104 protein-coding genes, 1 pseudogene and 2 riboswitches (1 of these 107 cut by a window edge) are annotated in these 109818 nt (G+C 72.4%); of the genes and pseudogenes, 56 read left to right on the forward strand and 49 right to left on the reverse strand.

What is annotated here, in order from left to right; all coding sequences use genetic code 11:
• The first annotated feature begins 320 nt into the window (after positions 1-320).
• Positions 321-893, forward strand: a complete 573-nt coding sequence (locus ACFYP4_RS15790; RefSeq protein WP_358852049.1) for a VanZ family protein — start codon at positions 321-323, stop codon at positions 891-893.
• Between the two features lie 153 nt (positions 894-1046).
• A complete protein-coding gene (locus ACFYP4_RS15795; protein ID WP_358852050.1) occupies positions 1047-2285 on the forward strand; it encodes a ricin-type beta-trefoil lectin domain protein in 1239 nt (412 codons plus the stop codon).
• 165 nt (positions 2286-2450) lie between these two features.
• Here ACFYP4_RS15795 and ACFYP4_RS15800 read toward each other — a convergent pair whose 3' ends face one another.
• The gene (locus tag ACFYP4_RS15800) at positions 2451-2687 is read right to left on the reverse strand and encodes a hypothetical protein (RefSeq protein WP_358852051.1); all 237 of its coding nucleotides are present in this window, start codon (positions 2685-2687) and stop codon (positions 2451-2453) included.
• 267 nt (positions 2688-2954) lie between these two features.
• On the opposite strand from ACFYP4_RS15800, the gene ACFYP4_RS15805 reads away from it, so the two are divergent.
• Together ACFYP4_RS15805 and ACFYP4_RS15810 are read left to right on the forward strand one after the other, a co-directional pair.
• Positions 2955-3992, forward strand: coding sequence for a PHP domain-containing protein (locus ACFYP4_RS15805; RefSeq protein ID WP_388785791.1), 1038 nt, complete (start codon positions 2955-2957; stop codon positions 3990-3992).
• A 37-nt stretch (positions 3993-4029) separates the two neighbouring features.
• A complete protein-coding gene (locus tag ACFYP4_RS15810; protein WP_388785793.1) occupies positions 4030-4695 on the forward strand; it encodes an HAD family hydrolase in 666 nt (221 codons plus the stop codon).
• 143 nt (positions 4696-4838) lie between these two features.
• Here the strand turns inward: ACFYP4_RS15810 and ACFYP4_RS15815 are convergent, their stop codons facing one another.
• Complete coding sequence (locus ACFYP4_RS15815) at positions 4839-5858, reverse strand: hypothetical protein (protein ID WP_388786234.1); 1020 nt, start codon at positions 5856-5858, stop codon at positions 4839-4841.
• A 387-nt stretch (positions 5859-6245) separates the two neighbouring features.
• Between ACFYP4_RS15815 and ACFYP4_RS15820 the strand changes: the two genes are divergently transcribed.
• On the forward strand, positions 6246-7205 hold the full coding sequence (locus ACFYP4_RS15820; protein ID WP_358852055.1) for an SDR family NAD(P)-dependent oxidoreductase: 960 nt from the start codon (positions 6246-6248) through the stop codon (positions 7203-7205).
• A gap of 150 nt (positions 7206-7355) precedes the next feature.
• Here the strand turns inward: ACFYP4_RS15820 and nrfD are convergent, their stop codons facing one another.
• The 5 genes from nrfD to ACFYP4_RS15845 form a co-directional block, all read right to left on the reverse strand.
• Positions 7356-8327 carry an NrfD/PsrC family molybdoenzyme membrane anchor subunit gene (gene nrfD, locus ACFYP4_RS15825; RefSeq protein WP_388785795.1) on the reverse strand — a complete coding sequence of 324 codons (972 nt, stop codon included), beginning with the start codon at positions 8325-8327 and terminating at the stop codon, positions 7356-7358.
• A complete protein-coding gene (locus tag ACFYP4_RS15830) occupies positions 8324-9181 on the reverse strand; it encodes a 4Fe-4S dicluster domain-containing protein (protein WP_388785797.1) in 858 nt (285 codons plus the stop codon). The genes nrfD and ACFYP4_RS15830 overlap by 4 nt, the downstream gene beginning before the upstream one ends.
• Entirely contained in the window at positions 9178-12423 is a 3246-nt protein-coding gene (gene fdh / locus ACFYP4_RS15835) for a formate dehydrogenase (RefSeq protein ID WP_388785799.1), read from the reverse strand. Before fdh ends, ACFYP4_RS15830 begins: the two co-directional genes overlap by 4 nt.
• An 18-nt stretch (positions 12424-12441) precedes the next feature.
• On the reverse strand, positions 12442-12693 hold the full coding sequence (locus ACFYP4_RS15840; RefSeq protein ID WP_358852059.1) for a hypothetical protein: 252 nt from the start codon (positions 12691-12693) through the stop codon (positions 12442-12444).
• 221 nt (positions 12694-12914) lie between these two features.
• Complete coding sequence (locus ACFYP4_RS15845) at positions 12915-14204, reverse strand: ROK family protein (protein ID WP_388785801.1); 1290 nt, start codon at positions 14202-14204, stop codon at positions 12915-12917.
• Positions 14205-14376: 172 nt separating this feature from the next.
• Between ACFYP4_RS15845 and ACFYP4_RS15850 the strand changes: the two genes are divergently transcribed.
• From ACFYP4_RS15850 to ACFYP4_RS15865, 4 genes are all read left to right on the forward strand, one after another.
• Entirely contained in the window at positions 14377-15696 is a 1320-nt protein-coding gene (locus ACFYP4_RS15850) for an ABC transporter substrate-binding protein (protein ID WP_388785803.1), read from the forward strand.
• Positions 15697-15768: 72 nt separating this feature from the next.
• Positions 15769-16764, forward strand: a complete 996-nt coding sequence (locus ACFYP4_RS15855) for a carbohydrate ABC transporter permease (protein ID WP_388785805.1) — start codon at positions 15769-15771, stop codon at positions 16762-16764.
• Positions 16757-17629, forward strand: coding sequence for a carbohydrate ABC transporter permease (locus tag ACFYP4_RS15860; RefSeq protein WP_388785807.1), 873 nt, complete (start codon positions 16757-16759; stop codon positions 17627-17629). The genes ACFYP4_RS15855 and ACFYP4_RS15860 overlap by 8 nt, the downstream gene beginning before the upstream one ends.
• 29 nt (positions 17630-17658) lie before the next feature.
• Positions 17659-19017 (forward strand): GH1 family beta-glucosidase, encoded by a 1359-nt coding sequence (locus ACFYP4_RS15865; protein ID WP_388785809.1) that lies wholly within the window; start codon positions 17659-17661, stop codon positions 19015-19017.
• 120 nt (positions 19018-19137) lie between these two features.
• On the opposite strand, the gene ACFYP4_RS15870 is transcribed toward ACFYP4_RS15865, so the two are convergent.
• On the reverse strand, positions 19138-19992 hold the full coding sequence (locus ACFYP4_RS15870; protein WP_358852065.1) for a glycoside hydrolase family 16 protein: 855 nt from the start codon (positions 19990-19992) through the stop codon (positions 19138-19140).
• Positions 19993-20280: 288 nt separating this feature from the next.
• On the opposite strand from ACFYP4_RS15870, the gene ACFYP4_RS15875 reads away from it, so the two are divergent.
• The 3 genes from ACFYP4_RS15875 to ACFYP4_RS15885 all read left to right on the forward strand — a co-directional run bounded on the left by ACFYP4_RS15875 (position 20281) and on the right by ACFYP4_RS15885 (position 22937).
• Positions 20281-21006 carry a class I SAM-dependent methyltransferase gene (locus ACFYP4_RS15875; RefSeq protein ID WP_358852066.1) on the forward strand — a complete coding sequence of 242 codons (726 nt, stop codon included), beginning with the start codon at positions 20281-20283 and terminating at the stop codon, positions 21004-21006.
• Positions 21007-21112: 106 nt separating this feature from the next.
• On the forward strand, positions 21113-21655 hold the full coding sequence (locus ACFYP4_RS15880; RefSeq protein WP_388785812.1) for a GNAT family N-acetyltransferase: 543 nt from the start codon (positions 21113-21115) through the stop codon (positions 21653-21655).
• Between the two features lie 172 nt (positions 21656-21827).
• The gene (locus ACFYP4_RS15885) at positions 21828-22937 is read left to right on the forward strand and encodes an ABC transporter substrate-binding protein (RefSeq protein WP_388785814.1); all 1110 of its coding nucleotides are present in this window, start codon (positions 21828-21830) and stop codon (positions 22935-22937) included.
• 410 nt (positions 22938-23347) lie between these two features.
• Here ACFYP4_RS15885 and ACFYP4_RS15890 read toward each other — a convergent pair whose 3' ends face one another.
• Positions 23348-23596: a hypothetical protein gene (locus ACFYP4_RS15890; RefSeq protein ID WP_388785816.1), complete on the reverse strand. Its 249-nt coding sequence runs from the start codon at positions 23594-23596 to the stop codon at positions 23348-23350.
• A 253-nt stretch (positions 23597-23849) separates the two neighbouring features.
• On the opposite strand from ACFYP4_RS15890, the gene ACFYP4_RS15895 reads away from it, so the two are divergent.
• The gene (locus ACFYP4_RS15895; RefSeq protein ID WP_388785818.1) at positions 23850-24488 is read left to right on the forward strand and encodes a DUF305 domain-containing protein; all 639 of its coding nucleotides are present in this window, start codon (positions 23850-23852) and stop codon (positions 24486-24488) included.
• A 320-nt stretch (positions 24489-24808) separates the two neighbouring features.
• A complete protein-coding gene (locus ACFYP4_RS15900; RefSeq protein WP_358855100.1) occupies positions 24809-26296 on the forward strand; it encodes an FG-GAP-like repeat-containing protein in 1488 nt (495 codons plus the stop codon).
• Positions 26297-26764: 468 nt separating this feature from the next.
• Here ACFYP4_RS15900 and ACFYP4_RS15905 read toward each other — a convergent pair whose 3' ends face one another.
• Entirely contained in the window at positions 26765-27787 is a 1023-nt protein-coding gene (locus ACFYP4_RS15905) for a helix-turn-helix transcriptional regulator (RefSeq protein WP_388785819.1), read from the reverse strand.
• Between the two features lie 158 nt (positions 27788-27945).
• Here ACFYP4_RS15905 and ACFYP4_RS15910 point away from each other — a divergent pair, with 158 nt between their 5' ends.
• Positions 27946-28368: a VOC family protein gene (locus ACFYP4_RS15910; protein WP_388785820.1), complete on the forward strand. Its 423-nt coding sequence runs from the start codon at positions 27946-27948 to the stop codon at positions 28366-28368.
• A gap of 215 nt (positions 28369-28583) precedes the next feature.
• Here ACFYP4_RS15910 and ACFYP4_RS15915 read toward each other — a convergent pair whose 3' ends face one another.
• Positions 28584-29774, reverse strand: coding sequence for an acyl-CoA dehydrogenase family protein (locus tag ACFYP4_RS15915; RefSeq protein WP_358855103.1), 1191 nt, complete (start codon positions 29772-29774; stop codon positions 28584-28586).
• Positions 29775-30073: 299 nt separating this feature from the next.
• On the opposite strand from ACFYP4_RS15915, the gene ACFYP4_RS15920 reads away from it, so the two are divergent.
• Positions 30074-30724 carry a TetR/AcrR family transcriptional regulator gene (locus ACFYP4_RS15920; protein ID WP_388785821.1) on the forward strand — a complete coding sequence of 217 codons (651 nt, stop codon included), beginning with the start codon at positions 30074-30076 and terminating at the stop codon, positions 30722-30724.
• A gap of 58 nt (positions 30725-30782) precedes the next feature.
• On the opposite strand, the gene ACFYP4_RS15925 is transcribed toward ACFYP4_RS15920, so the two are convergent.
• A complete protein-coding gene (locus ACFYP4_RS15925; protein WP_358855657.1) occupies positions 30783-31556 on the reverse strand; it encodes a CbtA family protein in 774 nt (257 codons plus the stop codon).
• Positions 31557-31581: 25 nt separating this feature from the next.
• Positions 31582-31803, reverse strand: a complete 222-nt coding sequence (locus ACFYP4_RS15930) for a CbtB-domain containing protein (RefSeq protein WP_358855656.1) — start codon at positions 31801-31803, stop codon at positions 31582-31584.
• Between the two features lie 36 nt (positions 31804-31839).
• Positions 31840-32004, reverse strand: a riboswitch (cobalamin riboswitch).
• A gap of 114 nt (positions 32005-32118) precedes the next feature.
• On the opposite strand from ACFYP4_RS15930, the gene ACFYP4_RS15935 reads away from it, so the two are divergent.
• Positions 32119-32742: a histidine phosphatase family protein gene (locus tag ACFYP4_RS15935; protein WP_388785824.1), complete on the forward strand. Its 624-nt coding sequence runs from the start codon at positions 32119-32121 to the stop codon at positions 32740-32742.
• Between the two features lie 238 nt (positions 32743-32980).
• On the opposite strand, the gene ACFYP4_RS15940 is transcribed toward ACFYP4_RS15935, so the two are convergent.
• Positions 32981-33346, reverse strand: coding sequence for a four-helix bundle copper-binding protein (locus ACFYP4_RS15940; protein ID WP_388785826.1), 366 nt, complete (start codon positions 33344-33346; stop codon positions 32981-32983).
• 140 nt (positions 33347-33486) lie between these two features.
• Between ACFYP4_RS15940 and ACFYP4_RS15945 the strand changes: the two genes are divergently transcribed.
• From ACFYP4_RS15945 to ACFYP4_RS15965, 5 genes are all read left to right on the forward strand, one after another.
• On the forward strand, positions 33487-33861 hold the full coding sequence (locus tag ACFYP4_RS15945) for a DUF6479 family protein (protein ID WP_358855653.1): 375 nt from the start codon (positions 33487-33489) through the stop codon (positions 33859-33861).
• A 220-nt stretch (positions 33862-34081) separates the two neighbouring features.
• A complete protein-coding gene (locus ACFYP4_RS15950; protein WP_388785828.1) occupies positions 34082-34588 on the forward strand; it encodes a GNAT family N-acetyltransferase in 507 nt (168 codons plus the stop codon).
• Between the two features lie 303 nt (positions 34589-34891).
• Positions 34892-36253 carry a bifunctional o-acetylhomoserine/o-acetylserine sulfhydrylase gene (locus ACFYP4_RS15955; RefSeq protein ID WP_388785830.1) on the forward strand — a complete coding sequence of 454 codons (1362 nt, stop codon included), beginning with the start codon at positions 34892-34894 and terminating at the stop codon, positions 36251-36253.
• Positions 36250-37458 (forward strand): homoserine O-acetyltransferase, encoded by a 1209-nt coding sequence (locus ACFYP4_RS15960; RefSeq protein WP_358855658.1) that lies wholly within the window; start codon positions 36250-36252, stop codon positions 37456-37458. The genes ACFYP4_RS15955 and ACFYP4_RS15960 overlap by 4 nt, the downstream gene beginning before the upstream one ends.
• 56 nt (positions 37459-37514) lie before the next feature.
• Positions 37515-37658: riboswitch (SAM riboswitch) on the forward strand.
• Positions 37659-37848: 190 nt separating this feature from the next.
• Positions 37849-38673, forward strand: coding sequence for a glutathione S-transferase family protein (locus ACFYP4_RS15965; protein WP_358855650.1), 825 nt, complete (start codon positions 37849-37851; stop codon positions 38671-38673).
• 69 nt (positions 38674-38742) lie between these two features.
• Here ACFYP4_RS15965 and ACFYP4_RS15970 read toward each other — a convergent pair whose 3' ends face one another.
• Positions 38743-39144 (reverse strand): nuclear transport factor 2 family protein, encoded by a 402-nt coding sequence (locus ACFYP4_RS15970; protein WP_358855649.1) that lies wholly within the window; start codon positions 39142-39144, stop codon positions 38743-38745.
• An 83-nt stretch (positions 39145-39227) separates the two neighbouring features.
• Between ACFYP4_RS15970 and ACFYP4_RS15975 the strand changes: the two genes are divergently transcribed.
• The 5 genes from ACFYP4_RS15975 to ACFYP4_RS15995 all read left to right on the forward strand — a co-directional run bounded on the left by ACFYP4_RS15975 (position 39228) and on the right by ACFYP4_RS15995 (position 42902).
• Positions 39228-39791: a PadR family transcriptional regulator gene (locus ACFYP4_RS15975; RefSeq protein WP_358855648.1), complete on the forward strand. Its 564-nt coding sequence runs from the start codon at positions 39228-39230 to the stop codon at positions 39789-39791.
• Between the two features lie 136 nt (positions 39792-39927).
• Positions 39928-40623 (forward strand): type 1 glutamine amidotransferase domain-containing protein, encoded by a 696-nt coding sequence (locus ACFYP4_RS15980; RefSeq protein ID WP_358855647.1) that lies wholly within the window; start codon positions 39928-39930, stop codon positions 40621-40623.
• A gap of 211 nt (positions 40624-40834) precedes the next feature.
• Positions 40835-41827, forward strand: coding sequence for a dihydroxyacetone kinase subunit DhaK (gene dhaK, locus ACFYP4_RS15985; RefSeq protein ID WP_358855646.1), 993 nt, complete (start codon positions 40835-40837; stop codon positions 41825-41827).
• A gap of 72 nt (positions 41828-41899) precedes the next feature.
• Complete coding sequence (gene dhaL / locus ACFYP4_RS15990) at positions 41900-42499, forward strand: dihydroxyacetone kinase subunit DhaL (RefSeq protein ID WP_388785834.1); 600 nt, start codon at positions 41900-41902, stop codon at positions 42497-42499.
• Positions 42492-42902 carry a PTS fructose transporter subunit IIA gene (locus ACFYP4_RS15995; RefSeq protein WP_358855644.1) on the forward strand — a complete coding sequence of 137 codons (411 nt, stop codon included), beginning with the start codon at positions 42492-42494 and terminating at the stop codon, positions 42900-42902. The genes dhaL and ACFYP4_RS15995 overlap by 8 nt, the downstream gene beginning before the upstream one ends.
• A gap of 115 nt (positions 42903-43017) precedes the next feature.
• Here the strand turns inward: ACFYP4_RS15995 and ACFYP4_RS16000 are convergent, their stop codons facing one another.
• Entirely contained in the window at positions 43018-43755 is a 738-nt protein-coding gene (locus ACFYP4_RS16000) for a glycoside hydrolase family 75 protein (protein WP_358855643.1), read from the reverse strand.
• Positions 43756-44161: 406 nt separating this feature from the next.
• Between ACFYP4_RS16000 and ACFYP4_RS16005 the strand changes: the two genes are divergently transcribed.
• The 3 genes from ACFYP4_RS16005 (at position 44162) to ACFYP4_RS16015 (ending at position 46799) form a co-directional block, all read left to right on the forward strand.
• Positions 44162-45151 carry a fibronectin type III domain-containing protein gene (locus ACFYP4_RS16005; protein WP_388785836.1) on the forward strand — a complete coding sequence of 330 codons (990 nt, stop codon included), beginning with the start codon at positions 44162-44164 and terminating at the stop codon, positions 45149-45151.
• A gap of 10 nt (positions 45152-45161) precedes the next feature.
• Positions 45162-46088 carry a LysR family transcriptional regulator gene (locus tag ACFYP4_RS16010; protein ID WP_388785838.1) on the forward strand — a complete coding sequence of 309 codons (927 nt, stop codon included), beginning with the start codon at positions 45162-45164 and terminating at the stop codon, positions 46086-46088.
• Positions 46089-46271: 183 nt separating this feature from the next.
• On the forward strand, positions 46272-46799 hold the full coding sequence (locus tag ACFYP4_RS16015) for a hypothetical protein (protein WP_358855640.1): 528 nt from the start codon (positions 46272-46274) through the stop codon (positions 46797-46799).
• Positions 46800-46817: 18 nt separating this feature from the next.
• On the opposite strand, the gene ACFYP4_RS16020 is transcribed toward ACFYP4_RS16015, so the two are convergent.
• A complete protein-coding gene (locus ACFYP4_RS16020; RefSeq protein WP_388785841.1) occupies positions 46818-47438 on the reverse strand; it encodes a PadR family transcriptional regulator in 621 nt (206 codons plus the stop codon).
• A 128-nt stretch (positions 47439-47566) separates the two neighbouring features.
• On the reverse strand, positions 47567-49582 hold the full coding sequence (locus ACFYP4_RS16025; protein WP_388785843.1) for an FAD-dependent oxidoreductase: 2016 nt from the start codon (positions 49580-49582) through the stop codon (positions 47567-47569).
• Positions 49583-49838: 256 nt separating this feature from the next.
• On the opposite strand from ACFYP4_RS16025, the gene ACFYP4_RS16030 reads away from it, so the two are divergent.
• Positions 49839-50258, forward strand: a complete 420-nt coding sequence (locus ACFYP4_RS16030) for an FKBP-type peptidyl-prolyl cis-trans isomerase (protein WP_358852118.1) — start codon at positions 49839-49841, stop codon at positions 50256-50258.
• A gap of 204 nt (positions 50259-50462) precedes the next feature.
• Entirely contained in the window at positions 50463-52010 is a 1548-nt protein-coding gene (locus ACFYP4_RS16035) for a M1 family metallopeptidase (RefSeq protein ID WP_358852119.1), read from the forward strand.
• A 59-nt stretch (positions 52011-52069) separates the two neighbouring features.
• Here ACFYP4_RS16035 and ACFYP4_RS16040 read toward each other — a convergent pair whose 3' ends face one another.
• Together ACFYP4_RS16040 and ACFYP4_RS16045 are read right to left on the reverse strand one after the other, a co-directional pair.
• Positions 52070-52849 carry a putative protein N(5)-glutamine methyltransferase gene (locus ACFYP4_RS16040; protein WP_358852120.1) on the reverse strand — a complete coding sequence of 260 codons (780 nt, stop codon included), beginning with the start codon at positions 52847-52849 and terminating at the stop codon, positions 52070-52072.
• A 172-nt stretch (positions 52850-53021) separates the two neighbouring features.
• Positions 53022-54104 carry a hypothetical protein gene (locus ACFYP4_RS16045; RefSeq protein ID WP_388786236.1) on the reverse strand — a complete coding sequence of 361 codons (1083 nt, stop codon included), beginning with the start codon at positions 54102-54104 and terminating at the stop codon, positions 53022-53024.
• A 182-nt stretch (positions 54105-54286) separates the two neighbouring features.
• On the opposite strand from ACFYP4_RS16045, the gene ACFYP4_RS16050 reads away from it, so the two are divergent.
• Positions 54287-54700 carry a MarR family winged helix-turn-helix transcriptional regulator gene (locus tag ACFYP4_RS16050; protein WP_358852190.1) on the forward strand — a complete coding sequence of 138 codons (414 nt, stop codon included), beginning with the start codon at positions 54287-54289 and terminating at the stop codon, positions 54698-54700.
• A 113-nt stretch (positions 54701-54813) separates the two neighbouring features.
• On the opposite strand, the gene ACFYP4_RS16055 is transcribed toward ACFYP4_RS16050, so the two are convergent.
• Both ACFYP4_RS16055 and ACFYP4_RS16060 read right to left on the reverse strand, forming a co-directional pair.
• Positions 54814-55587, reverse strand: coding sequence for a GNAT family N-acetyltransferase (locus ACFYP4_RS16055; protein ID WP_358852121.1), 774 nt, complete (start codon positions 55585-55587; stop codon positions 54814-54816).
• Complete coding sequence (locus ACFYP4_RS16060; RefSeq protein ID WP_358852193.1) at positions 55584-55715, reverse strand: hypothetical protein; 132 nt, start codon at positions 55713-55715, stop codon at positions 55584-55586. The genes ACFYP4_RS16055 and ACFYP4_RS16060 overlap by 4 nt, the downstream gene beginning before the upstream one ends.
• Before the next feature lie 289 nt (positions 55716-56004).
• On the opposite strand from ACFYP4_RS16060, the gene ACFYP4_RS16065 reads away from it, so the two are divergent.
• Positions 56005-56610, forward strand: a complete 606-nt coding sequence (locus ACFYP4_RS16065) for a sulfite oxidase-like oxidoreductase (protein ID WP_358852122.1) — start codon at positions 56005-56007, stop codon at positions 56608-56610.
• On the forward strand, positions 56603-57358 hold the full coding sequence (locus ACFYP4_RS16070) for a ferredoxin reductase (protein ID WP_358852123.1): 756 nt from the start codon (positions 56603-56605) through the stop codon (positions 57356-57358). The genes ACFYP4_RS16065 and ACFYP4_RS16070 overlap by 8 nt, the downstream gene beginning before the upstream one ends.
• 106 nt (positions 57359-57464) lie before the next feature.
• On the opposite strand, the gene ACFYP4_RS16075 is transcribed toward ACFYP4_RS16070, so the two are convergent.
• Positions 57465-58160, reverse strand: coding sequence for an alpha/beta fold hydrolase (locus ACFYP4_RS16075; protein ID WP_388785846.1), 696 nt, complete (start codon positions 58158-58160; stop codon positions 57465-57467).
• Between the two features lie 268 nt (positions 58161-58428).
• Here ACFYP4_RS16075 and ACFYP4_RS16080 point away from each other — a divergent pair, with 268 nt between their 5' ends.
• On the forward strand, positions 58429-59394 hold the full coding sequence (locus ACFYP4_RS16080) for an acetylxylan esterase (protein WP_358852125.1): 966 nt from the start codon (positions 58429-58431) through the stop codon (positions 59392-59394).
• Between the two features lie 55 nt (positions 59395-59449).
• Here ACFYP4_RS16080 and ACFYP4_RS16085 read toward each other — a convergent pair whose 3' ends face one another.
• Entirely contained in the window at positions 59450-60499 is a 1050-nt protein-coding gene (locus ACFYP4_RS16085; RefSeq protein WP_358852126.1) for a phosphatidylinositol-specific phospholipase C domain-containing protein, read from the reverse strand.
• A 196-nt stretch (positions 60500-60695) separates the two neighbouring features.
• Between ACFYP4_RS16085 and ACFYP4_RS16090 the strand changes: the two genes are divergently transcribed.
• The 3 genes from ACFYP4_RS16090 to ACFYP4_RS16100 all read left to right on the forward strand — a co-directional run bounded on the left by ACFYP4_RS16090 (position 60696) and on the right by ACFYP4_RS16100 (position 63955).
• Positions 60696-61862: a serine hydrolase domain-containing protein gene (locus tag ACFYP4_RS16090; RefSeq protein WP_358852127.1), complete on the forward strand. Its 1167-nt coding sequence runs from the start codon at positions 60696-60698 to the stop codon at positions 61860-61862.
• Between the two features lie 143 nt (positions 61863-62005).
• Positions 62006-62731 carry a GntR family transcriptional regulator gene (locus ACFYP4_RS16095; RefSeq protein ID WP_358852128.1) on the forward strand — a complete coding sequence of 242 codons (726 nt, stop codon included), beginning with the start codon at positions 62006-62008 and terminating at the stop codon, positions 62729-62731.
• A gap of 402 nt (positions 62732-63133) precedes the next feature.
• On the forward strand, positions 63134-63955 hold the full coding sequence (locus ACFYP4_RS16100; protein ID WP_358852129.1) for an alpha/beta hydrolase: 822 nt from the start codon (positions 63134-63136) through the stop codon (positions 63953-63955).
• A gap of 170 nt (positions 63956-64125) precedes the next feature.
• On the opposite strand, the gene ACFYP4_RS16105 is transcribed toward ACFYP4_RS16100, so the two are convergent.
• Together ACFYP4_RS16105 and ACFYP4_RS16110 are read right to left on the reverse strand one after the other, a co-directional pair.
• Positions 64126-64878, reverse strand: coding sequence for a class I SAM-dependent methyltransferase (locus ACFYP4_RS16105; protein ID WP_388785850.1), 753 nt, complete (start codon positions 64876-64878; stop codon positions 64126-64128).
• A gap of 53 nt (positions 64879-64931) precedes the next feature.
• Positions 64932-66140: a cytochrome P450 gene (locus ACFYP4_RS16110; RefSeq protein ID WP_388786238.1), complete on the reverse strand. Its 1209-nt coding sequence runs from the start codon at positions 66138-66140 to the stop codon at positions 64932-64934.
• A gap of 531 nt (positions 66141-66671) precedes the next feature.
• Between ACFYP4_RS16110 and rho the strand changes: the two genes are divergently transcribed.
• Both rho and ACFYP4_RS16120 read left to right on the forward strand, forming a co-directional pair.
• Positions 66672-67811 carry a transcription termination factor Rho gene (gene rho, locus ACFYP4_RS16115; protein WP_358852131.1) on the forward strand — a complete coding sequence of 380 codons (1140 nt, stop codon included), beginning with the start codon at positions 66672-66674 and terminating at the stop codon, positions 67809-67811.
• 91 nt (positions 67812-67902) lie between these two features.
• Positions 67903-69090, forward strand: coding sequence for a D-alanyl-D-alanine carboxypeptidase family protein (locus tag ACFYP4_RS16120; RefSeq protein ID WP_388785852.1), 1188 nt, complete (start codon positions 67903-67905; stop codon positions 69088-69090).
• Positions 69091-69110: 20 nt separating this feature from the next.
• Here ACFYP4_RS16120 and ACFYP4_RS16125 read toward each other — a convergent pair whose 3' ends face one another.
• The 7 genes from ACFYP4_RS16125 to ACFYP4_RS16155 all read right to left on the reverse strand — a co-directional run bounded on the left by ACFYP4_RS16125 (position 69111) and on the right by ACFYP4_RS16155 (position 76529).
• The gene (locus ACFYP4_RS16125; protein WP_358852133.1) at positions 69111-70052 is read right to left on the reverse strand and encodes a glutaminase; all 942 of its coding nucleotides are present in this window, start codon (positions 70050-70052) and stop codon (positions 69111-69113) included.
• Positions 70053-70114: 62 nt separating this feature from the next.
• On the reverse strand, positions 70115-70492 hold the full coding sequence (crcB, locus tag ACFYP4_RS16130; RefSeq protein ID WP_358852134.1) for a fluoride efflux transporter CrcB: 378 nt from the start codon (positions 70490-70492) through the stop codon (positions 70115-70117).
• Positions 70493-70565: 73 nt separating this feature from the next.
• Positions 70566-71069 (reverse strand): fluoride efflux transporter CrcB, encoded by a 504-nt coding sequence (gene crcB, locus ACFYP4_RS16135; RefSeq protein ID WP_388785855.1) that lies wholly within the window; start codon positions 71067-71069, stop codon positions 70566-70568.
• 177 nt (positions 71070-71246) lie between these two features.
• Entirely contained in the window at positions 71247-72227 is a 981-nt protein-coding gene (locus ACFYP4_RS16140) for an SMP-30/gluconolactonase/LRE family protein (protein WP_388785857.1), read from the reverse strand.
• 47 nt (positions 72228-72274) lie between these two features.
• A complete protein-coding gene (locus ACFYP4_RS16145; protein ID WP_388785859.1) occupies positions 72275-72553 on the reverse strand; it encodes an ArsR family transcriptional regulator in 279 nt (92 codons plus the stop codon).
• Positions 72554-72728: 175 nt separating this feature from the next.
• A complete protein-coding gene (locus tag ACFYP4_RS16150; RefSeq protein ID WP_358852137.1) occupies positions 72729-74297 on the reverse strand; it encodes an arabinogalactan endo-1,4-beta-galactosidase in 1569 nt (522 codons plus the stop codon).
• A gap of 210 nt (positions 74298-74507) precedes the next feature.
• Positions 74508-76529, reverse strand: a complete 2022-nt coding sequence (locus ACFYP4_RS16155; protein WP_358852138.1) for a beta-galactosidase — start codon at positions 76527-76529, stop codon at positions 74508-74510.
• Between the two features lie 185 nt (positions 76530-76714).
• Here ACFYP4_RS16155 and ACFYP4_RS16160 point away from each other — a divergent pair, with 185 nt between their 5' ends.
• The 6 genes from ACFYP4_RS16160 to ACFYP4_RS16185 all read left to right on the forward strand — a co-directional run bounded on the left by ACFYP4_RS16160 (position 76715) and on the right by ACFYP4_RS16185 (position 81861).
• Positions 76715-78031, forward strand: a complete 1317-nt coding sequence (locus tag ACFYP4_RS16160) for an ABC transporter substrate-binding protein (RefSeq protein ID WP_388785861.1) — start codon at positions 76715-76717, stop codon at positions 78029-78031.
• Positions 78028-78987: a sugar ABC transporter permease gene (locus ACFYP4_RS16165; protein WP_358852140.1), complete on the forward strand. Its 960-nt coding sequence runs from the start codon at positions 78028-78030 to the stop codon at positions 78985-78987. The genes ACFYP4_RS16160 and ACFYP4_RS16165 overlap by 4 nt, the downstream gene beginning before the upstream one ends.
• Positions 78984-79889, forward strand: coding sequence for a carbohydrate ABC transporter permease (locus ACFYP4_RS16170; RefSeq protein ID WP_358852141.1), 906 nt, complete (start codon positions 78984-78986; stop codon positions 79887-79889). The genes ACFYP4_RS16165 and ACFYP4_RS16170 overlap by 4 nt, the downstream gene beginning before the upstream one ends.
• Positions 79886-80917 (forward strand): LacI family DNA-binding transcriptional regulator, encoded by a 1032-nt coding sequence (locus ACFYP4_RS16175; RefSeq protein WP_358852142.1) that lies wholly within the window; start codon positions 79886-79888, stop codon positions 80915-80917. The genes ACFYP4_RS16170 and ACFYP4_RS16175 overlap by 4 nt, the downstream gene beginning before the upstream one ends.
• Before the next feature lie 113 nt (positions 80918-81030).
• Positions 81031-81384 (forward strand): VOC family protein, encoded by a 354-nt coding sequence (locus ACFYP4_RS16180; protein WP_358852143.1) that lies wholly within the window; start codon positions 81031-81033, stop codon positions 81382-81384.
• Positions 81385-81468: 84 nt separating this feature from the next.
• Complete coding sequence (locus ACFYP4_RS16185; RefSeq protein WP_358852144.1) at positions 81469-81861, forward strand: MarR family transcriptional regulator; 393 nt, start codon at positions 81469-81471, stop codon at positions 81859-81861.
• A gap of 105 nt (positions 81862-81966) precedes the next feature.
• Here the strand turns inward: ACFYP4_RS16185 and ACFYP4_RS16190 are convergent, their stop codons facing one another.
• From ACFYP4_RS16190 to ACFYP4_RS16200, 3 genes are all read right to left on the reverse strand, one after another.
• The gene (locus tag ACFYP4_RS16190; RefSeq protein WP_358852145.1) at positions 81967-82404 is read right to left on the reverse strand and encodes an SseB family protein; all 438 of its coding nucleotides are present in this window, start codon (positions 82402-82404) and stop codon (positions 81967-81969) included.
• Between the two features lie 175 nt (positions 82405-82579).
• Positions 82580-83191, reverse strand: a complete 612-nt coding sequence (locus ACFYP4_RS16195) for a hypothetical protein (RefSeq protein ID WP_358852146.1) — start codon at positions 83189-83191, stop codon at positions 82580-82582.
• Positions 83192-83402: 211 nt separating this feature from the next.
• On the reverse strand, positions 83403-84359 hold the full coding sequence (locus tag ACFYP4_RS16200; protein WP_388785865.1) for a MerR family transcriptional regulator: 957 nt from the start codon (positions 84357-84359) through the stop codon (positions 83403-83405).
• 92 nt (positions 84360-84451) lie between these two features.
• On the opposite strand from ACFYP4_RS16200, the gene ACFYP4_RS16205 reads away from it, so the two are divergent.
• A complete protein-coding gene (locus tag ACFYP4_RS16205) occupies positions 84452-86065 on the forward strand; it encodes an alpha/beta fold hydrolase (protein WP_388785867.1) in 1614 nt (537 codons plus the stop codon).
• 126 nt (positions 86066-86191) lie between these two features.
• Here the strand turns inward: ACFYP4_RS16205 and ACFYP4_RS16210 are convergent, their stop codons facing one another.
• The 6 genes from ACFYP4_RS16210 to ACFYP4_RS16235 form a co-directional block, all read right to left on the reverse strand.
• Positions 86192-86563: a DUF6479 family protein gene (locus ACFYP4_RS16210; RefSeq protein WP_358852149.1), complete on the reverse strand. Its 372-nt coding sequence runs from the start codon at positions 86561-86563 to the stop codon at positions 86192-86194.
• Positions 86564-86660: 97 nt separating this feature from the next.
• A complete protein-coding gene (locus tag ACFYP4_RS16215) occupies positions 86661-88187 on the reverse strand; it encodes an FAD-dependent oxidoreductase (protein WP_358852150.1) in 1527 nt (508 codons plus the stop codon).
• A gap of 53 nt (positions 88188-88240) precedes the next feature.
• Positions 88241-89482, reverse strand: a complete 1242-nt coding sequence (locus tag ACFYP4_RS16220) for an aromatic acid exporter family protein (protein WP_388785869.1) — start codon at positions 89480-89482, stop codon at positions 88241-88243.
• Positions 89483-89526: 44 nt separating this feature from the next.
• The gene (locus ACFYP4_RS16225; protein WP_358852152.1) at positions 89527-90411 is read right to left on the reverse strand and encodes an SDR family oxidoreductase; all 885 of its coding nucleotides are present in this window, start codon (positions 90409-90411) and stop codon (positions 89527-89529) included.
• A gap of 106 nt (positions 90412-90517) precedes the next feature.
• Positions 90518-91543 carry an SDR family oxidoreductase gene (locus tag ACFYP4_RS16230; RefSeq protein ID WP_388785871.1) on the reverse strand — a complete coding sequence of 342 codons (1026 nt, stop codon included), beginning with the start codon at positions 91541-91543 and terminating at the stop codon, positions 90518-90520.
• A 252-nt stretch (positions 91544-91795) separates the two neighbouring features.
• Positions 91796-91969, reverse strand: a complete 174-nt coding sequence (locus ACFYP4_RS16235) for a hypothetical protein (RefSeq protein WP_388785873.1) — start codon at positions 91967-91969, stop codon at positions 91796-91798.
• A gap of 414 nt (positions 91970-92383) precedes the next feature.
• Between ACFYP4_RS16235 and ACFYP4_RS16240 the strand changes: the two genes are divergently transcribed.
• Both ACFYP4_RS16240 and ACFYP4_RS16245 read left to right on the forward strand, forming a co-directional pair.
• Positions 92384-94654 (forward strand): catalase, encoded by a 2271-nt coding sequence (locus ACFYP4_RS16240; protein ID WP_388785875.1) that lies wholly within the window; start codon positions 92384-92386, stop codon positions 94652-94654.
• 43 nt (positions 94655-94697) lie between these two features.
• Positions 94698-95492, forward strand: coding sequence for a VOC family protein (locus ACFYP4_RS16245; protein WP_388785877.1), 795 nt, complete (start codon positions 94698-94700; stop codon positions 95490-95492).
• A gap of 49 nt (positions 95493-95541) precedes the next feature.
• On the opposite strand, the gene ACFYP4_RS16250 is transcribed toward ACFYP4_RS16245, so the two are convergent.
• Positions 95542-96735, reverse strand: coding sequence for an acyl-CoA dehydrogenase family protein (locus ACFYP4_RS16250; protein ID WP_388785879.1), 1194 nt, complete (start codon positions 96733-96735; stop codon positions 95542-95544).
• A 165-nt stretch (positions 96736-96900) separates the two neighbouring features.
• Between ACFYP4_RS16250 and ACFYP4_RS16255 the strand changes: the two genes are divergently transcribed.
• Positions 96901-97668: an alpha/beta fold hydrolase gene (locus ACFYP4_RS16255; RefSeq protein ID WP_358852157.1), complete on the forward strand. Its 768-nt coding sequence runs from the start codon at positions 96901-96903 to the stop codon at positions 97666-97668.
• Between the two features lie 71 nt (positions 97669-97739).
• Here ACFYP4_RS16255 and ACFYP4_RS16260 read toward each other — a convergent pair whose 3' ends face one another.
• Complete coding sequence (locus ACFYP4_RS16260; protein ID WP_358852158.1) at positions 97740-97964, reverse strand: hypothetical protein; 225 nt, start codon at positions 97962-97964, stop codon at positions 97740-97742.
• Positions 97965-98227: 263 nt separating this feature from the next.
• On the opposite strand from ACFYP4_RS16260, the gene ACFYP4_RS16265 reads away from it, so the two are divergent.
• The gene (locus tag ACFYP4_RS16265) at positions 98228-98704 is read left to right on the forward strand and encodes a DUF6325 family protein (protein ID WP_358852159.1); all 477 of its coding nucleotides are present in this window, start codon (positions 98228-98230) and stop codon (positions 98702-98704) included.
• Between the two features lie 33 nt (positions 98705-98737).
• Positions 98738-99043: an SHOCT domain-containing protein gene (locus ACFYP4_RS16270; RefSeq protein WP_388785882.1), complete on the forward strand. Its 306-nt coding sequence runs from the start codon at positions 98738-98740 to the stop codon at positions 99041-99043.
• Between the two features lie 95 nt (positions 99044-99138).
• Here ACFYP4_RS16270 and ACFYP4_RS16275 read toward each other — a convergent pair whose 3' ends face one another.
• Together ACFYP4_RS16275 and ACFYP4_RS16280 are read right to left on the reverse strand one after the other, a co-directional pair.
• Positions 99139-100449, reverse strand: coding sequence for a hypothetical protein (locus tag ACFYP4_RS16275; RefSeq protein ID WP_388785884.1), 1311 nt, complete (start codon positions 100447-100449; stop codon positions 99139-99141).
• A gap of 407 nt (positions 100450-100856) precedes the next feature.
• Positions 100857-102149, reverse strand: coding sequence for a DUF2254 domain-containing protein (locus ACFYP4_RS16280; protein ID WP_388785886.1), 1293 nt, complete (start codon positions 102147-102149; stop codon positions 100857-100859).
• A gap of 198 nt (positions 102150-102347) precedes the next feature.
• Between ACFYP4_RS16280 and ACFYP4_RS16285 the strand changes: the two genes are divergently transcribed.
• Positions 102348-104195 carry a glycoside hydrolase family 15 protein gene (locus tag ACFYP4_RS16285; RefSeq protein WP_388785888.1) on the forward strand — a complete coding sequence of 616 codons (1848 nt, stop codon included), beginning with the start codon at positions 102348-102350 and terminating at the stop codon, positions 104193-104195.
• 24 nt (positions 104196-104219) lie between these two features.
• Here the strand turns inward: ACFYP4_RS16285 and ACFYP4_RS16290 are convergent, their stop codons facing one another.
• The 3 genes and pseudogenes from ACFYP4_RS16290 to ACFYP4_RS16300 all read right to left on the reverse strand — a co-directional run bounded on the left by ACFYP4_RS16290 (position 104220) and on the right by ACFYP4_RS16300 (position 107216).
• Entirely contained in the window at positions 104220-105995 is a 1776-nt protein-coding gene (locus ACFYP4_RS16290; protein WP_388785890.1) for a cation:proton antiporter, read from the reverse strand.
• Between the two features lie 248 nt (positions 105996-106243).
• Positions 106244-106336: pseudogene (locus ACFYP4_RS16295) on the reverse strand (cytochrome ubiquinol oxidase subunit I); the annotation flags it as partial.
• Between the two features lie 40 nt (positions 106337-106376).
• Complete coding sequence (locus ACFYP4_RS16300) at positions 106377-107216, reverse strand: SDR family oxidoreductase (protein WP_358852164.1); 840 nt, start codon at positions 107214-107216, stop codon at positions 106377-106379.
• Between the two features lie 289 nt (positions 107217-107505).
• Between ACFYP4_RS16300 and ACFYP4_RS16305 the strand changes: the two genes are divergently transcribed.
• Both ACFYP4_RS16305 and ACFYP4_RS16310 read left to right on the forward strand, forming a co-directional pair.
• Complete coding sequence (locus tag ACFYP4_RS16305; protein ID WP_358852165.1) at positions 107506-107907, forward strand: SHOCT domain-containing protein; 402 nt, start codon at positions 107506-107508, stop codon at positions 107905-107907.
• A 196-nt stretch (positions 107908-108103) separates the two neighbouring features.
• Positions 108104-109818: the 5' portion of a SpoIIE family protein phosphatase gene (locus tag ACFYP4_RS16310; RefSeq protein WP_388785892.1), read on the forward strand. Its footprint extends 448 nt past the window's final position; the window shows 1715 of its 2163 coding nt (coding positions 1-1715); its start codon is at positions 108104-108106; the stop codon falls past the right edge of the window.

Here is a 109818-nt window from a genome sequence, read left to right on the forward strand (position 1 = left end):
CTCAACCGTGGCCCCGCGGGGGGGGGGGGCCGGGCGGCCGGGCGGGGGGGGGGGGGGGGGGGGGGGTCGCCCCCCCCCCCCCCCCCCCCCCGCCCCGTTTCCGTGCTGTTTCACCGAAAGACCCGGGCCGCGGCCCGCGTGGATCCGGTGAGGCGGGGGAAAGCGGGCAGACGGCGAGGGAGGGAGTCGCGGTCCGTGCGTTCACGGACTGACGGCACTCCGGACGAATCCGCGCCCGCGGCTGTCGCCGACCGGGCATCCGCCGCCGCATCGCGGGTAATCGCGGTAATCCACAGCGCAGTTGTCACCAGGAGGCTGGAATGGTCCGTACGGCGTTGGGCTTGCGGGGTTTGCGCAGCACGCGTGCCGCGAAATCCGAGCGGCGGCCGCCGGAACCACCGCGGGAGGCAGCACCCCGGGAGCGGCGCGGACTCCCCTTCCTGGTACGCGTGCTGGTCACCCTGCTGGCGTTCGCGGCCATGGTGGCGTTCGCGGCCGTACTGGCGAAGCTGACGCTGCAGCCGTCCCCGGCCTCGGAGGCGATGACCCACAACAACCTGCATCCGGGCCGCTCCCTGCGCACGTACCTCAACCAGCCTGCGCTGTACGACGCCGTGAAGCAGGTCGGCGGAAACATTCTGCTGGGCGTGCCCTTCGGTGTGCTGCTGCCCATGCTGGCGCCCAAGACCCGGGGACTGCTGCGGGTGGTGCTGCTGACCGCCGTGGCGATGCTGCTGGTCGAGGTGGTGCAGGGGGCGTTCCTCACCGGCCGCGCCTTCGACATCGACGACGTCATCCTCAACACGACCGGGGCGCTCATCGGTTACCTGCTGCTGGGCCGGCGGCTCGGCCGGGCGGTGCACCCCCGCCGCCCCCGCCGCGACCGCGACTGACCGAAGCCGTGGGGAAGATGGTCCGGACCAAAGTCTTGACACCCCCTTACCTCACTTCTTAAATCAAGGGGCGAAGCATGCACCCCCCACCTCGCACCCCCCGCCTCGATCGGCGTGCCCGCCCGCACGGGCCGCCGTAAAGAAGGGAGAGTCATGGACTCCCCGCGCCTGCTCCGCCGATGTCTTCTCGCCGCTCTGGCCGCCGTGTTCGCCGCTTCCGCCGCCGTCGTTCCCGCGCACGCGGGTCCCCGGGCGGCGGCAGCGGCCGTGACGTTCTCGGACACCTTCGACGGTCCCGCCGGATCGGCCGTCAACTCCTCGAAGTGGCAGATCGAGACCGGCGACAACGTCAACAACCACGAACGGCAGTACTACACGCCGGGCAGCAACAACGCCGCCCTGGACGGCCAGGGCCATCTGGTGATCACCGCCCGCAAGGAGAACCCGGGCAACTACCAGTGCTGGTACGGGCGTTGCGAGTACACCTCGGCGAGGCTGAACACGTCCGGCAAGTTCACCAGCACCTACGGCCACGTCGAGGCGCGGATGAAGATCCCGCGCGGGCAGGGCATGTGGCCCGCGTTCTGGATGCTGGGCAGCGACATCGGGCAGGTCGGCTGGCCCAACTCGGGCGAGATCGACGTCATGGAGAACGTCGGCTTCGAGCCCTCCACCGTCCACGGCACCCTCCACGGCCCCGGCTACTCCGGATCGGGCGGCATCGGCGCCGGCTACACCCTGCCCGGCGGCCAGGTCTTCGCGGACGCCTTCCACACCTTCGCGGTGGACTGGGCACCCGACTCGATCACCTGGTCGGTCGACGGGACGGTCTACCAGCGCCGCACGCCCGCCGACCTGGGCGGCAAGACCTGGGTCTTCAACAAGCCGTTCTTCCTGATCCTGAACCTGGCGGTCGGCGGCTACTGGCCCGGTGACCCGGACGGCTCCACGTCCTTCCCGCAGCAGCTCGTGGTGGACGAGGTGAAGGTGACGACCAGCGACTCGGGCGGCACCGCGGGCCCGATCAGGGGGCTCGCCGGCAAGTGCGTGGACGTGGCGGGGGCCAGTGCCGCCAACGGCACCCCCGTACAGCTCTACGACTGCAACGGCACCGCCGCCCAGAAGTGGACGGTGTCCCCGGACGGCACGATCCGCGCCCTGGGCAAGTGCCTGGACGTCACCGGCAACGGCACGGCGAACGGTTCGACCGTCCAGCTGTGGGACTGCGCCGGGAGCCCGAACCAGAAGTGGGTGGTCACCTCGGCCCGCGACATCGTGAATCCCCAGGCCGACAAGTGCCTGGACGTGACCGGCAACAGCTCGGCCAACGGCACACGGCTGCAGATCTGGACGTGCTCCGGCGGCGCCAACCAGAAGTGGACGGTGGGTTAGACCGCCCGGACGGGCGGCGCAGGGTCCGGCGGGGGTCGCCCCGGCCGGGCCCTCTCCCTTTCCCCGGGGCCCCGGCTCCTCGGGGCCCCGCCTTCTCACGGTCCCGGATTTTCGCGGTCCCGGATTCTCGCGGTCCCCGCCTCTCAGGGAAGCGCCGTTCAGGCCCTAGTGGGGATGCCAGGTGAGCTTGTCGCCGCCGACCCAGCGGACGACGTCCGGGTCGTCGAGGTCGTGGACCGTGATGCCGTAGGCCGCGGCGGCCACCAGGACGTCGGTCAAGGCCCTGGCCTCGCCGACCACCTCGCCGTCGATCTCGACGATGCGGAACGGCGGCCTGCCCGGCTGCACCCCGAGCACCATGATCCGCGGGGTGGAGATGTAGGGGCTCGCGCTTTCGGTCATGTCTAGAGCGTAGATCGGTTCTCCCGGGTCGGTGGTGGGCCCGGGAGGCGGCCGTCGCCACGCCGGCCCGGTGTGGAGCCGGAGGGGTGAGGAGCCCGTGTTCGCCCAGCCGGGTGAGCCCGTGCCGTCGCACGTGGCCGCGGCTGCCGGCAGGACGCCCTGCCGCGGCGCCCGCCCCTCGGCCGGTGCACGGGCGGAGCCACCGTTTCGCCGGGTCCGCCGTGCGGGCCGGCGGCGCCTGGGCAAGGCTGGAGGCAGGAGGTGTCGATGGACCCCGTCGAGGCGCTGGACCGGATCGCGTTCCTGCTGGAGCGGGCCCAGGCCCCCACGTACCGCGTCCGCGCGTTCCGTACCGCGGCCGAGGTGCTGGGCGCGCTGCCCGAGGACGAGCTCAGGGAACGGGCGGCGGCGGGGACCCTGGAGTCCCTGAAAGGGGTCGGCCCCAAGACCGCGCAGGTGGCGCGCGAGGCACTCGCCGGTGAGGTGCCCGGCTACCTGGAGAAGCTGGAGGGCGAGGCCGGCGCGCCGCTCGCCGAGGGCGGCGAGGAGCTGCGGGCCCTGCTGCGCGGCGACTGCCATCTGCACTCCGACTGGTCGGACGGCGGCAGCCCGATCGAGGAGATGGGCCGGGCCGCGGCACGGCTCGGGCACGAGTGGGCGGTCCTGACGGACCACTCCCCCCGGCTCACCGTGGCACGCGGGCTGTCCCCGGAGCGGCTGCGCGAACAGCTGGACGTGGTGGCGGAACTCAACCGGCGATGGGCGCCGTTCCGACTGCTCACCGGCATCGAGTGCGACATCCTCGACGACGGTTCGCTCGACCAGGAACCGGAACTGCTGGAGCGGCTCGACGTGGTGGTCGTCTCCGTGCACTCCAAGCTGCGCATGGACGCCCGCCCGATGACACGCCGCATGGTGGCCGCCGTTCGCAATCCGCACTCGGACGTCCTCGGGCACTGCACGGGCCGCCTGGTCACCGGGCGGGGGCGGCCGGAGTCCGAGTTCGACGCGGACGAGGTCTTCGCCGCCTGCGCCGAGGCGGGGACGGCCGTGGAGATCAACAGCCGTCCCGAGCGGCTCGACCCGCCGCGGCGGCTGCTGCGCAGGGCGGTGGAGGCGGGCGTGCTGTTCTCCGTCGACACCGACGCACACGCGCCGGGCCAGCTGGACTGGCAGATCCACGGCTGCGCGCGGGCCGAGGAGTGCGGGGTGCCCGCCGAACGCGTGATCACCACCTGGACGGCGGACGAGCTGCTGTCCTGGACCCGGAACAGGACGGCACCGCGACGCGTGGCAGGCCCGTGACGTGGTACCCGTGCGACGTGAGAGGAGATCACATCTGATGGAACGGGCAGCCGTGTTCGACGTCGACGGCACTCTCGTCGACACCAACCACCTTCATGTGGCGACCTGGTGGGAGGCCTTCCGACAGGCCGGGCACCGGGTGCCGATGCACGACATCCACCGGGCGATCGGGCTCGGCTCCGACGACCTGGTCCCCCACCTGCTCGGCGAGGACCGCGACCCGGACGAGGACGAGGCGCTGAGCCAGGCGCACAAGACCCTTTACGGGACCTACTTCGACCGCCTTCCCCCGATGCGGGACGCCGGGCGGCTGCTGCGGCGACTGACCGACGACGGCTGGGCCGTGGTGCTGGCCACCTCGGCGGGCGGGGCCGAACTGGGTGCGCTGCGCCGGGCGATCGACGCCGACGACGCCATCAGGGCGACGGCCAGCGCCGACGACGTCGACCAGGGGAAACCGGCGGCGGAACCGGTCGAGCACGCCCTGGAGCTGGTCGGTGTGCCGCCCGAGCGTGCGGTGTTCGTCGGCGACACGGTGTGGGACATGCGCGCGGGCACCCGGGCCGGCGTGACCACCGTGGGCGTCCTGTCCGGCGGCATTCCGCGCGCCGACCTGGAGGAGGCGGGGGCCGGCTCGGTCTACCGGGACACCGCCCACCTGCTCGCCGAGCTGGCGGACAGCCCGCTGGCTCCGGACGCGTGAGCGGCGCGGCGCCGCCCGTGGACGGCGGCACGCGGGCCTGAGGCCCCGGCGGGCGGGGCCGAACGCTTCCCCCGGGCCGGTATCCGCCGGCCCGGGGAAGGCCGTGCGCGGCCGGTCGGGTCAGGACGCGGGGGCCGGTCGGGTCAGGACGCGGGGGCCGCCTTGCGGAGGTTCGTGATGCAGGTGCTGATGGCCGCCTGGAGCTCTTCCAGACGCTGGAGCATGTCGTCCTCGTAGATGTCGTCGATGCCCTCGACGTCGTCGAAGGTCAGCTCCTCGAAGACCTTCGTCGCCCGCTGGAGGCTGCTGTAGAACTTCGTACGGCGTTCCTGCACCCGCAGCTCGGGGTCGGCCTCGACGGTCTGGACGACGAGGCTCCTGACGGTGTCGTAGGCCTCGGTGGCCCACTGTCCGGCCTCTTCGTCCTCGTCCAGTTCGTCGATGAGGGACAGGTGCCGCTCTGCCTCCGCGCGCAGTGCGGCGGGGGCGTCGATCGTCTGCCCGGCCGGCGTCTTGACCTGCCCGTTCTCGACGATCTGGCGGACGTAGCCGATCCGGTCGGCGGCGCGGGTCTCGGTGGCGACGGCCTTCTTCAGGTCGTCGGTGCGCGCGATGTCCCGGGCCAGCTCGGTCTGCAGCGCCGGGTCCTCCTTCAGCCGGTCCAGGAGCGCCGACCGTGCGGCCTGGGCAGTGGAGGGGTCGGCGAGGATCGCGGCCCGCAGCGCGGTGGGGTTCTCGGCGACCTCCAGGGCCTTGGTCGGCCGGATGCCCTCGGCCTCCGCCGCCGCGGTGATGGCGGTCCCGCGCTCCGAGGCAGCGCTGGAGCGGGAGGCGTAGTACGTCAGCCAGGCGTCGGAGTCCGGCAGGTCGACGTCCTGCCCCGGGGCCAGCACCTCGAAGTGCGGGACGAGACCGTCGTCGGCCGCCCTGTCCCATGCCTTGTAGTAGCGCATGACCCGCTCCGCCGAGCATCCGGCCAGTCCGGCGAACTCGCGCGCGGAGATCTTGGGGGTCTCCCCCGCCGCCTGCCCGCCGGGGCGCACGCTGCGCGCCACCTTCAGCGCGAACGCCCAGCCGCCGGTCCGCGCGTAGACGCCGAACTCCCGCGCGTCCCGCGACACCCGCTCGTCCACCGGCCCGTCCGAGGCGGCCGGCTCGTCCACCGGCTCCTCCGGCCCGTCCACCGGGACCTCATGCCCGGACACGGCATCCCGCCCGGACACGGCATCCCGCCCGGACGGCGCTCCCGCGTCCCAGAAGTTCTCCTCGGCAGACGTCTCGTCGGTGGACGGAACGGCCGTTCCGGGCGCGGCGCTCGCTACGGACACAGGGGACTCCCCAGCTCGGTGCGGATGACAAGAGGCGGAGCGAGCAGCCTATATGAGCCCCTTCACTCGTCTTTGTTCACCTCCTGCTCCTCCCGGGCCCGTGACGCAGGTCACCGCGCACTCCCCCGGTCGGGGCTTTCCGCGTACCGGGGCCGCCGCGGGGAGAGCCGGCAGCCGTGTCCGCTTGACTTCGAGTGCTCTCCAATTCGTAGCGTTCCCGGCATGAGCACTGCACAGCACAAGATCGGCTCGGGCTTCGGCGCCCGCAGCACCGCCGACGACGTCCTGCACGGCACCGACCTCACCGGCAAGCTCGCGCTCGTGACGGGCGGCTACTCGGGGCTCGGCCTGGAGACGACACGTTCCCTCGTGAAGGCGGGCGCCCGCGTCGTCGTCCCCGCCCGGCGGGTGTCCGTCGCCCGGGAGGCCCTGGCCGGGCTCGACGGGGTCGAGGTGGACGAGCTGGACCTCGGCGACCTCGACAGCGTGCGCGGCTTCGCCGAGCGGTTCCTTGCCACGGGCCGGGGCCTCGACATCGTCATCGGCAGCGCCGCGGTCATGGCCTGTCCGGAGACGCGGGTGGGACCCGGCTGGGAGGCGCAGTTCGCGACCAACCATCTCGGCCACTACGCCCTCGTCAACCGGCTGTGGCCGGCCGTCGCGCCGGGCGGCGCCCGCGTGGTGTCCGTCTCCTCCGCGGGTCACCACTACTCGGGGATCCGCTGGGACGACGTGCACTGGCGGCACGGCTACGACAAGTGGGAGGCGTACGGCCAGGCGAAGACGGCGAACGCCCTGTTCGCCGTGCACCTCGACCGGCTCGGCCGGGACGCGGGCGTGCGGGCCTTCTCGCTCCATCCCGGCGGGATCCTCACGCCGCTCCAGCGGCACCTTCCCAGGGAGGAGATGGTCCAGCGCGGCTGGATCGACGAGGACGGCACCCCGCTGAACCCCGCGGGCTTCAAGACGCCCGAGCAGGGCGCGGCCACCCAGGTGTGGGCCGCGACCTCGCCGCGGCTGGCCGGGATGGGCGGGGTGTACTGCGAGGACTGCGACATCGCGGAGCCGGCTCCCGCGGACGGCACCAGGACCGGCGTGAGCGCCCACGCGAGCGACCCAGAGCAGGCCGCCCGCCTGTGGCGCCTGTCGGCGGAGCTGACCGGCGTCGACGCGTTCGCGTGAGCGCCGCCGCCCCACACCCGCCGGAGGTGAACTACCGCAGTCCGGTGGCGAGTTGACCGGCGGGGTGACGAGGAATCCGTGGCCGCCGTACGCGTGGACCACGAGCGTGCCCGTACGGCCGGTCCCGCGCCGTACTGAGGCCGGGACCGGCTACGCCCCCCGTTCCGCCCGTTCCCGCTGCGGCACGACCGTGTACCTGGGGTCCTGCGCCGAGGCGACGCCCGCCGCGAAGACGCCGAAACGGGTGCAGGCCGAACCGGCGAGGAGCGCGACACCGCTGACGGCGGCGGCGGCCCGGGAGCGGCCGCCCAGGAGGGCGCCGCCGAGCGCGCCGCCCGCGGTGAGGGCACGCGCGGCACGCAGCAGCGTGCCCGCCCGGCCCTCGCGATAGGTTTCCGCGACCATGCCGAGGCGGTGCTCCGCGGCCCGGGTCGCCGCCGTCTCGGCCAGCGCCGCCAGCACCGCGGCGCGGCGGGCGGGCGCGGTCTCCCGGGCCGGGGCGACCACGAGCGCCATGCCGGCGGCGGCAGCGGTCGCCGACGCGACGAAGAGGTACGGCAGTTCGCGGTGGGCGCCGTGCCAGGCGGGTACGGCCGTGTCCGCGGCGAGGACCGCGGTGTACGCGGCGACGGCCGGCCCGAGCAGGGCGGCGGCGCCGGTCGCGGCGGCCCCGGCCCGCGGCAGCCGTCCCGTCAGCGCGCAGGCCGCGGCGACGCCTGCGGCGGGTCCGTACGCGGACAGCAGCCAGGAGCCGACGCTCATCGGCGAGGTGGGCTTGAAGACCCGCAGCATGTTGACGAAGCGGTCCGGCCGCCCGAGGTCGTGGACGAGGGCTGCCCCCGAGAGCGAGACCGCGGCGAGCGAGGAGACCTTCAGCGCCGTCGCCGTGGCCGTCCGGCCGGTCAGCTGGGCGCCGGCCGCGAATACCGACCCCGCCCCGGCGAGCCCGCCGAGGAAGAAGTACCCGGCGATGTCCCGCGGCTCCCAGGACGGCGCCTTGATGACGGGCCGGCCGTAGTACGACTCGAACTCGGCCCGCGGGACCATCAGCTGCTCCCCGCGGCGGCCCCGCCGGCGTCGCCGTCCGGGTTCCTGCGGCCGCGCGCTCGCGGAGCTGGTCATCGGCGTCCCCTCCCGGTCACGGCGAACGACAGCGCGATCCCGCCCAGCAGGGACAGCGCCGCCGCCCCCGCGTGCTTCCACATGGCGGGCAGGTCCCGGGTGGTGACGACCGGGTCCGGGGGCAGCCCGTACACCTCGGGCCGGTCGAGCAGCAGGAAGAAGGCGCCGTCGCCACCCACCCCGTCCGCGGGGTCGTGGCCGTACAGCCGGGCGTCGGCGACGCCGGCCGCGTGCAGCTGGTCGACCCGGAGCGCGGCCCGCTCGCGCAGCTCGTCGAGGGGGCCGAACTGGATGGACTCGGTGGGGCACGCCTTCGCGCAGGCGGGTTCGCGGCCCGCGCCGAGCCGGTCGTAGCACATCGTGCACTTGAACGCCCGTCCGTCGTCCGGGCGTTGCTCGATGACGCCGTACGGGCACGCGGGGACGCAGTAGCCGCAGCCGTTGCAGACGTCCTCCTGGACGACGACCGTGCCGAACTCCGTGCGGAAGAGGGAGCCCGTGGGACACACGTCCAGGCACGCGGCGTGGGTGCAGTGCTTGCAGACGTCCGAGGACATCAGCCAGCGCATCCCCTCGCCGTCGGCCTGCGGGCCCGGCTCCCCCTGCGCCAACGGGAGTTCGGTCCTGCCGTCGGGCCCCGGCGGTTCGCAGGGTCCGGCGGAGCGGGGCTGCTCGATGAACGCCACGTGCCGCCAGGTGGACGCGCCGAGCGCCTGCGTGTTGTCGTACGACATTCCGGTGAGCGAGAGCCCGTCCTCGGGAATCGCGTTCCACTCCTTGCAGGCCACCTCGCAGGCCTTGCAGCCGATGCACACGGAGGTGTCGGTGAAGAAGCCGATCCGTTCCCCGCTCATGTCCGGGCCTCCGTTCCGGTGGTCTCGGTGATGCCCGCCCGACGGCGGTAGTCGGCGACCAGGCGCGGCAGTTCGGGCCCGCGTGGCCGGCGGCCCGGCCGGATGTCGGCGGTGAGCGCCTTGTCCTCCTGGATGTGGGCGTTGGGGTCGAGCGCGATCGCCACGAGTTCGTTGGCGGCGTCGCCGGTGACGACTCCGTTGGGTCCCCAGTGGAAGGGCAGGCCGATCTGGTGGACGGTGCGGCCCCGCACCGTCAGGGGACGGATCCGCGCGGTCACCATCACGCGCGCCTCGATGGCGTTGCGCGCGGTGACGACGGTGGCCCAGCCGCCGTGCTCGAGCCCGCGCTCGGCCGCGAGCTCCGGGGAGACCTCACAGAAGAACTCCGGTTGCAGCTCGGCCAGATACGGCGACCAGCGGCTCATGCCGCCCGCGGTGAAGTGTTCGGTGAGGCGGTGCGTGGTGACGATGTACGGGAAGACGTCCGCGCCCGGTTCGTCGCCGCTCGGGTGGTAGCGGTTGCCCTCGCGGGGCAGCAGCTGGCGCACGGGCGAGCGCGGGGCCGAGGGGTACAGGGCGTTGGTGAAGGGCGAGTCCTGCGGCTCGTAGTGCGTGGGCAGCGGCCCGTCCTCCAGGCCCGCGGGGGTGTACAGCCAGGCCTTGCCGTCGGCCTGCATGATGAACGGGTCGTCGCCGCGCAGCGCGTCGGGGCCGGTGGCGTCCTCGTCCGGGACGAAGCCCGGGGGCCGGTCGGGGACGAAGTCGGGGACGTCGTGCCCGGTCCACTTCCCGGCGTCCCGGTCCCACCAGACGTACGCCTTGCGCGCGCTCCAGGGCGTCCCGTCGGGGGCGGCGGAGGCGCGGTTGTAGAGGATGCGCCGGTTGGCGGGCCAGGCCCAGGCCCATTCGGCGGCCACCCAGTCCTGCTCGCTCCCGGGCTTCCTGCGGGCCGCCTGGTTGACGCCGTCGGCGTACACACCGCAGTAGATCCAGCAGCCGCAGCGCGTCGAGCCGTCGTCCTTCAGCTCGGTGTACGCGGTGAGCGGGCTGCCGTCCGGGCCGTGGCCGTTGATCTCCGCGAGGACGGCGTCGGCGACGGGTTCCCGGAGCGGTCCGGTCACCGGGTAGTCCCAGGTGAGGTCGAGGACCGGGCGGTCCATCGGGTCGGCGGAGCCGGCCAGCTTCTCCCGGATGCGGCGGCCCAGGTGGTAGGTGAACCACAGGTCGCTGCGTGCGTCGCCCTCGGGTTCGACGGCGGCGTGGTGCCACTGCACCCAGCGGTTGGTGTTGGTGAAGGAGCCGGACTTCTCGGTGTGGGCGGCGGCCGGGAAGAAGAACACCTCGGTACCGATGTCCTCGGTGCGCAGCTCCCCGCTCTCGATCTCGGGACCGTCCTGCCACCAGGTGGCGGACTCGATGAGGGAGAAGTCGCGGACGACCAGCCAGTCGAGCTTCGCCATGCCGAGGCGTTGCAGGCGGGTGTTGGCGGAGCCCACGGCCGGGTTCTCGCCCATCAGGAAGTAGCCCTTGCAGGTGCCGTCGAGCTGCGCCATGACCGTCTCGTACGTGGAGTGGGAGCCGGTGAGGCGCGGGAGGTGGTCGAAGCAGAAGTCGTTCTCGGGGGTGGCCGCGTCGCCGTAGTACGCCTTGAGGAGGCTGACGAAGTAGGCCCGCATGTTCCCCCAGAAGCCCTTCTGCGTCCGGCTCGCCGAGACGAAGGAGTCGAGGTCGATGTGGGCGTGGGCGTGGGGCATGGGCAGGTAGCCCGGCAGCAGGTTGTACAGGGTCGGGATGTCGCTGGAGCCCTGGATGGAGGCGTGGCCGCGCAGCGCCTGGATGCCGCCGCCGGGGCGCCCGATGTTGCCGAGGAGGAGCTGGAGGATGCTCGCGGCGCGGATGTACTGGGCGCCGACGGAGTGCTGGGTCCAGCCGACGGCGTAGCAGAAGGCGCTGGTGCGGTCGCGGCCGGAGTTGGACGTCAGGTCCTCGCACACCCGCAGGAACGTGTCGCGGGGCACGCCGCAGATCTCCTCGACCATCTCGGGGGTGTAGCGGGCGTAGTGCCGTTTGAGGATCTGGTAGACGCAGCGGGGGTGCCGCAGGGTCTCGTCGCGCGGCGGGCGGGGTGCGGTGCGGGCGCCGCCGGATCCGTGCGTCTCGGAGCCGCCGAGCGATCCGACGCGCTCCTCGTACTGTTCGTCGACCTCGCCGGTGGGCTGCTGGACGTCGACGCCCTCGTACTGCCAGCTGCGCGGGTCGTAGTGGCGGCGCTCCTCGTCGAGACCGGAGAAGACGCCGTCCAGGTCCTCGGTGTCGCGGAAGTCCTCGCGCACCAGGAAGGCGGCGTTGGTGTAGTTGAGGACGTACTCGCGGAAGTCCTTCTCCTCGGTCAGGACGTGGTTGACGATTCCGCCGAGGAAGGCGATGTCGGTGCCCGCGCGGATCGGGACGTGCAGGTCGGCGAGGGCGCTGGTGCGGGTGTAGCGCGGGTCGACGTGGATGACGCGGGCGCCGCGGGCCTTGGCCTCCATGACCCACTGGAAGCCGACCGGGTGCGCCTCGGCGAAGTTGGAGCCCTGGATGACGATGCAGTCGGAGTGCTGGAGGTCCTGCATGAAGGCGGTGGCGCCGCCGCGTCCGAAGGAGGTGCCGAGTCCGGCGACCGTGGAGCTGTGGCAGACCCGGGCCTGGTTCTCCACCTGCACCACGCCGAGGCCGGTCAGCAGCTTCTTGATGAGGTAGTTCTCCTCGTTGTCGAGGGTCGCGCCGCCGAGGCTGGCGATGCCCATGGTGCGGGCGGTGCGCATGCCGTCGTGCTCCCACTCCCAGGTCTCGCGCCGGGTGCGTACGACCCGCTCGGCGACCATCTCCATCGCCGTGTCCAGGTCGAGCGGTTCCCACTCGGTGCCGTACGGGCGCCGGTACAGCACCTGGTGGCGGCGGGCTGAGCCGGTGGTGAGCTGGAGGGTCGCGGAGCCCTTGGGGCAGAGCCGGCCGCGGCTGACGGGCGAGTCGGGGTCGCCCTCGATCTGGACGACGCGGTCGTCCTTGACGTAGACCTGCTGGCCGCAGCCGACCGCGCAGTAGGGACAGATCGACCGGGTCATCCGGTCGGCGGTGTCGGTGCGCGGCCTGAGCTGCTCCGTGTGCGGGGAGGTGGCGGCGGAGCCCCGGCCCAGGCGGTCCTCGCTCGTGAGCTGACGGTAGACGGGCCAGCGGCGGAACCGGTCGGACACACCCATGGATGCTCCCTTACGGGGTCAGGCGGACGACTCGTCGGGGTTGGGGTCCTCGGGGTGGACGGTGTCCGAGCGGTCGCCGCCCCGTCTGCCGGTCCCGGCCTCGTCCGTGTCGGGCACGTCCGAGTCGGACTCGTCCTCGTCGTCGCCGCCCCCGGAGGCCGGGGTGATGTCCAGGGCGTCGTCCTCCCCCTCGTGGGCCTGCTGGTCGGGCAGGTCGCGCGGGATCGGATCGCCGTGCTCGCCGGGACCCTCCATCCGGTGATCGGTCACAACGCACTCCATTCTTCGGCAGGTCGGCACTCGCCGCACGCGCTCGTGGGCCACGCGCGGGTACCGCGGGAGTCACCGGCGAAACCCGCTGCCGTGGATGAGCCGGGGACCCGGCCCGTGGCCGCGGATGAGCCGGGGACCCGCCCCGTGGCCGCGGATCAGTGCGGGCGCCCGCGCCCGGGGCGCCGCGGAGGAGTGCGGGACCGCCCCGTGGCGGCGGATCAGTGCGGTGCCCGTTCCTCCAGCGCCGTGCGCCAGGCGGGTGACCGCCCCTCCCGTACGGTCTCGGCGCGCCGTCCGCCCCGGGCGAAGAAGTCGGCGAGCGGCAGGATGGCCGCGCCGACCGTGACCGCGTCGGGTCCCAGCCGTCCGAGGTCGATGGTGACGTGCTGGGCGGGGTAGCGCAGCGCGTAGGAGGCCGCGTGCCGCCGGACTGCGGGCAGGAAGCGGGAGCCCAGCTGGAGGCCCGCCCAGCCGCCGATGAGGATGCGTTCGGGCTGGAAGAGGTTGATCAGGTCGGAGAGGCCCGCGCCCAGGTACTCGGCGGTCTCCTCCAGGACGGCGAGCGCCACGGGGTCGGGCGCGGTCCCGTCGGCCGGGTAGGCGGCGGCGAGCATCGCGGTCAGGGCGGTCTCCTCGTCGACGCCCTCGGGGGGCCGGCCGCCCTCCTCGCGCCAGCGGTCGAGGAGCGCCTCGGCACCCGCGTACGCCTCCAGGCAGCCCAGGGCGCCGCAGCGACAGCGGCGCCCTCTGACCCGTACGGTCAGGTGCCCCCACTCCACGGCGCGGCCGTGCTCGACCTCCTCGGTGACCAGGCAGGCGCCGACGCCGGAGCCGAAGAGGACGACGGCGGCGTTGCGGGCACCGCGCCCGGCGCCGAACCACATCTCGGCCTGGCCCAGGGTCTTGGCGCCGTTGTCCGTGAAGTACGGGACGCTGTCGGGCAGCCGGCAGGCCGAGCGGAGCAGGGACTCGATCGGGACGGCGTCCCAGCCGATCGTCTGGCCGTGGACCACCGCGCCGCGCTCGGCGGTGCGGGCGACGATCCCGGGGACGCCGACGCCGACGCCGAGGAGGCGTTCGGGCGCGATGTCCGCCGCGGCGAGGACCTCGGCGATGCCGTCGCAGATGTGGTTGACGATGACGTCGACGTCGTAGCCCTGCTGCTCCAGCGGTCTTTCGGTGCGGGCGAGCTCGGTGAGGGTGAGGTCGAAGAGCTCGACGCGTACCCGGGTCTCCCCGACGTCCACGCCGATCATGTGGCCGCTGGCGGGTGCGACGCGCAGCAGGGTGCGCGGGCGGCCGCCGTCGGAGTCGACGCTGCCGGCCTCCTCGACGAGGCCGTCGGCGAGGAGCTCCGCGACCACGTTGCTGATGGAACCGGAACTCAGTCCGGTGGCCGGCCCCAGTTCGTAACGGCTCATCGGCCCGTCGAAATACAACCGTTGCAGCACGGCGGTGCGATTGCCCCGCCGCAGGTCACGCACTGTTCGCCCGTTCCGCCCCGCCATGTGGGTCCCTTCCGGTCCGCCCGACCTGCAAGATACCCCTGCGCGATCCCTTGACGCGACTTTCTTCCCGGTCTTAACTCACGTCGTAAATTAAGCCGTGAGGGTCGTTCGGGAAGTGAACGCGTGCCCGGACCCTCCCACGGCTGGTTCTCCGGAAAGGGACACCAGAGCCATGCGCAGATTCCGAGCCGCGGCCGCCGGTGCGGTCACCGTCTCCATGCTGACCGCCGTGACCGCCTGTGGCGGCGGCTCGTCGACGGGCGGGGGCGGGTCCAACGACTCGCCGAAGACGCTCACCTACTGGGCCTCCAACCAGGGGCCCAGCGTAGAGGCGGACAAGAAGATTCTCACGCCCGAGCTGAAGAAGTTCGAGAAGCAGACCGGGATCAAGGTGAAGCTGGAGGTGGTCCCCTGGTCCGATCTGCTCAACCGGATCCTCGCGGCGACGACCTCGGGCCAGGGCCCGGACGTGCTCAACATAGGCAACACCTGGTCCGCCTCGCTCCAGGCGACGGGTGCGCTGCTGCCCTGGGACGACAAGAACTTCGACAAGATCGGCGGCAGGGACCGCTTCGTGGAGTCGGCGCTCGGCTCGGCCGGCGCGTCCACCGCCGACCCGGCCGCGGTGCCGCTGTACTCGATGGCGTACGCCCTCTACTACAACAAGAAGATGTTCGCCGACGCGGGGATCTCGAAGCCGCCCGCGACCTGGGACGAGCTCGTCACCGACGGCAAGAAGATCTCCAAGAACGACAAGTGGGCGCTGGGCGCCGAGGGTTCCAACCTCTCCAACAACATCCACCAGGTCTTCGTCCTAGCCAAACAGCACGGTGCCGACTTCTTCGACGCCGACGGCAAGCCCGACTTCACCTCCGACGGCGCCGTCGCGGCCGTGAAGCAGTACGTCGACCTGATGGCGAAGGACAAGGTCGTCGCGCCCGGCAACGCCGAGTACGCGCAGAACCAGTCGCTCCAGGACTTCGCCAAGGACAAGACGGCGATGGTGCTGTGGCAGACCGCCTCGGCCACCTTCAAGGCGCACGGCATGAGCGACGACGAGTGGGGCGTCGCGCCGGTCCCGGTCCGGTCCGGCACCCCCGGCACCGGGACGGCCACCAACTCGATGGTCGCCGGCATCAACATGGCCGTCTTCAAGAACACCAAGAACATCGACGGCGCCACCAAGTTCGTGAAGTTCATGACCAGCGACGGCGAGCAGAAGATCCTCAACAAGACCTACGGCTCCATCCCGCCGGTCAAGGCGGCGCAGGCGGACCCGGCGTTCAACTCCCCGGCCCTCGCGGTCATCAAGGACACCCTCGCCAAGAGCGCGGCACCGCTGCCGCAGGTCTCCGACGAGTCGCAGTTCGAGACGGCGGTGGGCACGGCCGTGAAGGAGCTCTTCGCGGACGCGGCCGGAGGGCGCGCGGTGACCACCGCCTCGGTGAAGGCCAAACTCGCCAAGGCGCAGCAGCAGATGCCGAAGAAGTGAGCACCCGATGACCGCCACTCCCGACAGGGGTACGAGGACGCCCTCCGTGACGACTGCCGAAACGAGTGACCCATGACCGTGACCGCTGCCCCCGAGACCGGGGAGCGGGCGGTACGCAAGGACTCCCCCGGTGCGGTGCGCGGCCCGCGCCGCACCGGGCGGATCCGCCGCATCGGGCTCCCGTACCTGCTGCTGCTCCCCGCGCTGCTGCTCGAACTCCTGGTCCACCTGGTGCCGATGGTGATCGGCATCCTCATGAGCTTCAAGGAGCTCACCCAGTTCTACATCCGCGACTGGGGCACGGCACCCTGGTCGGGCGTCGACAACTACCGCCTGTCGGTGGACTTCGACGCGCCCATCGGGCAGTCGCTGCTCCACTCGTTCTGGGTGACGTGCGCGTTCACGGTGCTGTCCGTCGGCCTGTGCTGGCTGATCGGCACGACGGCCGCGGTGTTCCTCCAGGAGACGTTCCGCGGACGCGGGCTGCTGCGGGCGATCTTCCTGATCCCGTACGCCCTTCCCGTCTACGCCGCCACCATCACCTGGGCGTTCATGTTCCAGCACGACAACGGCCTGGTGAACCACGTGCTGCACGACCAGCTCGGACTCACCGACAAGCCCTCCTTCTGGCTGATCGGTGACAACAGCTTCTACGCGCTGCTCGTCGTCTCGGTGTGGAAGGGCTGGCCGTTCGCCTTCCTCATCGTGATGGCGGGCCTGCAGAACATCCCCAAGGAGCTGTACGAGGCCGCGTCGATCGACGGCGCCGGGATCTGGCAGCAGATCCGCCGGATCACACTGCCGTCACTGCGGCCGGTCAACCAGGTGCTCATCCTGGTGCTGTTCCTGTGGACGTTCAACGACTTCAACACGCCCTACGTGCTGTTCGGCAAGGCGGCACCGGAGGCCGCGGACCTCATCTCGATCCACATCTACCAGTCGTCGTTCGTGACGTGGAACTTCGGCACCGGATCGGCGATGTCCGTGCTGCTGCTGCTCTTCCTGCTCGTGGTGACGGCCGTCTACCTCGTGCTGACCTCCCGGGGAAGGAAGACCGCCGATGTCTGACACCGCGCGCGCGTCCAGGTCGCCGATGGCGGCCCCGCGCTCCTTCCTCTGGTCGCGCCGGATCTTCCTCACCCTGCTCACCGGCTTCGTCCTGCTGCCGGTGTACGTCATGCTCTCCAGCTCGCTGAAGCCGCTGGAGGACGTGTCGGGGAAGTTCCGCTGGGTGCCGAGCGGGCTCACGATCCGGCCGTACATCGACATCTGGTCGACGGTCCCGCTCGCGAGGTACTTCGTGAACTCGCTGATCGTGGCAGGTGCGGCGACGGCCTGCTCGGTGACGATCGCGGTGTTCGCCGCGTACGCCGTCAGCCGCTACCGCTTCGCCGGCAAGCGGGTGTTCACCGTCACCGTGCTGTCCACCCAGATGTTCCCGGGCATCCTGTTCCTGCTGCCCCTCTTCCTGCTGTACGTGAACATCGGCAACGCCACGGGCATCGCGCTGTTCGGCTCGCGCGGCGGCCTCATCCTCACGTACCTCACCTTCTCCCTGCCGTTCTCGATCTGGATGCTGATCGGGTACTTCGACTCGGTGCCGCGCGATCTGGACGAGGCGGCCATGGTGGACGGCTGCGGGCCGCTCGGCGCGCTGTTCCGGGTGGTCGTGCCGGCCGCCGTCCCCGGCATCGTCGCCGTCGCCGTGTACGCCTTCATGACCGCCTGGGGCGAGGTGCTCTTCGCCTCGGTCATGACCAGCGACGAGACCCGCACCCTCGCCGTCGGCCTCCAGGGCTACGCCACCCAGAACGACGTGTACTGGAACCAGGTCATGGCCGCCTCCCTCGTCGTCAGCGTCCCCGTGGTCGCCGGGTTCCTGCTCCTGCAGCGCTACCTCGTCGCCGGGCTCACCGCGGGAGCCGTCAAGTGACCGGCTCCTCCCCTCCCGAAAGGACCTCCGTGACCATCGATCTCGCCGCCCTTCCCGACGACTTCCTGTGGGGCACGGCCACGTCGGCCTACCAGATCGAGGGCGCCGTCGCCGAGGACGGCCGCTCCCCGTCGATCTGGGACACCTTCTCGCACACCCCCGGCAAGATCGACAACGGCGACGACGGGGACCTGGCCTGCGACCACTACCACCGCTGGCGCGAGGACATCGGGCTGATGCGGCAACTGGGCACCAACGCGTACCGGTTGTCGATCGCCTGGCCGCGCGTCGTGCCGGGCGGCGACGGCCCGGTGAACGCGAAGGGGCTGGACTTCTACGACGGACTGATCGACGCCCTGCTGGAGGCGGGCATCACGCCGTCCGTGACCCTCTACCACTGGGATCTGCCGCAGGTGCTCCAGGACCGCGGCGGCTGGCCGGAGCGGGACACCGCGTACCACTTCGCGTCGTACGCGTCGGTCGTCGCGGAACGGCTGGGCGACCGCGTCCGGCACTGGACCACGCTCAACGAGCCGCTGTGCTCGGCGTGGATCGGCCACCTGGAGGGCCGGATGGCGCCGGGCTGGACCGACCTGACGGCGGCGGTGCGCGCCTCGTACCACCTGCTCCTCGGCCACGGGCTCGCCACCCAGGCGATCCGCGCGGCGGCCCCGGGCGCCGAGGTGGGTATCGTCAACAACCTCTCCAGCGTCGAGCCCGCCACCGACCGGCCCGAGGACGTCGCCGCGGCCCACCGGCTGGACGGGCACACCAACCGCTGGTGGCTGGACCCGGTCCACGGCCGCGGTTTCCCCGCGGACATGCGCGAGGTGTACGGGGTGGAACTCCCCGAGCAGCAGGGCGACCTGGAGACCATGGCGCAGCCGCTGGACTGGCTGGGCCTGAACTACTACTTCCCGTCCGCGGTCGCCGACGACCCGGCCGGGCCCGCCCCGCGCGTCCGCACGGTCCGCAGGCTCGGTGTCCGCCGCACCGCCATGGACTGGGAGATCGACGCCGGGGGCATCGAGAGCCTGCTGCTCCGGCTCACGAACGAGTACGGCGCCCGCAAGCTGTACGTGACCGAGAACGGCTCCGCCTACCCGGACGTCGTGGGGCCCGACGGGACCGTGCACGACCCGGAGCGCGCGGAGTACCTGGAGCAGCACCTCGCGGCCTGCGCCTCGGCGGCCCGCCAGGGCGTGCCCCTGGCCGGGTACTTCGCCTGGTCCCTCCTCGACAACTTCGAGTGGGCGTACGGCTACGACAAGCGTTTCGGACTCGTGCACGTCGACTACAAGACCCAGAAGCGCACGGTGAAGGGCAGCGGGCACCGGTACGCGGACATCATCCGCGCCCACGGGGGCCGGCGGAGGAACGCGGCGTAGCAGCACCGACGGCGGTCACCGGCCCCGCCCACCCGCGGAGGCCGGCGACCGCAGGTGACACCCGCGGACCAAACCGACCAAACGGACGTGCGGGTGCCCGGCGCCGGCACCGCGGAGCCGTCAGGCACTGCCCTTTCCGTAGAAGCGCACGTAGTCGACCGTCATCGTCGCGGGGGCCGGGGTCGAGGCGTCGGGCGGGCCGGGCCAGTCGCCTCCGACGGCGACGTTGAGCAGCAGGTGCATGTCCTGTTCGAAGACCCAGTCGCGTGGTGAGGGCAGCTTCGACGGGGTCAGGGTGAAGTACGGCTTTCCGTCCACGGACCAGGTGATGCGGCGCGGCTGCTTGTCGACGGCGTAGGTGTGGAATGCCCGTGCGGCGTCGGCCGGCAGGGTGGTGGAGCCGCCGATCCCCTTCTCGTTGAAGTAGGTCGGCCCGTGCGCCGTGCCGTACACGGTGCGCGGTTCCCCGCCGACCACCTCGCAGATGTCGATCTCGCCCTGTCCGGGCCACTCGATTCCGTTGTTGCCCAGCATCCAGATCGCCGGCAGCAGCCCCGTCCCGGTGGGTATTCTCGCGCGGATTTCCACGCGTCCGCGGGTGAGGGCGACCTTGCCCTCGGTGGTCAGACGGGCCGACGTCCAGGTGCAGAACTTCCTCGTGAAGCAAGGCAGTTCGGACCCGGCCGGGGCCGGTCGCGCCGAGATCAGCAGGTGACCCGAGCCGTCGAGAGCGGAATTGGCCGCATCGTCCGTGTAGTACTGCAGTTCGTTGTTGCCCCACCCCTCGGCGTCCCGGTTGCCGGTCTCGGTGTTCCAGGACCTTTCCGACGGACGGGAGGCCGCCGCTCCGTCGAACTCGGCGTGCCAGAAGGGCTTTTCCCCCGCCGAGGAGGAGTGCCTGTCGGGAGCGGAGCCACATCCGGCCAGCAGTCCGCCCAGCGCCAGCACGAGTGCCAGGCGGGTACGTCGGTTCATCGAGCTGCTCCTGAGAGGTCGCGCCGGAAGCGGTGAGCAGGGTATCGCCCACCGGTCCGACGCCCGTACGCAGCCGCCCGCACCGATGTACGGTCGCGCGCCGACGTGGTGGGGGACCTCGTGATGAGGGCTCCCCGAGAACGCCTCCGTATCGCGGCGGTTCACGGACACGGCTGAGCCTGCGGGCCGATGTCCGACGGGAACCCCGGAGCACTTCGGCAAGCCGCGGCAGCGCCGCACATCCAAATCGAATGGCTGCGCGAGCCGAGTTCTGCGTACGTTCTGCGCATGGCTGACGACTGCTTCGCTCATCCACGGCTCGCCGCGCTCTACGATCCGCTCGACCCCGACCGCGGCGATCTCGACGCGTACCTCCGCATCGCCCAGGAGGTAGGAGCCCAGCGGGTGCTGGACATCGGGTGCGGCACGGGGGTGTTCGCGCTTCTCCTCGCGCACCGCGGGCTCGAAGTGGTCGGTGTCGATCCCGCCTCGGCGTCCATCGACGTCGCCCGGGGCAAACCGGGCAGTGAGCGGGTGCGCTGGATCCGCGGTGACGCGACAGACCTCCCGCGGCTACAGGTCGACCTCGCGACGATGACAGCGAACGTGGCCCAGGAAATCACTGATACGCAGTCGTGGCACAACACGCTGCGAGGAGCTCACGCAGCACTACGCCCCGGCGGGCATCTGGTCTTCGAGACCCGCGATCCGGCCGGGCGGGCCTGGGAGGAGTGGACCCGCGAGAACTCGCACCGCGTGACCGGGATCCCGGGCGTCGGCCCCGTCGAGAGCTGGGTCCAGCTGATCGACGTGCGCCTGCCCCTGGTGACGTTCCGCTGGACCTACAGGTTCGTTGCCGACGGGCAGGTGCTGACGTCGGATTCGACCTTGCGCTTCCGTGAGCGGGAGGAGGTCGAGCGGGAACTGGTCGCGCAGGGATATGTGGTGGAGGGTGTCCGCGATGCACCCGACCGCCCAGGGAAAGAGCTCGTCTTCGTGGCACGACGTCCGTGACGACGGATCATCTCCACGATGTGGGCCCGCGGTATGGCGGACCACGACCTGGGGCGCAGCCGTATACCGCTTGCCGCCGACGAGTCCCGTCGGATAGGAATCCTGCATGCTGAGGGGCGACAAGATCGGGCTGAGGGCCCGGCACGAGGAAGACATCCCCATCCTGCGGGCCGAGCTCTACGACGACGTGGTCACCCACTCGCGGTCCGACAGCCGGCCGTGGCGGCCGATCTCGCCCGGCTCGAAGGATTCGCGGCTCGTGGTGGACGACAAGGACCAGCAGAACGTCCCGTTCTCCGTGGTGGAACTGGACGGCGGCACGCTGGTCGGCACCGCGGTGCTGTGGGGGATCGACAATCACAGCCGTTCCGCGCACATCGGTCTGGGGCTGCTGCCGTCCTCGCGCGGCAAGGGCTACGGCACCGACGTGGTCGCGGTGCTGTGCCACTACGGTTTCGTCGTGCGCGGTCTGCAACGGCTCCAGATCGAGACGCTGTCGGACAACGCCGCGATGCTGCGCTCCGCCGAACGCAACGGCTTCGTCCGCGAGGGCGTACTGCGCTCCTCGGCCTGGGTGATGGGCGAGTTCCTGGACGAGGTGCTGCTCGGACTTCTCGTCCAGGAGTGGAAGCCGGACGCGAAGGCGTAGGCAGCAGGCCGGCTCCGCTGCTGGCGACCGGCGCCTGCGGCACGGTGCAGCCAAGTGAACACTTTGCGGCACCACTTGGTGTACCGGTGGTGAACTCGGCGTCTTGGCCGAGACGTCCGCCCGGCGACCGGGGCACACTACGTATCGACCGTCAGACGGGAGACACCCAGGCATGCCGGCGCCGCCATCATCGCCCGGAGCGGGGCGCGTTGACGGATCGACCGTCCGGATCGGTGCTCTCGTCCCGCTGTCCCGGCCCGGCTGGGTCGAGGCCGGCCGGCACCTGCTCGCCGGCCTGGAGCTGGCCGTTCAGGAGGTGAACGGCACCGGCGGGATCGCCGGAAGACCACTCGAGCTGGTGGTCCGGGACACCGCGGCCGATCCGCAGCGAGCCGTGGCGGCCGTGGACGAACTGGCCCGCCTGGGCGTGGCCGCCGTGGCGGGGGAGTATCACAGCGTCGTCGCACGAGCCGCCGCCACCCGGGCCGACACCCTCGGCCTGCCGTTCCTCTGCTCGTCGGCGGTTCTCGACGCGCTCACCGGACAGCCGACGGACCGGGTCGCTCGCCTCGCCCCGGCGCAGTCCCACGGCTGGCAGCTCTACGCGGACTTCCTCCTCGGCGCGGGCCACAGCCGGATCGCCGTGGCGGCGGAGCCGAGCGTCTACTGGGCGTCCGGGGCCCGCATCCTGCGGGACCGGCTGGCTCCGCGCGGCACGGTCGCCGAACTGGACATGCGCGCCCTCAGTTCCGCGGACCTGTGCGGCGAACTCGTCGGCCTGCGCGCGACGGCTCTCCTTCTCCTGGTCGGCCACCCGGAGCCTGCGGTGTCGATCGTCCGGTCCGTCCGCCGGGACCAGCGCCTCTCCGAGATCTTGATCGGTGCTCCGGCCGGGCAGCCGGAGTTCGCCACCTGGGCGTCGTCACTGGGCGACGACGGCGCGGGGATCCCGTTCCTGCGTTACCTTCCCGAACGCCTCGGCCCCCTCGGCGCACGCGTCGGGGCGGCCCTTCGCGCGCGGCTGGCCGAGGCCCCCTCCTTCGTCGCCTTCGAGGGCTACGACACCGTTGCCGTCCTGGCCGCCGTACTGCGTTCGCACGGCACGGACCGGGCGCGCCCGGCCGGAACCTGGCAGCACGTCGCGGTCGAGGGGACCCGTGGGCGGATCCGGTTCTCCCGCACACCCGGTATCGGCGTGTGGCAGTGGGCCTGGGCGCCCGTCCAGGTCGTCGACCGGGATCCGGCGGAACCCACTCGCTTCCGGGTTCTGCGGGCCGGCTGACGCACCCGGCCACGCGCCCACCGGCCACACGCCGTCCCTGCCACGCGCCGACCGACTGCGCCCGAAGCGTCGGGAGTCGGGGGCGCCAACCCGTACCGGCCTGCACCTGCTGGGAGTGTCGGCACCGGAACGGATGTGACAGCGCGGGGAACCGCCGCGGCTCCCCGCGGCCGGGGTCACGGCGACGCAGCGTTCCGCCCCCTTCCGCGGCATGCGCGCGTCCCATGGGTACTGTCGTTCCGGCAGACCGTGTCGGTCCGGCACACCCGGAAGCGAAGCCAGGGGGAGTCACCCGTGAAGGCCAGGCGGTACGTACGCACAGCGGGCGCCCTCGGGCACCTGCTGCTGGTCGTCGTGCTCGCGCTCGGCGTGTTCGTGATGCACAGCGTGGGGCACCCCACCGGGTCGGCTCACTCCGCCCCGCGTACGGCGTCCCACGCCGGAGCCCGGGACGGGGTCGTCACGGGCCACGCCCCGATGACCGCCCTCGCCGGACCGGGCGGCGTCGTCATGCAGGCGTCGTCGCCCCACTCGCCCTCGTCCTCGACGCCGCACCACTCAGCCTCGTCGGCCTTGTCCCCGTCGGCCTTGTCGTCGTCGGCCTCGTCGCACGAGCCCGCCATGGCCATGGACATGACCTCGCTGTGCGTGGCGGTCATGTTCGGGGCGTGGGTGCTGACCGCGCTTCTCGCATCGGCGTTCGCCCGCCACCGGGAGTCGCCGGCGGAGGCGCTCGCCGGGATCGCCGCGACACCGCGGCCCGATCCGCCGCCACGCCGACCCGATCTCGTCCGTCTGTCTGTTCTTCGGCTGTAGGCCGAACCGCTCACGTGGGCGCGCCCTTCGGCGCCGCCCCGCGGTTCCGCATGCTCTCCGACAGCCGAAGTACCAAGCACACGAGGTGAATCGACGATGACTTCCTTCACGCGTCCCCCGCACCGCGAGCCCCTGCGCCGAGCCGCCGCCACGGGTGTCACCGCCGCCGTTGTCCTGTTCCTCTCCGCCTGCGGCGGCAACGGCGACGACACGTCCGGCAGGGACCACGGCGGCCACGACAGTTCCGCGTCCGCGGCCCCGGGGGCGGGCTCCTTCAACGACGCGGACGTCACCTTCGCGCAGCTGATGGTCCCGCACCACGAACAGGCTCTGCAGATGGCCGCGCTCGCCGGCGCACGCGCCTCCGACACGCAGGTCAAGGACATCGCGGCGAAGATCGAGAAGGCCCAGGATGCCGAGATCAGGACGCTGAAGGGCTGGCTGAAGTCCTGGAAGGCGCCGACCGCCATGGAGTCCATGCCCGGCATGGACCACCACGGCGGGGACGGCATGATGACCGGCACGGACATGAAGCGGCTCGAGGACATGAAGGGCGCCGCGTTCGACAAGGCGTTCGCCGAAATGATGGTCGACCACCACAACGGCGCGATCGGTATGGCCCGGGACGAGCAGCGGCACGGCGAGAACACCGGCGCCGTGCGGATGGCGGGCGACATCGTCGAGGGCCAGTCCGCCGAGGTCGCCCAGCTGAAGGGCATCCTCGACCGGCTCTGAGGGCCGACGGTCTCGGGCTGAACGCCGGCCCGAACCGGCCTCGCCCGTCCGGGCTTCGGCGCGTGCGCCACGAAGCCCGGACAGGCGGGGAACCTCGGCAGCCGGGCTCCGCACGCTCTCCGGATGCAGCGGGCCCCGCCCGGTCGAAATCGGCGGGCCGACGCGGAACGACCCGACGGGAGCGGGACCGGTCGGCGTCGCCGCGCGGGAACCCGCGGACGGTGGGATGAACGCGCCGCGACATCGGCGTGCCTGAACGTACAACCCTTCGTACCGCTCGTGTGTCATCGGGGCATCTGTTGTTCGGACAAGGAGTTCCGTTGCGTAGAGCAGTCACGGCGACCGCCGTGCTCACCGTCTCCGTCGCCGTCACCCTCACCCCGGTGACGTCGTCCGCCGACGCCCCTTTCAAGGGCGCCAACACGGCCGCCGTACAGGACGACTTCAACGGCGACGGCTACCACGACCTGGCCGTCGCGGCGCCCGGGGCCGCCAACGGCACGGTGGAGGAAGCCGGTGCCGTCGTCGTGCTCTACGGCTCCGCGGCCTCGGTGGATGCCACCCGCCGCACGCTCATCACCCAGGCGACCTCCGGAATCCCCGGAACCCCCGAGGAGTCCGACCGCTTCGGCAGGACGGTGACCAGCGCCGACCTGGACCGGGACGGCTATGCCGACCTGCTCGTCGGCGCCCCGGGTGAAGACGTCGACGGTGTCGAGTCGCGGGGCTCCGTGACGGTGGTGTGGGGCGGGGCGAACGGACTCACGGGGGGCGCGACCATCGCCCCTCCGGCCGGGTTCGGTGACGGCAGGACCTACTGCCGGTTCGGCATGTCCATCGCCACCGGCGACATGAACGGCGACGGTGCTCCGGAGGTCGGCGTCGGCTCGGCCTGCAACCCCGCCTCCTACAGCGGCCCGTTCACCCGCGCCGGTCAGGCCGCCACCCGCTACCTCGACCGGCGGGAGAACGCCCGCGGCGTGGTGATGGGTGACGTGAACGGCGACGGCGGGGCCGAGCGCTTCTACCTGGCCGGCCCCACCGACGGCGACATCCGCGGGCCGGTGATCCTCGACGCGGGCGCCCCCGATCCCGAGGACCCGTTCGTCAACAAGGGCATCGAGCTGCCGTACGCCGACGGCCACGCGGGACAGATCGGCGACATCAACGGCGACGGTTACGGCGATCTCGTCACCGGCATCGCAGGCGACGACTCCCACTTCAACGCGCCCACTCCCGCCGCCCACCGCGGCGGCGAGATCCAGGTCCTGTACGGCGGCGCACAGGGCATCACCGCGGGGCAGCAGCCGGAGGTCTTCCACCAGGACACGGCGGGCGTCCCCGGCACCGCGGAATGGGGCGACTGGTTCGGCCAGTCCCTGAGCGTCGGCGATGTCGACGCCGACGGGTATGCCGACGTCCTGGTCGGCGCCCCCGAAGAGGCCGTCGGGACGCTCGCCTCGGCAGGCACCGCCGTCCTCCTGCGGGGTTCCGCCTCCGGCCTGACGACGACTCAGGCGGCCGGCTACACCCAGAACACCGCGGGCATCCCGGGCACCGCGGAGACCGGCGACGGGTTCGGCGCCGCCGTCCACCTCGCCGACCTCAACAAGGACGGCAAGGCCGAGACAGTCGTAGGCGCCCCCACCGAGAACGAGGACGGCTGTCTCTGGGTTGCCCTCGGCTCGGCGTCCGGCCCCGTACTGAACGGCTCGGTCAACGTGTGCGGCAAGAACGCCGGCATCGCCGTAGCTGGAATGCAGGGCTACTTCGGCGCCGCCTTCAGCAGCCCCCACGTGGAGAACTGACGCGGACAGGGCTCGACCTGAGTCGAGCACGACCACTGGACGTCGTCGCCGCGCGGCATGGGTGCGCACCGCATCCCTCGAGCACCCGTCAGCAGGTGAGGTGGCCGAGATGAGCCGGCGGGTGTCCGGGCTGCGTCCGGTTCTCATCGGAGCGACGGGGGGCCGGGTCGCCGTAGTGCTCGGACAGCGGCCGCGTCTGACGCGGCCGCTGTCGCTGAGCACCGTGGCACGAGGGATCCGCTCCAAGTACGCACCAGGCGTTCCGGGGCGCCGGTGAGAGCGGCGGCGGTCGCGAGCGGGAGGACTCCGCGGCCACGGCGGTCAACTGCCGCTGGTATTCCGGGGCCTCACTTCCCGGCCCGTGGTCCCGCCGCAGTCTGGCGGACGGCTCCCGACTGCGCAGCCACGATGTCGGCGTGCTGGCGCCGGGTGCGCCGCTGAGCCCCACCGACGAGACCTCGTCGGTGCCTAAAGCCTGTCTGACACCGGGGGCCGAGGTGAACGCGCCGGGCCGGTCTCCGGTCCGGCGGCGCGGGCGTAGCGGGCGGCGAGGTCCCTGAACGCGGTGGCCAGTTGGGGTGGGCCGACGACTTCGATATCGGTGTCGAAGCGGCTGACGGCGGCGGCGAGTCCGGTCCATGACCAGGAGCCGAGGATGAGCCGGCAGTGACGGGAGCCGAGTTCCTCGACGATTCCGTCCGGGGCGAAGGGCGCGACATCGGCGGCCGGGAGGCGGAGGATGACCTCGCCTTGGCACGGCCAGTCGGCAGTGGTGCCGTCGTTGCCGCGGAACCGGCTGGTGATGAAGGTGGAGACGGTGCCGCCGGGGAGGTCACGAGGGGTGAAGCGAGGGCCGGTGGGTGTGCGGGGCCGGATGCGGTCGACGCGGAAGGTACGCCAGTCCTCGCGGTGGAGGTCCCAGGCCACGAGGTACCAGCGATGACGCCGGGTGACCAGGTGGTGGGGCTCTGTGCGGCGGACTTCATCGGCCGAGGTGTTCGGACCCGGGGCGTAGTCGAAGCGCAGTTCCTCGCGGGCGTGGATGGCGCGGCTCAGGTCCATCAGCACCCGGGCGTCGACCTGGGGGGTGTCGCCGGCCGCCGCGGGCGGCTGGACGGCGGTGATGTGCAGCAGGTCGATGCGGTGACGCAGGCGGGGTGGCATGACCTGGCGGAGGGTGGCCAGCGCGCGGGTGGCGCCTTCGGCGACGGTGGTGCCGGCGGCCGCGGTGTGCAGCGCGACGGCCAGGGCGACGGCCTGGTCGTCGTCGAACAACATGGGCGGCAGGTGGGTGCCGGCCTCCAGGCGGTAGCCGCCGGCCGGTCCTCTGAGGGTTTTGATCGGGTAGTCGAGTTCGCGCAGGCGGTCGATGTCACGGCGGACCGTGCGCGACGTGATGCCGAGACGCTCGGCGAGATCATCGCCGGACCAGTCGCGGGGCGATTGCAGGAGCGAGAGCAGCGCGAGCAGCCGGGCCGATGTCTTATGCATGGCACCCATACTCCCTGAAGTACCGGACACAACCTGTCCTCTACCTCTGCCATCGTGGCCTACGAGCCGCTCGGGAGGCATCGCTCCTGGTCACGGCGGCTGCCGCTGGAGCTGGGACGGCCGGCGGTGTACTCATCACATCGAGCAAGGAGCAGGTCATGTCCGTCACGACCACCACTCACCTGAACTTCCGGGGCACCGCGCGTGAGGCGCTGGACTTCTACCAGTCCGTCTTCGGCGGACGTACTGTCGCGGTCACCTACGGGGACGCGGGCGCCGTGCAGGATGAGAGCGAGGCGGACTGGGTGATGTGGGGCGAGGTGGCCGGCGACAACGGCTTCCACGTGATGGCCTACGACGTGCCCTCGCGGCTGCCCTGGAACCAGGGCGAGAACCCGTTCTTCGTCTCCGTGCGGGGCGACGACGCCGAGGAGATCAGCGCCCTGTGGGGCAAGCTCGCCGAGGGCTCGGCCATCGTGCGTCCGCTGGAGCCCGCGCAGTGGGCACCGCTCTACGGCATGCTCACCGACCGCTTCGGCATCACCTGGGTCCTGGACGTCACCGCTCCGTACAACGGCTGAACCAACCGACCGGCCTGACATACCTGCGCCTGTCCTGGCCGCAGCCGCACGGGCGGCCGCCCGGACAGGCGCAGGTACCGAACAGGTACGGCAGCGGAAGGAAACGGGACACCACTGCACCGCCTGCGAACCGAGCAGCCCACCTACTCCGTCCTCGACCGCGGCATCGAGCGGGGGTTTGTGGGCGAGTGTGGTGACGGTTCGTCACAAAGGATCTAGCGCCGCACCCTTGGCATCCCCAGGCCGATCCAGGAGATGATCTCGCGCTGGATCTCGTTGTTGCCGCCGCCGAAGGTGAAGATCACCGCCGAGCGGTAGCCGCGCTCCAGCTCGCCCTGGAGGACGGCGCCCGCCGAGCCCTCCTTCAGGGCACCGGGGGCGGCGACGATCTCCATCAGCCAGGCGTACGCGTCCCGGCGCGCCTCGGAGCCGTACACCTTGACGGCGGAGGCGTCCTGGGGTGTGAGCGTGCCTTCCTGGACGGCGTTCACCATCTGCCAGTTGAGGAGTTTCATCGCGTCGAGCCCGGTGTGGACCTGCGCGAGGCGCCGGCGCACCCAGGGGAGGTCGACGACGCGGCGGCCGTCGGCGAGTTCGGTCTTCATCGCCCAGTGCTGCACGTCGTGCAGGGCACGGATCGCCATGGTCCCGTGGGCGGCGAGCGTGACCCGCTCGTGGTTGAGCTGGTTGGTGATCAGGCGCCAGCCCTTGTTCTCCTCACCGACCCGGCGTGAGGCGGGGACGCGGATGTTCTCGTAGTAGCTCGCCGTGGTGTCGTGCGAGGCGAGGGTGTTGATGAGGGTGCAGGAGTAGCCGGGGTCGGACGTCGGCACGAGCAGCATGGTGATGCCTTTGTGCGGCGGCGCGTCCGGGTCGGTGCGTACGGCGAGCCAGATCCAGTCGGCGGTGTCACCGTTCGTCGTCCAGATCTTCTGGCCGTCGACCGTGTAGTGGCCGGTGGTCTCGTCCCCCTCCCGTACCGCTCTCGTCCTGAGCGCGGCGAGGTCCGTGCCAGCGTCGGGCTCGCTGTAGCCGATGGCGAAGTCGATCTCCCCGGAGAGGATCTTCGGCAGGAAGTACGCCTTCTGCTCGTCCGTGCCGAACCGCATGAGGGTCGGGCCGACCGTGTTCAGCGCCATCAACGGCAGGGGGGCGCCCGCCTGGGCGGCCTCGTCGAAGAAGATGAACTGCTCCATGGGGCTCAGCCCGCGTCCGCCGTACTCCCTCGGCCAGCCCACGCCGAGCCAGCCGTCCGCGCCGAGCGTGCGGATGGTCTCGCGGTAGAAACGCTTCCGCGCCGCCGGTTCTCCGTGGCGCGCGTAGGCGTTGTCCGGCACCAAACGGGCGAAGTACTCACGCAGTTCGGTCCGCAACCGCTGCTGCTCGGGCGTGTATTGGAGATGCACGGCGCCTCCCGGCTCCCGGTGGACCGACTGGTCCCACCCCGGACTTGACGGCGCACACAGTAGAACGCGTTCCAGAAATTGGGAATGCCGAAGACACGTCGGAGAACGCGCGGCCGCCCACACCTCCGGCGCCGCCGCCGAGCCGCCGGTCACCCACACCCCCGGCGCCACCGCCCTACGGCAGATGTCCTGGACGACCCGCCGGACGTAGCATGCGGGGAGACCCCGAAACCGGCTGGCCCGCCGGTTTTCCCGGAAGTGCAGGAATCGGCCCGAACACGAACCTGGACCCGCGCACCATGAAGACCGACAGACACGAAGCGGAGGACGGACCGTCGGCCCCCTCCACCAGACCGGCGCTGAACCGTGCCCGCATCGCCGCGGCGGCACTGGCGCTGATCGACGTGAACGGGCTGCGCGCCTTCTCGATGCGCAAGCTCGGTGCGGGACTCGGCGTGGACCCGATGACCGCGTACCGCTACTTCGAGGACCAGGACGCACTCTTCGACGGCGTCGCCGAACTCCTCCTGGAGGAGGTGGACTTCGATTCGCTGCCCTGGGGCGGCTCCTGGCGGGCGGTGGCCGAGCAGTACTGTCGGCGGCTGCGGCGCACGCTGCTCGCACACCCGCACGCCGTCGCCGTGTTCGCGACGCATCCGGTGCGCTCGCCCGCCGCGACGGACGCCTGCGCGCGGCTCGTCGACCATGTCGGCGCCGCGGGTTTCGGGCCCGCCCGGGCGGGCCGCATCGCCCGCTGCCTGCGGGAGTTCACCGTGGGACACGCGCTGAGCCTGGCCGTGCTGCGCCCCGGCGCGGAGGACTGCGCCGGCGACCCCGCCGAGCAGTTCGACACCGGGCTCACCGCGATGCTGGACGGCTTCGAACGCCTCGCCCGGCCTTCGCGCGCGAAGGCCCCGGGAGCCGTGGACCGGTCCGCCCGGCCGGACTGACGCCCGGGCACGAGAAGCGGGCCCCGGCCGGCCGGGGCCCGCCGTGATCTGCGCTCGCTCAGGGAGCGACCGGTGCCGCGGTCACCGGCTTCTCCTCCCTGCCCTGGGCGGGGGCGGTCCCGGGCGCCGTCAGCCGCTGGGCCAGTGCGCCGAAGACGAGCCCGAAGGACGTCCACAGCGTCAGCTGGATCGCCAGTGCCGCGAGCCGGAACTGCCACAGCAGGGTGCCCGAGAAGTCCCTCGGTACCTCGTCGACCGCCGGAAGGAACGCGTACGCCAGACCGACGGCGGCGACGAAGAACGCCCCGGCGGCCAGCGTGGCGTTCCAGTTGCCCAGCCGCGGTGCGAGGCGCTTGCCGAGGATCACGGTCGCGACGGCGAGCAGCACGCTGAGGACGACCATGAGGAAGTACAGCGTCGTCCGCTTGCCGATGGTGTCGGCGTCACCGACGGACGGCGGGTTGGCCGGGTACTTGAGGAACGGCACGACGTAGACCGCGACCAGGCCCGCCGTCGACAGCAGCAGCGCACTCGCCCGGGGCCCGAAGCGGCCGATCCGTCCGAGGGCGAAGCAGTACGCGAGGGCGGCGATGCCGCCGAAGGCGATCCCGTAGACGAGGACGCCGGTGGCCAGGCCCCCGGTGGACTGCATGGTGCGGGTCACCGTCTCCACGCCGTGTTCGTGGTGGTGCGCGTGCGACTCCTCGTAGGCGATCGCGGCGTCCACGCGGGACTCACCGAGGAAGTACGCGACGGCGAGGGCGAGCAGGCCGGCGGCGAGACCCGCCAGCATGCCGCGCACCAAGAGGTTTCTGACTGTTGCTGAGTTCATCGGCTCGTACGCTTCCTCGTCGCCGTCAGTGGCAGGGGAAGCCGAGCAGATGGCGGGCGTCGTGCACCCACTCGTGCACGTTCTCGCCCGAGACGAGCGCGGTGGCGCCCTGTTCGGCGCCGACGAAGTAGAGCAGGACCAGCATCAGGATGCCGAAGAAGACCGCCCAGGGGGCGATCGCGCCGATCGGCAGCTTGGCGGGAACGGCGGTGGGGGTGGCGGTCGGCTGAGCGACGGACTGCGCCATGTGGCAGGACCTCCTGGGGAACTCGCGTCCCATCGTGGTGGTGCACAGGACGACGGCTGCGGGTCTGACTTGCCCTGCCTTCACCACCCCTGGCGGGAGCGGCACTTGCGGGGATTACAGTGGCGCGACCGTGCCGGATTCTCACCGGGCTTCCGCCGTACCGTCGTCAATATCGTCGAGACCGTACCGCGAAGCGGAGGTCCGGCCAAGGGCGCACGGGAGGCACGGCGCGCGCCCCGGGGCTCACGACCACGGCCAACTCCCGTTCCGCGCACGGCGTTCGGCCGCCGGCATTTCGATCACGAGAGCGGATCCATGACGACCCGAGTGACCTTGATCTCAGCAGCGTCGAGCGCGGCGCTCCGCGAGGCCCGCTTCGACGACGGCTGTCCCGCGGACGCCGGCGGACTGCGGCTCGCCCGGGCCGCCGCGGGCACGTTCACGGCCGCGGGCGAGCGGTGGGTCTCCCCCAGCGTGCGCTGCCGGGACACCGCGGGCGCGCTCGGTCTGGACGCGGTCGAGGTGGCGGAGTTCGCCGGTCTCGACGTGGGCCGCTGGCGCGGGGCGACGCTGGACGAGGTGGGCGCGACGGAACCGGAAGCGGTCGCGCGATGGCTGGCGGACCCGGGGTCCGCTCCGCACGGCGGGGAGTCGGTGCGGGACTTCTGCGACCGGGTCGCCCGGGGGCTGGAGCGGGCGGCGGAGCACACGGGGCGCGTCGTCGCCGTCGTGGAGCCGGAGGTCGTACGGGCCGCGCTGGTACGGGCTCTCGGGGCGCCCGAGTCCGCGTTCTGGCGGATCGACGTACCGCCGCTGACCGCCACGGACCTCAGCGGACGCTCGCGCCGCTGGAACGTGCGCGCCGGACGCCCGCTGCCGGACCGGGACACGGGGCGGGAAGCGCACCGGCGGGGCGCCGACCGGGACGAGCCCCGGTGAGACGCGGACCGGGACCAACGCCCGCGTGATGCGGACCGGGACTCGCGCTCGCGTGACACGGACCGGCACCCGCGCCCGCGTGACAGGGGCCGAGGCCGGCAGCGATGTGGGGCCCGGCAGGCCGCCTTACCGTCGGCAGCCCCGGGCGACCCGGGCACCCCGGGCCGCCCGGGTGTGCCTGCGGGTTCCCGGGTGTGCCGGCGGGTGCCCGCGGGTGCCGAGGGTGGGACGGCCCGCCTCAGCGGAGCGTGGCCATGAAGTCCATGCAGGCCTGGGCGCACTCACGGCAGGACTTCGCACTGCCCTGCGCGCCGGGGTGGTCGTCGAAGACGTCGGCGCACTCCAGGCAGACGTCCCGGCACCACTCCAGCTGGACGCGCATGCCCGCCTCGTCCAGACCCGACTGCTCGGACAGCATGCGGCACGTCGCGTCGCACACCTCCGCGCACAAGACGCCCTTGCGGCGTACCAGTTCCTGCTCCTTCGGCCCGTCCGGATCCACGAGGCTCGCACGCAGAGCACCTGCCCGCGCACACTCCGCACACGACTGCGCGCACGCGAAGCGGTCCTCCAGGAACCGGAAGAGCTCCTGCTCAGATGTCATCGAGGTCACCCGCCCCGAGTAGCCGCGGTCGCCCCTGTCAAACGCCGCGCTCTTGGGCCCCGGCCGGCGCGACCCGCCCGGTTCACGCGAGGGACGAGGGGTACTCGCGGGACAAAACCCCCACAAGGGACGGATGGGTCATGAACCTACTGGTGAACGACATGGCGGCGAGCGCCAACCGCGGTCTGGTGGCCGGCTTCGCGCCGCTGGTGATCGGTCTGGCCGTCGTGGCGCTGCTGGGCGGTGCCATGTGGATGGGCAGCCGGGTCCGCCGCGAGGAGCCGCCGCGCCCCCGGGCCGACGAACAGCCGAGGCCGCCCGTGAGCGGTCCGGTGTTCGAGGTCTACGAGAACCGCGAGCCCGACGAGGTGCCCCGGAGCAGTCAGCGTCTGACCCCGTACCAGCTGGCGGCCCACGGCAACATCGCCTCGAAGCCGAGCGGGAACACCACACGACGTCGGTGGAGCGCGGGCTCCAGCGGCTCCTTCGGCAGTGGCGGCTCCGGCTCCCACTGACCGCCGCCCGCTCTTCCCTCCCCCGCCCCGCGCGCCGCGGGGGGAGAGCCGTCCCTCGGTGACCGGTCGGCGCGCGGCTGGTCACCGTCACGCCTTCACGAACGCGCTGTTTCCGTTCTGCGAACAACGGGCCGCAGGGGAGGACAGGCGCACCCGGCCGGGGTGACCATGCAGGTCCACGGGGCCCGCACCCCGCGTCCCCCTCCCGCTGGGAAGCACCATGAGCCTGCCGTCGTCCGCCACCCTCCGGTGGGAGTCCGAGAACTGGAACGCCGCCGCCCCGGTCCGGCTGCGCGAGCTGATGTCCGCCGAACTGGCCCCCCGTTACGCCCCTGACGAGCACCGTCGGGTCCGAGCGCCCCAGCCGTCGGCGGACGAGATCGTCGTCACCTGGGTCGCGTACGCGGACGACGTCCCCGTGGCGACCGCCTCACTGCGCAGGCTGCCGGACCGCCACGAGGTCAAGCGGGTCTTCGTCCACGCCGGTCACCGCGGCCGGGGACTGGCCAGGGCGGCACTGCGGGCGGTGGAGTCGACGGCGCTCGGGCTCGGCATCGAGCGGCTGTGGCTGCAGACGGGCGCGCTGCAGCCGGAGGCCCGGACGCTCTACGCGCGAGAGGGATGGTCCCGGGTGCCGCCCTACCCTCCGTACGACCGCAACCCGTACAGCGTCTGCTTCAGCAAAGTCCTGACGCCGGTCCCCGACTCCTCCGCCGATGTCTCCTGAGCGCTCCGGGGCGCCGCCCGCCCAGCCCTTCAGCCCACGCGCCGCGCCCGCCCCGACCGACGGACGGTGGCGGCCCGGACCCGCGACCGTGCTCGTGAGCCGGCGCCACGTCGACCACATGCGTGTCACCACCACGGCCTGTCTCGCCCCGGGTGCCTCCGCCGCCTGACCATCCCCCTCCACCGCCGCAATCCGTGCTGCCCGCCGCCCGGCCGAGGGCACGGCACACGGCCCCGCGGTGCCTCCACGCACGCTTGCACTCGTACACCACGCGTGCCTCCGCACGCCGCACAAGGGAGAACCATGAGCCAGCCGATCGACTCCGTCACCGCAGGTCACACCCCCGAGGAGAAACCGGCGGGACCCGACACCTCGGCCTGGTCGTTCGAGACGAAGCAGGTCCACGCCGGTGCCGTGCCCGACCCGACCACCGGGGCGCGGGCGGTGCCGATCTACCAGACCAGTTCGTTCGTCTTCCGCGACACCCGGCACGCCGCCGACCTGTTCTCGCTCGCCGAGCCCGGCAACATCTACACGCGCATCCACAACCCCACGCAGGACGTCTTCGAGCAGCGCGTCGCCGCGCTCGAGGGCGGGGTCGCCGCCGTGGCCCTCGCCTCCGGGCAGGCCGCCGAAACCCTGGCCATCCTGACGCTGGCGGGCGCCGGTGACCACATCGTCTCCAGTACGTCCCTCTACGGCGGCACCTACAACCTGTTCCGCCACACCCTGCCGAAGTTCGGCGTCGAGGTGTCCTTCGTCGACGACCCGGACGACGCCGAGGCCTGGCGGGCGGCGATCCGGCCGACCACCAAGGCGCTGTTCGCCGAGACGCTCGGCAATCCGCGCGGCAACGTCCTGGACGTCCGGGCGGTCGCGGACGTCGCCCACGAGGCCGGTGTCCCGCTGATCGTGGACAACACGGTGCCCACCCCGTACCTGCTGCGGCCGATCGAGCACGGTGCCGACATCGTGGTGCACTCGGCCACCAAGTTCCTCGGCGGGCACGGCACCACGATCGCCGGTGTCGTCGTGGACGGCGGCACCTTCGACTTCGGTGCGCACGCCGAGCGCTTCCCCGACTTCACCGAGCCGGACCCCAGCTACCACGGGCTGCGGTACTGGCCCGCGCTCGGTCCGGGCGCCTTCGCGATCAAACTGCGGGTGCAGCTGTTGCGCGACCTCGGGCCCGCGCTGTCGCCGCACTCCGCCTTCCTGCTGCTCCAGGGGGTGGAGACGCTCAGCCTGCGCATCGAGCGGCACTCCGCCAACGCCCAGGCCCTGGCCGAATGGCTGGAGCAGCGCGACGAGGTCGCCGCCGTCCACTATCCGGGACTGGAGTCCAACCGGTGGTACGAGGCCGGGCAGCGCTACCTTCCCCGCGGCGCGGGCGCGGTGCTGGCGTTCGAGCTGCGGGACGGTGTCGAGGCCGGGAAGCGGTTCGTGGACGCGGTCGAGCTGTTCAGCCATCTCGCCAACATCGGTGACGTACGCAGCCTGATCATCCACCCGGCGTCCACGACACACAGCCAGCTCGACGAGGACGGCCTGGCGGCGACCGGGACCTCGCCGGGCCTGGTGCGCCTGTCGGTCGGCATCGAGAACCTCGCGGATCTCAAAGCGGACTTGGAGGCCGGCTTCCGCGCCGCGAAGGGCGCGTCCTGAACGCCGGGCCGGCGACCTCCCCGGTCCCCCTCCCGCCGGCCTCCGGGGCGTGGCGGGAGGGAGACCCGGCCGGACGGCGCCAGTGGCACGTCCGCGGGACGCCGCTGCCCCTGGAGGCGGGCGGTGAACTGCCGGGCGTGCGGCTGGCGTTCGAGACCTGGGGGCGGCCCGCGCCGGACGGGTCCAACGCCGTGCTGGTGCTGCACGCGCTCACCGGGGACAGTCACGTCGCCGGACCCGCCGGACCGGGGCATCCCACTCCGGGTTGGTGGGACGGGTTGGTGGGACCGGGCCGGGCACTCGACACGGACCGCTGGTTCGTCGTCGCCCCCAACGTGCTGGGCGGCTGCCAGGGCAGCACGGGACCGTCCTCGCGGCGTCCCGGCGGACGGTGCTGGGGCGCCGGCTTCCCGTTTCTGACACAGCGTGACCAGGTGGCGGCCGAGGCCGGCTTGGCCGACGCGCTCGGCATCGGCCGGTGGGCGCTGGTGCTGGGCGGGTCGATGGGCGGGATGCGTGCCCTGGAGTGGGCCGTGTCGTACCCGGAGCGCACGGACTCGCTGCTGCTGCTGGCGACGACCGCCGCGGCGAGCGCCGAGCAGATCGCCTGGGCCTCGGCGCAGGTCCACGCGATCCGCGCCGACCCCCACTGGCGCGGCGGCGACTACCACGACGCCGGGCCCGGCCGCGGACCGCACACGGGACTCGGCCTGGCCCGGCGCCTCGCCCATGTCACCTATCGCAGCGAGCCGGAGCTGAGGACCCGCTTCGGCCGCGGGTACCAGGGCACGGAGGAGCCGTGGAACGGCGGCCGGTACCAGGTCGAGTCGTACCTGGACCACCATGCCGCCAAGCTGGTGCGCCGCTTCGACGCGGGCAGCTATGTCGCACTGGCGGAGGCCATGAACAGCCACGACGTCGGGCGGGGCCGCGGGGGCGTCCGGGCGGCACTGAGCCGCGTCACGGCCCGGACCCTGGTGGCCGCGGTCGACTCCGACCGGCTCTATCCGCTCTACCAGCAGGCGGAGTTGGCCGCCGGGATCGGCACGGCGGACCGTCTCCGTACGGTCGTGTCCCCGTACGGCCACGACGGCTTCCTCATCGAGACGGAGCAAGTGGCCGCGCTGGTGCGGGAACTGCTCGGACACGTTCCGGGCGGCGTCCGTCCCCCGGCGCTCGGACGGGCTGCCCCGACCACGTCGTGAGACGTCGTGCAGGCCTTCTTGACGCTCTCACGGAGCGCGACGACACTGACGGGGACGGTCACGATTGTCAGCGCCCCGCGGGCAGGCTCCCTGCTCGTACGGTCATCGGCCCCGGCCCGCTGGCAGGCAACCCTTCCACCGCGACGGGGTGCCCCGGGTGACGACCGGGTTCCGCCGGTGCGGCGGGACAAGCGTGGTCTCGCATCCCGCGAGCCCCGAGCGTGGACCGGTGGAAATGCCGAGGAACGGTTTGACGAGGCGCCTGCACATCGATCTGTCGCGTGTCTCCAGCGCCTACTAACCGCCGATCCGGACCGGTACGAGAGCGCAGTCACTCCGTTTCGTCGCGGCGCCCACCGGGCGGCCGGACTTCCTCACCCGTGGAGAGTCATGCCCGAGACCATGTCGCACGCCTCCAGCACGAGCACACCCTGCACCACGTCCGACGCCGGACGTCCCGACGGCATCCCCGGCCCGGTTCCCGGTTCCCGCGGCACGGGGTCGCCGACCGGCCCGCGCCGCCTCCACAGCCGTATCGGCGTCGGCCTGGCAGGCGGCTTCTACCCGGCACCGCACCGCTACCGGCTGTACCTGTGCACCGACTGTCCCCGCTCGCTGCGCGTCTCGATCACCCTGGACCTGCTGGGCCTCGGAGACTTCGTCGCCACCACCCCCCTGACGCACACCGGCGACGCCGGCCAGGTGTCCGACGGGTTCGCGGCCCTGCGCCGGGCCTACGAGGCCACCTGGCACCACTACGAGGGCCCGCTCACCGCGCCCGCCCTCTGCGACCGCTGGACCGGACGCGTCGTCAGCAACCACACCCCCGACATCCTGCGCGACCTCGCGGGTCTGGCCGTCCGCACCGGCACCGGGCTTCCCGCACTCCGCCCGCCGGCCCGCGCCGCGGACATCGACGCCCTGGGCGAACTCCTGGACGCCGACGTCGTACCGGCCGCAGCGCCGCATAGGCGGTCCGCCGCACTCGGGCGGCTGAACCGGCGACTGGCCTCGGCGCCCTACGCCGCGGGCCGCGACCTGACCGCCGCGGACGTGGACCTCTGGGTCGCCCTCGTCCACCTCGAGGACCCGGACGCGCTCGCCCCGTACGGACACCTCCGGGCCTACGTACGACGGCTGGCCGCGCACCCGGCGTTCCGCGGACGGACGAGCCGTGCCGGCGCTCCGCAGCCGCGGGCCGCACGACCGAGGTAGGCCGTGGTGGCGGGGGCCCCGCCCCCGCCGCTCCCCATCCGTCCGTCCGCCGTCCGTCCGTGCGCCCGACTATCCGTCCGCGCGCTCGACCGCTTCCCGCGATATCTGCTCGAACTGCGCGGCCATCGCCTCCTGGAGTGCCTGGGCCGCCGACAGCGGGCGGACCATCACCATGAGGTCGTCGATCCTGCCGTCCTCGTCGAGGTGCAGGAAATCGCAGCCCTCAATCTCCCTGTCGCCCACCTTCGCCCGGAAGACCAGCGCGTGGTCGCCGCCGTCGCCGCCGCCGATCTCCCGGACGTAGTGGAAGTCCGTGAAGACACGGGAGACACCGCGCACGATCGCCGCGGTGATCGCCCGGCCGGTGTACGGCTTGAAGACGACAGGGCTGGTGAACACGACGTCGTCGGCCAGGAGCGCCTCGATCGCGGCGTGGTCGTTCGCCTCCACCGCCTTGCGGAACGGATGCATCGCGCCCACCTCTCATAGTCAACTAATTGATCAGGTGTGGAAGAGATTACTCATGGGTTCGGGTGGACATCTAGGTTGGGCGCATGGCATTGCGCAACGCGGTCCTGGCCGCGCTTCTCGAGGGCGAGGCGTCGGGGTACGACCTGGCCAAGGGGTTCGACGCGGCGATCGCCAACTTCTGGATGGCGACTCCCCAGCAGCTGTACCGGGAACTCGACCGCATGGCGGGCGAGGGGCTCATCGCGGCCCGGCTCGTGCGGCAGGAGCGCAGACCCGACAAGCGGATGTTCTCGCTCACGGACGCCGGCCGCCGCGCGCTGCACGACTTCACGGCCACCCCGCCGAGACCGACGGCCATCCGCGACGAGCTCCTGGTCAAGGTCCACGCCGTCGACGAGGGCGACCTCGATGCCGTGCGCGCGGCGATCACCGAGCGGCTGGAGTGGGCCCGCGCGAAACTGGCCCGCTACGACCGGCTGTGCGCCCGCCTCCTCGACGGCCGCACCGAGGAGGAGTACCTGTCCGGTGCCGAGCGGATCGGCCCGTACCTCACGCTGACGCGGGGGCGCGCGTTCGAGCGGGAGAACATCACGTGGGCGGAGCGGTCCCTGCGCATCCTGGAACGACGGGGTGCCGTGCGCGGCTGATCCCCGGTCCGGCCCCGGGCCCACCGGGGATCCCACCGGGCGGGGTGGCGTATTCCCTTCGAGGCATCGGATCTCCTATGGCTCCGAGCGGCATGCCTATTGGTAACTTATGGCCCCGCGCGTCTACGTTCGTCGTATGTCGAAGATTCTTTTTGTGATGACCGGCGCCGACCACTGGACCCTCGCGGACGGCAGCAAGCACCCGACCGGCTTCTGGGCCGAGGAAGCGGTCGCCCCGTACGAGGCGTTCACGGCCGCGGGCCACGAGATCGTGGTCGCCACGCCCGGCGGTGCCGTACCGACCGTGGACCGGGCGAGCCTCGCGCCCGAGGTGAACGGCGGCCAGGAGGGCGCCGACCGGGTCGACGGAGTCCTGGCGTCGATCAGTGAGTTCCGGCAGCCGATCCGGCTGGAGGACGTACGGCTCGACGACTACGCGGCCGTCTACTACCCCGGGGGCCACGGACCGATGGAGGACCTCGCCGTCGACACCGTCTCCGGCCGGCTGCTCGTCGACGCCCTGGCATCGGGCAGGCCCCTCGGTGTGGTCTGCCACGCCCCTGCCGCGCTGCTCGCCGCGCGGCTGGAGGACGGCGGCAACGCCTTCGCGGGGTACCGCCTGACCGGGTTCACCAACGCGGAGGAAACCCAGGCCGGCTTCGCCGACAAGGCGAAGTGGCTGCTCCAGGACCGGCTCGTCGAGGCGGGCGCGGACTTCCAGGAGGGTGAGCCGTGGGCCCCGCACGTGGTCGTCGACCGCAACCTGGTCACCGGCCAGAACCCGTCCTCCTCCGCTCCGCTCGCCGCCGAACTGCTGAAGAAGCTGGCCTGAGCGTCCCGAGCCGGCCCCGCGCCCCGGCGGACCGGGACCGCGCCCCTTCCGGGGCGCCGGTACCCCGGCCCGCCGGGGCGTTTCCTCGTACGTCACCGGCCCGCCGTCCGCCCCGCACCGGCCCGTCCGCTCCACCCGGGGACCCGCAGCACGTGACCACCGCCTCCGGAACGCCGATACTGCAAGAGGCGGATCTCATCAGGAGGTACCCATGAAGATGCTCATCAACGTGGCGGAGACAGTGGTCGCGGACGCCCTGCGGGGCATGGCGGCCGCCCATCCGGAGCTGACGGTCGACGTCGAGAACCGGCTGGTCGTCCGGCGCGACGCCCCGGTGGCCGGAAAGGTCGGGCTCATCTCCGGTGGTGGTTCCGGGCACGAACCGCTGCACGGCGGATTCGTGGGTCCCGGCATGCTGTCGGCGGCCTGTCCGGGCGAGGTCTTCACCTCCCCGGTGCCGGACCAGATGGCACGGGCCGCGGCCGCGGTGGACAGTGGCGCGGGCGTGCTGTTCATCGTGAAGAACTACACGGGTGACGTGCTCAACTTCGACATGGCGGCGGAGCTGGCCGAGGACGAGGGCATCCGGGTCGCCAAGGTCCTCGTGAACGACGACGTCGCCGTCACCGACAGTCTGTACACGGCGGGCCGGCGCGGCACCGGCGCGACGCTGTTCGTGGAGAAGATCGCCGGGGCGGCCGCCGAGGAGGGCGCGCCGCTGGAGCGGGTCGAGGCGCTCGCCCGGCAGGTCAACGAGAACTCCCGCAGTTTCGGGGTGGCGCTCTCCGCGTGCACCACTCCGGCCAAGGGCAGTCCCACCTTCGACCTGCCGCCCGGGGAGCTGGAGCTGGGCGTCGGCATCCACGGCGAGCCCGGCCGGGAGCGGCGCGCGATGATGACCTCGCGGGAGATCGCCGACTTCACGCTGCACGCGATCCTCGAGGACCTCGACCCGCGTGATCCGGTCCTGGTCCTGGTCAACGGCATGGGGGCGACTCCGCTGCTGGAGCTGTACGGGTTCAACGCCGAGGTGCAGCGGGTGCTGACCGAGCGGGGTGTCGCCGTGGCGCGCACACTCGTCGGCAACTACGTCACCTCGCTGGACATGGCGGGCGCCTCGGTGACCCTGTGCCAGGTGGACGAGGAGCTGCTGCGGCTGTGGGACGCCCCGGTGGAGACCCCGGGCCTGCGCTGGGGCAGGTGAATCCCGCCGACGTCCGCTCCCGACATCCGGCCCTGACGTCCGGTCAACGTTCGTACCACGCAAGGAGATCCCGTGCTCGACGCCGACTTCTTCCGACGTTGGATGGCGGCGACCGCCGCGTCCGTGGACCGCGAGGCCGAACGGCTCACCGCCCTGGACTCACCCATCGGCGACGCCGACCACGGCAGCAACCTCCAGCGTGGTTTCACCGCCGTGGTGGCCACGCTGGACAAGGAGGCGCCGGACACGCCCGGTGGCGTTCTGACACTCGCCGGCCGGCAGCTGATCTCGACGGTGGGCGGCGCGTCGGGGCCGCTGTACGGCACCCTGCTGCGCCGTACGGGCAAGGCCCTCGGGGACGCTCCCGAGGTCAGTGAGGAGCAGCTCGCGCAGGCGTTGCGCGAGGGCGTGGACGCGGTGATGGCGCTGGGCGGGGCCGCGCCCGGTGACAAGACCATGATCGACGCGCTGGTGCCGGCCGTGGACGCGCTCGGCCAGTCGTTAGCGGCGGCCCGTGCCGCGGCCGAGGAAGGTGCCGCGGCGACGACTCCGTTGCAGGCGCGCAAGGGCCGTGCCAGCTATCTGGGCGAGCGCAGCATCGGGCACCAGGACCCGGGGGCGACGTCCGCTTCCTTGCTGATCGCGGCTCTCGTGGAGGCGTCCGGTGAGTGACGGCAAGCAGGTCGGGATCGTGCTCGTGTCGCACAGCGCAGCCGTCGCCGCCTCGGTCGCCGAGCTGGCGGTGGGGCTGTCGGGCGGCGGCGCGACGGCTCCGGTGGCGCCCGCGGGCGGCACCGTGGACGGCGGCCTGGGGACGAGTGCGGAGCTGATCTCCGCCGCGGCCGCCTCCGTGGACCGGGGCGCCGGGGTCGCCGTCCTCATGGACCTGGGCAGTGCGGTCCTCACCGTGAAGGCGCTCCTCGCGGAGGGTGACGAGCTGCCCGAGAACACGCGGCTGGTCGACGCGCCCTTCGTGGAGGGTGCGGTCGCCGCGGTCGTGACGGCTTCGGCGGGCGCGGACCTCGCGGCCGTGGAGGCCGCCGCGGCGGAGGCGTACGCGTACCGCAAGGAGTGACACGGCGGTACGGGGCGTGCGTGCGCCGCGTACCGCGAGCCCCCGCCGCCGGCGGGCGGGGGCTCGTTCGTGTCCGGGGCCGGGCCGGACCCAATCGCGACAGGTCGGGCGGTGCTCAGTTCCGGTTCTCGGCGAGGAACTTCCGTGCCAGCGTCCTGCCGCGGGCCGCCGTGGCCCGGTGGTCCTCGATCGGGGAACCGCCGGAGTTCTCGAACACGATGTACGTGACCCCGGAGGGCACACCGCCGCCGCGCGGGTCGGTCCGGATGCCGAGGCCCCGGGCGGCCGCGTACGACGCCTCGCCGATGATGTCGCGCGGTCCGACGTCGCCGACGACCGCGTACTGGACGCGGCCGCGGTGGATGACGGCGGCGACGGACCCTCCGGTGATGCCGTGGTCGCGGTGGTCCCAGACGGGGCCGGGGGACGGCACGACGATGTACGGAAGGGTCTCGGCGCTCAGGTAGCGTCCGTCGGACTGCTGAAAGGCCGTCATGGACGAGAAGAGCGGGTCGGTGCGCCGGTTGCAGCGGGGGCCGGGCCTGCCGTCGCAGTCGATGTCGAGGTCCGCCTTGAAGAACACGGCCCCGCGGGCGCCGCACACGGGGATGGCGGCGGGGGCGTCGTCGTCGCTGCGGTAGCGGCCGGACGAGACCGGAGCGCAGTGGCGGACCGCGGCGAGCAGGTCGGCCGCGCCGACGTCTCCTTCGCGCACCCGGGGTCGTTCCGCTTCACGCACCGGGGGCCGTTGCGGACCGGCGGCGGGGGCGGGGGGCGGCGGTTTGGCGGGCAGCGTGGTGGGGGCGAGCAGGGCGGCGCCTGCCGCGGCCAACGTCAGCGACTGGACACGCACGATGAGGAACCCTCTCCTGGGCGACACTGACGGGCACTCAACCAAATCTGGGGCGGGTCGCGCAGGCCGTCCACCGGTGTGCGTCCGGATGGCGCACGGCCTCGGTCCGGCCCAGGGCACGGGTGCACCGGCGTTGCCGCGGACGGTCGGCCGGGCGGGCGGGGCCGATGCGGTCCCGGGCCCGCATCGGCCGCCGTCCCGGGCGCGGGATGAGCGACGACAGCGGCCCGTGCCGTTGGTGCGGAACTCCCGTGCAGGGAAAACGAGTTCACTTCGCGTCAGGAATCGGCCCACGGAGCACCCGGCGGACGCGGCGGCCGGCTCCTGTTCCCGGCCCACCCCTTGCTGTGTTCGCGTCGACGTGGCATACAGGTACAGACCAATCCGGTCGAGGGAAGGCGGGGCTGTGCGACGCGCTCGGACATCGGTGATCTGCGGCTCGCTGCTCCTTGTGGCGTCCTGCGGCTGGGGCGGCGGCCAGGACGACGGGCGGAGCGGCCGGCTGCCGTCGGCCCCGGCGGGCGTCACCGCCGCGGCCGGCAGCGCGACCAGTGTGCACGTGATGTGGAACCTCGCCACGGGCGACCCGGAGATCGCCGGCTACGAGGTGTACCGGGGCGGCAGGAAGGTGAAGGACGTGCCGGGGACGGAGCACATGGTGGACGTCACCCGGCTCACGCCGGCCACCGCCTACGTCTTCACGGTCCGGGCGCGGGCCGCCGGCGGAGACGTCGGGCCGCCCAGCAGATCGGTGCGCGCCACCACCCCCGCGGCGACCGCGGCCGACCACCGCGCACCGACGCGCCCGGAGCACCCCGGTGGCAGAGTGCTCGGGGGCCGGGCGGTCCAGCTGTCCTGGGGCCGCTCCACGGACGACAGGCGCGTCGCCTCGTACGACATCCACCAGGGCGGCTCGAAGATCCACAGCGTGGGCGGCGGGCAGACGGCGGCCGTGATCACCGGGCTGCGGCCCGGCACCCGCTACTCCTTCACCGTGCGGGCGCGCGACGCGGCGGACAACGTGTCGCCGCCCGGCGAACCGGTCCGGCTCACCACCGCGCCGGGTCCGGGTGACGGCCGGGACACGGCACCCGCCGCCTTCCGGGCCACCACGCACACGTCCGACGGCGCCTACTCCCTCGACCTGTCGTGGGTCCCGCCGAAGACGGACGGCGTGATCACGGAGTACCAGATCCGGCTGGACGGGCGGGCGGCGACCTCCCTGGTGTGGGGCGGCACTCCCCCGGCCGGCCGGGCCTCCTACAGCTTCTACATCGGCCGCGAGGCCGGTATCACCCACCGGGTGCGGATCCGGGCGAAGCTGCCGGACGGCACCTGGGGCGGCTTCTCGGCCGAGCGGACGGTGACGACGGGGGCGACCGACAGGCGCGACTAGGGTTGATCGCATGGCCCATAGGGAATCGCATACCGCTCCGCTGGACCTGACGCAGCTGCGGACCTTCCTCGCCGTCCACCGCGCCGGGTCGTTCACGGCGGCGGCGCGCCTGCTCGGTCTCTCCCAGCCGACGGTGACGACACAGATGCGGGCGCTGGAGGAGCAGCTGGGCCGTGAGCTGTTCGAGCGGCAGCCGCGCGGGGTGACGCCCACGGCGGTGGCGGACGAGCTGGCCGCGCAGGTGGCGGCGCCGCTGGACGCGCTCAGCGCCGTCGCGGAGCGCGGCGGGCCCGGCGCCGACCAGGTACCCGAACCCGTCCACATGGCGGGGCCGGCCGAGCTGCTGTGCACCCGCGCCCTGCCCGCGCTCGCGCCGCTGACGGCCCGGGGCGTCCGGCTGCGGGTCGGCACGGGCCTGACCGACGAGCTGCTCGACGGGCTGCGCGGCGGCCGGTACGACCTGGTGATCGCGACGAGCAGGCCGCGCGGACGCGCGCTGACGTCCGTGCCGCTGGGCGACGAGGAGTTCGTGCTGGTGGCGTCGGCGGCCTGGGCCGACCGCATCGGCCCCGACCGGGTGGCCGCCGAGGGGGCCGACGCACTGCGCGGGGTACCCCTCGTGTCGTACGCCGAGGATCTGCCCATCGCGCGGCGCTACTGGCGGCACGTCTTCGGTGTGCGGCTCACCGCACAGGCCGCGATCACGGTGCCCGATCTGCGCGGGGTACGGGCGGCGGTCGCCGCCGGTGCCGGGGTCGGCGTGCTTCCGCGCTACCTGTGCTCGGAGGAGCTGGCCTCGGGAGCATTGGTGCCCCTGCTGTCGCCCGAGGACCCGCCGATCAACACCGCGTACCTGGCGCAGCGTCCCGGGGCACCGGACAATCCCCATGTCTCGCTCGTCCGGGAGCGGCTGCTCCAGGCCGGGCGCACGTGGTGACGCGGCCTTCCTGAGCGGCGGCCCGCGCCCGCCGTTCGACGGAGTCCGTCACCTGCCCGGCCCTCCTCCGCATGCGGTCCCGGTCCGGGGCGCGTTGGCTCTCCCTGAGGCAGCACGGCCGCTTCCCCATCCAAGGCGGCTCATGGGATCTACCGCCAACCGTGCCTCTGGAGGGCAAGTCCTATGCGTACCACTCAGATATTCCTTCGCTCCGGCCTGACCGTGGCCGCCGCCGCGCTTCCCTTCACCCTGGCCGCCGGGTCGGCCACCGCGTGGGGTGCGGGGATCTCGGTGAGCACCAGCGGGTCGACGGTCTCGGTCACCACCAGTGCCTGCACGGGCAGCGGTGCCCGCTTCGGCAACGCCTCGCTGCTCACCAGCAGCCAGTCGAGTTTCGCCCAGGGCCGCCAGGCGGCGCTGACCGGGACCAGCAACAGTCAGACGGCCACCTGGTCGGGCGTGGGCTCGGGCACCTACACGGTCATCGTGGTGTGCCAGAACGGGACCACGGCGGGCACCCAGTCGATCGTCGTCTCCGCTCCCACGATCTCCGCGACGGCCTCCCCTTCGCGCGGTGTCATGGGTGGTGTGGGCGGCGCCACGAAGGACTACCGCACGCTCACCCTGGTGGGGGGCGGCGCGCTCGTGGCCACGGGCACCGTGGCGGCCGCCTGGTTCCTGCGCCGGCGGGCGAAGCCGCACCGGCTCTGACCGCGGGGCCGGCGCCCGTCAGCCGGGCGGCCGTCCGCCGGCTCCGGCCGGCCGGGCGGCCTCCTGCGCACCGGCGGCTTCCTGCTCGTGGGCGGGCAACCGGTCGCGCACCTGCTCGAACTCCGAGAGCGCATGGGTCAGCCACCGGGTCCAGAAGGTCTCCAGGTCGATCCCGGCGCGCAGCACGAGGTGCTGCAAGCGCTGCTGCGGGTTGTCCCCGCCGGGCGGGAAGTCCCGCTCCTGGATCGCCTCGTACTCCGCCAACTGCCGCCGGTGCAGTTCGAGATGGCGGCGCAGATCCGCTTCGACGCCGTCGGTGCCGACCACCGCGCAGGCACGCAGGCGCAGCAGCATGGTGTCGCGCATCGGCTTGGGATCCTGTGCGGCGGCGGTCCAGCGGGCCAGTTCGGCGCGGCCCGCCGCGAGCACCTCGTAGCTCTTCTTCTGGCCCCGGGCGGGCTGCTCGGCCGGCAGGGCGCGGATGAGGCCCGCGGCCTCCAGTTTTCCCAGCTCACGGTAGATCTGCTGGTGCGTCGCCGACCAGAAGTAGCCGATGGACTTGTCGAACCGCCGGGTCAGCTCCAGCCCCGACGACGGCTTCTCCAGCAGGGCGGTGAGGATCGCGTGCGGCAGTGACATGGGCCTCATCCTAGGGAGGGCCGCCCACCGGCCGCTCTCCCGCTCTCGTGCCGTGACCTGCGCGGCAGGTCCTCATGGCCGTCCGGCCGTTCCCGCCCGTCTCGCGACGGGAACGGCCGGACGGGCCCTCAGAGCGCCGCCGCGAGTTCCGTGCCCTGCTTGATCGCGCGCTTGGCGTCCAGTTCGGCGGCGACGTCGGCGCCGCCGATGAGGTGGACACTGCGGCCGGCGGCGAGCAGTTCCTCGTACAGGTCGCGGCGCGGCTCCTGGCCGGTGCAGAGCACGACCGTGTCCACCTCCAGGACCTGGCTGACGCCGTCCACCGTCACGTGCAGTCCGGCGTCGTCGATCCGGTCGTACCGGACGCCGGGGACCATGGTCACGCCGCGGTGCTTCAGTTCGGTGCGGTGGATCCAGCCGGTGGTCTTGCCGAGTCCGGCGCCGACCTTGGACGCCTTGCGCTGCAGGAGGTGGACGGTGCGCGGCGGGGCGGGCCGCTCGGGTGCCGTGAGACCGCCGGGCGCTCGGTAGTCCATGTCGACGCCCCAGTGCCGGAAGTACGTGGCGGGGTCCTCGCTCGCCTTGTCGCCGCTGTCGGTCAGGTACTCGGCGACGTCGAAACCGATGCCGCCCGCGCCGAGGATCGCGACCCGGTCGCCGACGGGGGCGCCGTCGCGCAGGACGTCGAGGTAGCCGACGACGCTGGGGTGGTCGACGCCCGGGATGTCGGGGGTGCGCGGGCTGACGCCCGTGGCGACGACGACCTCGTCGTACGCGGAGACGTCCTCGGCGGCGATCCGGGTGTTCAGCCGGACGTCGACGCCGTGCAGTTCGAGCTGGGTACGGAAGTAGCGGATCGTCTCGTCGAACTCCTGCTTGCCGGGGACCCTGCGGGCCACGTTGAGCTGGCCGCCGACCTCGCCCGCGGCGTCGTAGAGGGTGACGTCGTGGCCGCGTTCGGCGGCGGAGACCGCGCAGGCGAGTCCGGCGGGGCCGGCGCCCACCACGGCGACGCGCTTGCGCAGCCGGGTCGGCGCGAGGACCAGCTCCGTCTCGTGGCAGGCGCGTGGATTGACCAGGCAGGAGGTGATCTTGCCGCCGAAGGTGTGGTCGAGGCAGGCCTGGTTGCAGCCGATGCAGGTGTTGATGGTCTCGGGCCGTCCCGCCTCCGCCTTGGCGACGAAGTCGGGGTCCGCGAGCATCGGACGCGCCAGGGACACCATGTCGGCGTGCCCGTCGGCGAGCAACCGCTCGGCGATCTCGGGGGTGTTGATGCGGTTGGTGGTCACCAGGGGGACCGAGACGGCGCCCATCACCTTCTTGGTCACCCAGGCGTACGCGCCGCGCGGTACCGAGGTCGCGATGGTCGGGATGCGCGCCTCGTGCCAGCCGATGCCGGTGTTGATGATCGTCGCCCCGGCGGCCTCCACGGCCCTGGCCAGGGTGATGACCTCGTCCAGCGAGGACCCTCCGGGCACCAGGTCGAGCATCGAGAGCCGGTAGATGATGATGAAGTCGTCGCCGACCGCCTCGCGGACCCGCTTGACGATCTCGATGGGAAAGCGCATCCGGTTCTCGTACGAGCCGCCCCAGCGGTCCTCGCGGCGGTTGGTCTGGGCGGCGATGAACTCGTTGATCAGGTAGCCCTCGGAGCCCATGATCTCGACGCCGTCGTACCCGGCCTGCCGGGCCAGCCGGGCGGCGCGCGCGTAGTCGTCGATGGTCTGCTCGACCTCGGCGTCGGTGAGCGCGTGCGGCGGGAAGGGGCTGATCGGCGCCTGGAGGGCGCTCGGCGCGACGAGGTCCCGGTGGTAGGCGTACCGCCCGAAGTGCAGGATCTGCATGGCGATCCTGCCGCCCTCGTGGTGCACCGCGGCGGTGATCACGCGGTGCTGTTCGGCCTCCGCCTCGGTGGTCAGCTTCGCCCCGCCCTCGTAGGGGCGTCCCGCGTCGTTGGGGGCGATGCCGCCGGTGACGATGAGCCCTACGCCGCCGCGGGCCCGGGTGGCGTAGAACTCCGCCATGCGCTCGAAGCCGCGCTCGGCCTCTTCGAGGCCCACGTGCATGGAGCCCATGATCACGCGGTTGGGCAGCGTGGTGAAGCCCAGGTCGAGGGGGTTCAGCAGGTGCGGGTAACGGCTCATCGGGCCCTCCGTGCGCGGTGTGGTGTGTCTGTTGTAGACGACCGCAGGACGCTTATGCAACTAGTTGCACAACCGGAGGGACCGAGGTCACACGAGGGCGACCCGGCGCCCGGGAACAGGGGGCACGCAGCCACGGCACGGGGTGCGCGCCCGGGAGCGTGCGCACGGCCGGTAGCGTGATCGTCTGCCGCATGGAAGGTCCATGGGTCCCGGCCGGCCCGCGCGAGGGATCCCGGTGGCGAGCGAGGAGGCCGCGATGAGCGAACGGACGAAGCCGAGCATCGAGGTTCCCGAGGGTGACGCGCCCTCCGAGCTGACGATCCGGGACCTGGTGGTCGGGGACGGACCCGAAGCGCTGCCGGGCAGGGTCGTCCAGGTTCACTATGTAGGGGTCACGTTCGCATCCGGAAGGGAGTTCGACTCCTCCTGGGAACTGGGCCGGCCGTTCAAGTTCGCCGTGGGCGGCGGCAGGGCCATCAAGGGCTGGGACCGGGGAGTGAGGGGAATGAAGGTCGGCGGCCGCCGCGAGATCATCGTTCCTCCGCGTCTCGGCTACGGCAGGCAGTCCCCCTCTCCGTTGATCCCGGCGGGCTCGACACTGATCTTCGTCGTGGACCTTCTCACGGTCGTGGGCGGGCCCGCGGGGGCGGCGCCCGGCTTCACGGGCCCGGCCTGAGCGTGGCGCACCGGCGCGGGAACCGTCCACCACCGGCGGGTGGTTCGGTCGCGTGGTACGCGGTCGACCGCACCTGTTTTCCCGGACCTTTCGGGCCGGCTCCTGCTGCAGGCAACCAAACGGCCCCTTCGCTGATCTAGACGGGTGATCGGCTACTCACCGACGGCCGGCGTGACCACCCGGCCGCCTCAGCGAAAGCGGACCATGAGATATCGCTCCAGAGTGACGGCCCCTGCGGCCGCCTTGTTCGGCACAGCGACCGCACTGACCCTGGGCACTGCCGCCCACGCTTCCCCCAGCCCCGACGGGCCGGGGACCCCGGGCCCCGAGACTCTCGGCGACCCGGTCTTCCCGAGCCTCGGCAACGAGGGCTATCGCGTGTCCTCGTACGACCTCGACTTCGCTTACGACGCCGCCACCGGGCTCGTCCAGGCCACCGCGACGCTGAGCATCCGCGCGGACCGAGTGCTCAACCGGCTCTCGCTCGACGCCCTGGGGCTCGACATCCGCGCGGTGGACGTCGACCGCCGCTCCGCCACCTGGGAGCAGGCCGACGAAAAGCTGCGCATCACTCCGGCCAGGCCCCTGCCGCCGAAGAAGGCCGTGACCCTTCGGATCGAATACTCCGCCGACCCGCGCCGCGCACTGTCCCACACCGCCTGGGTGCCCACGGCGGACGGCTTCGCGATCTGTCCCCAGCCGAACTCCGCGCACACCGTCTTCCCCTGCAACGACCACCCCTCGGACAAGGCCGACTTCTCCTTCCGCCTGACGGTCCCCGACGGGCTGCGCGCGGTCGCGAGCGGCCGGCTCACCTGCACCGAGAAACTCGCCGACGGCCGTACCGCGTACTCGTACCGATCGGCCTCCCCGATCGCCACCGAACTCGTCCAGGTCACCGTCGGCGACTACGTGATCAAGGAGCGGCAGGGGCCGCACGGACTGCCGCTGCGCGACGTCGTCCCGACCGCCCGCGCCGAGGCTCTTGAACCGGCCCTGTCTCTGACACCGGGTCTGGTGGCCTGGCTGGAGGACCGCTTGGGGGCCTATCCGTTCGAGACGTACGGGCTGCTGCCGTGCAACTCCGACGACCCGGCGGCTTTCGACTTCACCGGACTGGAGACCCAGACACTCACGCTCTACAAGCCGAACTTCCTGCTCCAGGAGGAGAAGAAGATCGGCTCGCACATGATGCACGAACTGGTCCACTCGTACTTCGGCAACCTCGTCAGCCCGGCCACCTGGGCGGACCTGTGGCTGAACGAGGGGCACGCCGACTACTACGGCCTCCTGTACCGGTACGAGCGCGGCTGGACCGACTCCCTCGGGCTGAGCAGCATGGAAGCCCGGATGAAGGACACCTACGCCAGGGGCGACCAGTGGCGCCGTGACTCCGGCCCGGTCGCCGCCCCCAACGCGGTCAACCTCTTCGACAGCCAGCGCTACCTCGGTGGCGTCCTCGTCCTGTACGCCTTCCGCGAGCTGGTCGGAGAGGAGGTCTTCAACCGCGTCGAGCGGGCGTTCCTCGATCGCTTCCGCAACTCCGCGGCCACGACGGACGACTACATAGCCGTGGCCTCGACGGTCTCGGGCCAGGACCAGTCCGGCTTCCTGCGGGACTGGCTCTACGGCACGAAGACTCCGCGCATGCCCGGCCACCCCGACTGGACGGTGAACCCAGCGGCTCCGTCCCTCGCCGCACCGCACAGCCTGCGTCAGGGGCACTGGCACGAGAACTCCGCGACGCTCTGAGCAACGCAACCGGGGGCGGGGCCCACTGAGGCCCCGCCCCTGGTCCCGAACGAAACCGCCTAGCCGGGCCGGACGCCGATGACGACGTGGGCGTACATCTCCTCGGAGACCGCGAGGCGCGGGACGAGACCGCTGCGGGCGAGGACGTCGAGGGCCGCGGGTGACTGGAGTTCGCTCGTCTCGACGAGCAGGCAGCCGCCGGGTGCCAGCCAGTGCGGGGCGTCGGCGGCGACGCGGCGCAGCACGTCCAGGCCGTCGGCACCCCCGTCGAGGGCCATCAGCGGTTCGTGGTCACGCGCCTCCGGAGGCAGCAGGCCGACCTCGCCGGTGGGGACGTAGGGCACGTTCGCGGCCAGGACGTCGACGCGCCCGCGCAGGGTGCCGGGCAGGGCGTCGAACAGGTCGCCCTCGTACACCCGGCCTCCGAAGGCGGCGACATTGCGGCGGGCGCAGCGCACCGCCGCCGGGTCGATGTCGGCGGCGTGCAGCTCGGGCCCGTCGAGGGAGACGGCGAGTGCCGCGCCCACCGCGCCCGAGCCGCAGCACAGGTCCACGACGACGGCCGCCCGCCGGGCCTGCGCGACGGCCTGGCGGACGAGGAACTCGGTGCGGCGGCGGGGCACGAAGACGCCCGTGTCCACGGTGATGCGCAGTCCGTGGAACTCGGCCCAGCCGACGACGTGTTCCAGGGGCAGACCGGCGACACGGCGGTCGACCATGGCGGCGGCCTCGGCCTGGTCACGGGCGGTTGCGAGGATCAACTCCGCTTCGTCCTCGGCGAACACACAGCCTGCGGTGCGAAGTGCGGCGACGACGGCGGAGGGTGAGAGGGAGGGCATGGAAGCCGAGAGCCTTTCGATGGACCGAAGGGCGCTCTCGCGGGCACCTAGAGCAGGTGACCCGTGTTGCCTCGAGGTGAGAGCACCCGGCCTGACACAGCGGTAATGGGTCTCACCTCCTGACAACTCCCGGCCGGGGACGTCCACGGCCGCGACCACATTACAGGAACGATCAGACGGCGACCGACTCCTCCAGCTCCTCCTCGGTCTCCTCCTCGGCCCGGACGGAGGCCGAACTCGCCCCGGGGGACGCCGTTTCGGCGGCCGTCTCCGCCTGTGCGGCGGGTGCGGCGCGCCGGGCGCGCGCCCGCTCGGCCGCGCCGGCGGCCGCGGTCACCAGCAGGCCGAGGGCGAGCCAGGCGACGAGCGTTCCCACGTTGCCGGACAGCCCGTCACGGTCGAAGTAGAGGAGTGCGCGGACGCCCTCGACGAATCCCGCCCCGTTCCAGAAGGCGTGCAGGGTGCCGAAGAAGCCGTTCTGCAGCTCGGGCCGGAACAACCCGCCTGAGCTGGTGAAGTTGAGCATCACGAACAGCACCATCATGGCGAGGGTGGTCCACCGCTTGAGGAACGTGTGGAGTCCGACGCCCACGAACAGGATGCCCGCGGAGTAGAGCCAGCTCATCCCCCACACGCCCGCGAGGTCGTGGTGCGCGAGGTGGAAGACCGGCCCGGCGAGCAGCGCGCCGATGACGCTCACGACACCGGAGACCGCGACGGCCAGCAGGCCCCGTATCCGCATCGGCAGGGCTCCGCCGGCGGCGCCGAGTGCGGCGACGGAGGCGTACGAGCCGATGCTCAGCGCGACGAGCAGGAAGAACAGGCCCTGCCCCGTGGGGTCGTCGGCGACCGTCGGGGTGACGTCGGTGACCTTCAGGGGCAGGCCCTGCCGGGCGGCGACCGGGGTGAAGACCTTTTCCACGGACAGGGCGCCCATGTCGGACGCGGCGGTGGCCACGAGCAGTTCGGGCGTCCTGCCGTTCGCCGCGTAGGCACCGGTGATGTCACGGGACTTCAGGAGGTCGACCGCCTCGGCGCGGGTCGCGATGGTCCGGACGTCGAGTGCGTCACCCGCCCGGTCCTTGACGGTCTGCGCGAAGACCTTCGTCTCGGCCCCGGAGCCGACGACGGCGACGGGCAGGTGGTTCGGCTCGGGAGTGGCGAAGGCTCCCAGGTAGGCGAGCCCCATGCCGACGCACATCAGCAGGGGGGTGATGAGGTGCGTCAGTACGTGGCGCAGGGCCGGGGAGCGCAGGCCGGTGAGCACGGAACCTCCGTTGGTTGGCTTATACAACTCAGGTTTCAGTTGTACTATACAACCAGGAGAGAGGGAGGTGTTCCGTGACCGTGTCAGACGAGTCCGGCGAGACCGCCGCCCGGGACCGGGAAGGGACCGGCCGGTCCCCCGACGGGGCGGTCGAGACCATCCAGCGTGAGATGACGGCCTTCGCCCGGCGCGCCCGGGCGTCGGCCGGACGCATGCATCCCGAGCTGTCGCTCGTCTCGTACACCCTGCTGGGGCATCTCGAGGAGCGGGGCGGCTGCCGGGCCACCGACCTCGCCGCGCACTATGCGCTGGACAAGTCCACGGTGAGCCGCCAGGTCGCCGCCCTGGAACGCGCCGGCCTCGTCGAGCGGCGCCTGGACCCCGAGGACCACCGGGTGCAGGTGCTGCATCTGACACAGGCAGGCACGGCGATCCTCGTCCAGGTGACCGAGAGCCGCAGAACCGCGTTCCGCGAGCGGCTCGACGGCTGGTCCGAGGAGGACCTGGCGCGGTTCGCGGAGTACCTGCTGCGGTACAACGGGTCGGGCTCCGACACCCCGGCCGACAGTCCTTCCCCGGGCTGAACGCGGGACTCGCGTCCGGCGGACTCCCGGAGTCCGGTGCGACCAGCGGGACCGCCGGTCGCCCCGGACGGTCGGCGCGCCGGCTCCGCCCCGATGGCGGTGGCCCCGTCTCCTCAGGCGACGGCCGGGGCGGGTGCGTCCGTCGCGTGCTCCGGTACCCGTGCCGCCATGAAGCGGGTGGTGCGCCGCAGCCGGAAACCCAGGGCCTCGTAGAGCCGGACGGCGTCGGTGTTGCCCGCGCCGGTGTGCAGGAACGGGGTCTCGCCGCGGTCGCGGATGCCGTGCGCGACGGCCAGGACCAGCCGCCCCGCCAGCCCCTGCCCCCGGAAGTCCGGGTCGGTGCAGACGGCGCTGATCTCGGTCCAGCCCGGCGGGTGCAGCCGCTCCCCCGCCATCGCCACGAGAGCGCCGCCGCGGCGGATCCCCAGGTAGGTGCCGAGTTCCACCGTGCGCGGCAGGAACGGGCCGGGCCGGGTGCGCCGGACCAGGTCCAGCATCTCCGGTACGTCGGCGGGACCCAGCCGCACCGCTTCCGGGTCCGGCGCCGCGGCGAGCCCGTCGTCGACGAGCTGGACGCCTTCGAGGCTGAAGGTCACCTCCCACCCGGGCGGGATCCGTCCGCGGAAGCCGGCCAGCGGCGCCTCCCCGCCGGGGCCGACGAGTGCCGCCAGATCCGCCCAGTCGCGGGCGTCGGGTTCGTCCGGGAGCGCCAGCCACGGCGACACGTCGGCCGGATAGCGCAGCACGCGGCCCCGGCGCTCGGCGAAGCGGGCGTGCGGGCCGGTCAGCGAGGCGAGGGCCGGATTGTCGAGGACGTGCCGGGCGGCGCTCCCCCGCGGGACCTCGGTACGGGCCGCATGCCGCTCCGTGCGCGCCCCGGTGCTCATGCGGCGACCTCGATCACGGTCTCGCCGCGCGCATGGATGCCGCGGGGCCCGGGGACCGGCCGCTCCCGGCCGGCGAGGGCCTCGGTCTCCGGACCGCCGTACCGGGTGAACACGTACGCCTCGGGCATGGCTGCCTCACTCTCCCTTCGCTGCCGCCGGCCGGACGCCACCGGCGTCGGCACCTACGGCAAGGGAGATCACGACACCGCTATTCCCGGGGCCGCGGAGAGTTCATACGGCCGCAACAGTCGGAGCCGTCGTCCCCCGGGGCGCCGGGGCGGACCCGGGTCCGCGTACGGTTGAATGCGTACGCCGGGACCGCGCGAGCACCTGTCCGCGCGGGTGTCCCGCTCCTGCCCGCACTCCGACCGAGACCGACCCCGCGCCGTCCCGAAGGCGGCCTGGAGGCACCACCCCATGAACGTCACCCGAGGCTTCACCGGGCGCACCCGAGTCCCGAACGCCGGCCTGCCGCCCGGTCAGTACGACGCGGGCGACGACTGGCCCGTCCTCTCCGCCGAGGTCACGCCCGAGCTGACGCCGGCCGACTGGACCTTCCGGATCGACGGCCTTGTCGCAGAGCCGCGCACCTGGGACTGGGACGAGGCTCACGCGCTGCCTGCGTCGGCGTACGAGGGCGACATCCACTGCGTGACGAGCTGGTCGAAGTTCGGGGTGCGCTTCGGCGGCGTGTCCCTGGACGCCTTCCTCGCTCTCGTGCGCCCGGACTCCGCCGCCACCCACGCCGTCGCCTACTCGCACACCGGGTACACGGCCGGCCTCCCGCTGGCGGACCTGACGGGCTCGCGCGCCTGGATCGTGTGGGAGTACGACGGGAAACCGCTCCCCGCCGAGCACGGCGGCCCGGCACGGCTCGTCGTGCCGCACCTGTACTTCTGGAAGAGCGCCAAGTGGATCGCGGGCATCACGCTCCTGGACCACGAGGCACCCGGCTTCTGGGAACAGAACGGCTATCACGCACGCGGCAACCCCTGGGAAGAGCAGCGCTACTCCGGTGACTGAGACATTCGTGCCCCCGACCCCGTTCGCCGTGCCCGGCCGGATCGCCGTGGGCGAGCAGGCCGCCGCGCACTGGCAGACCGCCACGCTCACCGCGATCCGCCGCGAGACGGCACACGCCTCGACGTTCCGTTTCGCGGTGCCCGGCTGGACGGGCCATCTGCCCGGGCAGCACCTGATGCTGCGGCTGACCGCCCGGGACGGCTACACGGCCCAGCGCCACTACTCCCTGGCGTCCGCGCCCGACGACAGCGGGCACATCGAACTCACCCTGGACCACGTCGACAGCGGTGAGGTGTCCGGCTGGTTCCACACGGTGGCCAGGCCCGGGGACGAGGTGCAGGTGCGCGGCCCGGTCAGCGGCTTCTTCGCCTGGCCCGGCGACCGGCCCGCGCTGCTGCTCGGCGCGGGCTCCGGTGTCGTGCCGCTGATGTCGATGGTGCGGCACCGTCGCGCGCGCGGGCTCACGGTCCCGCTGCGGCTGCTCGTCTCCGCCCGCTCCCCCGAAGAGCTGATCTACGCGCGGGAGTACGGCGAGGAGACCACTCCGGTCTTCACGCGCAGGGCACCGGAGGGTGTGCCGGTCGGCCGTCTGTCGGCGGCACATGTGGCGCCGCTCCTGGCCGAGCAGCCGCCGGGCGGGTGGGAGGCCTATGTGTGCGGCTCCAACGGATTCGCGGAGCACGCGTCACGGCTGCTGGTCCGGGCGGGCCAGCCGGTGGACCGTATCCGCATCGAACGCTTCGGCTGAGCCCGGCGCGCCGCCCCGGGCGTCCCGTCGGGCCCGCGGGCGGCGCGGGCCGCGCGGGGGCATCCGCCGCGGGACGCCGGGAGCGGTGACCGGCGGCGGCCCCGCGTCAGCGGCACTCGTCGAGCAGGATCCGCGCCAGCTCGTGGGGCTGGGAGAACATGGGCCAGTGGCCGGTGTCCATCTCCACCAGCCGCCACCGTTCACTCCTCAGCGCGTCGGCCACGTCGTCGTTCGGCTCGGGGCCGTCCAGCAGGCACTTGACGTACGTCGCGGGCAACTCGTCGAGGGGGCGCGGCAGGACGGCGGGTTCGGTCAGCGAGGCGCCCGGGTGTGGGGTCGCACCGGCCGCGATCCGCGCGATCTGCTCACTCGTGAGGCCCTGGCCGTCGTAGCCGTCCGCGGTCAGCGGCTCCCAGAAGCCGCCGTTCTCCGCGAGCGAGGCCTCGAACCTCTCCTGGCCCTGCCACCAGTTGGCGGCGAACGAGACACCGTCGACGGGGATCTCGGAGTCGACGAAGACGACCCGGGCCAGCCGGCCGCCGATCCGCAGGGCGGCCTGGCCGACCGGAATGCCCGCGTAACTGTGTCCCACCAGGACGACGTCGCGCAGGTCGAGGCGTTCCACCTCGGCGACGATGTCGTCCACGTGAGTCCGCTGTCCGGCCGGCGTCCCCTGCCTCTCGGCGAGACCGGACAACGTCACGGCGTGCGCGCCGCACCCCGCCGCACGCAGCTCCGGCACCACCTCGTCCCACGCCCACGATCCCAGCCACGCGCCTGCCACCAGTACGAATTCCGTCATGGAGGAAACGTAGCGGCGAGTTCGGACATCGCACCGTCCGCTCACGCTCCGGCGCGTCCCGCGCGGTCGTCGCCCGTCACCGTTCGCCGCTCGTCACTCTCACCGCCGGCCGCCGGTCATCTGTCCCCGGCCGCCGGGCGTTGCCCGCCTGTCGCTGGTCGCTGGTCGGTGGTCGGTGGTGGCTGGTCGGCGCAAGAGGGCCTGGCGGGCGCGCGTGCCCCGCCCGTACGGTGTGATCATCCGCATCCGATGTCAAAGGTGGTCCTTCATGGCCCTGTTCGACCTCCCCCTCGACGAGCTCCGCGGCTACCGCAGCGCGTCGGCCGAGCCCGAGGACTTCGACGCCTTCTGGGCCAAGACCCTCCAGGAAGCCCGCGAGCACGAGCTGGACGCCCGCTACGAACCGGTCCAGACGCGTCTTCGGACGGTCGAGCAGTTCGACGTGACGTTCGCCGGCTACGGCGGTCACCCGGTCAAGGGGTGGCTGACCCTGCCGGCAGGTACGGACGCGCCGGTTCCCACGGTCGTCGAGTTCGTCGGCTACGGCGGCGGGCGCGGTCTGCCGCACACGCATCTGCTGTGGGCCTCGGCGGGCTTCGCCCACTTCGTCATGGACACCCGGGGTCAGGGCAGTGCCTGGGGCGGCGGCGAGACCCCCGACCCGGTGGGCAGCGCGCCCGCGTTCCCCGGGTTCATGACCCGCGGGGTCGAGGACCCGGAGAGCTACTACTACCGGCGGGTGTACACGGACGCGGTGCGTGCCGTGGAGGCGGCCCGCGCGCACCCCCTGACGGACGCGGCCCGCACCGCCGTCGTCGGTGCGAGCCAGGGCGGCGGCATCAGCATCGCGGTCGGCGGTCTGGTGCCCGACCTGGCGGCGGTCGCGCCGGACGTGCCGTTCCTGTGCGACTTCCCGCGTGCGACGACGCTGACGGACCGCGACCCCTACCGCGAGATCGGCAAGTACCTCAAGACCCACCGCGGCCGTACCGAGCGGGTGATGACCACACTGGCGTACTTCGACGGGGTGCACTTCGCCGCGCGCGGCCGGGCGCCCGCACTGTTCTCGGTGGCGCTGGAGGACCAGACGTGCCCGCCGTCGACCGTCTACGCCGCCTTCAACGCGTGGACGCACGACGACAAGACGATGGAGGTCTACGACTTCAACGACCACGAGGGCGGCGGCCCCTACCAGGAGGCGGCGAAGCTCCGCTGGCTGCCACGGCACCTCTGAGGCGTCCCGGCGGTTGCCGGGACGCCCTGGCGTCACCCGTCGGAGCCGGGGGAACTCAGCCCGCCTTCCCGCGCGGTACGACCGTGGACAGGACGGCGGGCAGCGGGTACCAGTCCGCCGACACCACGCTGGCGTGCCGTCCGGCCAGCAGGGCCACCCGGTCCAGGGCCTGACTCTGCGTCGGACTGGTGCCGTCGATGGCCGGGGCCACGCCGTGGGCGTCGGTCATGACGACCAGGTAGTGCCGCTCGTCGTACCAGGCGGTGTCGATCGAACCGTTGGTGTAGGCGGTGGCGTCGCCGTCGAAGACCACGAACCACGGGCGGATCGTCGGGTCCGTGTACCGGGTGCGCGGGTCGCCCGCGGCGGCACCGTGCACGGCGGGGAAGGCGGCGGCCTCGCGCAGGCGCCCGGCGGCGGCGAGGTCGCGCAGGTGGGTGGCGTACTCGCGGTCCGTCCACAGCGTGTCGGCGGGGTTGCCCTCCTCGACCGTGCCGGGGATCAGCTCGACGACGAACTTGCCCGCGAGGGCGGAGCGGGCGGGCCAGCCGTCGGCGCGGACCGCCGAGTCGAGGTCCGGGTGGGAGGCGACGACGTCGGCGGGGCGGAGCAGTGCGTCGCCGAGCCTGGCGGTGAGCAGGGCGTCCAACTGGGCGGGCCCGCGGCCGTTCCTGCCCTGGAAGCCGTCCTTCATCTCCACCTTGAGCTGGATCGGCCGGTGGCCGGGGTGGGCGTCGTGCCAGGCCCTGATGTCGGCCAGGCAGCCGCCGAGGTCGCGGTTGCGTGTCCTGGTGCGCAGTTCGGAGGCCCGGGCCGCGTTCTCGCAGTTGTTGTCGTTGCCGAGCGGGTTGCTGTGCGAGACCCGCCAGGAGGAGCCGAAGACGTTGGTCCACACGTCGAGTTCCAGCATCCCGGCGCCGGAGTCCAGGGCGTCGGCGAAGTAGGGGAACTTGGCCTTCTCGTAGGCGTTGTGGACGCCCACCCAGGTGGTGGCCGAGTACGCCGGGTCCGCGGCCGTGGAAGGCGGTGAGGCGGCCAGGGCGAGCACGGCTGCCGCCGTCACCGTGAACCCGGTACGCGTCCACGCCTGCGCATGTCTGGGCATGTTTCCCCCTGCCTTCGGAGCTTCGGGTGGTCAACCGCAGTGCAGCGTAGGGGTGTTGGGTGACATGCGGAAGATCGCGGAGTGAAGGACGGGGCGATGCGATCCGGCGGGTTCCCCCCAGTCCGACCAGTCGGTACGTTCATGGGCGCGGAGCGCCGGCCGGTGCTCCGCGGCCACGACGGACGACGGAGGTCCCATGTCCCCGCGAGTACCTCAGGTGCACGGTCACTGCGACGCGCGCTTCTCGGCGGTGCGCACGGCGTTCGAGGAGAACTTCCGCGCGCGCGAGGAGCTCGGCGCGGCGGTGGCCGTCGTCCTCGGCGGGGAGACGGTGGTGGACCTGTGGGGCGGCTGGGCCGATGCCGCCCGCACCCGCCCCTGGGAGAGCGAGACGCTGGTGAACGTCTGGTCGACGTCGAAGGGCCCGACCGCGCTGTGCGCGCACATCCTCGCCGACCGGGGGCTGCTCGACTTCGACGCGCCCGTGGCCGCGTACTGGCCGGAGTTCGCCGCGGCGGGCAAGGAGTCCGTGCTGGTCCGGCACCTGCTGTCGCACCGGGCGGGGCTGTCGGGGCTGCGGGAGCCGCACACCCTGGAGCAGCTCTGTGACTGGGAGCTGACGGTCGCGCGGCTCGCGGCGCAGGAGCCGTGGTGGGAGCCGGGGACGCGGTCCGGGTATCACGCGCTGACCTACGGGTTCCTGGTCGGAGAGGTGGTGCGCAGGGTCTCCGGGCTGCTGCCGGGTGCGTTCCTGGAACGGGAGGTGACGGGGCCACTCGGGATCGACTTCACGATCGGACTGCCCGAGAAGGAGGCCGGCCGGGCGGCCGAGCTGGTGCATCCGCGGGCCGCGACGACGAGCGGACAGGCGGCGGTCTTCGCCGGGTTGGCGCCCGCGGCGCTGGCGGCGCTCGCCAACCCGTCCGTCGGTGCCGCCGAGGCGGGCACCGCGCGGTGGCGGGCGGCGGAGATTCCCGCGGCCAACGGTCACGGCACGGCGCGTGCGGTCGCCGCGCTGTACGGGATCTTCGCCGGGCGGGGCTCGTACGGCTCCCGGCAGGTGCTGTCGGCCAGAGCGGCCGAGCGGGTGCGCGAGGGGCAGGGCAGCTGCCGCGACCTGGTGCTGGGGGCCGGCTTCGCGCACGAGACGGAGCTCGGCCTCGGGCTGTGGCTCAGTGGGCCCAACGGCTCGTACGGGCCCAACCCCAGGGCTTTCGGACACGACGGCTTCGGGGGCTCCTGCGGCCTCGCGGACCCGGAGGCGGGTGTCTCCCTGGGGTACGTGATGAACCGCATGGGCCCGCACATCGCCGACGACCCGCGCAAGACGGCACTGGTGGACGCTCTGTACGGCGCGCTCTGAGGACGTCGGCATTGGGGGGCGGTGCGGGCTGAAATCGGCCGAACCGGCGGGTTGCTCTTCCCTAGTGGTTTAGACCAATGCTAATTGTGGTCGCGCACCGAGCCCGTACGGCTACACCTTGTCACCAAACAGGAGGCGCGGACATGTCCCGCACCGTCCACACGACCGACCACGAACCCCGCTACCGGCGCATCGCGACGCAACTGCTCGACGAACTGCGGGAGGGAAACATCCCGCCGGGCGAACGCCTGCCCGGGGAACGGGATCTGGCGGCGCGTTTCGGCGTCAGCCGCGAGACCGTCCGCCAGGCCCTGCAGATGCTGCGCGGCAGCGGGCTGGTCTCCACGGACCGGCGCGGCAGCCATGCCACGCTGCCCGGGACCACCGTCGAGCACGTGCCCTCCCTGGACTTCCCCGTCGGGGCGCACACCGCCGAACCGTGCGCCGTGCACCGGACCAGCGTCACCTGGGAGGCTCCCCCGCCGGAGCACGCCAGGGCGCTGGGTCTCGCCCCGCGGCGGCCGACGCTGGTCCACCGCTACGAGTCGGCAGCCGCGGACGGGACCGGCCTGCGGACGGCCGTGACGTCCTTCTCCGCGGTCGCCCTCGCCGAGGTCGAGGAGCTGGCCCGCTACCGCGACCGCGCGGACGGCAGCGGTTCGGCGCACCTGCGGCGGGCCTACGACTGGATGCGCAGGGCGGGTCTGACCCTGCACCACCGGGACTCCATCTCGCAGCTGCCCCGGTCGGTGCGGGTCACCCGTCGGGTGCACGACCAGTACGACCGGCCGCTGGAGATCACGGACCTGGTCGTGGAGACCCAGCAGGACGCGCTCGTGTACGAGTTCACCCTGCCCGCGGCCGGGTGACGTCCCGCGCCTCCCTGCCGGGACGTACACGGACACCGGCGTGGTGAGCGCCCGGTCGTGGGTTCTCGTGGACCGCGTGACGGAGGCCGTCCGGACGGCGGCCGGCTCCCCGGCCGCGCGGGAGAGCCGCCGCTCGTGACGTCACGGGCGGCGGACGGGGGACGCACCCCGTGCCGGTCGGCGGCGACATGCAGTCATCTGACAGATCCCTCGACGGCCCCGAACGCCTAACGTGCTGGACAGGGGCGCGTCCCGCGCCCGGCCCGGTGCGGCGCCCGACGGGCCCCGTCCGCGCGCCGACCGACCACGTCGCCGTCCCTGCGCCGAGTGGCCCGGCCCGGCGCACGGCCACCGGCCTCACCCGACCGGACGCACCGCGTCCCACTTCCGAAAGGCAACACCATGAGCACGTTCACCACGTCGGACGGCACCGACATCTTCTACAAGGACTGGGGCAGCGGGCAGCCGGTCGTCTTCAGCCACGGCTGGCCGCTCAACGCCGACACCTGGGACGGACAGCTGCGCCTGGTGGCCGAGAACGGCTTCCGGGCCATCGCCCACGACCGCCGCGGGCACGGCCGCTCCGCACAGTCGTGGCAGGGCAACCACATGGACCAGTACGCCGACGACCTGGCCGAGCTCATCGAGAAGCTCGACCTCACCGACGTCGTCCTGGTCGGTCACTCGACCGGCGGCGGCGAGGTGGCCCGCTACATCGGCCGGCACGGGTCCGGCCGGGTCGCCAAGGTGGTGCTGCTGGGTGCCGTGCCGCCGCTGATGCTGAAGACGGACGCGAACCCCGAGGGCACGCCCCTGGAGGTCTTCGACGGGATCCGCGCCGGGGTCGAGGCGGACCGTTCGCAGTTCTACTGGGACCTGAGCGAGTCGTTCTTCGGCTTCAACCGCCCCGGCGCCGCGGTCTCCGAGGGCATGCGCCGCGCCTTCTGGCTGTGGAGCATGCAGGCCGGCGTGAAGGCCGCCTACGACTGCGTCAAGCAGTTCTCGGAGACCGACTTCACCGAGGACCTGGCGCGCATCGACGTGCCGACGCTCGTCGCGCACGGCGACGACGACCAGATCGTGCCGATCGGCGCCGCCGCCCACAAGACGGCCGAGCTGGTCAAGGACGCCACCCTCAAGGTCTACCCGGGCGCCCCGCACGGCCTGGTGGGCGAGTACGAGAAGGCGTTCAACACCGACCTGCTGGCCTTCATCAAGAGCTGACGCGGGCCCGGTGACGTCCCTCGCGGAGGATGTCACCGGGGCAGGTCACCCGGCCGTCCGGAACCCTCCGGGTCCCGGGCGGCCGGCCGTCTCCACAGACCCGCACCCGTGCCCGGCAGCGGCATCCCCGGGTGGAGGGCGTGGTCGGCACCGGGGGCCGACGGGTGTGCTCAGCCGGGTGTCGTCGCGTCCGTGCGCGTGGCGACGACCATGCGGCAGCGCGGGCTGCCGTCCCGCCTGCGTCCGAACTCGGGCAGGGCGTGCAGCTCGACCGCGAAGCCCGCCCGTTCCAGCTCCCGCCGCACGTCACCCAGTCGGAAGGCCCGGTAGTACATCACGAACGGCGGACGCCGGACGGCGTTGCGCACCCGCATCGCCGCGTCGAAGCCGAGCAGGGCCCAGTACCAGGGAGAGCTCGGCGGGGCCGGGGCGGCGACGGGGAACGCGAAGCGACCGCCCGGCCGCAGGACGGCGTGCACCCCGCGGAAGAGGCCCGGCAGCTCCCGCGGCAGGAAGTGCCCGAACGCCCCGAAGCTGACGACGAGATCGAAGGCCGGTCCGAAGGGGAGGGCACGGGCGTCGCCGCGCACCCAGGAGACGCGCGGTGCGCCGGTCCTCGTAGGGCCCGGATGCCGCTCCCGTGCCACCGCCAGCATCCCCGCACTGAGGTCGACACCGGTAACGCTCCGGCCGCACAGCTCGCCCAGCACCGACAGGCCGGCGCCGGTGCCGCAGCACAGGTCGAGCCCGTGACCGAAGGGCTTGAACCGGCCGAGCGCCCGTGCCACGGCGTCGAGGATCGCGTCGGGTGTCCGGAACGGGGTGTGGTCGAATTTCGGCGCGAGCAGGTCGTAGCCGTGCTCGACGGACGAGAGGGCCTGAACGGCCAGTTCGCGCAGGGTCGGACCCTCGGGAGTGAACATCGCGTGCAGCTTACGACGATCGGAGTGCGCCGGCACCGCGCACGCCGACGCACTCAGAGGCGTACGGGCAGTTCGCGCACGCTGTTGCCGACGAAACTGGAGGACCGCGGGAGTTCCCGTTCGGGCACGGCGAGGTCGAGGTCCGGGAAGCGGGCGAACAGCCGTTCAAGGGCGATGGTCGCCTCCATCCGGGCCAGCGGGGCGCCGAGACAGTAGTGCGCCCCGTGCCCGAGGGAGAGATTCCGTACGGCACCGGGCCTGCGCGGCCGGGTCACGTCGAACCGGCCGGCGTCCGCCCCGTGCGCGGCCGGATCGCGCCCGGCGGCGGAGTAACCGGCCAGCACCGGCGTGCCCTTGGGGATGAGCGTGCCGTCGACCGTCAGGTCCCGCACCGGATAGCGGAACGGGAAGTAGCTGACCGGCGCGTCCCAGCGCAGCGTCTCGTCGACCACGTCCGGCCAGCCCGCCGCACCGTCCCTGACCGCCTCCAGCTGGTCCCGGTGACCGCACAGCGCGCGCACGGCGTTCGTGATGAGGTTCAGTGTGGTCTCGTGCCCCGCGATGACCATCAGCAGCAGGGTGCCGATGAGTTCCGGCCGGCTGAGCCGCCCGCCGTCCTCGTCGCGGGCGGCTGTCAGCGCGCTGGTCAGGTCGTCGCCCGGCTGCTCCGCCCGAGCCGCCGCCACGGCGCTCAGCACGTCCACCAGTTCGCGGTTCGCGGCGACGGCCTCCTCGGGCCCGATGTCCGTGGCAACCACCTTGTTCGACAGATGGTGCAGGGTGTCCCGGAACTCGGCGTCGACGCCGAGGAGTTCGCCGATGACCCCCATCGGCAGCGGCAGCGCGAAGTGCCGCCGCAGATCCGCGACTCCGCCTCCCGCGTCCGCCGCCGCTCCCAGGTCGTCGAGCAGCCGGGCGGTCAACTCCTCGACCCTCGGCCGCAGTTCCTCGACCCTCCGGGGCGTGAACGCCTTGCTCACCAGCGCCCGGAGCCGCCGGTGGTCCTCGCCGTCGGCGGTCGTCATTCCCTGGACGGTGGCGAAGGTCAGCAGGGGCCAGCCGTCGGCGATCCGTCCCTCCCGGAGCGCGGTGAAGTGCCGGGCGCTCTTGGCCACGTCGGGATGGGCGAGGAACTCCTTCAGCACGTCGTGCCCGAGCACGGCCACGCCCTCGACCCCACCGGGCAGGACGACGTGCGCGACCGTGCCGCGCGCCAGCAGTCGCGCGTTGGCCGCGTGCGGGCAGCCGCCGGCCGCATCCATGGTGTGCGGCACTCCGGGCGTGGTCTCCACCGGTTTCTCCTGACGGGCATGGGGAGTTGGGCCGTACGGGGCCGATTCTGCCCGCTCGTATCGCGGCGCACCAGGCCGGTGGGGAACGGACGGACCACCCCGTGCGGACCACCCCGTGCGGACCACCCTCGTGCGGACCACCCTCGTGCGGACCACCCTCGTGCGGGCCGCCCAACCCGTCGCCGCCCGCACCGGACCGAGCCGCCCCCACTCACCCCGCCCTGTGTGGTATCGTTCCATCAGCACTTGTGTACACCCCTTCTCGGGGTGCCGGTGCGGAATCCCTCTCCTCCAGCTGTAGCGCCCGTCCTTCGCGGACCGGCGGTCCCGGCTTCCCGGCAGCACCTCCCGCGCACGGACACGGACGTCTTCGTCGTCCTCTTCCGTCCGTCGCACCCGTGGTGACGCCTTCCTGCCGCACGAGGCGTGAACAACGCCGCCTCTCCGGCCCTCCCCTCCCCCTCTCGTGACCTGATGAATCCGTCCTGGAAAGGACCTCGCATGACCACCGCACTCGAACACCCCCCGGTGCAGAAGCAGCTCCCGACGCAGGCCTGCGGCATCCTCGACATCGCGCACAACGGGCAGGGGCACCTGCGCCGGGCGAGCTGCGAGGCCACGCCGTCCGACGTGCAGGTCCCCGCCGCGCTCATCCGCCGGCACGGACTGCGCACGGGCGACACCCTCGAAGGCGTACGCGGCGCGGCCCGCGCTCTCGCCGAGGTGCGGGCGGTCAACGGCCGCGACCTCCAGGAGCTGCGCCACCGCCCGCACTTCCGCGACCTCACCCCGCTGCACCCCCGCGAGCGGCTCCGCCTGGAACACCCGGCGAGCGGCCTGACCGGACGCGTCGTCGACCTCCTGGCGCCCGTCGGCAAGGGCCAGCGCGGCCTGATCGTGGCGCCGCCCAGGACCGGCAAGACGGTGCTGCTCCAGCAGATCGCCGCGGCCGTCGCCGGCAACCACCCGGAGTGCCATCTCATGGTGGTGCTGCTCGACGAGCGGCCCGAGGAGGTCACCGACATGCGCCGCTCGGTACGCGGCGAGGTGTTCGCCTCGACCTTCGACCGGACACCGAAGCAGCACATCGCGCTCGCCGAACTCGTCGTCGAGCGGGCGAAGCGGCTCGTCGAGGCGGGACAGGACGTCGTCATCCTCCTGGACTCCCTCACCCGGCTGTGCCGGGCCCACAACAACGCGGCCGCCGCCGGTGGCCGCACCCTCAGCGGCGGCGTCGACGCGTCCGCGCTCCAGCGCCCCAAGCAGCTCTTCGGCGCCGCACGCCTGGCCGAGGAGGGCGGTTCCCTCACAATCCTCGCCACGGCCCTGGTCGAGACCGGTTCCCGCGCCGACGACTTCTTCTTCGAGGAACTCAAGGGCACCGGCAACATGGAACTGCGCCTGGACAGGACACTCGCCTCCCGGCGCGTCTTCCCGGCCGTCGACATCGCCCCTTCCGGCACCCGGCGCGAAGAACTCCTGCTGCCCGCACCCGAGTTGGCGGCCGTACGGGGACTGCGCCGCGCCCTGCAGACGCGGGACACGCAGGCGAACCTCGAAACCCTCCTGGAGCGGCTGCGCGCCACCCCGGGAAACGCGGCCTTCCTGCGCCAGGTCCAGCCGACACTGCCCGCGGCCTGACACCCGCCCACATGCGGCATCCGGGTGCTGGAACCCGGCGGCCCGGCCCTGGCACCCCGGCGGACGGCGCAACCATTCCTACGTTGATCATATGACCATCGGATTCTCAACCCGTATTGCCGTCTCGTGCTCCGTCGCCTGCGCGATCGGCGTGCTGGCCCTCGCCCCGGACCCGGCCGTCGCCCGCGCCGGGACGGACCCGGGAGCGGCGGGACCCGCGGCCTCGCCGCCACCCTCGCTGTACCGCTCCGGAACCCAGGTCCTGCCCCTCGCCGGGGCGCCGGCGCTCCCCCAGGTGTCCGCGCTCTCGTGGGTGGTGGCGGACGCCCGCACGGGTGAGGTGCTCGCCGGGCACGACGCGCACCGGCCGCTGCCGCCCGCCAGCACCCTCAAGACCCTTTTCGCGCTCACCGTGCTGCCTGTCCTGCCCGGCGGCGTCGAACACACCGTCACGGAGGCCGAGCTGACGGGGATCGGCGACGGCAGCAGCCGGGTCGGGGTCGCCGAGGGGCGCACCTACCGCGTCGCCGACCTGTGGCGCGGCGTCTTCCTGAACTCGGGCAACGACGCCGTGCACGTCCTGGCGTCCCTGAACGGCGGCTGGCGTGCCACGGCGGCCCAGATGCAGGCCAGGGCACATGCCCTCGGCGCGCTCGACACCCGGGTCGTCTCCCCCGACGGTTACGACGCCCCCGGCCAGGTCTCGTCGGCGTACGACCTCGCCGTGTTCGGCCGGGCCGGGCTGCGCAACCCGGACTTCGCCCGGTACTGCGCCACCGTGCGGGCCAGCTTTCCCGCGGGCGGATGGGCGTACGACATCCAGAACACCAACCGGCTGCTCACCGGCGCGGACGGCGTCGCACCGTATCCGGGCCTGATCGGGGTGAAGAACGGCTACACCAGCAACGCGGGCAGTACGCTCGTGGCCGCCGCGCGACGGGGCGGGCGCACGCTCGTCGTCACCGTGATGAACCCTCAGGCGGGCGGCTCCCGCGCCGTGTACGAGGAGGCCAGGTCGCTGCTCGACTGGGGCTTCGCCGCCGCCGGCCGGGTCACCGCGGTCGGTTCCCTCGTGCCGGCCCGGACCGCCGCGGCCGTCGCGTCGCCGCCCGCCCCGGCGACAGCGCAGGCCGGTCCCGCCGCGCCGCCTCCCCGCCCCACCGCCCCTGGCGGCACCGGCTGGCCGGAGGCGGCGGTGATCGCGGGCGCGGCCGGCGCGGGCGCGGGCGCGGTGGCCCTCGCCCTGCGGCTGCTGGGCGGCCGGGCCACGCGCGGCTGACCCGGCGCCGGTGGCGGACCTCAGAACACCGACAGTCCCGTCAGCGTGGTGAAACGGTCGAGGGCCGCGACCCCGGCCACCGAGTTGCCCCGTTCGTCGAGTCCCGGGCTCCACACGCACAGCGTGCACCGGCCCGGTACGACCGCGATGATGCCCCCGCCGACGCCGCTCTTGCCGGGCAGCCCGACACGGTAGGCGAAGTCCCCCGCCGCGTCGTACGTGCCGCAGGTCAGCATGACCGCGTTGACCTGCTTGGCCTGGCTGCGGGTCAGCAGCCGGGAGCCGTCGGCGCGCACCCCGTGACGGGCCAGGAAACCGGTGGCGAGCGCGAGATCGGCACAGGATGCCTCGACCGAGCACTGCCGGAAGTACTGCTCCAGCAGGACGGGCACCGCGTTGCCGATGTTCCCGTACGCCGCCATGAAGTGACCGAGGGCCGCGTTGCGGTCGCCGTGCGCCGCCTCGGAGGCGGCGACCTCCGGGTCGAAGGTGAGGTCCCGGTTGCCGCTCTCGGCCCGCAGGAACTCCAGCAGCGTGTTCGCCGCGTCACCGGTCTGGGTCTGAAGGCGGTCGGTGACGACGAGCGCGCCCGCGTTGATGAACGGATTGCGCGGGATGCCGTTCTCGTACTCCAGCTGCACCAGGGAGTTGAAGGGGTTGCCGGACGGTTCGCGGCCCACGTGCTCCCAGAGCTCGTCGCCCTCCCGGGCCAGGTCGAGCGCCAGCGTGAAGACCTTGGTGATCGACTGCGCGGAGAACGGCTGCCGCCAGTCCCCCACGCCGTACACCGTGCCGTCCAGTTCCGCGACGGCCATGCCGAACCGGCGCGGGTCGCAGGCGGCCAGCGCCGGGATGTAGTCGGCGGGCCGCCCGCGGCCGGGTCGCTGCGCGATCTCGGTGGCGATGCGTTCGAGCACCGGCTGGAAGGTGAGGGCGGACGAGGACACGGACATGATCGCCATTGTGCCGCGCGCCGGGCCCGGGGGGCTCGCCCCGGACGGCCCCGCCGACTCTCCGGCTCAGGTCACCGGGGCCACCAGGTCTCGGCCAGGGCGGCCCCGGCGAACGCGGCGCCCAGTCCCGTCACCACGCTCGCGACGACGTTGGCGGCCGCGTGCAGCCGGGCACCGTCCTCGGCCAGCCGCAGCGTCTCGTAGGAGAAGGTCGAGTACGTGGTGAGCGCGCCGCACAGGCCGGTGCCGAGAAGCAGCTGGAGGTGCGACGTCGCGGCGCCCGCGGCGGTGGCGCCGGTCAGCAGGCCGAGGATCAGACAGCCGGCGGTGTTCACCGTGAAGGTGCCCCAGGGGAGGACCGTGTCGTGCCGGGACTGCACCGCGCGGTCGGTCAGGTAGCGCAGCGGGGCGCCGACCATGCCGCCGGCGATGACGAGCAGCCAGTTCACCGCGACCTCATACCTTTCCCGCCCGTCCTGACGGACTCGTCTTCCCGGTCGGCGTGCCGGACGCGCGCGTTCGTCATCGGTGCCTCCCGGTCAGGGTGCGGCGCGTCGCCGTCACCGCGAGCCACACCGCCGCCAGCGCCGCGCAGGGGGTCGCGGCGAGGTAGGCGAACCCGGTGGGGGCGTGCCCCGCGTCGGCCAGGCGCTGGGTGTCGACGGCGTACGTCGAGAAGGTGGTGAAGCCGCCGAGCACCCCGGTGCCGAAGAACGGCCGGACCAGCCGGGGGGCCGCCCACACGTCGGTGATCAGCACCATGAGGACGCCGATGACGGCGCAGCCCACGACGTTGACCCCGAACGTGGTCCACGGGAAACCGCCGGTCTGCGCGGGCCACAGCAGCGACGCGCCGTACCGGGCGGCGGCGCCGATGCCGCCGCCGAGGGCGACCGCCGCGACGACCGGCCCCTGACCGCCCCAGAACGGACGCCAGGGGGCGGGCAGCGCGTCGTCCGGACCCGCGAGGGCGGAAGGGCCCCCGTCCGGGGGTGCGTCGGCCCGCTCGGGGTGCGGCACTGACATGGACGTACGACTCCTGCTCGCCGGGGCTCGGTCGGCCGGGTGCGCGCCATCGCGCTGGGGGGACCGTTGGCGGCGCCTGTGCCGCCGTTCGGTTACGGCGGGCACCATCACCGCGCCGCGGACCGGATCGTGGCCGGTGACCAGCGTAGCCCCGGCGGCGTTGCTCCCGCACTCGGGTCAGTCCGCGGCGGCGGGCGGCTCGCAGACGGCGAGGCCCTTCTCCCACAGGCTGCCCAGGACGAGCAGGCCGTCGGCCTCGCACACGCTGGTGACCATGCGGAAGCCCGCGTGGCGGCGCTCCAGGTGGTGCACGGTCCGGCCCTGGTCATCGAAGGCCAGGACACCGGCGAACCCGGTCGGACGGAAGGGGGCGCGTACCGCCACCCGGGCCGCGGCGCGGCGCACGGCGGGGCCGCGCCGGTGCAGGAAGCCCAGGCCGGCGACGCGGGGGCCGGCCGGCGCCACCCAGATGAGGCCCCCGGGCGCGCGCCAGATGTTGTCCGGCTGCCCGGGGAGGTCGTCGGCGAAGGTCTCGCTCCGCCCGGCCCGCGGTCCGGTGAGCCGGTGGCGGGTGAGGCGGGCGGCCCCGGTCTCCGCGACGACCAGGAACGACTCGTCGGCCGCGGCCGCGAGGCCGTTGGCGAACTGGAGCCCCTCCAGGACCACTTCGGGTTCGGTGTCCCCCGGCGCGAGGCGCGGCAGGCGTCCGGTTCCCGTGTGCTCGACGAGGTCGCCGATCCAGTGTTCGAGGGGGTGGTGCCGGCTGGAGACGGTGAAGTAGACGGTTACGTCGGAGAGCGCGATCACGTTGCTGCAGGAGCGGAGGGTCTCGCCGGCCACCGAGTCGGCGAGGACGCGCACGGTCCCGTCGTCGAGGCGGACCCGCAGCAGTCCTCGGCGCGCGTCGCACACCAACAGGTCGCCGTCCGGGAGCAGTTCGAGACCCAGGGCTCTGCCGCCGGTCTCCGCGAGCACCTCGACGCGGGCGGGACCGGCGCTCGTGAGGCCGTCGACGCGCAGGATGCGCCCGTCCTCGTCACCGCTGAGCACCCGGCCCCGGGCGTCGGCGACCACGTCCTCGGGGCCACGGCCGCCGATTCCGACGTACCGTCGGGGGGTGAGCGCGGCGGGGCGGCCGGTGCCGGGCGGGTGAGCCATGCACCTCTGCCTTTCGTCGTGGGGGCGGTTCCCGCGGCGGTGCGCGGCTACCAGCCCTTCTCGAAGAGGTGCTTGACCTCGGCGATGCGGTACTCGTCACGACGGTAGACGGTGCGTCCCCCGGTGCGCTCGGCGCGCAGCAGCCCGAGCCGGGCGAGGAGGTCCAGGTGCGCGCTCGCGACGGGAAGGCTCATGCCGAGCGCGGCGGCGACCGAGGTGGAGCTGACGCCGTCCGCGTCCCGGTCGCGCGGCGTCGCGGATCCGGCGGGGTTCCTCATCCACTCCAGGATCTCCAGGCGGTCCTCACCGGCGGGCACCTTCAGCATCTCGTCCCCCTCCGTCGCTGGCTTCTCGGTCCACTGTCCCGCGTCCGGAGGTGACGTGCAGGGCCCTTGTGTCCTTTGCCGGGGGCCCTAGGGGCAGAAACAGCCAACGGGGCGTCGTGGCGGGCCGGTGCCACCTCGAGGGCCCGGCTGCCCCGGCAGCCGGGCCCTCACACGCTCAGCGGTGACTGAACCACGACATGGCCGGAAGCGCCTTGTCGTCGTAGTCGAAGAGCGCCTGGTTCTCCCAGCCGTTCCCCGAGGCCGGGTCCGTGGGGTCCCAGCCGTTGCCGGTGACGGCGGTCCAGGTGGCCTCCCAGTAGAAGACACCGAGTCCGCGGCCGTTCGGGACGGCCTCCACGATGCTCGTCACGTCCCGCATCCAGGCGGTCTGCCCGGCCGGCGAGGCGGCGTAGCCGGGGACCAGCTCACCGGTGGTGTCGATGATGTTGGTGAGCGGGTCGTCGCTGTCCAGGCGGAACGGGTAGGCCGTCTCGGCGACGAAGACGGGCTTGCCGTAGCGGGCCGCGGCGTCGTCCAGGGTGGTCTGGAAATCGGCGAACGAACCGTGCCAGTAGCCGTAGTACGACAGGCCGACGGCGTCGAAGCGCACGCCGTTCGCGACCGCGCTGTCGAACCACCAGCGGGTGCCCGCCAGGTCGCCGCCCTTGGCGAGGTGCAGGGCCACGACGGTCGACGAGGAGACCGCCTTGGCGGCGCTGTAGCCGGAGTTGAGCAGTCCGGCGAGCTGGGGCCAGTTGTCCGTCGAGCCCTCGGACCAGAGCATGCCGGCGTTGGTCTCGTTGCCGATCTGCACCATGTCGGCGGTGGTGCCCTGCGCCTTCAGGGCGTTGAGGACGTCGTACGTGTGGTTGTACACGTCCGTCTTGAGCAGGCTGTACGAGTGGCCCGACCACGCCGCCGGTTTGGTCTGGGCGCCGGGATCGGCCCAGGTGTCCGAGTAGTGGAAGTCGACCAGGAGCTTCATGCCCTGGGCCTTGACGCGCTTGGCGAGGGCGAGGACGCGCGTCTTGTTGTTGTAGCCGTCGGCCGGGTTCACCCAGACCTTGAGGCGGGCGTAGTTCATACCGGCGGACTTGAGGAGGGCGAGCGCGTCGCCCTTCGCGCCGGAACCGCTCCTGTAGACACCGCCGAGGGCCTCGCTCTTGGCGAGTGAGGAGATGTCGGCGCCCTTGACCGGGACCGCGGTGGCGCCGGAGGTGAAGGTCAGGTCGTCGACGTTGATCCAGTTGCCCGCGCCGGCGTCGGAGTTGACGCTGATCGTGCACTGGTTGTTCGTCACGGCGACGGAGGTGACGATCCGGATCCAGCCGCTGCTGGAGACGGGCAGGTCGGTGCGCTGCTCCGCGCTGCCGCAGCCCTTCAGCGCGAGGTAGGCCGAATTCTGGCCGCCGCCGGAGCGCACCCAGGCGGTGAGGGTGTACTTCCCGTTGGTGAGGCCGGACAGGTACTGGTAGGTCTCGACCTTGTAGGCGGAGGACGACCAGTGGGTGAGGCGGTAGCCGCCGCTGTGGCCGCCGGCCTCGGTGAACGAGGCGGCGTTCCGGCCGGCCGCGGAGTACGTCGACCAGCCGGTGGGTGTCGCCGTCCCGCTGCCGTTGGACTCGAAACCGCCGTTGGTGAGGGTGGCGGCGGCGTGGGCCGGGGCGGCGGGGAGGGTGGTGAGGGCCAGACCCGCGAAGAGCGGTATCAGCAGGGTCCGTAGGGCGCGTCTCGCGTGGAACATCGTCGTCCCTTCGACGAAGGCGGGGAGACAGGGGGCGAGCGGTGCCGTGACCGAAGGCCCGGACACGGCACCGCCGTGACCGGCCGGATGTCCCCCCGGAGTCCGGCCGGTGTCTGAGGGGGCGGGCCGTCGACGCACGGCACGGCCGTCGTCGGGTGGGTCGGCCCGCCCGGGGATGCGGTGCGTCTGCGGGCCGCGCCGCACCGGGGGTCAGCCGTCGAGTCGTACGACCCGGACCGCGCCCGCGGGAACCGCGAGGCGGCCGGCGGCGCGCTCGCCCGTCAGCAGCTCGGTGCCGTGGGCGTCCAGCGGGACCTTGGCGTCCGACGCGGTGTGGTTGACGGCGAAGACGTAGGTGCCCGACTCGCCGCTGCGGCGCACCACTTCGACGTCGCGCGGCAGGTCGGCGCGCGGTGCGATCCCGGCGTCGTCGGCGGCCCAGCCCAGCAGGGCGTCGAGCCCCCGGGCGGCCAGGCGGGTGGACACGTACCAGGCCGAACCCCCGCCCAGGCGGTGCCGGGTGACGGCCGGCCGGCCCGCGGCGAGGCCGTCGGCGTACGTGCACACGGTCTCGGCGCCGCGGGGCACGACGAACTCGGTCCAGACGTCGCCGGTGAGTTCGCGGCCGTCGGGTCCGGTGACGCGCACCCGGTCGTCGGCGAGCAGCGGCGAGAACTCCTCGACGGTCAGGCCGAGTACGTCCCGCAGCGCCCCCGGGTACGCGCCGTCATGCACGGCGTCGTGCTCGTCGACGATGCCGGAGAAGTACGAGACGACGAGGGTGCCGCCGTTCTCGACGTACGCGCGCACGTTCCTGCCGGCGGTCTCCGTCATCAGGTACAGGGCGGGTACGACGACAAGGGGATAGGGCGACAAGTCGGCTTCCGGGTGGGCGAAGTCGACCGTGAGGTGCCGGTCGTAGAGCGCCTCGTAGAACGCGTCGGCGCGCTCGCGGGCGTCGTGGTCCTCGCTGGGCCGCCACTGGAGGCCCTGCGCCCACCAGGACTGCCAGTCCCAGAGCATCGCGGCGTCGGCGACCGTGCGCGTGCCCTTGAGAGAGGCCAGCGACTCGACGGCCGAGCCGAGTTCGACGACCTCGCGCCACACCCGCGAGTCCGTGCCGGCGTGCGGCAGCATCGCCGAGTGGAACTTCTCGGCACCGCGGCGTGACTGCCGCCACTGGAAGAACATCGCGCCCTCGGAGCCGCGGGCCACGTGTGCCAGGGAGTTGCGGGCCATCTGGCCGGGGGCCTTCGCGGGGTTGCGCGGCTGCCAGTTCACCCCCGACGTCGAGTGTTCGAGCAGCAGCCAGGGCGCGCCGCCGCCCACCGAGCGGGTGAGGTCGGCGGCCATGGCGAGGTTCACGTGGGTGCGGCGGCCGTCGGTGATCAGGTAGTGGTCGTTGGTGACGAGGTCGACCTCGCGGCCCCAGGCCCAGTAGTCGATGGAGTCGCACTGGCTCAGGGCGGTCATGAAGTTGGTGGTGACGGGGATGCCGGGCGCGAGGCGGTGCAGGATGTCCCGCTCGGCGACGAAGTTCTCGCGCAGGGTGGCGTCCGCGAACCGCCTGTAGTCCAGGGCCTGGGCAGGATTGCCGACCGTGGGGGTCGCGCGCGGCGGGTTGACCTCGTCGATCGTGGCGTAGCGCTGGCCCCAGAAGGCGGTGCCCCAGGCCTCGTTGAGCGCGTCCACGGTCCCGTACGCGCGGGTGAGCCAGCGGCGGAAGTGTGCGGCGCAGCTCTCGCAGTAGCAGGCGGAGACCGGCACGCCGTACTCGTTGTGGACGTGCCACAGGGCGAGCGCCGGGTGGTCGGCGTACCTCGTGGCGAGCCGGGTGGTGACGGCTGCGGCGGCCCTGCGGTAGTCGGCGTTGCTGTGGCAGATGGCGCCGCGCGAGCCGAACTCGTAGCGGGTGCCGTCGGCGGCCACCGGCAGCGCTTCGGGGTGGGCGCGGTAGAACCAGGCGGGCGGAGCCACGGTCGGCGTGCCGAGGTCGGCCCGGATGCCGTTCTCGTGGAGCAGGTCGAGGACGCGGTCCAGCCAGCCGAACTCGTAGGCGCCCGGCGCGGGTTCGAGGAGCGCCCAGGAGAAGATCCCGACGCTCACCATCGTGACGCCGGCCTCCCGCATCAGCCGGACGTCCTCGCGCCAGACGGACTCCGGCCACTGCTCGGGGTTGTAGTCCCCACCGAAGGCGAGCCCGGTGAGGCCCTTCGGGGTGGTCTCCGGCATGGATCTCTCCCGTTTGGTCGATCATTTGGGAACGTGCACAGACATCGCCGACGGCGAGAGCTCAACATAACCGCACAGCAACAACCATTGACAAGTGTCCGGGATGTTTCTCTACTGTGAACGCTCACAGAAGCATGGCAGGTCGTCCGCAGCAGGCGGGGACCCAGCTCAGGGGAGAACATTCCATGCCGAACAAGAAGCTCCACCGCCTCGCCGCCGGTACGGTCGCCGTCGCGCTCGGCACCACCGCACTCGCCGGCTGCGGCTCGTCGGACGACGGCACGGCCGAGTCGGGGCCGGTCTCGCTGACGTACTGGACCTGGACCCCGGGCATGGACAAGGTCGTCGACCTGTGGAACAAGGGGCCGGGCAAGAAGCAGCAGATCGAGGTCACGGTCAAGAAGCAGGCGTCCGGTGACACGCTCGTCACCAAGATCCTCACCGCGCACAAGGCGAAGAAGGCCCCCGACCTGGTGCAGGCCGAGTACCAGGCCCTGCCGACCCTGGTCAGCAACGACGCGCTCGCCGACATATCCGGTGACGTGGACGGGGTGAAGGACAAGTTCGCCGACGGCGTCTGGCAGCAGACCACCCTGGGCTCGGACGCGGTCTACGCGATTCCGCAGGACTCCGGGCCGATGATGTTCTACTACCGCGAGGATCTCTTCAAGAAGTACGGACTGACGGTCCCGACGACCTGGGACGAGTTCGCCGAGACCGCCCGGGCGCTGAAGAAGAAGGCCCCGGAGAAGGACCTGACCACCTTCTCCGCCAACGACTCCGGACTCTTCGCCGGTCTCGCGCAGCAGGCCGGCGCCAAGTGGTGGACGACCTCGGGCGACAAGTGGAAGGTCGCCATCGACGACGGGGCGACGCGGAAGGTCGCCGACTTCTGGGGCGGGCTGGTGAAGGAGGGCGCGATCGACAACCAGCCCATGTACACGCCGGCCTGGAACAAGGCGCTCAACACCGGCAAGCAGATCGCCTGGGTGAGCGCGGTGTGGGCGCCGGGCACACTCACCACCGCCGCCCCCGACACCAAGGGCAAGTGGGCGATGGCCCCGCTGCCGCAGTGGTCGGCCTCCGACAACGTCACCGGCAGCTGGGGCGGCTCGTCGACCGCCGTCACCACCGACTCCGGCCACCGCGAGGCGGCCGCGAAGTTCGCCGCCTGGCTGAACACGGACCGGGACGCGCTGACCGCCCTTGCGAAGGAAGGCGGCATCTACCCGGCCGCCACGACCGCGCAGACCAGCGAGGCGTTCCTGAAGCCGCCGGCCTTCTTCTCCAACCAGCCGGACTTCTACCCGCAGGCATCGAAGATCGCCGACACGACCGCGCCCGCCGCCTGGGGCCCGAACGTGAACGTGGCGTACACGTCCTTCAAGGACGCCTTCGCCGCCGCCGCCAAGAACAGGTCGGACTTCGGTGCCGCCCTGAGGACGATGCAGGACGACACGGTCGCCGACCTGAAGAAGCAGGGCTTCGAGGTCGCTCGGTGACGACAGCACACCGGACGCCGTACGGGGCCGAGAAGGCCCCGTACGCCACCCCCGTCAAGCGGACGCGCAGCGCCCCCTACGTCTTCCTCCTCCCCGCCGGCGTCCTGTTCGCCCTCTTCTTCGCCCTGCCCATCGGCTACGCGATCTGGCTCAGCCTGCACAAGGTCCAGGTCAAGGGACTGGGTCTGGGCGCGGGCGCGCGCGAGGAGGTGTGGGCCGGACTGGAGAACTACACCGACGCGTTCACCGACTCCGAGCTGCTCGGCGGCGCGCTGCGCGTCCTCGGCTACGGCGCCATCGTCGTCCCCGTCATGCTCGGCCTCGCGCTGGTCTTCGCGCTGATGCTCGACACCGAGCGGGTCCGCCTCGCGCCGGTCACCCGGCTCGCAATCTTCCTGCCGTACGCCATTCCAGGCGTCGTCGCGGCGCTGCTGTGGGGCTTCCTCTACCTGCCCGACGTCAGCCCCTTCTACTTCGTGCTCGACAGACTTGGCCTGCCCCAGCCGGACCTGCTGGACGGCGGTCCGCTGTACCTGGCCCTCTCCAACATCGCGATCTGGGGAGGCACCGGCTTCAACATGATCGTCATCTACACCTCGCTCAGGGCGATCCCGGCCGAGGTGTACGAGGCGGCGAAGCTGGACGGCGCCACGCCGCTGCAGACCGCACTGCGGATCAAGATCCCGATGGTGGCGCCCTCGCTGGTGCTCACCTTCTTCTTCTCGATCATCGCGACCCTCCAGGTGTTCAGCGAGCCGACCACCCTCAAACCGCTCACCAACTCCGTCTCCACGACCTGGAGTCCGCTGATGAAGGTGTACCAGGACGCCTTCGGCAAGGGCGACATCTACTCCGCGGCCGCGTCCGCCGTGCTCATCGCCGTCGTCACCCTCCTGCTGTCCTTCGCCTTCCTGCGGGCCGCGAACTCCCGTAACAAGCAGGAGGAAGCACGATGAGTTCCCTCGCCGTAGGCAAGTCCGTCCCGGCCGCCGGCACGACGCCCGGGACCGCTCAGGGGCCGCCGCTCCGGCGGCGGATCGCCCTCGTCCCGACCCTCACGCTGCTGCTCGGCGCCGTCTACTGCCTGCTGCCGGTCGCCTGGGTGGTGATCGCGGCGACCAAGTCGGGCCGCGAGCTGTTCTCCACCTTCACGTTCCTGCCCGGCACCGGCTTCACCCAGAACCTGAAGGACCTCCACGCCTACCGCGACGGCATCTACTGGCGGTGGATGGGCAACTCCGCCCTGTACGCCGGTCTCGGGGCGCTCCTGTCGACCGCGGTCTCCGCACTGAGCGGCTACGCGCTCGCCGTCTACCGCTTCCGGGGCCGCGAGAGCGTGTTCAACGTGCTGCTCGCCGGCGTGCTGATGCCCCCGGTGATCCTCGCCGTCCCCCAGTACCTCCTGCTGGCCAAGGCCGACCTCACGGACTCCTACGCGTCCGTGCTCCTCCCCCTCGTGCTGTCCCCGTACGGCGTGTATCTCGCGCGGATCTACGCTGCCGCGGCCGTGCCCGCCGACGTGGTGGAGGCGGGGCGGATGGACGGGGCGAGCGAGTGGCGCATCTTCACCCGGATCGCGCTGCCGATGATGGTGCCGGGACTGGTGACGGTGTTCCTGTTCCAGTTCGTCGCGGTGTGGAACAACTTCCTGCTGCCGTACATCATGCTCAGCGACGACGAGAAGTTCCCGATCACGCTCGGCCTGTTCACCCTGCTCGAACAGGGAGCCAACACCCCGGCGCTCTACACCCTCGTCATCACCGGAGCCCTGCTTGCGGTCCTTCCGCTGATCGCCCTGTTCCTGGTCATCCAGCGCTTCTGGAGCCTTGATCTGCTGTCCGGAGCCGTAAAGTCGTGACCATGAACAACACGGGGGGCAGACGCAGGCCGCCGACGATCCACGACGTGGCACGCGAGGCCGGTGTCTCGCGCGGGACGGTGTCGCGCGTCCTCAACGGCGGCCACTACGTCAGTCCGGCCGCGCAGGAAGCCGTCAACGCCGCCATCCGCAAGACGGGTTACGTCGTCAACCGGCACGCCCGCTCGCTCATCACGGGACGCTCCGACTCCATCGGCTTCCTGCTGACGGAACCCCAGGAGCGGTTCTTCGAGGACCCCAACTTCAATGTGCTGCTGCGTGGTTGCACGCAGGCCCTGGCCGCGCACGACATCCCGCTGCTGCTGATGCTCGCGGGCACGCGGGACGAACGGCGGCGCATCACGCGGTACATCACCGCCGGCCATGTCGACGGCGTGCTGCTGGTCTCCAGCCACTCCGGCGACCCGGTCGCCGAGGAGCTGCGCGAGGCGGGCGTGCCGCTCGTCGCGTGCGGGAAGCCCATCGGGCTCGGCTCGAAGGTGAGTTACGTCGCCGCGGACGACCGGGACGGCGCCCGTGACATGGTGCGCCACCTGCTGTCCCTGGGACGCCGCCGTATCGGGATGGTGACCGGCCCGCTGGACACCCCGGGCGGTGTCGAGCGGCTCGCCGGGTATCGCGAGGTGCTCGCGGAGGCCGGCATCGAGGCCGACGAGCGCCTCGTCGTGTCCGGCGACTACAGCCGGGCCAGCGGCGAGGCGGGGGCGCAGCGGCTGCTGGCGGCGGCGCCCGGCATGGACGGTGTCTTCGTCGCCTCCGACCTGATGGCGCAGGGAGTGCTCGCCGCCCTGCACAGGGCGGGACGACGGGTCCCCGAGGACGTGGCGGTCGGTGGTTTCGACGACTCCCCCGCCGCCACCTCGGCCACTCCCGCCCTCACCACCATCCGCCAGCCCTGGGACCGGATCAGCTCCGAGATGGTGCGGGTCCTGCTCGCCCAGATCGGGGGCCAGGACGCAGCCGCGGTGATCCTGCCGACGGAGCTGGTGCGGCGCCAGTCGACCTGAGGCCGGGCCGGGAGACACCGGTCAGGATCGGAGAAGCGGTCCACGGCTCACCGTCCTAGGTTGGAGGAGCCGGCGCGAGGACGCCGGCTCCCACCAGCGCGGAGGAGTTCGCCATGACCAGTGGCCTCACGACCATCGTCTACCCCGTCAAGGACCTCGCCCGGGCGAAGGCCGTCTTCGGCGCCCTGCTGGGCGTCGAACCGTACGCGGACGAGCCGTACTACGTCGGCTTCAGGACGGCCGGACAGGACACCGGCCTGGACCCCAACGGTCACGCCAAGGGCATGACGGGTCCGGTCCCCTACTGGACCGTCGAGGACATCAGGGCCGCCCTGTCCGCCCTGCTCGCCGCCGGGGCCGAGACGCTCCAGGACGTCCAGGACGTCGGTGGCGGCAGGCTGATCGCCTCGGTGAAGGACGCGGACGGGAATCCGATCGGCCTGGTCCAGGACTCCGCCGGGTCCTAGTGCCGCGGCACTGGCCGACCCCGCTGCATGCGTCTGCACTAGTTGCATGCTCAATGAATGGCGGCATTCTGTTACCGTGCATGTATGGCAGCCAAGACGACCGGCGCCCGCCTCGAAGATCGGTGGCGGGACATCCTGTCGGTGCACGCGCGCACGATGTGCGAGATCGACCGAGCACTGCATCCACACGGCCTCGGCGCCAGCGACTTCGAGGTGCTGGACATCCTCGCCACCAGCACCGCGGCGGACGCCGGCGAGCACTGCCGCGTGCAGAACCTCGCCGGCCGGGTCCATCTCAGCCAGAGCGCCCTGTCGCGTCTCATCGGCCGGCTGGAGAAGGAGGGGCTGGTCGAGCGGACGGTCTGCCAGGAGGACCGGCGCGGAGTCTGGGTCGCCCTCACCGCCAAGGGCCGCGACCTGCACGCCGAGACGCTTCCGCTGCAACGGGACGCCCTCGCCCGCATGCTGGACGGCTGACGGCCACCGTTCGGTGCCACAGGCCGGCCCTCGCGGGGAGCCCGGCCCTGCGGACCCGGCCGCTCCCCTCCTCGACGGCGACCGGGCCCGTACGGCGCGCGGCTGTTACGCCCGCGGCCGGGCCAGGAGGGTGCGGACGCCCTCGGACGTGAGGGTCAGTCCGCGCGGCGAACTGGGGTCGATGGTGAGCGAGAGATCGCCGGCGGGCCACTGCGCGGCGAGCGCTCCGAGCGGCACGAGACGGTAGCGCGACACGGAGGGCAGCAGCCCGGCCATCTCCACCTCGGAGGTGAACACCGGCACGACCTGCACGCCGCCCGGCTGCTCCAGCACGGGCAGGGCCACGGCCGAGGGGTCGGCCGCGTCCTCCTCGGCGGCGTCGTCGGGCACGGGGACGAGGATGTCGCTCCCGGCCAGCGTGTCCAGCGCCACCACGTCCTGGGTGTCGCGGGCGAGGGTGTCCAGCGCCTCCTGCGCCGGAGTCGCGGGCACCGCGGCGTTGCCGGGCGCGGGGGCGGTGTGGTCGTTCGAGGGTGTCTCCATGACTGATTCCCAGGTAGTTCGGACGGGCCACCGGGACAAGATCGGCCCGGGGCGCAGTCACCGTCGCCTACCCGGCCGCAGCCGGGGCATTCCTGCCGGGTCACGGACCCGGCCACGGTCGGTGTCCCCGGCGGCAAGCCGTCCGGGGCGACCGTGCCCGGCTCCGTACCCGGGCTCAGTGGAGCTTGTTGACCGCGGTGACGGTCGTCGCCTTGAAGCCGGCGACCTTCGCGTGCTGGAAGGTGCCCATCTGCCCCCACCGCACGACCGTCACGGCGGTGCCGTCCCGGCCGACCGAGAACAGACTGATGTCGGAGGCGCCCCAGGAGGTCTCGGTGTGGACGCCGTAGACGTGGGCCCCCTCCTCCACGTCGAGTTTGCCGTAGTACTTCTGCGTCGCGGTCACCTCCGGGTCCTGCTCCATCAGCTTCGCCGCGCAGCCCGCGAGGTCCTTGCGCAGCAGCGCCGCGAAGTCCTTGGCCCGCTGCACGCTCCGCTCCTCGACCGTGACCTGGAGCGCGTTGGTGTCGAGGTCGGTCCAGTACGCGCGGTGGCTGGAGATCGACGGCAGGGCCTCCCCGACACACATCGGCAGCGGGTCCGGCTGGCCGGCGGTCACTTCGCCCGCGTACCAGGCGGACGACGGGTGCGCGGGCAGCTCGGCCGGTTCCAGGAACTGGGGCGAGCCGGATCCGGCGGCGCTCGCCGGGACGGCGGTCGCCGTCACCGCCGCGCCGACCGCCACAGCCGCCAGGACGAGCCGCGTGCCACGCGTACGGATGTTCATGTTTCCCCCTGTTGATGGTTCGTCGTACCGATGCGCGTCGGCCACGCCGGAGAACGCCCCCGGCCGACCGTCACGCCACCTATGACCCACGACAGCCCCCGTTCGTTGCCCCCTGTCACCGCTACGGACCTGTCCCCTTTGTCACCGGACGGCAACAGGCGCCGGACGCGCCCCGCCCGGGCCGGAACCGCGGCCCCGCCGGGGGCCTTCCTCAGGCCGCCGAGGCGGTCGGGCGGACGGTCAGCGCCGCGTGCAGCCAGTCGTGCGCGGCCCCGGGGGTGGGCTCCGCCCGGGCACCCGGCGGGGTGATGACCTCGGCCACCAGCTCCCAGTACATGTCGATCCGCGGGTCGGCCGCGAGCTGACGTGCCAGCAGGCGGCGGAAGTCCGGGGTGTCGCGGATGCCGTACGCCCTCGCGTACGCGTCGACGAAGCTGTCCAGCGCCTCGCCCCCGTGCGGTTCCCGGTCCCGTCGCAGGTGTACGGCCGCCAGCTCGTACGCCTCGGCCAGACCCGCGTACAGCACCGCCGCCCCACGGGCTCCCGCCGTGCGGTGCGCCTCGGGCTGGGGCCGTCCGCCCACGTCCGGGCACGGCGCGAGGGTCAGCGCGTTCAGCCGGGCGAAGGCGAGGACATGCGCCGGTCGCGGATCGTCGGGCGGCTGCGGCACCGCCACGTCCAGGAATGCGGCGGTCGACCTGGCAGGCATCCGCGCGGGCAGCCAGGCACGCCAGAACCGGGCGAGCGGGGCCGTGCTCGGCGGGGCGGTCAGGGCGCCGACCAGGAGCAGCCGGTCGGCCCGCTCGCCGGGCGGGCACTCCTGCACCAGCCGCAGAGCGGCCTCCCGCCAGCGCAACTCCCGGAGGCGGGAACCGAGTTCACGGAGCTGCCCGGCGACGGCGTCCTCCAGGACCCCGCCCGGCGCACAGCCCTCGTCCTCGTCGAGGACGCGCCGCACCTCGGGCAACGGCAGGTCGAAGGCGCGCAGGGAGCGGATCAGCCGCAGCCGCTCCAGCGCGCCCGGCCCGTACCGGCGGTGGCCGCCGGCGCTGCGGGACGCCTCGGGCAGCAGGCCGCGTTCCGAGTAGAAGCGGACGGTCTTGACGGTGACGCCCGCCGCTTCGGCGAGCTCTCCGATGCCGCACAGACCGTCGTGGGACGTGAACACTTGAACCTCCCTCAGGGGGAGTTCCTACCGTACCGGCGAGCGCGGACGGGTGATCGGGACGTCCGCGGAGGACGACGTTCGAGGAGAAGGCCATGACTGTGTTCATCCTGGTGCCGGGCGTGTTCACCGGCGCACACGTGTGGGAGGAGACGGCCGCGCGGCTGACCGCCGCGGGCGCCGAGGTGCACGCCGTCGCCCTCACCGGACCGGGCCGCCCCCGCGACGCGGCGACTGCGGTCGTCGACCTGGACACGCATGTCGCGGATGTGCTCGCGGTGATCGACTCGGTCGACGCGGCGGCCGGCCGGGAGATCGTGCTGGTCGGCCACGACTACGGGATCCATCCGGTGCGGGGCGCCGCCGACCGGCGCGCCGAGCGCATCGCCCGCATCGTCCACCTGGACGCGGGGATGCCGCAGGACGGCGTCCCGGCCCTCGCGGCCGTACCCGACCAGGCACTGCGCGAGCGGCTGGCCGAACGCGCCACCGGGGGCGCGGCGGGGGCCGGTGCGGGCACGGGCGCGGCGGGGACAGCTGCGGGTACGGGCGCGACGGGGGCCGGGACCGATGCGGACGCAAGTGGGCCCGCGGGTGGCACCGGCGAACTGGCGCCGCCCGCCCGCGACGAGTGGCCGCGCTGGGGCAGCACCGCGGGCGTACCCGACGCGGCGCTCGACCGGCTCACCGCCCTCGCCGCTCCGCAGCCGCTCGGCACGCTGCTCCAGCCCCTGCGGCTGACCGGCGCGGTGGACGCCGTGCCCAGTACGGGGGTGCTGTGCACCGGCAACGGCGGGAGCATCGAACTGGTCCAGATGCAGGTGGACTTCGGCGATCCCGCGCTGCAGGCACTCACCGGCCCCGGGGTCACCTTCTTCGAACTCCCCACCGGGCACTGGCCGATGCTGTCCTGTCCCGCCGAGCTGGCCGGGGTCCTGCTGCGCGCCGCGGCCGGTGAGGGGCACCGGCTGAAGGCGTCCGGCCCGGCCGAAACGCCCGCGCATCTGCGGCCGTTCCTGCTGGACGTGCCCGAACTCCCCCGCGAGCGGGCCGGGAACATCGACCTGTACCTGCCCGGTGCCGAGGGTCCGCGGCCCGCGGTGGTGTTCGTGCACGGCGGCCCGGTGCCCGCCGGGGCCCGGCCGACGCCCCGGGACTGGCCCACCCTCGTGGGCTATGCCAGGTATGCCGCCGGGCAGGGGGTGGTGGGTGTGACCCTCGATCACCGGCTGCACGGGGTGGAGGACTACGGGCGGGCCGCGGCGGACGTGGCCGCCGCGGTGGAACGGGTCCGGGCGGATCCGCGGGTGGACGCGGACCGGGTCGCGCTGTGGTTCTTCTCGGGCAGCGGCCCGATCACGGCGGACTGGCTGGGGGCGCCCCCGGCGTGGCTGCGCTGCCTGGCGGCCACGTACCCGATCATGGCGCCGCTGCCTAACTGGGGGATGACCTGCCGGTTCCGTCCGGCGGACGCGGTGGCCCACGCCGGCGCCCTGCCCGTGGTGCTGACCCGGGTGGGTCTGGAGGTACCCGAGATCGCCGCCACCGTCGAGGAGTTCCTGGCCGCGGCCGAGGACTGCGGGGCGGCCGTCGATGTCGTCGACGTGCCGCACGGCCACCACGGCTTCGAGACCCTCGACCCGACGGACGAGTGGCGCGAGGCCGTGCACCGCGCGATGCGCCAGGTGCTGGCGCACGTCACGAACTGAGCGTCCCGGACCCCGGAAAGGCTTGAGGCTCTCCGCGCCGTCAGCGGCGGAGAGCCCAACGGGGCTGCCTTTCCGAACCCCGTACCGTTCGAATCCTTCGCCCGCGCCGTTCGGCGGTGACAGCCGTCAGGTGCGGCCCGGGCCGCCGCTGCCGAAACCACCGGAGCCGGAGTCCCACCGGGGCCGCGGCTGGTTCTCGCCCTCGGTGGTGCTGCCGGACTGGCGGACCTGCTGCGGGTTGAGCCGCTCGCCCCCGTCCGCGGCCCGGGGGACCTCGTTCGGCTCCGGCGTCTCCCGGGTCTCGTGAACGGCGCCGGTCTCCGGCAGCCTGGGCTGCTCATGGGGCTTCGGGGGCTCCGGCTCCCGGCGCCGCACCTTGATGCCGAGCCGTACGGCCCAGATCAGGGCGGCGACGACGAGGAGACCGCCCAGGAAGGCCCCCATCACGCCGAATGCCGCGTCCTTGAAAACAGCCAGTTCGTATCCCGTCGCTTTCATGGCTGCCGGGTACCCCGCAGGAGGCAAGTAATCCACCCTGCGCCCCTCGGCCACCCCCGCTGACCTCTGCCTCTTCGGCCCCGCGGGGGGACCGTCCTCAGATGTCGCGCCGCTCCAGCGGCTTGGTGGCGGGGCCCTGGACGATCTCGCCGTCCGTGCCGAAGCGAGAGCCGTGGCAGGGGCACTCCCAGGCCCGCTCCGCCCGGTTGAAGGCGACCAGGCACCCCATGTGCGTACAGCGCGCGGAGACGGCGTGCACCTCTCCGTCGTCGTCGCGGAAGACCGCGCACCGCTGTCCCCCGACCCGCACCACCGCTCCGTCACCCGGGGCGATGTCGTCCACGGACTGCGCGGGCCCGGGCGGCGACAGCCGGTCGCCGACGAAGTGGCGCGCCACCTTCGCCTGGTTCTTCAGGAAGGCCGGCGCCTCCCGCACGGCCGAGAGCACCCGCCGCGGGTCGTACAGATCGCTCCACGGCGACTTCTCCCCGCTGATCAGCGTCGACAGGAGCTGCCCCGCCATGATGCCGCCGCTGAGACCCCAGCCGCCGAAGCCGGTGGCCACGTACACGTGACGGGTGGCCGCGTGCAGTGGTCCGACGAGCGGCACGGAGTCACTGGATTCGTTGTCCTGCGTGGCCCAGCGGTGCGTGAAGGCGAGCTCCCCGAAGTGCCCGGTGGCCCAGTGGGCGAGCCGCCCGAACCGCTCCTCGACGTCAGCGGTACCGGGCGTGAAGTGTTCCCCGGTGACGATCAGCAGCCGTTGGCCGTCCTCGTAGGGGGCCGTGCGCAGCGAGCGGGTGCTCTGCTCCTGGGTGATGAACATGCCGTGCGGATCGAGGTCGGCCGGGATGGGCGCGGCCAGGACGAGTTCACGGCGCGGGGAGAGCCGGGTGAACAGGAGCGCCCGGTCGAAGATCGGGTAGTGCGTGGCGACCACGACGTCCGTCGCCGTCACCGTCGACCCGTTCTCGGTGGTGAGCCGGCAGGGCTCGCCCTCCTTGAGTCCGACGACCCTGGTCCTCTCGTGGATCACCGCGCCCTGCCCGCGCAGGTCGTCGGCGAGCGCGAGGAGGTACTTGCGTGGATGGAACTGGACCTGCTCCGTGACCCGGACGGCGCCCGCGACGGGGAAGGGCAGGCCCGTCTCGGTCACGTACTCGGCCGGGAGTCCGGCCTCCCGGGCGGCCTCCGCCTCCGCCTTCAGATCGGCGATGCCCGAGGGGTCGTGCGCGAAGGTGTAGGCGGCCGTGTCCTCCCAGTCGCAGTCGATGCCCAGTTCGTCCACGACCGCCGCCGCGTGCCGGATGGCCTCCGTCTGGGAGCGGGCGTACAGCTTGGCGCCCTCGGGCCCCCGGGTGTGCCGCAGCCGTGCGTAGATCATGGTGTGCAGCGCGGTGAGCTTGGCCGTGGTGTGACCGGTGACGCCCGCGGCGATCCGGTCGGCCTCCAGCACCGCCACGCTGCGCCCCCGGCGCGCCAGTTCCCAGGCCGTGCTGAGCCCGGCGATCCCCGCGCCGATCACGGCGACGTCGACCGTGATGTCCGCGTCCAGAGGCGGCAGGTCCGCGGCGGGCGCCGAATCGATCCAGTACGACTTCTGCTGGTCCGCGTGCGTCTTCATGCGCCCCGGGTTCCCCGGCCGTCGCGACCGAAGCGCGGCGGTGCCCGGATGGCTCAGCGCCCCACGGGCTGCTCCGTACGAGACTGCCGGGCGCCCTGCGCCTCGAAGACCGCGTCGGGGTCCGCGATGCGCACGAGAGCCGACAGGAGCCGCCGGGTGTCGGCCAGGACACCGCCGGTCGCGGGGGTGAGCACCCGCTGCCCGTGCGCGCACGCGGTGGTGAGACGACGGTGGGCGGCGGAGGCCCCGGCCAGCGCCCGCCGGCACTCACGCGTCCGGTCCTCGTCCCGGCGTCCGTCCTCCTGGAGGTGGTCGTCGAGCAGGCACACGTCGCCCGCCGCCCGCAGCAGTTCCGCCAGGGCGTCCCGCGCGTCAGCCGGGAGCGGGGGCCGGGGGGCGGCCTCGGTCAGCGCGCGTGTGGTCCTCATGATGTGCTCGGTGACCTGGTCCCAGACGAAGTCCCAGGCGGCCGGCGGTTCGGGCGGGATGCGGCGCAGCCGCCGGGCCGGGTTGATCCGGTAGCTCTCGTCCGCCCACCGGCGTGCCTCGCGCAGGTCCGTCACCACGTCCGTGAGCCGCTGGGCGCTCTCGTACCACCGGCGCGCCTGCTCCTGGCCGTGGTCCGCCCGCAGTCCGTCGGCGACCTGGTGCAGCAGTTCGCCGCAGGACCGCGGGAGTTCCTCGCGCAGCTGGGTCACCCGGCGCACATGCACCGGCGGAAGGATCAGCGCGTTGACGCCGATGCCGATGACCGCGCCGAGCAGCGTCTCCAGGAGCCGGTGCAGGATGTCCGCGCCGGTGTAGGAGCCGTAGACGAGGACGAACAGCGCTGCGGTCGGCGCGTAGAGGCCGTTGGAGCCGAAGCGGGCGTAGTTGCCGAGGAGGACGGTGATCGGCAGCGCGAGCGCCATCGCGGCCATCTCGTTGTGGGTCAGCGCTCCCGCTCCGGCGGCCAGCAGCGTGCCGACCAGCACCACGACGAACTGCTGGAGCGCGGACAGCAGGGAGCGGTAGACGGTGTGGTGCATGAGGAACAGCGCGGTCCAGGGCGCCAGCAGCGCCATGGGCGCTTCCCACCACCACCCGGCCACCGCCCACGCCAGCAGCGCCGCCCCCGCGGCCTTGAGGGACTGCACCGCGGTGTTGCGTTCCGAGCCCGGCACCGTGACGGCCCGCCACACGGAGCGCCGGATCTCGGCCAGTTCCCAGCCCAGGGTGTGCACAACGACGTGGCGTTCCCTGCCCGTCGCCCGTTCCGTGACCCGCTGTCGCACCGTCCTCCTGTCGTCGTCCATGTCGTGCGCGGGCGTTCCGCGTACGCCGTCGAGTCGTCGCCCGGTTACGGCAGGGGCGTCCCACCGGTGGCGTTCATGATCTCCGCGGTGATGAAACTCGCGTGCTGCGAGGCCAGGAAGACGTACGCGGGGGCCATCTCGGCGGGCTGCGCGGGCCGGCCCATGGGTGACTGCTTCCCGAACTCGGCCGTGTCGGGCATCGTCGCGGGGATCAGCGGCGTCCAGACGGGTCCCGGTGCCACCGCGTTCACGCGGATGCCGTCACCGGCGACCATCTGCGCCAGTCCCTGGGTGAACGTGACGATCGCACCCTTGGTCATGGCGTAGTCGAGGAGGTGCGGACTCGGCTTGTAGGCCTGCACGGACGTCGAGTTGATGATCGAGCCGCCCGCGGGCATGTGCGGCAGGGCCATCTTGGACAGCCAGAACATGCCGTACAGGTTGGTGCGCACCACCCGGTCGAACTGCTCGGTCGAGATGGCGGAGATCCCGTCCGGCTGGGACATCTGGTACGCGGCGTTGTTGACCAGGATGTCGATGCGGCCGAACTCCGCGACGGCGCGCTCGACCAGTCGGCGGCACTGCTCCTCCTCACGGATGTCGCAGGGCACCGCGACGGCCTTGCGCCCGGCGTCCTCCACCAGACGTGCGGTCTCGCGGGCGTCCTCGGCCTCCTCGGGCAGGTGGGTGAACAGGACGTCCGCGCCCTCCCGGGCGAAGGCGAGGGCCACCGCCCGCCCGATGCCGGAGTCGCCGCCGGTCAGGAGGGCCTTGCGGTCCGTCAGCAGGCCGCTGCCCCGGTAGGACTCCTCCCCGTGGTCCGGCGGCGGGTCCATGGGCCCGGTCCAGCCTGGGTGCTGCTGCTCCTGCTGCGGGAAGTCGGGCTGCGGGTGCTTGTCTACGGGGTTCTGCTGCCCGTGGTCGCTCATGGGTGGTGCCTTTCTTCTCGCTCGTGGGGGAAGCGCGGCGTTCGCTCGTGGGGAGGCGTGGCGCCCGCGCCTGGTCGAGAGTGCCCACGAGCCCGTGCTCCACACCTCAGCCCACGGTTCGGCCCCGCAGCGGTGCGGTGTCCGCCCCCGAACCTCGGCGCATTCCTTCCAGCAGTTCCTCCAAGGCCTCGACGGCGGTGCGCCGGGGCTGCCAGCCCAGCTCGGTGCGGGCGCGCGCGCAGTCCATCAGGGGCAGCCGCAGGACGGCGTCGAACAGCTGCGGCGACGCCGGCAGGAGGTGCAGCGCCCAGGCGGCCGCGAGCCCGGAGCGAGCCACCGGGCTCGGCACCCGCACGGGCCTGGCGTGGAACAGCTCGCCGAGGACACCGGCGTCGAGCGGCGGATCGGCGGCGATGTTGAAGGCTCCCCGCACCTCGCGCAGCACCGCGAGGCGGTAGGCGTCGGCGGCGTCGTCCGTGTGCAGGGCCTGGAAGCGCAGGCCGGGGATGTCCGGGACGACCGGCAGCGCCTCGGGCCTGAGCAGCGGTCCCGGCAGGAGACGGCCGCCGAAGATGCGCCGCTGTTCGCTGGCCGACTCCCGCTTGAACAGGAACGCCGGCCGCATGCGTACGACGCGTGTGCCGGGGTGCTCCCGTTCGAAGGTGTCGAGGACCCGCTCCAGATAGGCCTTCTCCCGGGTGTACGCGGCCCCGGGCCAGCCGTGGGTGGGCCAGGACTCGTCGACGGCGCGGTCGTCGGGGCCGGGCGAGTAGGCACCGACGGACGAGGCGTGGATCAGCGCGGGGACGCCCGCCCGCGCGACGGCCTCGAAGACGCGCACGCTGCCCAGGACGTTGGTGCGCCAGGTGACGGCGGGGTCCCGGGCGGGCTGGAACTTCCAGGCGAGGTGGACGACGGCGTCCGCGCCGCGGAACAGCTCGACCAGGCCGGTGTCCTTCTCCAGGTCCACCGCCTTCCACGTGGTGCGGGGCGGCGACCAGTGCGGGGTCCGGCGCGCCAGGCCCACGACGGACGCGACCGCCGGATCCTCGCTCAGCAGGCGCACCACGCTGGTGCCGACGTTGCCGGTGGCTCCGGTGACGACGATCTTCTTGCCGGGTGAGTCCGTCACGTCGTGAGTCCTCTCGGGAGAGCCCGGACCGCCGCGGCTTCGGCGACGGTGCCTCCGTTCACCGGAGGGTCCGAGAGCCTCGGTCTCCGTCGGAGCGGCTGTCCGGGTTCCCCTGTGCCGCTCCCCCACACGGCTCCGGCCCCGCTGACCGACAGGCGTCGCGCACAGGGGCCGGAGAGACGATTCGCCTCTCCGGCCCCTGGTTCTTCCCCTGCCTTCCCTCGCGGGTCCTCCGCCGGCACGCGAAGCCGGTCAGTCCTCGCCCCTGACGATGTTCCAGTCGGAGCCCGTCTGCGCCTGCCGGCCGTCTCTCTCGGCCCGGGCGGCCACGCAGGTGCGTATGGCGCTCCCGCGCCCACGTCGTGCCTCGGCCCAGCCCGTCTCGGGCCGGCGCATGCTGCTGTCATTACGGACGTCCGCGGTCACGGCACTCCAACTTCCTTCTGCCTCCGGGCCCCGCCCGCGCGGGACTGCCACTGCTCCACGCTCGTACCTGTCTGTCCGGCCGGGTCCCCCTCCTCGCCGCCGCGAAACCCCGGCGGCGGTCCGCATGCGGGACGGCCCGGGGCCGTGACCCGTTTGGCCCGGGCCCACCGGGTACTCGGCCGCCAGAACCGGCGGAGTCGTGGTCTCCGGATCCCACCTCGCGCACCCGCCACCGCCGGCGTTCTCGCCGGGGCGGTGCGCACCGTCCCCGTCCCGTGCGGTTCGCCTGTCCCGTGCGGTTCGCCCTCCGTCCCGCCGGCAGCGGCTCGACGATCGGTGAACCTGCGCGATCGGGCGATTCGACGAACGGGGCTCGGGTACCCAGGCGGGACCTTCGACCCCCTTGGAAGTGTGATGAGCGAGAAGAACCCCCTGAAGGCCAAGGCCGAGCAGGTCGTCGACGCGATCCGTGAGGCCGGCGCGCCGGACTCCGTGCCGGGCAGGCCGGCCGTGCAGCCGCCGGCCGTCGCCGAGCCCACCGAACCGCGTGAGCCGCTCCCGCCCAAGCCGGATCAGGGTTCCCCCGAGACGGTCAGCCCCACGGGTCGGCCGACCGGCGCCGCCCCGGCCGACATGGCTCAGGGTGGCGCCTACCTGACCACCGCCCAGGGGGCCCGTCTCCACGACACGGACCACTCCCTGAAGGCCGGTGCCCGCGGGCCCGTCCTCCTCCAGGACCACCATCTGCGCGAGAAGATCACCCACTTCGACCACGAGCGCATCCCGGAGCGGGTGGTGCACGCCCGCGGCGCGGCCGCTCACGGCGTCTTCCAGGGCTACGGGACCGCCGCCAACGTCACCAAGGCGGCCTTCCTCGCCAAGGACGCCGAGACGCCGGTGTTCGTACGGTTCTCCACCGTGCTCGGGTCCCGCGGCTCGTCGGACACCGTGCGGGACACCCGGGGTTTCGCGACGAAGTTCTACACCAGTGAGGGCACCTTCGACCTGGTCGGCAACAACATCCCGGTCTTCTTCATCCAGGACGCCATCAAGTTCCCGGACGTCATCCACGCCGGCAAGCCGCATCCCGACCGGGAGATCCCCCAGGCGCAGAGCGCGCACGACACCTTCTGGGACTTCGTCACCCTGCACACCGAGGCCACCCACCACACCCTGTGGAACATGTCCGACCGGGGCCTGCCGCGGTCCTACCGCATGATGGAGGGCTTCGGCGTCCACACCTTCCGGCTGGTGAACGCCGAGGGCGCGACCACCCTGGTGAAGTTCCACTGGAAGCCGAAGCTCGGCGTCCACTCGCTGGTGTGGGAAGAGGCCCAGCTCATCAACGGCATGGACCCGGACTTCCACCGGCGGGACCTGGCCGACGCGATCGAGGCCGGTGCATACCCGCAGTGGGAGCTGGGCATCCAGGCGTTCCCGGACACCCCGGACCAGACCTTCGAGGGCATCGACCTGCTCGACCCGACCAACATCGTGCCCGAAGAGCTGGCGCCGGTGCAGCCGATCGGCATGCTGACGCTGAACGCCAACCCGTCCAACTACTTCGCGGAGACCGAGCAGGTGGCCTTCCACCCGGGGCACCTCGTCCCCGGCATCGACGTCACCGACGACCCGCTGCTGGCCGGACGGCTGTTCTCCTACCTGGACACGCAGATCAGCCGGCTCGGCGGCCCGAACTTCGGCCAGCTCCCGATCAACCGGCCCCACGCCCCCGTCAACGACATGCTGCGCGACGGCATGCACCAGACGGCGGTGCACACCGGAGTGGCGCCCTACAAGCCCAACTCCCTCGACGGCGGCTGCCCGTTCCTGGCCGGCGCGGACACCGGCGCGTACATCGAGACCCCGGTCGAGGTGCCCGCGGCCCGCAAGGTCCGGCAGGCGCCCGCGTCGTTCTCGGACCACTTCAGCCAGGCCCGCCTGTTCTGGCTCAGCATGACCCCGACGGAGCGCGAGCACATCGTCGGCGCATACACGTTCGAGCTGGGCAAGTGCTACGAGCAGGCGATCAAGGAACGGGCGCTCCAGGTGCTCGCCAACATCGACCCCGAGCTGTGCGAGCAGGTCGCCGCCGGACTCGGGCTGCCGGCCCCGCAGGCCACGGAGCCCCTGCTGACGCCCGAACCGAGCCCGGCCCTCTCCCAGCTCGGCAAGGTCTGGCCGCTGGAAGGGCGCATCATCGGCATCGTGACGGACGAGCAGGGCGACCTGGACGGTGTGCGCGCCGTGCAGAAGGCCGTCCTGGAGGCGGGCATGGTGCCGCTGGTCATCGCCCCGGCCGGCGGGAAGCTGGACGCGGACGGCGAGCCGATCACGGTGCAGCGCTCCTTCGCCACGGCCCGGTCCGTGGAGTGCGACGCGCTGCTCCTGGCAGGCGTTCCGGGTCCCGCCAAGGACGCCTTCGGGGCGCGTGACGCGAAGGCGGGCGACGGTGCCGTCGGCGCGACCGCGGACCCGCGCGTGACGCTGATGCTGGCGGAGGCCTTCCGGCACGGCAAGGCCATCGGCGGCTGGGCCGGCGCGGACGCCGTCCTGACGGCCGCGGGCATCCCGGCGGACGCTCCGGGCGTGGTGGGCGCCGACACCGGCACGGGCGTGTTGGAACAGGTCACCGGCCTGCTCGGCCAGCATCGTGTGTGGGAGCGCTTCGGCACCCGGCTCTGACCTCAGGGGCCGGCCACAAGAACAGAACGGCAGTGCGACGACCATGAACAGCGACAGAACGCTTCGCAGCCAGGTCTACTCCAGCCAGTCGGTCTTCGGGGCCCCGTGCTGGGTCAGCCTTACCGCACGCGACCTGCAGGCCACCCAGGACTTCTACGCGGCGGTGCTGGGCTGGGAGTGGCGTTCGGTCAAGCTGGGCGACCAGTTCAAGGTCGCGCACGTGAACGGAGTCCCGGTGGCGGGAGTGGCCGCGGTGGCGTCCATGTGGCAGATCGCCGCCGCCTGGACTCCGTACTTCGCCGTGCCGAGCGCGGACGAGGCCGTGTCGCGCAGCCAGGAACGCGGCGGTACGACGGCAGTGGGGCCGATCGCCTTCCCACCGGGGCGGGCGGCCCTGCTGGCCGACCGCGACGGAGCGGTCTTCGGGATCTGGGAGGGCAAGCTGGTCACGGGCTGGGAGGACTGGCGCCGGGTGGCTCCCACCTTCGTACGGCTGCACACGCGGGACGCCTTCGACGCGGCGATCTTCTACGGCGAGGTCCTCGACTGGGCCTCCGACCGCGCCGGCTGCTGCGACGTCGACTACGAGGAGAACGAGGTCGTGCTGCGCAGCCGCGGCGACGTGGTCGCCCGGATCCACTCCGGCGCCCTCGGGGCCGCCCCCGAGCCCACCCTGCGGCCCCACTGGCAGGTCCATTTCGCCGTCGACGACGTCGAGGCCTGCGCCCGGGCCGCCCGCGCCCACGGCGGATCCGCGCGGCAGGGCGGCACCGGATCCACCGAGGCGGTCCTCTCCGACCCCGACGGGGCGCACTTCACCGTGACGCGCAGCGTCTGAGGCGAGGCCGCGCCACCGGAGCGGCGCGCCTGACCCGCTCCGTCCCCGCTCAGACGAACGCGCTCTGTCCGGTGATCGCCTTGCCCACGATGAGGGTGTTCATCTCCCGGGTGCCCTCGAAGGAGTAGATGGCCTCCGCGTCCGCGAAGAAGCGGGCGACGTCGTAGTCCAGGACGATGCCGTTGCCCCCGAAGATCTCCCGTGCCCACGCGACGACCTCCCGCATGCGCGCGGTGACGTGGGCCTTGGCCAGGGAGGAGTGTTCGTCCTTGAACACGCCGTCGTCCTGGAGCCGGGCCAGCTGCACCAGCATGCCCCACGACGCCGTGATGTTGCCGAGGCTCTTGACGAGCAGGTCCTGCACCAGCTGGAAGCCCGCGATCGGCCGGCCGAACTGCTCCCGCTCGGTGGCGTAGTCCAGCGCCAGTTCATAGGCGCCGATCATCACGCCGAGCGCCTGCCAGGCGACCCCGCTGCGGGTGGCGCGCAGGATCTCCGCGACGTCGCGGAAGGACTCGATGTTCTGCAGCCGGTCGGTCTCCGCCACCCGTACACCGGTCAGCGTGACGTCCGCGTTCTCCACGATCCGCAGGGACGTCTTGTTCGCGATCTTCTCCGGTGTGAAGCCCTTGGTGCCCTTCGCGACGACGAAGCCCTTGACGCTGTCGTCCTCGACGTCCCGCGCCCACACCACCACGTGGTCGGCGAAGGTGGCGTTGCCTATCCACCGCTTGGCTCCGTTCAGCACCCAGGTGTCGCCCTCGCGCTCGGCGGTGGTGCGCATCCCGACGGCCACGTCGGACCCGCCGAGCGCCTCGGTCAGGGCGAACGCCCCGATGGTGTCCATCCTGGCCATGCCCGGCAGCCAGCGGTCGCGCTGCTCCTGGCTGCCGCCCGCCTGGATCGAGTACATCGCGAGGCCGTTGTGGACGCCGAAGAAGGTGGCCACGGAGGCGTCGACGCGCGCCATCTCCATCGCCATCATTCCCGTCAGCAGGTGACCGGCCGCCGCGCCCTGCTCGCCGTAGCCCTCGTAGGGCAGACCCACGAGGCCGCTCGCGCGGAACTTGTCGATCAGCTCGGCCGGGAAGGTGCCCGCGGCCCAGTTCTCGTTCACCAGGGGCTTCACCTCGTCCCGCATGAAGGTCCGCGTCCGCAGCAGGATCTTGCGTTCCTCTTCGGACAGCGCGGCCTCGAAGTCGTAGAAGTCGGCGGCGGGCTGGTCTTCAAGATTGGTGGACATGCCGATCTTCTTCCACGCTTTCGTTGCACGATGCACAGGAGTCGCGCGCCGCCCACCAGCCCCGACGGGGCCGGCCACCCGGTAGCCCTGTCGACGGCGGCAGCGCGGTCAGTACGCTCGCGGGCGCAGCCTCACGTCGTCCGCCGTTCGAGAAAGGGACCACGCATGCCGGTCTTCACCGCCCCCGATGGCGTCAGCCTCTCCTACGAGGTGTGGCCGGGCACCTCCGAGCTGCCACTGGTGCTGCTGCATCACGGCTTCATCGCGGACGGGGAGTCCAACTGGGTCGCTCCCGGCATCGTCGCCGCGCTGACGGCCGCCGGCCGCCGGGTCGCCACCATCGACGCCCGCGGGCACGGCAGGTCGGACAAGCCGCACGATCCGGCCCGCTACGGCGAGGCCCGGATGGCCGAGGACGTCCGCGCGCTAGTCGACCTGCTCGGGGAAGCGTCCTACGACCTGGCGGGCTACTCGATGGGAGCGATCGTCTCCCTGCTCACGGCGGTACGCGATCCGCGCGTCCGCCGCCTGGTGGTCGGCGGTGTGGGCGCCGCCGTGGTCGAACTCGGCGGTGTCGACACGCGGGCCGTCGGGCGTCCGGCGCTGCTGCACGCGCTCGGCACCGACGATCCGGCCACCGTCACCGATCCGGCGGCCGCCGGTTTCCGCGCCTTCGTCGACGCCGTCGGCGGTGACCGGAAGGCGCTGGCCGCACAGGTCAGCGCCGCGCACGACCGGCCGATACCGCTGGACACGGTCAAGGCCCCGACGCTCGTCCTCGCCGGCCGGGACGACCCTCTCGCCGTGCGTCCGCAGACTCTCGCGGACGCGCTCCCGGACGCGAGGCTGCGCCTGGTGCCCGGCGACCACATGCAGGCGGTGCGCGACCCCGCCTTCCGCGACGAACTGGTGCGCTTCCTCGGCACCGGCTGACGTCAGGTGTGCGGGGACCGCCGCCGCGGTCCCCGCACGGACGGCGGAGGCGTTCTCGTGTGCGGTGCTCCTCAGCCGCCGAGGATGCCCGTGGGGAGGAGGGACTGGGCGGAGGTCGCCGGATGGCCCACTTCGAGCGAGCCGAGGACACCGCTCAGGAAGGGCACCAGCGGAGCACCGGAGGCCGGGCCGGGGACGGGGACGGGAGCCGAGGCGGCGGGAGCGGCCTGGGCGACGGGAGCGGAGGCCAGCAGGGCCGTGGCGAGGACGGAGACACAGGCGAGCTTTTTGATCATGTCCGTCCTAACGACGCCCCCTCCCGCGGGAAACGCGGGCGTCACCCGCTCGGCACCGGGCCGCCGGTCGAACAGGCGCCTCCGTCGCCGTGGCCGAGCGTGCGCCCGGCGATGACCGGCTGCCCGGCAGCGGTGCCCACCTTCGCCCCGAAGGTGCGTACGACGACCTGCGGTGTTGGAATTGAAGGCGGCGATGAGCGCGGCCCGCGGGGGCGCGGCCGACGCGCCGTCGGAGGCAGCAGGCCGCCAGGCGAGGAGTCCGAATGAGCGTCGACGCATTCTCGGAAATGGGACCCGTCGATTACCTGGTCCTGGAGTTCCCCGGTAACCGCATGACCGGGGAGGGCCTGCCTCTCCTGCTCGACCTCGTCGACCGGCACATCATCCGTGTCCTCGACCTGTCCTTCGTCCGCAAGGACGAGGACGGCTCGGTCAGAGCGCTCGAGCTCACCGACATGGACGGCGACGGGGAACTCGACCTGGCCGTGTTCGAGGGTGCCTCCTCCGGCCTGCTCGGCGAGGACGACCTACGGGAGGCCGCCGCCGTTCTCGAACCCGGCAACTCCGCGGGCGTCCTCGTGTACGAGAACGTGTGGGCCGCACCGCTGGCATCGGCCCTGCGCCGCAGCGGAGCCCGGATGGTCGCCAACGGGAGGATCCCGGCCGAGGACCTCCTGTCGACTCTGGAGGCCGTCGAGGCCGGATCCCCCTCCTCAGGGCTGTCCCGCAACGGCTTCTAGGCCGACGCCCGCCCGACGACAAGGACACCTGCCATGCCCGGTCTGCTCCGCGGGGTCGCCCGCACCGCCGTCATCTCCGGTACCGCCACCGCCGTCTCCAACCGCGTCTCGCGCCGCCAGGCCGGCCGGTGGGCGCAACAGGAGGACGAACAGACCCCGGCGGCGCCGCCCCGGCAGACCTACAACGCTCCGGCACCCGTTCCGGCGCCCGAGCCGGCGGCCGCAGCGTCGATGGACACCAAGATCGCCCAGTTGAAGGAACTCGCCGAGCTCAAAAAGCAAGGAGTGCTCTCCGAGGCGGAGTTCGCGGCTCAGAAGAGCCGCATCCTCGAACTCTGAACGGGACACCCGCCCGTCGCGGCCACCGGGGTCACCGCGCGGATTCGGTCGGAGCGCGCGGGCCACCGGTTCACTTCACCTCCCCGGCGGCGTCCTCACGCGGGCCGCGGTTGCTTCCCGCCGTCATGCCGGCCGGTGTCGTCCCCCGCCCCGGCGTCGTCCCCCGCCCCGGTGTCGTCGAGGAACTCGCGAACGGCGAAGGCGGCCAGGACCGCGGCCACGATCCACAGCACGACCGCTGTGCTCGGATACGACCAGGTGACGAGAACGATCAGGGCGATGAGCAGGATGAGACCACCGATCCACCGCTTGTGGCGGTGGACGAAACGGCCCAACGCGCCGAGCCGCAGGCCGCCCGAGCCGGCGACGCCCCGCACGGACGCGATGCCGTCGGCGCAGGCTCGCCGCACCGTGACCGCAGGCCGCGAGGGCCCGGTCAGGAAGGCTGCGCAGGCTGTCACCAGAGCGACGGCGGCGACCGCGCGGAGGGTGGCCCGAAGGAACTTGACGAGTGCGTCGAACACGGCGGCGGCCGCGTCCTGCGACACCTCGGCCGGCAGGCGGTCGAGGTAGATGTCGCGGAAGACGGTCAGGCTCACCCCGAGAACGAGCATCCCGAAGGCCACGGCGAGCGCCGTCGTCACCAGAACCCGCCGCCGGCGGGTTGCCAGGAGGATCCCGGCGGCGGCGATGAGCACGGTGAGTACCGGAAGCCATGAGCCGACGATCTGGAGGATCCGGGTGTACGTCCTCACCTCGACGAGCTGCTCCGAGGAGAAGACGACGAAGTCGGTGTGCACCTGCGGAATGCCCGCGGCGCGGGAGAGGCCCGATTTCACCAGCTCGTCCTTGGCCCGTTCGACGACGGGGCCGACGTCGATGGCGACCTGATCGCCCTTCAGGGTCACGGCGCCGCCGCCCTTGCCCGTGAGCGCCTTGTCCATGGTGCTGTGCGCCGCCCGGTTGGCGTCCGTCCACAGTGTCGCGAAGGCGGGACTCGACACGATCCGGTGGACCGTGCTGCTCACCAGTTCCTTGAGACCGTTCTCGATGGGACCGTCGAGTTCACCGATCAGCTTGGCGAGAGCGGGTGGCGCCCCGTCCTGTCGGGCTGCCGAGGAGAGCTCGGCCACCAGGGCTTTCACGTCGATCCGGTCGAGGATCGCCTTCGTGGCCCGGTTGGTCACCGCCGTCCGCACCGCCGGGTCCTCGGCCAGCGGCGCGACGGTGTCGACATAGCGGTCGGTGTCCTCCACCATGCTGTCGGCCCACACCGCGACGACCGACAGCACGGACAGCAGTGCGGCCAGGATCACCAGCACGGCGGACAGAGCCGACCGCCACCGGTGCCGACGCGGTCTCCCGCCGCCCTCCAGTTCCGCGATCCGGCGCTGCAGATCCGCCAATTCGTTCCGTTGCCCTCCCGGAGAAGGCGTGCCGTGAGAGGGATCCGGCCGAGTGGGCTGGGGTTCCATGCGGATCTCCTGCGAGAGCACTTCGCGGGTGGCCGCGAGCGGCGGAGCGCCCGCCGCCAGTCCAGCAAAGGCGCTCCTCGCGGGTCCCGCGACCGGAGCGACGCCTCACGTCACCCTTCCGCGCCACCACCCTCATGACGCCCCGCCGAAGACCACGCGCCGGGGGCCGGATGCGACCGGATACGGCCGTGCGGATGAACACCACCCGCTGAGTCAGTTCGCCCCGGCGGTTCCGCTGCCCGTTCCCCCGTGACGACGGCGCCGGCGTCCGCCGTACCCGCCTCGCGCAGCCCGTCTCCCGCAGCCCGTCTCCCGCAGTCCGTCTCCCGCGCTCGCGGCTATGCCCGCGGAGGACGGTGCCCGCCGATGCCCTGCCGGTCCGACCCCTGCGCGATGGCCCTGCGGGCCGCGTCGGGGAACTCCCGCTCGACCGACTCCTGGAGCAGGCTCAACTCGGCTCGCACAGCGGGGTGCTGCGTCGACGGCAGGACGTCGAGCAGGTCTTCGAACATGGCGCGCAGCCGTCGGCAGACCTGCACGGACGACGCCCCGTAGTCGCAGATCTCGCAGACGGCCAGCTGCAGGTAGCTCTCCCAGTCGCGGCCCGGCAGCACGAGCCGGGCGTGACCGTGGTGGTCGGCCAGAACGTAACGGCCGGGAAGAGGCACCCCGCCGACCGTGTGCAGGAACGACTCGATGTGATTGATCACCTGCACCGCGGTCGTCGGGTCGTTCACCGCCGGGGAGAGCGCCCTGATCGCGATGTCGACGAGAACCCGCACGGCGAAGGCCGGGTCCTGCTCGATGGTGCGCTCGGGCCCGAGGGCGACGAGCGCGGTCACCCGCTCCGGGTCCGGTGTCGACGTGCCCCCGTGGACCTCGACGAGGACAGCTCCGGGCGGTACGAAGTCGCCGATCAGCCGGGTCACGACGAAGACGCAGTCGTGGCGCGCCGCCTCCGCGACCAGCCCGGTGACGTCGAACGCCTGGACGGCTCCGCCGTGTCCGGTGCGTATGCGCGCCACCGGACCGTCGCCCTGCACGGTCTTGTCTCCGCGCGGCGCCGCGCCCCGGACGGCCGAGGCCCCCGTGGTGAAGACGTCCTCCCCCATTCGCGCGACCAACGCCGCGATGGCCACCGGTCTCAGACTGTGGGTGAACCTGTTGAGGTAGATGAGCAGGAGTACGAGGCTGACGGCCACCGCCGCGCCGGCCAGGGTGACCCCGAGGTCGGGCACGGAGTCGGACTCGATGCTGCGCAGCAGGGAGAACGCGAACGCGCACGTCCCGGTGAAGGTCGCCAGCACCGCCTTCTGCAGCCGGTCCCGGTACCACAGGCGCATGTAACGGGGGGAGAGGGTTCCCGTCGCCTGCTGCACGACGAGCACGCCGATGGTGACGACGAATCCGAGCAGCGCCACCATCGCCCCGACGATGGCGGTGAGCACGTCGCTCGCGGTCCCCGCGGAGTAGCGCCAGCCGCTCGGCGGCCAGTCGGCGCCGTCCACGGTGAGGGCGAGTTCGGCGAGCAGGACACCGAGGACCAGACCGAACATCGGCACGATCCACAGGCTCGCCTTGACGTACTGCCGCCACCTGAACCTGACCGCCCACGACGTCAGGACACCCACGTCACGCCCCCTTCACCCGGAGGAGCCCCGTGCTCGTGCGGCACACGAAACCGCGGTTTCCCTCAGCGGGACCGCTGTCACCTCACGGTAGGGCCGTTCGCGGACCCGCGCAGCGGCAGCTCCCGCCGCCGGCGCCTCGCCAGGACGCGACGACCTCGTACGCCTAGGCTTGTCGACCGGGGCCGAAAGGGGCTCACGATGGACGACTACACCCTGATCGAGAACCACGGTCTGATCGGTGACCTGCAGACCGCGGCTCTCGTGACGACCGATGCGACGATCGACTGGTTCTGCTGCCCTCGCTTCGATTCACCCAGCGTCTTCGGCGCCCTGCTCGACCGCCGCAAAGGCGGCCACTTCACCGTCAGGCCGGCCGCCGACACCTACACCACCAAGCAGCTGTACCACCCGGACACCGCCGTTCTCGTGACGCGCTTCATGACCGAGGCCGGCACGGGCGAGGTCGTCGACTTCATGCCGGTGACCGGGACGACGGCGACTCCGCGGCACCGGCTGGTGCGCATGCTGCGCTGTGTCCGCGGCAGCATGACCTTCGAGGGCGAGATCGCCCCGCGCTTCGACTACGGCCGCGCGCCGCACGAGCTTCACATCACGGAACACGGTGCCCTGTTCACCTCGGAGGTGCTGAACTTCGCCGTCCACGCCGTCCGCGAGCCGCAGGACGAGCGACTCCTGAACATCCTCTCGGGCGACAGGGATCTCCGTTTCACCCTGACCCTGCAGGCGGGACAACAGCGCGGCCTGGTCATGGAATCCGCTCCGGCGGGGCCGCCCCACGAGGTCCGGGTGGCGGAGTTCGAGGAGCTCTTCGACGAGACGGTGCGCTTCTGGCGCTCGTGGCTCAGCCAGTCCACGTACGAGGGCAGGTGGCGCGAGGCGGTCGAACGCTCGGCCGTGACCCTCAAGCTCATGACCTACGCGCCGACCGGTGCCCTGGTCGCCGCCCCCACGACGGCCCTGCCGGAACAGCTCGGCGGCGAGCGCAACTGGGACTACCGCTTCACCTGGATCCGTGACGCCTCGTTCTCGGTGTACGCCCTGCTGGGCCTGGGCTTCAAGGAGGAGGCGACGTCGTTCATCGGCTGGCTGCACGACCGGGTGAAGGAGGAAGCCGGCGGGGGTGACGGCACCGGACCGCTGAACATCATGTACCGGGTCGACGGCTCGTCCGACATGGTGGAGGAGACCCTGGAGCACTGGGAGGGCTACTGCGGCTCCGCCCCGGTCCGCATCGGCAACGGAGCGGCGACGCAGCTGCAACTGGACATCTACGGTGAGGCGCTCGACAGCATCTACTTCGCGCACCAGCACGGCATTCATCTCGACACCGGGGGATGGACCGCGCTGCACACCCTGCTCGACTGGCTGGTCGACCACTGGGACCAGCCCGGCGAAGGGCTGTGGGAGACCCGCGGCGGCCGCAAGGACTTCACCTACGGCCGGGTGATGTCCTGGGTGGCCTTCGACCGCGCCGTGCGGATCGCGTACGACGACGGGCGCCCGGCAGCCCGCGGCCGCTGGATGGCCGAGCGCGACAAGCTGTACGAGCAGGTACTCGGCCGGGGCTGGGACGCGCGGAAGCAGGCCTTCGTGCAGCACTACGGAAACGACGTGCTCGACTCGTCGCTGCTGCGTATGCCGACGGTGGGGTTCATCACGCCCGATGACCCGATGTGGAAGTCCACCCTGGACGCGATGGACCGCGAACTGGTCAGTGACAGCCTCGTCTACCGCTACAACCCCGAGGCGTCGCCGGACGGACTGAGCGGCTCCGAAGGAACCTTCTCCCTGTGTACGTTCATGTACGTCGACGCCCTGGCACGGGCCGGCCGCACGGACCAGGCCAGGCTGGTGCTGGAGAAGATGCTCACCTACGCCAACCACCTGGGCCTGTACTCCGAGGAGATCGCCCTGACGGGGCGTCAGCTGGGCAACTTCCCGCAGGCGTTCACGCACCTGGCCCTGATCGACGCGGCGATCACCCTGGACGCGAAACTCAGCGGGGCGCGCAGGGGCGGGCCGTAGCGGCACGGAGTACGGGTGAGCGGTTCACTGTCCGGCGTGCGCGGGGACGGAACCGAGGAGGACGACGGTGTCGCCCCCGCGCGGGACGGTCCGCTGCCGCTCGGTGACCGGGTCGAGGCGGTGGTCGGCCCGCACCACGAAGAGCGTGTCGTGCTCCGGCGGCAGCGGGGCGGCGGCGGGTTGCACCACGAACCGGGCGCCCCGCTCGTAGCGCTCCGCCAGGACGTGACGGACGAGGTGGGGGCCGAAGAGGATGTCGCCGCCGGTGTAGGGAGCGACCACTCCGTGGCTGTCGTGCGGTGGCCCGACCCGGTAGACGGACCCCTCGACGCTGTCCTGCATCACCACCGCGGCGAGCGCGTTGAAGTCGTCGTCGTCGGTGGCCAGGAACACGGCCGTCACTCCCTCCACCCGCGCCCCGGGGTTGACGGCCGTGGCCAGCAGGTCGCCCTTGGCGAGTTCGAGCCCCGCGTCCTTGATCCGTTCCCGCTCCTCCTCGCGCCCCGCCCACATCAGCACGTCGAGGTCGGCGGACCGCAGGGCCCTTCCCAGATCGACCACCCACCGCTCGCCGCCCACCAGGAGGACGCGTTTGCCCGACTCCTTGACGACACCCAGCCGTCGGGCCACCGGCGCCGCCGTCAGCGCGTACAGCAGCACGGTTCCGACGATCACCAGGAAGGTGACCGGAAGGATCTTCGCCGCCCCGCTCACCCCCTCGTCCACCAGGCCGGCGGAGAAGGCGGACGCCGTGGCCGCCGCGACGATGCCGCGCGGGTCCATCCATCCGACGAAGGCCCGCTCCCCTCGGGACAGGTCGGTGCGCGCCGCAGCCGCGAAGGCGACGATCGGCCGGACCACCAGGACGAGGATCGCGATGAGGCCCAGCCCGGGAAGCAGTACGGGGACCAGGGACGCCGGGGCGACGGTGGAGGAGATGGAGACGAACAGCAGCCCGATGACGAGCTGCACCAGGGTCTCGAAGAACGGACGCCGCGCGGGCATGTCGAAGCCGCGGAGGTTGGCCACGGCCAGTCCCGTGACGATCGCGGCGATGAGCCCCGTGTCGTCCCGCACGATGTCGCAGCCCGCCGACACGGCCAGCAGCGTGGCGAGTTGGGCCAGCGTGCCCAGCGTCTCGCCGAGCCGCAGGGTGCGCAGGGTGAGCCACAGGAGCGCGGCTCCGAGGGCCCCGCCGACCAGTCCGACGGCCATGCTGATACCGAACTGGCCCAGTTGGTAGCCCCGGCCGATGTCGACCCGGTGCGTCGTGGCGATGGCGTGGAAGGTGAGCGCGCCGAGGATGCCCCCGATCGGGTCGGTCAGCGTCCCCTCCCAGATCAGGATGCGCCGCACCTTGTCGCTCGGCCGCACGAAGTCCAGCAGCGGCCCCACGACGGTGGGCCCGGAGACGACGAGGATCACGCCCAGCATCGCGGCCACCCGCAGCGGCATGCCGAACATCGCCGGCGCCACCGCCGCGGTGACCAGGAACGTGAGCAGCACGCCGTACAGGAGCAGCCTTCCCACGACGCCGCGGGTGTGGCCGGCGAACTTGCGCAGGTCGAGCCCCAGGCCGGCGTCGTAGAGGATCACCGCGACGGACAGCGACACCAGCGCCGAGAAGTTGGGCCCCATCAAGTTGTCCGGGTGGATGACGTCCGTCATCGCGCCGGCGGCGAAGCCCACCGGAAGCAGGATGATCAGGGCCGGGACGCGCAGCTTGCTCGCCAGGATCTGCGATCCGGTGGCGAGCACCACCGTCAGGGCGAGTCCGAGGAGGATCTCGTCGTCGGTCACAGCGGCTTCCTTCGTCGATGTCCTGGCACGGGGGCGAATGGCGGGTACGGGCCCGGGCGATCAGCCGCCGGGGGCCGCGCCGTCGGGTTCCGTCCCGCTTCCGCCGCGCAGCTCGGCGTCGGTCAGCTCCACGTCGGTCAGCTCCGCGAGTTCGCCGTGGGTGTCCAGTCAGTAGAGGAGTCCCGCACCTCGGTGTCCGGGCTGAATCCGGCCGGCACCGGGTCGAGGAGCGGGATCCTGATGCCGCCATCACCCCACCTGCCCACCAGGCCGGGCCAGAGCAGGCCGAACTCGAAGCAGAGCACCGTGCCGGTGACGATGCCGACCGCGAACTGCACCGCCGGGTGACGAAGGGGAAGGCCATGACGGTCCGGGAGAGGGTCAGCCGCCGGTCGCGAAGCCGGGGAAGAGGGTCATCCCGCCGTCCACGTACAGGGTGGTCCCCACCACGTAGTCCATGAGATCCGAGGCGAGTGCCACCACGGCGTGCGCGATGTCCTCGGGGTCACCGATCCGGTCGTACGGGATCAGCTTCAGCAGGTCGTCCCGGGCTTCGGGGGTTTCCCAGGCCTCCCGGTTGATCGGCGTCCTGATCGCCCCGGGGGCGACGGCGTTCACCCGGATCTTCTCCGGTGCGAGCTCCTGGGCCAGGGTCTGCATCATCATCAGGACGCCGCCCTTGGAGGAGGCGTAGTTGACGTGGCCCGACCAGGGGATGAGCTGGTGCACCGAACTCATGCAGATGATCTTCCCGGCCGCGCGGGACACTTCGGGGACGACTCCGCGGCGCCGGAACTCCTTGGTCGCCTCCCTGGCGCAGAGGAACTGGCCGGTGAGGTTGACGTCGATGACCTTCTGCCACTGCGCCAGCGTCATGTCGGTGAACCGGGCGTCCCGCTGCAGACCGGCGTTGGCCACCATGATGTCGATCGTCCCGAACTCCTGGACCATCCGGTCCACCATGGCGGTGACCTGGTCCTCCCGCGACACGTCCGCTTCGTGGGCCGCGGCGCGCACCCCGAACGACGTGATCTCCCGGACCACTTCCTCGGCGGCGTCACGGTCTGCCACGTAGTTCACGACGACATCCGCGCCGGCCCGGCCGAGGCCGAGCGCCGTGGCCCTGCCGATGCCCGAGTTGGCGCCGGTGACCAGGGCCTTCTGACCCTTGAGCAGATCCGGCGGGATGACATCCCGCGATGCTTCCACGGTGGAACCCATGACGCCTGCCTCCTCGCTGCGCGGCTCCGGTCCGCCCGGCTGCGGAGGTCACGCAATCACGGCCGCGGCACGCGGGTTGCCCGGCACACCACCGTCCGGACACCGGGACGGGTGGGTTCGTCCGATCGGACCAGCGGTCCGGGCCCCCGCTGAGCCGCGCCGCGAGACGGTCGCCGGCCCGCGGGACAGGGGCGGCGGGCGCACCGGGGCGAGCGCGGCCACCGGGTGCGGCGGGAAGGGGGTGGAGGTATGACTGTCTGGGGGGACAGCACTCGAACGGAGCGGGCCCATGGACGACTATCCGCTGCTCGACGTCTTCCTGACGATGATGTGGTTCTTCCTGTGGACGATGTGGTTCTTCCTGCTCTTCAAGGTGGTCACCGACATCTTCCGGGACCACTCGCTGAGCGGAGGGGCGAAGACCCTGTGGCTGATCGTCGTCCTCGTCCTCCCGTACCTCGGCGTGTTCGTCTATCTGATCGTCCGCGGCCGCACCATGGGCAAGCGGGACGCCGAGGAGGCCAGGGAGCGGGAGGCGGCGTTCCGGAAGTATGTGCGGGAGGCGTCCGCGGACTCCGGCAGCGACCGCGGCAGCCACGTGGACAGCCTGACGCGCCTGGCCGAGTTGAAGAGCAGGGGTGACATCAGCGCGGAGGAATACGACCGGGCCAAGGCGAAACTGCTCGCCTGAGGCGGCCGGGAGACCCGGAACACGGCTCCACCGGCCGCGGCACGCCCTCATCCGGCGTTCACCGTGCGATCCGCCGGTGTGGGCGAAGCACTCCCCGGTGTTGTTCAATGAGGTGTGCGGTCAGGGATCTCGGGGCCCCGTCGCACGGGTCCGACTACGGCCCCGGCGCTGCGCCGGGGATTGCCGAGAGAGCCGCATGGACTCCACACCGTCCCCCTCGTCCTCTTCGCCGTTCGAGCAGGTCAGCAGCGCTCTGGGACGCTACATCCCGCGCGGCGCGGAGGAAGCGGCCGCCGGTCCCGCCGAGGCGCGGAGCGACCGCGGCACCCGTCGGCGCGCACCCGGCGACCCGGCGGCCGACCGTCACGACCAGATCCTCGGCGTGGTCAATCTGGACCGGGATCTGAGAATCACCCGCTGCAATCTGGACGCCCCCGTCTTCGCGGGTCTGGATGCCGCGGCCGGGATTCCGTTCGCCGATCTCCTGCCCCCCGGGGACGTACCCACGGTCACGCGGCGGTTGCGGCAGGTCCTGGAGATCGGAGAGGCGCACGTCGCCAGGATCCAGCGCCTGCGGCGCGGCGACGGGTCGGAGCTGGTGGTCTCGATGAGCATCCTGCCCGCCGCGGCGCCCCAGGAAGGCCTGACCGTCTCGTTGATCGCCATGGCCAGGCGGCTGCACCTGTACGCCGCCGAGACCGCGATCGGTACCTCGCTGGACATTGCCGAGACCGCGCAGTCGCTGGCGGAGTCCCTGCTGGCCTGGGGAGAGGTGGCCGCCGTCGACCTGGACTTCGCCGTGTGGACGGGCGAGGGAGTCACCGAGCAGGCGCAGGGCCGCATCCGGCTGCGGCGGGCGGCCCTGGTGCCGGACCGGGCATGGCCCGAGGGGTACGTGCTTCCGGGCAACGACCTTCCGAGCGACGCGAGTCGCCTGCTGGCGCAGGCGGTACGGCGGGACGACGCCCCGCAAGCCATCGTCATACCCGACCGGGAGGCGGTCGAGCGGGTGCTCGGCAGTCCGCGGGTCATACGTGCCATGGTGCCCGGTGACCGGTCGGCGAGTGTGGCGTGCATACCGCTGGTCCTGGTCGGCGCGCGGCCCGTGGTGCTGGGCGTGGCGGAGGTCTGGCGGCGGGCGGACCGCCCCTTCCGCGACAGCGAGCTCTTCGACCTTCAGGAACTGGTCGCGAGGACCGCCCATCACGTCGATTTGGCCCGCCAGCACCAGCGGGAGCACACGCAGGTGCTGGCGTTGCAGCGCCGCCTGCTGCCCCGGACCGGCGGCGCCACCATCGAGATCGCCAGCGTCTACCAACCCGCCACTCCCGACAGCGCGGGCGTCGGCGGGGACTGGGTGAACAGCTTTCCGCTGCCGGACGGCCGTACCGCGCTGGTGGTCGGAGACGTGGTCGGGCACGGCCTGGGAGCGGCGGCGACCATGGGCCAGCTGAGCATGGAGGCCCGCGCGCTGCTGTCCGCGGGGCTGGCACCCGACGAGGTGCTGGAGCACCTGGACGAGACCGTGTCGCTGCTGGACGACGCGGAGTCCGGGCTGGCGGCCGGCTACAGCGCCCTCGGATCGACCTGCTGCATCGCCCTCTACGACCCGGTCGGCCACGACGTGACGCTCTCCAGCGCCGGTCACCTGCCCCCGGTCCTGGTGCTTCCGAACGGGCACGCGGGCCCGCTCGCGGTCCGCCCTCACCCCGGCCTGGGCGCCGAGTTCGCACTGCGGGAGCCGTTCGACGTGCACACGTTCGACGCACCGCCCGGCTCCCTGCTCGCGCTCTACACCGACGGCCTGGTGGAGGATCCTGCCCTGTTGATCGACGAGGGCATCGGCAGGCTGGCGGACGCCGTGTCCACGGTGCACCCCTGGGACGCCCTCCAGCAGGCCGCGCGGCACGT

This window comes from Streptomyces sp. NPDC005551, from assembly GCF_042871785.1.
Taxonomy (GTDB): Bacteria; Actinomycetota; Actinomycetes; order Streptomycetales; family Streptomycetaceae; genus Streptomyces.

What these genes read in the sequence shown, in the direction of transcription:
- ACFYP4_RS15790 (WP_358852049.1), top strand. Translation starts at nt 321, where the DNA reads ATGGTCCGTACGGCGTTGGGCTTGCGGGGTTTGCGCAGCACGCGTGCC.
- ACFYP4_RS15795 (WP_358852050.1), top strand. Translation starts at nt 1,047, where the DNA reads ATGGACTCCCCGCGCCTGCTCCGCCGATGTCTTCTCGCCGCTCTGGCC.
- ACFYP4_RS15800 (WP_358852051.1), bottom strand. Translation starts at nt 2,687, where the DNA reads ATGACCGAAAGCGCGAGCCCCTACATCTCCACCCCGCGGATCATGGTG.
- ACFYP4_RS15805 (WP_388785791.1), top strand. Translation starts at nt 2,955, where the DNA reads ATGGACCCCGTCGAGGCGCTGGACCGGATCGCGTTCCTGCTGGAGCGG.
- ACFYP4_RS15810 (WP_388785793.1), top strand. Translation starts at nt 4,030, where the DNA reads ATGGAACGGGCAGCCGTGTTCGACGTCGACGGCACTCTCGTCGACACC.
- ACFYP4_RS15820 (WP_358852055.1), top strand. Translation starts at nt 6,246, where the DNA reads ATGAGCACTGCACAGCACAAGATCGGCTCGGGCTTCGGCGCCCGCAGC.
- nrfD (WP_388785795.1), bottom strand. Translation starts at nt 8,327, where the DNA reads ATGACCAGCTCCGCGAGCGCGCGGCCGCAGGAACCCGGACGGCGACGC.
- ACFYP4_RS15830 (WP_388785797.1), bottom strand. Translation starts at nt 9,181, where the DNA reads ATGAGCGGGGAACGGATCGGCTTCTTCACCGACACCTCCGTGTGCATC.
- fdh (WP_388785799.1), bottom strand. Translation starts at nt 12,423, where the DNA reads ATGGGTGTGTCCGACCGGTTCCGCCGCTGGCCCGTCTACCGTCAGCTC.
- ACFYP4_RS15845 (WP_388785801.1), bottom strand. Translation starts at nt 14,204, where the DNA reads ATGGCGGGGCGGAACGGGCGAACAGTGCGTGACCTGCGGCGGGGCAAT.
- ACFYP4_RS15850 (WP_388785803.1), top strand. Translation starts at nt 14,377, where the DNA reads ATGCGCAGATTCCGAGCCGCGGCCGCCGGTGCGGTCACCGTCTCCATG.
- ACFYP4_RS15855 (WP_388785805.1), top strand. Translation starts at nt 15,769, where the DNA reads ATGACCGTGACCGCTGCCCCCGAGACCGGGGAGCGGGCGGTACGCAAG.
- ACFYP4_RS15860 (WP_388785807.1), top strand. Translation starts at nt 16,757, where the DNA reads ATGTCTGACACCGCGCGCGCGTCCAGGTCGCCGATGGCGGCCCCGCGC.
- ACFYP4_RS15870 (WP_358852065.1), bottom strand. Translation starts at nt 19,992, where the DNA reads ATGAACCGACGTACCCGCCTGGCACTCGTGCTGGCGCTGGGCGGACTG.
- ACFYP4_RS15875 (WP_358852066.1), top strand. Translation starts at nt 20,281, where the DNA reads ATGGCTGACGACTGCTTCGCTCATCCACGGCTCGCCGCGCTCTACGAT.
- ACFYP4_RS15880 (WP_388785812.1), top strand. Translation starts at nt 21,113, where the DNA reads ATGCTGAGGGGCGACAAGATCGGGCTGAGGGCCCGGCACGAGGAAGAC.
- ACFYP4_RS15885 (WP_388785814.1), top strand. Translation starts at nt 21,828, where the DNA reads ATGCCGGCGCCGCCATCATCGCCCGGAGCGGGGCGCGTTGACGGATCG.
- ACFYP4_RS15890 (WP_388785816.1), bottom strand. Translation starts at nt 23,596, where the DNA reads ATGACCGCCACGCACAGCGAGGTCATGTCCATGGCCATGGCGGGCTCG.
- ACFYP4_RS15895 (WP_388785818.1), top strand. Translation starts at nt 23,850, where the DNA reads ATGACTTCCTTCACGCGTCCCCCGCACCGCGAGCCCCTGCGCCGAGCC.
- ACFYP4_RS15905 (WP_388785819.1), bottom strand. Translation starts at nt 27,787, where the DNA reads ATGCATAAGACATCGGCCCGGCTGCTCGCGCTGCTCTCGCTCCTGCAA.
- ACFYP4_RS15910 (WP_388785820.1), top strand. Translation starts at nt 27,946, where the DNA reads ATGTCCGTCACGACCACCACTCACCTGAACTTCCGGGGCACCGCGCGT.
- ACFYP4_RS15920 (WP_388785821.1), top strand. Translation starts at nt 30,074, where the DNA reads ATGAAGACCGACAGACACGAAGCGGAGGACGGACCGTCGGCCCCCTCC.
- ACFYP4_RS15925 (WP_358855657.1), bottom strand. Translation starts at nt 31,556, where the DNA reads ATGAACTCAGCAACAGTCAGAAACCTCTTGGTGCGCGGCATGCTGGCG.
- ACFYP4_RS15930 (WP_358855656.1), bottom strand. Translation starts at nt 31,803, where the DNA reads ATGGCGCAGTCCGTCGCTCAGCCGACCGCCACCCCCACCGCCGTTCCC.
- ACFYP4_RS15935 (WP_388785824.1), top strand. Translation starts at nt 32,119, where the DNA reads ATGACGACCCGAGTGACCTTGATCTCAGCAGCGTCGAGCGCGGCGCTC.
- ACFYP4_RS15940 (WP_388785826.1), bottom strand. Translation starts at nt 33,346, where the DNA reads ATGACATCTGAGCAGGAGCTCTTCCGGTTCCTGGAGGACCGCTTCGCG.
- ACFYP4_RS15945 (WP_358855653.1), top strand. Translation starts at nt 33,487, where the DNA reads ATGAACCTACTGGTGAACGACATGGCGGCGAGCGCCAACCGCGGTCTG.
- ACFYP4_RS15950 (WP_388785828.1), top strand. Translation starts at nt 34,082, where the DNA reads ATGAGCCTGCCGTCGTCCGCCACCCTCCGGTGGGAGTCCGAGAACTGG.
- ACFYP4_RS15955 (WP_388785830.1), top strand. Translation starts at nt 34,892, where the DNA reads ATGAGCCAGCCGATCGACTCCGTCACCGCAGGTCACACCCCCGAGGAG.
- ACFYP4_RS15965 (WP_358855650.1), top strand. Translation starts at nt 37,849, where the DNA reads ATGCCCGAGACCATGTCGCACGCCTCCAGCACGAGCACACCCTGCACC.
- ACFYP4_RS15970 (WP_358855649.1), bottom strand. Translation starts at nt 39,144, where the DNA reads ATGCATCCGTTCCGCAAGGCGGTGGAGGCGAACGACCACGCCGCGATC.
- ACFYP4_RS15975 (WP_358855648.1), top strand. Translation starts at nt 39,228, where the DNA reads ATGGCATTGCGCAACGCGGTCCTGGCCGCGCTTCTCGAGGGCGAGGCG.
- ACFYP4_RS15980 (WP_358855647.1), top strand. Translation starts at nt 39,928, where the DNA reads ATGTCGAAGATTCTTTTTGTGATGACCGGCGCCGACCACTGGACCCTC.
- dhaK (WP_358855646.1), top strand. Translation starts at nt 40,835, where the DNA reads ATGAAGATGCTCATCAACGTGGCGGAGACAGTGGTCGCGGACGCCCTG.
- ACFYP4_RS16010 (WP_388785838.1), top strand. Translation starts at nt 45,162, where the DNA reads ATGGCCCATAGGGAATCGCATACCGCTCCGCTGGACCTGACGCAGCTG.
- ACFYP4_RS16015 (WP_358855640.1), top strand. Translation starts at nt 46,272, where the DNA reads ATGCGTACCACTCAGATATTCCTTCGCTCCGGCCTGACCGTGGCCGCC.
- ACFYP4_RS16020 (WP_388785841.1), bottom strand. Translation starts at nt 47,438, where the DNA reads ATGTCACTGCCGCACGCGATCCTCACCGCCCTGCTGGAGAAGCCGTCG.
- ACFYP4_RS16025 (WP_388785843.1), bottom strand. Translation starts at nt 49,582, where the DNA reads ATGAGCCGTTACCCGCACCTGCTGAACCCCCTCGACCTGGGCTTCACC.
- ACFYP4_RS16030 (WP_358852118.1), top strand. Translation starts at nt 49,839, where the DNA reads ATGAGCGAACGGACGAAGCCGAGCATCGAGGTTCCCGAGGGTGACGCG.
- ACFYP4_RS16035 (WP_358852119.1), top strand. Translation starts at nt 50,463, where the DNA reads ATGAGATATCGCTCCAGAGTGACGGCCCCTGCGGCCGCCTTGTTCGGC.
- ACFYP4_RS16040 (WP_358852120.1), bottom strand. Translation starts at nt 52,849, where the DNA reads ATGCCCTCCCTCTCACCCTCCGCCGTCGTCGCCGCACTTCGCACCGCA.
- ACFYP4_RS16050 (WP_358852190.1), top strand. Translation starts at nt 54,287, where the DNA reads ATGACGGCCTTCGCCCGGCGCGCCCGGGCGTCGGCCGGACGCATGCAT.
- ACFYP4_RS16055 (WP_358852121.1), bottom strand. Translation starts at nt 55,587, where the DNA reads ATGAGCACCGGGGCGCGCACGGAGCGGCATGCGGCCCGTACCGAGGTC.
- ACFYP4_RS16060 (WP_358852193.1), bottom strand. Translation starts at nt 55,715, where the DNA reads ATGCCCGAGGCGTACGTGTTCACCCGGTACGGCGGTCCGGAGACCGAG.
- ACFYP4_RS16065 (WP_358852122.1), top strand. Translation starts at nt 56,005, where the DNA reads ATGAACGTCACCCGAGGCTTCACCGGGCGCACCCGAGTCCCGAACGCC.
- ACFYP4_RS16075 (WP_388785846.1), bottom strand. Translation starts at nt 58,160, where the DNA reads ATGACGGAATTCGTACTGGTGGCAGGCGCGTGGCTGGGATCGTGGGCG.
- ACFYP4_RS16080 (WP_358852125.1), top strand. Translation starts at nt 58,429, where the DNA reads ATGGCCCTGTTCGACCTCCCCCTCGACGAGCTCCGCGGCTACCGCAGC.
- ACFYP4_RS16085 (WP_358852126.1), bottom strand. Translation starts at nt 60,499, where the DNA reads ATGCCCAGACATGCGCAGGCGTGGACGCGTACCGGGTTCACGGTGACG.
- ACFYP4_RS16090 (WP_358852127.1), top strand. Translation starts at nt 60,696, where the DNA reads ATGTCCCCGCGAGTACCTCAGGTGCACGGTCACTGCGACGCGCGCTTC.
- ACFYP4_RS16095 (WP_358852128.1), top strand. Translation starts at nt 62,006, where the DNA reads ATGTCCCGCACCGTCCACACGACCGACCACGAACCCCGCTACCGGCGC.
- ACFYP4_RS16100 (WP_358852129.1), top strand. Translation starts at nt 63,134, where the DNA reads ATGAGCACGTTCACCACGTCGGACGGCACCGACATCTTCTACAAGGAC.
- ACFYP4_RS16105 (WP_388785850.1), bottom strand. Translation starts at nt 64,878, where the DNA reads ATGTTCACTCCCGAGGGTCCGACCCTGCGCGAACTGGCCGTTCAGGCC.
- ACFYP4_RS16110 (WP_388786238.1), bottom strand. Translation starts at nt 66,140, where the DNA reads ATGGATGCGGCCGGCGGCTGCCCGCACGCGGCCAACGCGCGACTGCTG.
- rho (WP_358852131.1), top strand. Translation starts at nt 66,672, where the DNA reads ATGACCACCGCACTCGAACACCCCCCGGTGCAGAAGCAGCTCCCGACG.
- ACFYP4_RS16120 (WP_388785852.1), top strand. Translation starts at nt 67,903, where the DNA reads ATGACCATCGGATTCTCAACCCGTATTGCCGTCTCGTGCTCCGTCGCC.
- ACFYP4_RS16125 (WP_358852133.1), bottom strand. Translation starts at nt 70,052, where the DNA reads ATGGCGATCATGTCCGTGTCCTCGTCCGCCCTCACCTTCCAGCCGGTG.
- crcB (WP_388785855.1), bottom strand. Translation starts at nt 71,069, where the DNA reads ATGTCAGTGCCGCACCCCGAGCGGGCCGACGCACCCCCGGACGGGGGC.
- ACFYP4_RS16140 (WP_388785857.1), bottom strand. Translation starts at nt 72,227, where the DNA reads ATGGCTCACCCGCCCGGCACCGGCCGCCCCGCCGCGCTCACCCCCCGA.
- ACFYP4_RS16145 (WP_388785859.1), bottom strand. Translation starts at nt 72,553, where the DNA reads ATGCTGAAGGTGCCCGCCGGTGAGGACCGCCTGGAGATCCTGGAGTGG.
- ACFYP4_RS16150 (WP_358852137.1), bottom strand. Translation starts at nt 74,297, where the DNA reads ATGTTCCACGCGAGACGCGCCCTACGGACCCTGCTGATACCGCTCTTC.
- ACFYP4_RS16155 (WP_358852138.1), bottom strand. Translation starts at nt 76,529, where the DNA reads ATGCCGGAGACCACCCCGAAGGGCCTCACCGGGCTCGCCTTCGGTGGG.
- ACFYP4_RS16160 (WP_388785861.1), top strand. Translation starts at nt 76,715, where the DNA reads ATGCCGAACAAGAAGCTCCACCGCCTCGCCGCCGGTACGGTCGCCGTC.
- ACFYP4_RS16170 (WP_358852141.1), top strand. Translation starts at nt 78,984, where the DNA reads ATGAGTTCCCTCGCCGTAGGCAAGTCCGTCCCGGCCGCCGGCACGACG.
- ACFYP4_RS16180 (WP_358852143.1), top strand. Translation starts at nt 81,031, where the DNA reads ATGACCAGTGGCCTCACGACCATCGTCTACCCCGTCAAGGACCTCGCC.
- ACFYP4_RS16185 (WP_358852144.1), top strand. Translation starts at nt 81,469, where the DNA reads ATGGCAGCCAAGACGACCGGCGCCCGCCTCGAAGATCGGTGGCGGGAC.
- ACFYP4_RS16190 (WP_358852145.1), bottom strand. Translation starts at nt 82,404, where the DNA reads ATGGAGACACCCTCGAACGACCACACCGCCCCCGCGCCCGGCAACGCC.
- ACFYP4_RS16195 (WP_358852146.1), bottom strand. Translation starts at nt 83,191, where the DNA reads ATGAACATCCGTACGCGTGGCACGCGGCTCGTCCTGGCGGCTGTGGCG.
- ACFYP4_RS16205 (WP_388785867.1), top strand. Translation starts at nt 84,452, where the DNA reads ATGACTGTGTTCATCCTGGTGCCGGGCGTGTTCACCGGCGCACACGTG.
- ACFYP4_RS16210 (WP_358852149.1), bottom strand. Translation starts at nt 86,563, where the DNA reads ATGAAAGCGACGGGATACGAACTGGCTGTTTTCAAGGACGCGGCATTC.
- ACFYP4_RS16215 (WP_358852150.1), bottom strand. Translation starts at nt 88,187, where the DNA reads ATGAAGACGCACGCGGACCAGCAGAAGTCGTACTGGATCGATTCGGCG.
- ACFYP4_RS16220 (WP_388785869.1), bottom strand. Translation starts at nt 89,482, where the DNA reads ATGGACGACGACAGGAGGACGGTGCGACAGCGGGTCACGGAACGGGCG.
- ACFYP4_RS16225 (WP_358852152.1), bottom strand. Translation starts at nt 90,411, where the DNA reads ATGAGCGACCACGGGCAGCAGAACCCCGTAGACAAGCACCCGCAGCCC.
- ACFYP4_RS16240 (WP_388785875.1), top strand. Translation starts at nt 92,384, where the DNA reads ATGAGCGAGAAGAACCCCCTGAAGGCCAAGGCCGAGCAGGTCGTCGAC.
- ACFYP4_RS16245 (WP_388785877.1), top strand. Translation starts at nt 94,698, where the DNA reads ATGAACAGCGACAGAACGCTTCGCAGCCAGGTCTACTCCAGCCAGTCG.
- ACFYP4_RS16250 (WP_388785879.1), bottom strand. Translation starts at nt 96,735, where the DNA reads ATGTCCACCAATCTTGAAGACCAGCCCGCCGCCGACTTCTACGACTTC.
- ACFYP4_RS16255 (WP_358852157.1), top strand. Translation starts at nt 96,901, where the DNA reads ATGCCGGTCTTCACCGCCCCCGATGGCGTCAGCCTCTCCTACGAGGTG.
- ACFYP4_RS16260 (WP_358852158.1), bottom strand. Translation starts at nt 97,964, where the DNA reads ATGATCAAAAAGCTCGCCTGTGTCTCCGTCCTCGCCACGGCCCTGCTG.
- ACFYP4_RS16265 (WP_358852159.1), top strand. Translation starts at nt 98,228, where the DNA reads ATGAGCGTCGACGCATTCTCGGAAATGGGACCCGTCGATTACCTGGTC.
- ACFYP4_RS16270 (WP_388785882.1), top strand. Translation starts at nt 98,738, where the DNA reads ATGCCCGGTCTGCTCCGCGGGGTCGCCCGCACCGCCGTCATCTCCGGT.
- ACFYP4_RS16285 (WP_388785888.1), top strand. Translation starts at nt 102,348, where the DNA reads ATGGACGACTACACCCTGATCGAGAACCACGGTCTGATCGGTGACCTG.
- ACFYP4_RS16300 (WP_358852164.1), bottom strand. Translation starts at nt 107,216, where the DNA reads ATGGGTTCCACCGTGGAAGCATCGCGGGATGTCATCCCGCCGGATCTG.
- ACFYP4_RS16305 (WP_358852165.1), top strand. Translation starts at nt 107,506, where the DNA reads ATGGACGACTATCCGCTGCTCGACGTCTTCCTGACGATGATGTGGTTC.